Source organism: Luteimonas salinisoli (assembly GCF_013425525.1).
In the GTDB taxonomy this organism is placed as follows: domain Bacteria; phylum Pseudomonadota; class Gammaproteobacteria; order Xanthomonadales; family Xanthomonadaceae; genus Luteimonas; species Luteimonas salinisoli.
The window spans coordinates 1-93,925 of record NZ_JACCKA010000051.1; the positions used below are offsets into that span (position 1 = coordinate 1).

The following is a 93,925-nucleotide window of genomic DNA, read 5'->3' on the forward strand; positions in this document are numbered from 1 at the left end:
TTGCGGAGAGCTGCACATGGATGTGCAGCGGCCCTGAGTCCGGCCATGGATGGCCGGACCGAAGGGCGGAGCAACACCCCCGGCGCGGCTCCCGCTCCGCGTGGTCAACCGAAGGCGCTCTTCCAACGAACCAACTGCCAGACGCGGCTATTCATTGGCGCAGCACCGTGGCGACGGTGATGGATCCTCGCAACGGATGGGACTGCCTGGCGCGGCCGGACCGAAGGGCGGAGCAACACCCCCGGCGCGGCTCACGCCCCGCGCATTCAACCGAAGGTGCTTTTTCCAAGGAGCCATCTGCCAGAGGCGGCTATTTACTGGCGCAGCCCCGTGGCGACGGTGATGGATCCTCGCACTGGATGGGACTGCCTGGCGCGGGAGGAGTTCGCGACTCAGCGCGGGATCGTTGCCGGACCGCGGCGGTGAGGGGAAAGCGCGGTGAAGAGGGCGAGGTGGATCGGGAGCAGCAGTGCGATCCAGTGGGCATTGCGCTGCGGCAGCAGCGGAAGCCATTGCAGGAACAACGCCAGGATCGCGCCCAGCGTCACCGCCACGAGAGTCCATCCGAACAACTTCCCGGCCGGTCGCCCCCGCAGCATCCTCCAACCGCCCGGCAGCAGCAGGATCGACAGCGGGTTGAGCAGCAGCAGATTGTGGTTGCTCCAGCCGAAACGGTGCGCGGTGCAGCACCAGATGAACAGCATCGTCAGCCCGGCCAGCCCGGTCAGGCTCCAGAACGGCAGCGCCGCCAGCGCCAGCCGGCGCGGCGCGCGCGCGCCAGCCCAGGCCGTCGCGCCCGCCGCCAGCAGGCCCCCGAGCAGCCAGGGCCACCACGGCCGCGCCGCCTCCGCCGGCTCCGGCGCCAGCCGGTGCGGCACCAGCTCCGCCTCCGCGACGACCAGCGGACGCCCCCCGGCGTTGCGCACCTCGCGCAGCGCATCGGCCAGGCGCATCGGCACGAACGCGTCCTCCCACAACGAGTGCGGACGGTCGGCGGCCGGGCCCAGGCCGAGATCGAAGCCCAGCCACATCCACGACGCCGGCGAAGCCAGCCGCACCGCGTCGCTGCGGTACGTGTTGCCGCGCGAGCGCCCCTGCAACTGCCGCCGCAGCGCACCGTCGAGCGCGGCGTCGAGCGCGTCGCGCACCCGCGTCGAACAGTTGTCGGTGAAATAGTCGTAGCGGTAGCGCGCGTTCTCCGGCAGCGCGTTGACGGCCAACGCGTCGGCGAGAGAGATGGCGCGGGCGTCGTCCAGGTCCAGCCACTGGATCGACACGCCGCGCCCGACTTCCCGGTAGTAGGCCAGATCCTCGGCCAACGGCAGCACCGCCAGACGGTAGCGCATCTCCCCGCGCACGAAGTTGCCGAGGAAGTCCGGCTCGTCCAGATCGAAGAAGCCGAAGTTGTAGGACAGCGGCTCGCCGCGCGCCGGGTCGTCGATCACGATCGCGTTGTGGCCGAAACGCTCGAAGAAGATCTCTCCCGGCAGCATCGTGATCACGCCCACGCGCGGCGCCGCCGCGGCGGGCAGGCAGCACAGCAGCGCCACGATCAAGGCGAGCGACAGGAACGTCGCCGGCCGCGTGGACGCACCGCCGCGTCGCCCGCGGGCGCCCTGCAGCGAAGACGCGCCCATCGGGCTCAGGCGTCCTGCAGGTCGGTGTGCACGCTCACATGCAGCGCATGCAGGCGGCGCGAATCCGCGCGCGCCACGCGGAAGCCGAAGCGGCCGAGGGTGAGCTCCTCGCCGGCCTCCGGCAGGTGCCCGATCGCCGCGGTGACCAGGCCGCCGATGGTGTCGTACTCGTCGTCGTCGAAATCGGCGCCGAAGCGTTCGTTGAAATCCTCGATCGGGGTCAACGCGTTCACCAGGTACTGGCCGTCGGCCTGCGCCGCGATCAGCGCGCTGTTGTCCTCGGCCTCGTCGTACTCGTCGTCGATCTCGCCGACGATCTCCTCCAGCACGTCCTCGATGGTGATCAGCCCGGCCACGCCGCCATACTCGTCGATCACGATCGCCATGTGATTGCGCGACTGGCGGAACTCGCGCAGCAGCACGTCCAGGCGCTTGGACTCGGGAATCAGCACCGCCGGCCGCAGCAGCTCGCGCAGGCGCACCTGGCCGCTGCGCGGCACCACCCCGCGCAGCAGGTCCTTGGCGAGCAGGATGCCGAGGATCTCGTCCTTGTCCTCGCCGTGCACCGGGAAGCGCGAATGCCCCGACTCGACCACCTGCTGCATCACCTCGACGAACGGCGCGTCGATCGGCAGCGCCACCATCTGCGAACGCGGAATCATCGCGTCGCCGACGGTCATGCCGGACACCGCCAACGCACCTTCCATCGTGCGCAGGGTGTCGGCCTCGATCAGGCCGCCGGCCTGAGCGTCGCGGAGGATCTCGACCAGGTCGTCGCGGGTGGTCGGTTCGCCGGAGATCGCCGAACTGATGCGGTCGAGCCAGCTGCGGCGTTTTTCGGGAGGTTCCTGGGAGGAGGGACGACTGTCGTCTTCGGGCATTGCGGTTGCGGGGGCACCCTGGGGCGGGCGACGGCCGAAGTCTAGCGCGGAAACCCGCCCCGCTGTCCAGCAGCCGGATCTGGAGGCCCCGAGGGCGGGGCGCCGCGTGGCCCGAGGGTCGGGCAGCCGGCACCCCACAGCCATTCCAGCGGCCCTCGGCGGAAACCGCAGCCACAGGTGGGCGACCGCCATCAGCAGCAGGCAGATCGCCGGTATTGCGAGGAGTACGTGAGCGCAGGGCGGGCCAGGGTGCGCCGCGCGGCGCCGCGTCGGGGGATTCCGACCGTCGATGGCGGATCTTTCCGACGGCGTTTTCGGCGTTTCGCGATGGCCGCGGCGACTCCGTCGATGCATGCTGGATTCGCGCGCGACATTCGCGCACTACGCTGCATCGCCGCTCAAGGAGGAGCACCATGGCAACACCACGATCCATGCGTTTTTCGGGCCGGCTGGCTGCCGCCGCCTGCGGCGCGATCCTGCTGGCCTCGACGCTGCAGATCGCTGCCGCCGCCGCGAAACCGGCCTACGCCGGTCCCTACGTCGATGCCTCCGCCTACATCCATGGCGAAGACCAGATCAACGCCTGGTACGGCATGACCTGGCAGCTGAAGCGGGACTTCGACGACATCTGCGGCGACACGTTCTGCGAGGGCGAGTACACCAACACCGAGGCCCTGCGCTTCAGTTGCTCCGTGCACCGGACGAGCGGGCGGATCGGCATGTGCCTGTGGGTGTTCGCCGCCAGCGACGAGCGCATCGAGCCCTCCACCGGCAAGGTGGTGGCGCAGACGCAGGCCTGGCACTGCCGTACGCCACTGGCCCCCGGTACCACGCTGGAGGAACTGCTGGCCGCCGTGCAGGGGCGGTCGCCGCTGTACGCGCCGCTGCCGGGCGGGCGGGGCTCGATCTTCGACGGCCTGGTCGACTGCCTGTGAGCTTTCCGTGGGGCGGGTCCGGCCGCGGCGGACGGCGTCGCGGCCGGACCGGGCTCAGGCGTCCAGGTAGGGGTCGGCGATGCCGAGCCCGGCGAGGATCTCGCGCTCGAGCTGCTCCATGCATTCCGCCTCGCGCGGGTCCTCGTGATTCCACCCGAGCAGGTGCAGGGTGCCGTGCACGGTGAGGTGGGCATAGTGCGCCGCCGGCTGCTTGCCCTGCTGGCGCGCCTCGCGGGCCACCACCGGGGCGCAGATCACCAGGTCTCCCAGCAGCGGCAGGTGCACCCCTTCGGGCAGGCCCTCCGGCACGTCGGCCGGGAAGCTGAGGACGTTGGTGGCGTAGTCGCGTCCGCGGTAGTGGCGGTTGAGCGCGCGGCCTTCCCGGGTCCCGACCACGCGGATCGCCAGGTCCGCCTCGCGGATGCGTCCTGCGAGCGCGGCGGCCACCCACCTGCGAAAGCTCGGCGCCGCCGGGATGCCCTTGCGCGGGACCGCGTAGCCGACGGCGACATCGAGGCGGGAAGGACCCTTGGTCATGGGGGAGATTGTAGATCGGCGCGGGGGAGGGCGTCCGTGGCGCCCGGCGCAGCGCCCGACGTCGCCTCGTTTGCACCGCCGCCGCGCGACCGCCCGCGTTCAGGCGGGGCCGGTCTGCGCGTCCTGCGCGTCGCGCTCCTCGTAGGCGCTGACGATCCGCGCCACCAGCGCGTGCCGCACCACGTCGCGGGGTTCGAAGAAGGTGAAGCTCACCCCCTCGACCTCGCGCAGCACCTCGATCGCGTCGCGCAGCCCGGACTTGACGTTGCGCGGCAGGTCGATCTGGGTCATGTCGCCGGTGACCACCGCGGTGCTGCCGAAACCGAGCCGGGTCAGGAACATCTTCATCTGCTCGATGGTGGTGTTCTGCGCCTCGTCGAGGATCACGAAGGCGTCGTTGAGCGTGCGCCCGCGCATGTAGGCCAGCGGGGCGATCTCGATCACGCTCTTCTCCAGCAGCTTGATCACTTTCTCCACGCCGAGCATCTCGTACAGCGCGTCGTACAGCGGACGCAGGTAGGGATCCACCTTCTGGCTGAGGTCGCCGGGCAGGAAGCCGAGCTTCTCGCCGGCCTCCACCGCCGGGCGCACCAGCACCAGCCGCTGCACCTTGGATTCGTTCAGCGCTTCCACGGCCATCGCCACCGCCAGGAAGGTCTTGCCGGTACCGGCGGGGCCGACGCCGAAATTGATGTCGTGGGTGGCGATGGCGTGCAGGTACTTGGCCTGGTTGGCGCCGCGGCCACGCACGGTGCCGCGTTTCACCTTCACCGCCACTTCCTGGGGCTCGAACTCCTCCGCCACCCGCTCGATGCTGGCGCGGCTCAGCCGCACGTTGATCGCGTGGGTGTCGAGGGTCTCGGTGGCGGCCTCCTCGTACAGCGCGCGCAGCAGTTTCGCGGTCTGTTCCACGGCATCGTCGCTGCGGCCGCTGACGCGGAACACGTTGCCGCGGTTGGCGATCTCCACGCCCAGGCGCAGCTCGATCTGGCGCAGGTGGCTGTCGAACGGGCCCGAGAGGTTGGCCAGGCGCTCGGTATCGGCGGGTTCCAGGGCGAATTCGGACACGGCAGCGGCGGACATGGCGGGGGGACGGGCGAGGGGCGCCAGAGGTTAACACCCCGCCGGCTCGGCCCTTGCGAACGCCTGCCGGCCGGTGGAGTCGTGGCGCAACGGCCCTCCGCGGTTCGCGCCGCCGGGCCCCGGCACTGCGACGGTCGCTCCCGCGACGCGGCCCCTCACGCCGGAACCGGGGCCGCATCCTCCCGGGAAGGGCGGCCGTTGCCGCCGGTGCAATCCGGCCCGACCGCGGGGGCGGACGCGGGCGCGCTCAGCGGTGCGGCGCCGTACCAGTGCAGCCGTTCGGCGAATGCTGCGGTCGGCCCGAGGACCAGCAACGCCGGCGACCGCACTTCGTGGCCTGCGGCCTGTTCGACCAGTTCGGACAGAGTGCCGCAGATCACGCGCTGCTGGGGCAGGCCGCCGTTTTCCACCAGCGCGAACGGCGTCGCCGGCGACAGGCCATGGGCCACCAGGTTGCGGAGTAGTCCGGGGAGTTCGCGCGTGCCCATGTACACGGCGAGGGTCTGGCGGCCCACCGCCATCGCCTTCCAGTCCGCCGCGTCGAAGGCGGTGCGGCAATGGGCGGTGACCAGGCGCACCGATTGCGCGTGGTCGCGGTGGGTCAGGGGGATCCCGGCATGCGCGGCGCAGGCCAGCGCCGCGGTGATGCCGGGCACCACCCGGTAGGGCACGCCGTGCGCACGCAGGAACTCCAGTTCCTCGCCGCCGCGGCCGAACACGAACGGGTCGCCGCCCTTCAGACGCACGACGTGCGCGCCTGCGCGGGAGTGTTCGAGCATCAGCGCGTTGGTGCGGTCCTGCGGCACGTGCGCGCCGCCGCCCTGCTTGCCGACGTCGATGAAGCTGGCGTCGCGCCGCGCCACCTCGAGGATCGCGCGCGGACAGAGGCGGTCGAACAGGATCACGTCGGCGCTGCCCAGGGCGCGCAGCGCGTCGAGGGTCAGCAGGCCGGGGCGTCCCGGGCCGGCGCCGACCAGGGTCACGCGGCCCCGCGGCGCGGCCGCGCGCGCCGAACCCAGCGCGGCGTCGACCGCGGCCGCCGCCTCGGCGTCGCGCGCCTGTTCGAGCAGGCGCGGCACCTCGCCGTCCAGCAGCGTGTCGTAGAAGTCGCGCCGGGCCGGCATGTCCGGAAAGCGTGCGCGGATGCGCGGCCGGATCGCCTGCAGCAGCCGCGCCAGCGCGCCGAGCGACGGCTCCAGCAGCACCTCCAGCCGCGCGCGTACGCGCCGCGCCAGCATCGGTGCGGCGCCGCCCGAGGAGATCGCCACCACCAGCGGCGCGCGGTCGACGATCGCCGGCACCTGGAAGCTCGACAGCGCAGCGTCGTCGACCACGTTGACGAACAGGTTCGCGGCCTCGGCGGCCGCGGCGACGGTGCGGTTGACCGCGGCATCGTCGGTCGCCGCCACCACCAGCCGCTGGCCCAGCAGCCAGTCGGTGCGGAACGCGCCATGCAGGTGCCGGACCCGCCCCTCGTCGCGCCACCGGCACAGCGCCGGGGTGAGCGCCGGTGCGCCGACCGATAGGCAGGCGCCACTGGCCAGCAGCAGCCGGGCCTTGCGCTCGGCCACCGCGCCCCCGCCGACCAGCAGCACCGGCCGGCGGGCGAGATCGGCGAACATCGGGAACAGGCGCGGGCCCGTTTCGTCGGCCTGCGACAGCGGCGGCCGAGTAGCGCTCATGCGGATTCGGCCCCGGCCAGCGACGGGGATTCAGCCTCCGCGGCCGCGGGCGCCGCCCAGCGCAGCCACTGCCGGCGCAGCACGAACACCACCAGCCATGCGGCGGCCGAGATGCCGCCGAACAGGGCGAACCCCACCGAGTAGCCCCCGAACGCCTCCCGCGCCGTGCCCAGCGCCATCGGCAGGTAGAAGCCGCCGATCCCGCCGGCGGCGCCGATCACGCCCGACATCAGCCCGGTGGTTCCGGCCCAGCGCAGCGACACCAGCTGGAAGGTGGCGCCGTTGCCGATCCCGAACAGCAGGTACAGCGCCAGCAACAGGCCGATCCCCAGCTGCAAGCCCGGCTCCAGTGCGGCGAACAGCAGGTCGCAGCCGGCGATCAGCGCCAGCACCACCAGCAGCGCGCGCACGCCCGAGACCCGGTCGGCCAGCCAGCCGCCGACCGGGCGCACCAGCGCGCCGGTGAGCGCCAGCATGCCCATCCATACGCCGGCCTCGACCTGGGAAATGCCATACAGGTCGATCAGCAGCGGGCTCACGTACGACGACATGCCGACGAAGCCGCCGAAGGTGACCGCGTACACCAGCATCACCGCCCAGGTGTCCCGACGCGCGAACACGGCCCGACAACGCGCCGGGAGCACCGCGACCATCAGCAGCGAACCGACCACCGGCAGCAGCAGCATCCCGCTCCGGCCGCCCAGGCCCAGCAGATCCGCGTCGATCGCCAGCACCAGCAGCATCAGCGCGACCAGGCTGAACCCGAACGCCGCCGCGGCGCGCAGCGCGCTGCCCGATTTCGGCGCGTGGTCGCGCCCCCACAGCAGCAGTGCCGCCGCGGCGATGGCGAGCAGCGGCAGGGACGCCGCCATCGAGCGCTGCCAGCCGACGTATTCGGCCACGCGCGGCAGCAGGAACCCATCCATCACCGCGCCGATGTTGCCGGCCGCGGCCAGGCCCAGCACCAGCCCCTGGACGTTGGGCGGAAACCCGCTGCCGGCCATCGGCATGGCCACGGCGAAACTGGCGCCGCCCATCCCCAGCAGCACGCCGAGCACCAGCAGCAGGCTCAGCGAGGGCGTTCCCGGCATCAGCAGCAGCACCGCCGGCGGGATCGACGAGAGCAGGATGCCGACCAGCGCCAGGCTGCGGCCATCGACCGCCTGGTACAGGTTGCCGAAGGTGACCCGCAGCAGCGCCGCGGCGAGGATCGGCACCGCGGTGAGGAACGCGGTCTGCGACGGCATCAGGCCCAGGTCGAGGGTGATCGACTGCGCCAGCGGGCCGTACATCACCCACACCGTGAAGCCGGTATCGAAGTACAGGAAGCAGGCCAGCAGCGACTTCCAGTCGCCGCTGCGCAGCTGGCGGCGCAGGGTGTTCATGGGCGTGTCTCCGGGGTGGGTGCCTGTGGGCGCCGGGAGCGCGCGGCGGCGGGGGGCGGCGCGCACAGGGCGGCGACGAGATCGAGCTGGCGCCGCAGCGATGCGGGTGCCGCGGCGTTCCCGGCCAGCACCTCGCGCGTCCAGTGGGCGGTGGAAGGCGCATCGATGGCGGGTAGCGGGGCGCCGGGGTCCGCGGGGTCGCGGCCGGCTTCGGCCACCAGCGCAGCGTCCCCGTCGGCGAACCGCTCGATCGCCACCTGGCGGCGCGGGTCCGCCGCCGCCTCGCCCTCGCAGCCGCGCGCGAGCAGCACGCCCGGCGATGTCGGGACGGCGTGGCGAAGGAACAGTTCCGCCATGGCGTCCCGATACGGGGGGTGGGTGTAGTTGATCAGGCGCAGGGCCGGTGCCTGGAAGGGATCGAGCAGCTTGACCACGGTGTGCGCGCTGTTGCGCAGCCCCATGCGCCGGCGCAGTTCCAGCAGCCGCGCCAGCGGCGGGGAGAGCACCCCGATCGGCACGAACGCCAGCCGCTGGCCGGGCCAGGATCCACCGGCGTCGCGGCCTTCGGCGAGCACCCGCGCCGCCTGCGCGATCGACGTGCAGGGGTGGACGCCGAGCGCGGCCAGCACCGAGGCGGTCGCGACCCGGCCGTAGCCGTCTTCGGGCTCGCCGTGCACCAGCACCGGGATGTCGCGGGCGGCCAGCGACAGCGCCAGCAGCGGCACCAGGTTCGGCAGCCGGCGCGCGCCGTTGTAGCTGGCGATCACCACCGGCGTGGCCGCGGCGCCTGGCGGAGGCAGCGGATCCAGCCCGGCCTGTGCGGCCTCGAGCATGCCGGCCAGTTCCCCGGCATCCTCGCCCTTGATGCGGTAGGCGATCAGCAGGGCGCCGAAATGCAGATCCTCGATGCGCCCGTCCAGCATCGCTGCGAACAGCTCGCGCGCCTGCACCCGTGGCAGCGCACGCGCGCTGCGCGCACCGCGACCGAGCTCGCGCACCAGCGCGGCGACGTCGAATCCAGCGGCCGGCGCGTTCATGCCGCGCACTCGCGCTCGCGGACCAGGCGCCGCAGCTCCGGCACGCAGGAGCCGCAGGCGGTGCCGCAGCGCAGCTCCGCCTGCAGCCCGGCGAGCGCCTCGTCGGCGGCGAGCGGATGCGCCTGCAGCCAGTCCCCGATGGCCTGCTCGCCCACGCCGATGCAGGTGCACACGGTGCGCCCGCGCGGCCTGTGCGCCTTCGGCGGGGAGCGCGAGGGCAGCAACAGCAGGCGTCCCAGCGCACCGACCGGGACGCCGCCCTCGAGATATTCCAGCAGCCAACCGTACGCCGACACGTCGCCCGCCAGCGACAATGCGGCGAGGCGGCCGTCCTCGATCCGCAGCCGCCGGGTGGAGGCGCGGCGCGGATCGTTGTAGCTCAGCGCGCCACGGTCGATGCCGAACAGCGCCTCGATTTCGCGCACCCGGGTGCCGTCGACGGGCGCGTGCGCGGCCACGCGCCAGGCCAGCCCGCTGCGCTCTCGGCCGAACGGCACGCAGCTGGCGTAGGCGTAGTCGGCGAACGTCGCGCTCAGCCGCCGCTGCAGCGCCAGCCAGTCGGGGTCGCGCGGATAGCCGGCGACCACCCACTGCCACGGCAGTTCGGCGCGCAGCAGCTTGACCGCGGTGTGCTTGAGCTCGGGCTGCCGCGACGCCGGGTCGAGCGCGGGACTGGTCAGCGCGTTGATCCCGAGCGCGGCGGCGTGGCTGCCGCGGCCGCCGACCCATTCCTCGCCCCAATGCATCGCGGCGAACACGCTGCCCGGGCGCAGCCCTGGATCGCGGCGCACGCGCATCACCTGGCTGGCGCGGCGCGAGGTCGCGTAGACGAAATCGCCGTCGCCCACGCCGATGCGCGCAGCGTCGGCGGGGTGGAGATCGAGGGTCGGCTCCGGGGCGTGGCCGAACAACTGCGGGACCGTGCCGGTGCGGCTCATGCCGTGCCATTGGTCGCGCAGGCGGCCGCCGGTCAGGGCGAACGGATAATGGCGGTCCACCGGTTCGGCGGGTGCGCGCGGCGCCGACGCCACGAACCGCGCGCGCCCGTCCGCGGTGGCGAAGCGGCCATCCGCGTAGAGCCTGGCAAGACCTTCGCGCGCACCCTGGGGCAGCGGCCACTGCTGCGGGCCCTCGGCTTCCAGCATCGCGTAGGACAGGCCGGTGATGTCGAGATCGCGGCCGCGGGTGCTTTCCCGGTGCTCGTTCCAGACCTGTTCGGCAGACGCGTAGGGGAACAGGCTGGGCCGGCCCGGGCGCAGGCGCGCCTCGAGCCGCACCGCCACGTCGCGGGCGATGCGCCAGTCCTCGCGCGAGTCCGCATATCCGGGCACCGCGGCGCGGACCCGCGAGATGCGGCGCTCGGAATTGGTCACCGTGCCGTCCTTCTCGCCCCAGCCGCTGGCCGGGAGCAGCACGTCGGCGTAAGGCGCGGTGGCGGTGCCGATGTAGGCGTCCTGGACCACCACGAACTCGGCCCGCTCCAGGGCCCGGCGCACCATGCGCTGGTCGGGCAGGGACTGGGCGGGATTGGTGCAGGCGATCCACAGCGCGCGGATCTCGCCGGCGGCGGCGGCCTCGAACATCTCGACCGCGGTCCTGCCCGGTCGCGCGGGCACCGACGGCAGGCCCCACAGCGCAGCGACCTCGGCGCGGTCGCGTTCGCTGGCCAGGTCGCGGTGGGCGCTGAGCAGGTTGGCCATGCCGCCCACCTCGCGTCCGCCCATGGCGTTGGGCTGTCCGGTCAGCGAGAACGGCCCGGCGCCGGGCCTGCCGATCTGGGCGGTGGCCAGGTGCAGATGGATCAGCGCGGCGTTCTTGTCGGTCCCGGAGCTCGACTGGTTCAGGCCCTGGCAGTACAGCGACAGCGTCGGGCCCTGCGCGAACCAGCGTGCGGCGGCGGCGATGTCGTCGCCGGGCAGTCCGCATTCGGCGGCGGCGCGGTCGACCGGCCATTGCGTCGCCAGCGCCTCGAGCTCGGCGAAGCCGCTCGTGTGGGCGGCGACATAGTCGCGCGCGACCAGGTCCTCGGCGAGCATCACCGCGAGCATGCCGAGGAACAGCGCCACATCGCTGCCCGGCGCCAGCGGCAGGTGCAGGTCGGCCCCCTCGGCGGTGTCGGTGCGGCGCGGATCGGCGACCACCAGGCGCATGCGCGGATTGCGCCGGCGCGCCTCCTCCAGCCGCCGGTACAGCACCGGATGGGCGAACGCCGGGTTGGCGCCGGCCACGAACACGGTGCCGGCGTGGTCGAGGTCGTCGTAGCAGCACGGCGGCGCGTCGGCGCCCAGCGTCCGCTTGTAGCCGGCGACCGCCGAGCTCATGCACAGCCGCGAGTTGGTGTCGATGTTGTTGGTGCCGACCAGGCCCTTGGCGAGCTTGTTGAAGACGTAGTAGTCCTCGGTCAGCAGCTGTCCGGACACGTAGATGCCCAGCGCGTCCGGACCGTGCGCGCGGACGATCCCTTCCAGCCGCCCCGCCACCAGGTCGAGGGCCGCGTCCCAGCCGCAGGGCTGCCGCGGCCGGTCGCGCGCGGTACGCACTTCCGGGGTCGCGGCGCGCGCCTGGGCGTAGACCTCGGGTGCCGCGCTCAGGTGCAGGGTCGCGCCCTTCGAACACAGCCGTCCAAAGTTGGCCGGATGCGTTTCGTCCCCGCGCACGCCGAGGATGGCGTCGCGGCCGTCCGTACCGGGCCCGCTTTCGATCACCACGCCGCAGCCGATGCCGCAGTAGCAGCAGGTGGAGCGCGTTTCGCGCCGTTGCGTGCGGGGAGCGGGTACGGCCTCGGGCAGCATGCTCAGGCGCAGCCGGCGCGCGCAAGCGGCGCCGCGGCGGCCAGCAGCTCGTCGCGGCGCAGGTAGATGCGCCCGTCCAGCTCGCGTACCTGCAGGGTGCGGGTGCAGCCCACGTCCGGCGCCGCCGCCTGGCCGTCCTCCAGGCCGATGTCCCAGCCGTGCAGTGGGCAGGTCACGCTGCGCCCGTGCACGATTCCCTGCGACAGCGGGCCGCCGCGGTGCGGGCAGCGGTCCACCACCGCGAACACGTGGTCGTCGCCGGAGCGGAACAGGGCGATGTCCTCGCCGCCGTCGGGGCGCACGACGCGGGCGCCGAGCCGCGGGATCTCGTCGCGGCCGCAGACGGCCAGCCAGCCGTCATCCGGCATCGGTCACCTCCTCGAGCGCGATCGGGATCGGCTGGAACTGGCGCCGGTCCACGCGCGCCGCCTCCGGCTGGTGCCAGGGATCGGGGGCATCGCGCAGTGCGTCCTGGAGCCGCGCATGCAGGGCGCGGCGGCCGTCCGCATCCTCGACCACGCGGCGCTTGCAGTAGTCCAGGCCGACGCGGGCGACGAAGTGGACGGTGCGCTCGAGGTAGTGGCCCTCCTCGCGGTACAGCTGCAGGAACGCGCCGGCGTGCTCGAGCACCTCCTCGTGCGTGGCCACCTTGCAGAAGAACTGCGCGACCTCGGTGCGGATGCCGCCGTTGCCGGCGACGTGGATCTCCCAGCCAGATTCCACCCCGATCACGCCGACGTCCTTGATGCCCGACTCGGCGCAGTTGCGCGGGCAGCCCGAGACGGCCAGCTTGACCTTGTGCGGCGCGTACATCCGCCACAGCGCCCGTTCGAGCTCCACGCCCATGCGGGTCGAGTCCTGGGTGCCGAACCGGCACCACTCCGAGCCCACGCAGGTCTTCACCGTGCGCAGGGCCTTGGCGTAGGCGTGGCCCGAGGGCATGTCCAGGTCGCGCCAGACCGCCTCCAGGTCTTCCTTCTTCACTCCGAGCAGGTCGATGCGCTGGCCGCCGGTCACCTTCACCGCGGGGATCCGGTATCGGTCGACCACGTCGGCGATGCGGCGCAGTTCCGCCGCGCTGGTGGTCCCGCCCCACATCCGCGGCACCACCGAGTAGGTGCGGTCCTTCTGGATGTTGGCGTGCGCGCGCTCGTTGATGAAGCGCGACTGCGGCTCGTCCCGGGCCTCGTGCGGCCAGGTGCTGGTGAGGTAGTAGTTGAGCGCCGGGCGGCAGCCGGCGCAGCCGTCGGGCGTCTTCCAGCCGAGGAACGCCATGGCCTGGCTGATCTCGACCAGGTGCTCGTCGCGGATCGCCGCGCGCACCGCCTCGTGGCCGTGCTCGGTGCACGGGCACAGCGGCTTCGTCGCCGGCGGGGCGGCATGGTCGCCGCCGAGGGTGGCGGCGAGGATCTGCTCGACCAGGCCGGTGCACGAGCCGCACGAGCTCGACGCCTTGGTATGCCGGCGCACCTGCTCGAGGGTGGACAACCCCTCGCGCCGGACCGCAGAAACGATCGCGCCCTTGCACACGCCGTTGCAGCCGCAGACCTCGGCGTCGTCGGCCATCGCCGCCGCCCGGCCGGCGCCGCCCTGGCCGGCGTCGTCGAGGCTGGCCTCGCCGAACATCAGCAGGTCGCGGATGGCGGAGACGTCGCGGTTCTCGCGCAGCAGCTGGAAGTACCAGGCGCTGTCGGCGGTGTCGCCGTACAGGCAGGCGCCCACCAGCCTGTCGCCCCTGAGCACCAGCTTCTTGTAGACCCCGCCCTGGGGATCCGACAGGATGATCTCGTCGGTACCGTCGCCGCCGTTGAAGTCCCCGGCCGAGAACAGGTCGATGCCGGTGACCTTGAGCCTGGTCGAGACGGCCGAGCCGGCGTAGCGGCCGATGCCGTAGCGGGCGAGGTGGTTGGCGCAGACCCTGGCCTGCTCGAACAGCGGCGCAACCAGCCCGTAGGCGATGCCGCGGTGGCTGGCGCATTCGCCGATCGCGTACACCCGCGGGTCGTAGGTCATCATGGTGTCGTCGACCACGACGCCGCGGTCGCAGTGCAGCCCGGCGCTCTCGGCCAGCGCGGTGTTGGGGCGGATGCCGATGGCCATCACCACCAGCTCGGCGGGGATCTCGGTGCCGTCGTCGAAACGCACCGCCGCGACCCGGCCGGCGGCGTCGCCGAGCAGTGCGTCGGTCTTGCGCGACATCTCGAAGCCGATGCCGCGCCGTTCCAGCGAGGCCTTCAGCAGGCCGGCCGCGGTCGCGTCGAGCTGGCGCTCCATCAGCGTGTCGAGCAGGTGCACCACGGTCACGTCCATGCCGCGGCGCTTGAGCCCGTTGGCGGCTTCCAGGCCCAGCAGGCCGCCGCCGATGACCACGGCGTGGCGGTGTGCGGCGGTGGCCCGGATCATCGCCTCGGTGTCGGCGATGTCGCGATAGCCCAGTACGCCGTCGAGGTCGCGGCCGGGGATGGGCAGGAGGAAGGGATTGGAGCCGGTGGCCAGCAGCAGGCGGTCGTAGCCGACCCGGGTGCCGTCTGCGGCGATCACCTCGCGTCTGGCGCGGTCGATGCGGACGACCTCGCGGCCGGCGTGCAGGGTGATGCCGTTGTCTCGGTACCACGACCAGTCGTTGAGAACGATCTCCTCGAGCGTCTGTTCGCCGGCCAGGACCGGCGAGAGCAGGATGCGGTTGTAGTTGGGATGGGGCTCGGCGCCGAACACGGTGATGTCGTAGAGATCCGGCGCGAGCACCAGCAGTTCCTCCAGGGTGCGAACCCCGGCCATGCCGTTGCCGACCACCACCAGCGAGGGCTTCTTCATCGGCCGACCCATCCGCGGAGGGCTGGCGGCGGCGGGACGGATGGCCCTCGAGATTCCGCCGTCGCTGCCCCGCGGCGCCTGCATCGGGTGCGTGCGTTCGAGGGCATGGGGGCCTCCATTGATTGCGGACTCGTCAACTGCCCACGCAAGCGGCGTGCCAAGTGCGGCTTATGTAAGTTGTTGTTTTAACTGCGAAAGTATCAAATGAAACCGGTTCTGCGCATCGGTATGGTGCGGCGCAGCACCATCGTGGTGCGACGCAGCACCGCAAGGTTGGGGGGTGGCCCGGGCTGCCTCGACGGCAGCGCGGTTGCAAAGTAATTAAATGATGAATTAAATTTACGCCCCATGGACTCCACTCCGAAAAAGCCCGCACGCCGCGCGCGCCACGGGGCCGCGCGCCGCGCTCCCGGGCGCCCCGCCGGCGAGGCGCCGGACCTGCGCGAGCGGCTGCTCGATGCCGCGCTCGCCTGCTACGTCCGGCGCGGGATCGCGGGGACGTCGGCGCGCGACATCGCCGCCGAAGCCGACGTCACCCCGGCCTTGCTGCACTACTACTTCGGCGATGCCGCGCGCCTGCGCGAGGCGGTGATCGAGCAGCGCCTGCTGCCCGTCTTCGCGGGCGTGCGGGCGCGGGTGGCGGAGGCGGCCGGGGAGGACCTGGCCACCCTGGTCGCCGGCTTCGTCGACGCCGTCTGTCGCGGGGTCGAGGCGCATCCCTGGTTCCCGGCCCTGTGGGTCCGCGAGGTGGTCAGCGAGGGCGGCGCGTTGCGGGACCTGCTGGTCACCCGAGTCGCGCCGGAGATGGCGCACCTGCTGGCCGCGCGCTTCGCACAGGCGCAGGCCGCGGGCCGGCTCAATGCGGATCTGGACCCGCGCCTGCTGATGGTCTCGCTGGTGGGCCTGACCCTGTTTCCCGCCGCCGGGGCACCGATCTGGCGGCAGCTGTTCGATGCCGACGATCTCGGCATGGACGACGTGCGCAGGCATGCGCTGGCGCTGCTGGACCGCGGACTGGAGCTCGGAAATGGCGAATGAATCGATGCGCCGGGCGGCGGCGCTGGGGATGTGCGTGCTGGCGGCGCTCGCCGGCTGTCGCGACGACGCGCCGCGCGCTCTCGGCACGCTCGAATACGACCGCATCACCCTGCCGGCGCCGGCAGCCGAACGCATCGTCTCGATCGAGGTGCGCGAAGGCCAGCGGGTGGAGGCCGGAGAAGCCCTGCTCACCCTGGAACGCAGCCGCGGCGACGCCCGCCTGCAGGCCGGCCTGGCCGAGGCGGAACGCCAGCGAGACGCTCTGGCCGAACTGCGCGCCGGAGCGCGCCGCGAGGACGTCGACCAGGCGCGCGCCAATCTCGACGCCGCGCGGGCGCAGGCCCGCGATGCGCGCGCCTACCATGCCCGCCTGCAGCCGCTGGCCCGCCGGCAACTGGTCGCCGCGGCCGATCTCGATCGCGCCCGCGCCGCCGCCGGCCTGGCCGACGCCCAGGTCGCCGCCGCCGCCGCCGAGCTCGAGGAACTGCGCAACGGCGTCCGCCCGGAGCGGATCGCGCAGGCGGAAGCGGCGCTGCGCGCGGCCGAGGCGCAGGCGCGGGTGGAGCAATTGACCTCGGAGCGACTGGCCGTGGTGGCGCCGCGCGCCGGGCGCGTGGACAGCCTGCCGTACCGGCTGGGCGACGAGGCGCCGGCCGGTGCGCCGCTGGCGGTGCTGCTGGTCGGCGATGCGCCGTACGCGCGGATCCACGTTCCCGAGCCGATCCGCGCCGGGGTGGCGGTCGGCGATGCCGCGCGCGTGTTCGTCGCCGACGCCGAGCGCGCCTATCCGGGCCGCGTGCGCATGATCCGCAGCGAGCCGGCGTTCACGCCGTACTACGCTCTCACCGGCGAGGACGCGGCGCGGCTGAGCTACCTCGCCGAGGTGCAGCTGGACGACGCGGCGGCGGAGCTGCCGGCGGGGCTGCCGGTGCGGGTGGAGTTCGATGACCGCGACTGACGCCCCCGAAGCGGAGGCCGGCGCGCAGCGCGCCGGTGCGATCGCCGCGGCGGATGCCCGGCCGCAGGACGACGTCGCGATCCGCGCCCGCGGGCTGACCCGGCGCTTCGGGGACCTGGTCGCCGTCGACGACGTCGACCTCACGGTGCCCACCGCGCACGTCTACGGATTTCTCGGCCCGAACGGCTCCGGCAAGTCGACCACCATCCGCATGCTCTGCGGGCTGCTCACGCCGAGCGCCGGCGAGATCGAGGTGCTCGGCCTGCGCGTGCCCGAACAGGCCGAGCGGTTGCGCCGGCGCATCGGCTACATGACCCAGCGGTTCTCGCTGTTCGACGACCTTTCCGTGCGCGAGAATCTCGAGTTCCTGGCGGCGGTGCAGGACATTCCCGGCCCTGCGGCACGGCGGCGCATCGATGCGCTGATCGGGCAGTACCGCTTCGACGACCGCCAGAAGCAGCTCGCCGGCACCCTGAGCGGCGGCCAGAAACAGCGCCTGGCCCTGGCCGGTGCGGTGATCCACGAGCCCGAACTGCTGTTCCTGGACGAGCCCACCAGCGCGGTCGATCCGGAGTCGCGGCGCGATTTCTGGGAGACCCTGTTCGACCTGGCGGATGCCGGCACCACCATCCTGGTCTCGACGCACTACATGGACGAGGCCGAGCGCTGCCACCGCATCGCCATCCTCGACCGCGGCGCGCTGGTCGCCGACGGCACGCCGGTGGAGCTGACCGCGCAACTGGAGGGGCGCAGCGTGGTGGTGACGGCGGAGCAGCCGCGGCGCGCGCAGCAGGCCCTGGTCGCGGTGTCCGGCGTGCTCAGCGTGGCGCAGATCGGCAACGACCTGCGGGTGCTCGCCGACGCCGACGGCGACCTCGCGCAGCGGATCGAGGACGCGCTCGCGCAAGCCGGGTTGCATGCCGGGGTCTCGGCCTCGCAGCCGAACCTCGAGGACGTGTTCGTCGCCGCCACCCGCGGCCGTGCGCGCCGCGCCGGGGCGTCCGGATGAATGCCCGGGGCGCGCCATGAACCTGCGGCGCATGTTCGCGATCGTGCTCAAGGAGCTGCGGCAGATGCGCCGCGACCGCATCACCCTGGCGATGATCGTCGGTATCCCGGTGATGCAGCTGGTGCTGTTCGGCTATGCGATCAATCTCAATCTGCGCGGCCTCGACGCCGGCATCGCCGACCAGGCCGCGACCTCGGCATCGCGCGCGGCGGTCATGGACATGGTCGCCACCGGGGTGATCGCGCCGTCGCTGGTGGCGCAGACGCCGCAGCAGCTGATGGACGCGCTGCGCCGCGGCGAGATCAGCGTCGGGGTCGTGATCCCGCCGGACTTCGAGCGGCGCCTGGACGAGGGACGCGAGGCGGTGCAGGTGCTGGTCGATGGCACCGACACGGTGGTGCAGAGCGCGGCGATCCAGCTGGCGCAACTGCCGCTCGGCGCCGCCCCCCCCGGTGCCCGGCCGCCGCCGGCCGCCGGCAGCGGCCGGATCAGCGTGGTGGCCTTCTACAACCCGGAGCGCCGCTCGGCGGTGAACATCGTGCCCGGGCTGATCGGCGTGATCCTGACCATGACCATGGTGCTGTTCACCGCGGTGGCGATCGTGCGCGAGCGCGAGCGCGGCAACATGGAGCTGCTGATCGCCACCCCGCTCAGCCGCTCGGAGCTGATGGTCGGCAAGGTGCTGCCGTATGCGGCGATCGGCCTGGTGCAGACTTCGGTGGTGCTGCTGCTCGGCCTGTGGCTGTTCCAGGTGCCGATCCGCGGCAGCGCGCTCGACGTCTATCTGGCGGCGGTGCTGCTGATCCTGGCCAACCTCACCCTCGGCCTGCTGATCAGCACCCGCGCGCAGTCGCAGTTCCAGGCGATGCAGATGACGTTCTTCGTCTTCCTGCCGTCGATCCTGCTGTCCGGCTTCATGTTTCCCTTCGCCGGCATGCCGCGGGTGGTGCAGTGGGCCGCCGAGCTGCTGCCGCTGACGCATTTCCTGCGCCTGATCCGCGGCGTGATGCTGCGCGGCGCCGGCCTTTGGGAACTGTGGCCGGAAGTGCTGGCGCTGGTGGTCTTCACCGCGCTGATGATGACCGCGGCGATCCTTCGCTTCCGCAAGAGGCTGGATTGACCGCCCCCGGCGGCGCGCCCATCGGTGCGACCGCCGTCGCCGGGGCAGGGATCATGCGGGTGCCGCGCCGGCGCGGGAAGTGAGGCGGGCGGGCGCCAGGCCCGGCAGCGTGGCGCGGAACAGCCATTCGCCCGGGCACGGGTCGGGATCGTGCGGCGGGGCCGGGTCGGCGATGGCGTCGAGACGCAGGCCGTGGCCGCGCATCGACGCCGGCAGCGCCGCCGGCGCGCAGCCCCAGAGGAACGGTTCGCCGCGCCGCCGCAGCCAGTGCCGCAGCCACGGCCGCTGCCCGCGGAAGCCCGGCGCGCCGCCGGCGCCGGTCTCCATCGCCGTGGCGATGACGGTGGCGGGCGTGGAAAGCGCAGCCGCCAGTCCGCCGAACAGCGCCTGCAGCGAGGGCGGCGGCAAGTACATCAGCAGGCCTTCGGCGACGACCACGCTGGGCGCATGGCGATCGAACCCCGCGGCGCCGGCGAGCAGTCCGGGCAGGGCCTGCGTTCGCAGATCGGCCTCGACCAGGCCGAGGCGCGAATGCTCCAGCCCGAGCCGCCGCAGCGCGCGGCGCTTGGCCCGCTGATGGACGGCGAGATCGATCTCGATCGCCCGCAGCCGCGGAACCGTCCGCACCAGTCCCGCCGCCAGCGCGTCGAACCCGGCGCCGAGCACGATCAGCTGGGATGCGCCGGCATCGGTCCGCGCCTGCACCCATGCGCGGATGCGGCGCTTGCGCCAGCGGTAGTGGGCGGCGATGCCGGGCAGCACCAGCGCCTGCGCGCAGCGCAGCAGCGCGCGGCCGCCGCGGCGATCGAGCAGGCGCAGCAGGCGCCGGCCGGCAGCCCCGGACTCCTCCAGGCAGGCACGGGCCAGCCGGGCCGACAGCTGCTGCCCGAGGCCGGCCGCGTCGGCGTCCAGCAGCGTGCCGGCCGCGACCGCCATCGCGGTCGAGATGCGTCGCGCGCGCTGCTCCATCGCCTCATCCTTCCTCGAACATGGCGCGGTGGTGGCGATACCAGTCGCTGGACCAGCGGCCGTCGGGATCGAACGCGCGCTTGGCGCGCAGGAATTCCGCGAACCGCGGGTGCGCGGCCTCGACCTGCGTGCGCGTCGCCCAGCGGTGATAGGTGAGGTAGTAGCTGCCGCCGCGCTCGACGGCGTCGTCGATCAGGGCGCGGAACGCCGCGCGCGCGGCGGCGATGCCGGCCGGGTCGTGACGGACGTGCAGGTTGAGGACCACGCAGGCCCACGGTTCGCGCGCCCAGGCCAGCATGCTGGCGGTGTCGCGCTCGATCAGCCGCACGGTGCCGTAGATCGGCTGCGCGCGGTGCCGGCGCAGGCTGTCGGCGGCGGCGGCGAGGAACCCGGCCAGCGCTGCGCGCGGCACGTACAACTCGGTGATCATTTCCGATCCGCGGTGGCCTGCCGAGGCGTCGATGGCGTCGTGGTAGCCGCCCAGATCGAGGCCGATCTGCTGGGCGTCGGAGTCGTAGCGCTGGCCATCGGTCGCCAGGTAGAACGTGGCGTATTCGTCGAACGCCAGCGCCGGATCGGTATGCGCCAGATGCAGCAGCCGGGCGACGTCCTCGCGATGGAGCTGCCGCTGCGGCGAATCGGCGGCGGTGCCCGCCACCGGCCGGTAGCAGGAGAGGATGCCGAGATCGAGGAAATCGTCGCCGCCGGGATCGACCGAAAACTGGAAATCGCCGTAGGTGCAGCCCGCGGCGATCGCGGCCTCGAAATCTCCGGCCAGGCGCGCCGCCCGCGTCAGCCGGACCTCGCGTCGCAGCGTGCGTCGCCGGACCAGGCGCAGGGTCAGCCGCAGCACCAGCCCGAACAGGCCGTAGCCGCCGGCCACCAGCGCGAACAGTTCGGGGTTCTCGTGCCGGCTGGCGGTGGACAGCCGTCCCTGGCCGTCCAGCAGTTCGATCGATTCGACGTCGTCCACGAACGGCACGAAGGCCAGCCCGCGGCCGTGGATGTTGGACGCCAGCGCGCCGCCCAGACTGAAATCGTCGGCGCCGGTCTGCTTCTGGCGGATGGTCCAGCCGGCGCGGTTGCCGGGATAGCGCGCCAGCCACTGCAGCAGCGCCGGCCAGCGGATGCCGGCCTCGACCGTGATCAGCCCGCGCTGGGGATCGAAGCCGACCACCCGGTCGAGGCCGGAGGTATCGAGCATGCATCCGCTCGACAGGAACTGCTGGCCCCCCATGGCGTGGCGCGCGCCGATCGCCGCGAGAGGCCGGCCGCGCCTCGCGCAATCCTGCACGCAGCGGATCGCGGCCAGGAGCGAGGGCGGCCGCAGCACCGTGCCGGCCGGGGTCGGGTTCAGGCGCGAATGCACGTCGTTGAGCACTTGCCGGGCAGGGGCGGGGCGGGCTGGACAGATCGCGGGCATCTGGGCGGTGCCGGAAGGGGAGACGGCGCTACCGTGAGGACGGGTATCGAAATCCGCAATCGAAATTCATCGGGTATCGGAATATGATCCCAGGCAGACCCCTGGACGAGACCTCGAACCGCATGGGAGACACCGAGCGCCTGCTCGCCGCGCTCAAGCGCACGCTCAAGCAGCGGGGAATGCGCTACGCCGACCTGGCCGAGGCGCTGGGGGTGTCCGAGCCGACCGTCAAGCGGATGCTGTCGCAGGGCAGGATCGACCTGGCCCGGCTGGAGCGGATCTGCACGGCGCTGGACCTGGACTTCTTCGAGCTGGCCCGGATCGCCCGCGGCGCCCGCGACCTGCGCGGCCGGCTGAGCTTGCGCCAGGAGCAGGCGCTGGCGGAGCAGCCGCAGCTGATGATCGTGTTCCACCTGCTCTGCCAGGACTGGACGGTGGCGCGGATCCGCGGCGAGTTCGGCCTCGATGCGCCGCGGATGGTGCGGCTGCTGGCGCAGCTCGACCGCCTGCGCCTGGTCGAGCTGCTGCCGGGCGATCGCGTCCGGCTGCGGGCGCCGCGCGATTTCGCCTGGCGCGAGGACGGCCCGGTGCGCGCGCGCTTCCTGCACCAGGCCAGCCAGGAATTCCTGCGCGATGGCTTCGAGGGGCGGGACGCGCTGCTCAGCCTGGAGATCCGCGAGCTGGGCGACGCCTCGGTGGCGATGCTCCGGCGCCGGCTGGAGCGGCTCGTGGCCGAGTTCGGCGAGTGTGCGGACCTCGACGTCGGCCTGCCCCCACAGCGCCGGCGCAGCGTCGGCCTGCTGGTGGCGATGCGCCCGTGGGTGTTTTCGCTGCTCGACTCCCTGCGTGCCGGGCAGAAAAACCCGTAGAGGGTGGGCGGGCCAGCGCCGCGGGTACCACGGAGGGGCCCGCGGCCTTCGCGGCCATGGGCCGCTCCTATAGGAGCGGCCAGCGGCGTGGCCCTGCAGAGACGTGCCATGCCCGCGAAAGCCGGTGCGGTTGGAAACGGCCCGGGGATCGCCACAACCTCGTCGCCCCCCCGTAGAGCCGAGCTTGCTCGGCTGCGCGGTCTCCGAAGCCGAAAGCAGCGGAGCAAGCTCCGCTCTACGAGAAGGCGGACGGCTCCCGTCGGGGGCGGGCGGCCACCGTCGCGGTCTCCGGAGCCCCCTGTAGAGCCGAGCTTGCTCGGCTGCGCGGTCTCCGAAGCCGAAAGCAGCGGAGCAAGCTCCGCTCTACGAGAAGGCGGACGGCTCCCGTCGGGGGCGGGCGGCCACCGTCGCGGTCTCCGGAGCCCCCTGTAGAGCCGAGCTTGCTCGGCTGCGCGGTCTCCGAAGCCGAAAGCAGCGGAGCAAGCTCCGCTCTACGAGAAGGCGGACGGCCCCCGTCGGGGGCGGGCGGCCACCGTCGCGGTCTCCGGAGCCCCCTGTAGAGCCGAGCTTGCTCGGCTGCGCGGTCTCCGAAGCCCGGAGCAGCGGAGCAAGCTCCGCTCTACGGAGGGGTCGTCGCCAGCCGTCCGCGCAGCGAGTTGCTCATCGCCTCGGTGATCGTCACGTCGACGAACTGTCCGACCAGCCGCGGGTGGCCCGGGAAGTTCACCGAGCGCATGTTCTCGGTCTTGCCGGTCAGCTCGTTCGGATCCTTCCGCGACGGACCTTCCACCAGCACCGACTGCACGCTGCCGACCATCGCTTCGCTGAGGCGCCGTGCGTTGACGTTGATGGCGGCCTGCAGGCGTTCCAGGCGCGCGTGCTTCTCTGCCGAGGGGGTCGTATCTTCAAGATCGGCGGCCGGCGTGCCGGGGCGGCGCGAGTAGATGAAGGAGAAGCTCTGGTCGAAGCCGACGTCCTCGATCAGCTTCATGGTCTTCTCGAAATCGGCGGCGGTCTCGCCCGGGAAACCGACGATGAAGTCCGAGGAGATCGAGATGTCGGGACGCACCGCGCGCAGCCTGCGGATCTTCTGCTTGAACTCGAGCGCGGTGTAGCCGCGCTTCATCGCCGCCAGGATCCGGTCGCTGCCCGACTGCACCGGCAGGTGCAGGTAGTTCGCCAGCTGCGGCACGTCGCGATAGGCGTCCACCAGCGAGTCGGAGAACTCCAGCGGGTGCGAGGTGGTGAAGCGGATCCGGTCGATGCCGTCGATCTCGGCGATGGTGCGGATCAGCAGGCCGAGATCGGCGTGGTGCTGCTCGTCCGGGCCGAGGTCTTCGCCCGCCGCGCCGCTCATCGGGCCGCGGTAGGCGTTGACGTTCTGGCCCAGCAGGTTGACCTCGCGCACGCCCTGCGCCGCCAGCCGCACCACCTCCAGCAGCACGTCTTCGAACGGCCGGCTGACCTCCTCGCCGCGGGTATAGGGCACCACGCAGAAGCTGCAGTACTTGCTGCATCCCTCCATGATCGAGACGAAGGCGCTGGGGCCCTCGGCGCGCGGCTCGGGCAGGCGGTCGAACTTCTCGATCTCCGGGAAGCTGATGTCGATCTGCGGTGCGCCGGTCCCGCGCCTGGCGCGGATCAGCTCCGGCAGCCGGTGCAGGGTCTGCGGGCCGAACACCAGGTCGACGTAGGGCGCGCGCTTGACGATCGCCGCGCCCTCCTGCGACGCGACGCAGCCGCCGACGCCGATCAGCACCGGCCTGCCGCCCTGCTTGAGCGCCTTCCAGCGCCCCAACTGGCTGAACACCTTTTCCTGGGCCTTTTCGCGGATCGAGCAGGTATTGACCAGCACCACGTCGGCCTCGGCGACGTCGTCGGTCAGCTCCAGGCCATCGCTGGCCGCCAGCACGTCGGCCATCCTGGCCGAGTCGTACTCGTTCATCTGGCAGCCGTGGGTCTGGATGAAGAGCTTGCCGCGGGCCGGCAGGCCGCCGGCCGGTTCGGGGCGGGGATCGGCGGCGGGCACAGGCGGGGTGGTCGTGGTGGCGGTCATGGCGTGTCCGGGGCGCGGCGGTGATTCCGGGCCGGAAGGTGTCGGAGGGCGGAACAGTGTAATCGGTCACGGACCCTTGGCGATCAAGGACTTGGCAAGGCCGCGGAATCGGAGGACACTTCGCACGATGAAGGGGGCCTGGGGATCGATCGTCGTCGTGTTGTGCGTGCTTGCGTCCGTTCCGGCCGCGGCGGGCACCCTGTATCGCTGCGACAGCGGCGACGGCGTGCCGCAGTACGTGAGCAAGCGCGTCGCCGGAGCCAGCTGCACGGTGATCAGCAGCTACCGTCCCGAACCCAGCCGCCCGCGGCCCGCAGCCGCGCCGGCCGCCGCCGGCAGCGTCACCACCAGCAACCGCGTCGAGGGCTCGCCGGCGACGATCAACGCCAACGCTCCGGCGACTTTCATGGGGCAGGGCGCCACTGCGCCCGCGCCGGCAGCGACGCCTGCCTCCACGAGCCGGCCGCGGACCCGCCACGTCCAGGGCCAGGTCTACTCCTACATCAAGGACGGGGTGCGCCACTACACCAGCCGCGCGCCGAGCGGCGGGTCCGGCGCAAGCGCCGTGCGCACCATCCGCTACAGCTTCATGGAGACCTGCTACGCCTGCGGCGCCAGCCCGGGCGTCAGCTTCGGGACCGTGCGCCTGAACACGGACGCCTACCGCGACGAGATCCGCGCCGCGGCGCAGCGTTTCGGCGTCGAGGAGGCGGTGGTGCGGGCGATCATCCACGCCGAGTCCGCCTTCAACCCCACCGCGCTGTCCCGGGTCGGGGCGCAGGGCCTGATGCAGCTGATGCCCGCCACCGCGCAGCGCTTCGGGGTCGGCAATCCTTTCGATCCCGGACAGAACATCCTCGGCGGCGTCGAGTACCTGGCGTGGCTCCTCAAGCGCTTCAACGGCGACCTGACCCTGGCCGCCGCCGGGTACAACGCCGGCGAAGGCGCCGTGGATCGCCACGGCGGGGTGCCCCCGTACAGCGAGACCCGGCGCTACGTCGAGCGGGTGGGCGTCCTGGCCGAGCGCTACCGCGGCCACCTGGCCAGCAATACCGCGCCCTGAAGCCGCGCGCGGCTGTCAAGACGTTGTCGGCCGATTCAGCGTTCCGTTACACTTTACCGTCTTTGCGGGCCGCTTCCGGCGACGGGAGCCGGCGCGCGGCAGCCAGAATTCAGTAGCTACCGAACAGGTTTGCGGAGTGCAGGATGGGCAATGAAGCGGTGATCGATCCCGCCGGCGGCGAGGATTCGGTCAATACGGGGCGGCGCCGGTTCCTGACCGCGAGCACGGCCGTGGTCGGCGCGGTGGGCGCCGGCGTGGCGGCCATCCCGTTCATCAAGTCGTGGAACCCCAGCGCGCGGGCGCTGCTCGCCGGCGCGCCGGTGACGGTGGACATCAGCGCCCTGCAGGAGGGCCAGCGCCTGGTGGTGGAATGGCGCGGCCAGCCGATCTGGATCGTCAAGCGCTCGAAGGCGATCCTCGAGGCGCTGCCGACCCTGGACGACCAGCTGCGCGACCCGGACTCGGAGAACAGCGACCAGCAGCCCGACTACGTGCGCGAGGCCAACCCGGAACTGCGCTCGATCCGCCCGGAGATCTCGGTGCTGGTGGGGCTGTGCACCCACCTGGGCTGCTCGCCGGAGATGGTCGCGGAGATCCGCCCGGAGCCTTTCGACGCCAACTGGAAGGGCGGCTACTTCTGCCCGTGCCACAAGTCCAAGTTCGACATGGCCGGCCGGGTCTACGCGGGCGTTCCGGCGCCCACCAACCTGGTGGTCCCGCCGCATCACTACGCCGATGACAACACCATCGTCGTCGGCCTCGATCCCGAGGGGGCCGCATAAATGGCGAACGTCGACGACAAGATGGCCGCTCCGAACGATCCGGCCACCGGCGTCATCGCCGCCTTCCGGACCTGGTTCGACGACCGCACCCCGGGGCTGATGCCGGCGTACCGCAAGCACATGACGGAGTACTTCGCGCCGAAGAACTTCAACGTCTGGTACTACTTCGGCTCGCTGGCGCTGCTGGTGCTGGTCAACCAGATCGTCACCGGCATCTTCCTGACGATGCACTACAAGCCGTCGGCCGCCGAGGCGTTCTCGTCGATCGAGTACATCATGCGCGACGTGGAGTGGGGCTGGCTGATCCGCTACATGCACTCCACCGGCGCGTCGCTGTTCTTCATCGTCGTCTATCTGCACATGTTCCGCGGGCTGATGTACGGCAGCTACCAGAAGCCGCGCGAACTGGTGTGGATCCTCGGCATGCTGATCTACCTGGTGCTGATGGCCGAGGCCTTCCTGGGCTACGTGCTGCCCTGGGGGCAGATGTCGTTCTGGGGCGCGAAGGTGATCATCTCGCTGTTCGGCGCGATCCCGGTGATCGGCAACGGCCTGACCGAGTGGATCATGGGCGACTTCCTGCCCGGCGACGCCACCGTCAACCGGTTCTTCGCGCTGCACGTGATCGCGCTGCCGCTGGTGCTGCTGCTGCTGGTGGTGCTGCACCTGGGGGCGCTGCACGAGGTCGGTTCCAACAATCCCGACGGCGTGGACATCAAGAAGGGCCCGAAGGGCAACCGCTGGTCCGCCAAGGCCCCGCTCGATTCCATTCCGTTCCATCCGTACTACACGGTCAAGGACCTGGTGGGCGTGGGCTTCCTGCTGATCCTGGCCGCCTTCATCATCTTCTTCACCCCGGAGATGGGCGGCTGGTTCCTCGAGCACGACAACTTCATCGAGGCCAACCCGCTGGTCACCCCCGAGCACATCAAGCCGGTCTGGTACTACACCCCGTACTACGCGATGCTGCGGGTGGTGCCGGACAAGCTCGGCGGCGTGCTGGTGATGTTCGGCGCGATCGCGATCCTCTTCGCGGTGCCGTGGCTCGATCGCGCCAAGGTCAAGTCCTACCGCTACCGCGGGATGCTGTCGAAGGTGCTGCTGGGGCTGTTCGCGATCAGCTTCATCTGGCTGGGCAAGATCGGCGCCGGTCCGGGCACCGACCCGGTCGAGACCATCGTCGGCCGCTTCCTGACCTTCTACTACTTCGCCTTCTTCATCGCGATGCCGTTGTGGACCAAGATCGACAGCACCAAGCCTGTGCCGGAGCGGGTGACGACACATGACTAAGGGTCCGGGAATGGGGAATCGGGAATCGGGAATCGTGAAGCGCCGGTATCAGCGCCTGGTCCGCAATGCGGCCGCGCTCGCCGGGGGGCTGCTGCTGTCCTTCTCCGCGCTTGCCGCGGATCCGGGCACCGCGTTGCAGCAGTCGGGCACCGACCTGGCCGACCGCGCCTCGCTGCAGCGCGGCGCCCGGCTGTTCATGAATTACTGCGCCGGCTGCCACTCGCTCAAGTACCTGCGCTATTCGCGCATGGCCGACGACCTCGGGCTCAGCGAAGAGGAGGTCATGGAGAACCTCAACTTCACCGGCGCCGACTTCGGCGAGCACATCGTCTCGGCGATGCCGGCTGCGAACGCCGAGGACTGGTTCGGCGTCGCGCCGCCCGACCTGTCGCTGGTGGTGCGCACCAAGGCCGGCGGTCCGGACTGGGTCTACACGTTCCTCAAGTCCTTCTACCAGGACGAGGCGAGCACGATGGGCTGGAACAACACCCTGTTCCCCGACGTTTCGATGCCGAACCCGCTGTGGGAGATGCAGGGGCTGCAGCATCCGGTCCTCGGTGCGGCCGACGAGATCGGCCAGCCCACGATCGAGCGCCTGGAACTGGCTCGCCCCGGCACCCAGGACGCCGCGGAGTTCGACCGCACCGTCCGCGATATCACCGCATTTCTCGAGTACGCCGCCGAACCGGCCGCGCTCAAGCGCCAGGGCATCGGCGTCTGGGTGATCCTGTTCCTGGCGTTCTTCACGTTCCTCGCCTGGCTGTTGAAGAAGGAGTACTGGCGCGACGTGCACTAGGCGGACCCTCCGCACGAGCCCGGCCGCACAAGCCGGGCTTTTTGCAGATCAGGCCGGCGCAGACCGGCCGGTGGCAGCCGTGAGGGGACGGCTCGGGAACCGGGGCGACCGTCCGCAGTGGGCGGGCGGCGTCGATGCAGCCGGCGGTATCCGGCTGTGGGAGAGTGCCGATGATGGCCGCGAGTCCGCGTATGCGTAATGCCCTGACCCTGTTCTCATCCGTCGATGACGTGCTGTGCCACCGCGTCCGCCTGGTCCTGGCGGCCAAGGGCGTCACCTACGACCTGATCGCGGTGGATCCGCAGAATCCGCCCGAGGACCTGCTCGACCTCAACCCCTACCACTCGGTGCCCACCCTGGTCGAGCGCGACCTGGTGCTCTACGCCGCGTCGGTGGTCTGCGAATACCTCGACGAGCGCTACCCGCATCCGCCGCTGATGCCGGTCGACCCGCTCTCCCGCGCGCGCCTGCGCCTGGCCATGCTCCGGCTGGAGCACGACTGGGTGCCGCAGATCCAGGCGATCCAACTGGGCAACAAGCAGCAGGCCGAGGCCGGGCGCAAACGGCTCCGCGAGCTGCTCACCGCCTCGGTTCCGCTGTTCAAGGCGAGCAAGTTCTTCCTCAGCGCCGAGATGAGCCTGGCCGACTGCGCCATGGCGCCGATCATCTGGCGGCTGCAGGCGCTGGACGTGCCGCTGCCGAAGGACGGCAAGGCGATCGAGGACTACGGCAACCGGATCTTCCGCGGGCCCGGATTCGTGCGCAGCCTGACGCCGCAGGAGAAGAACCTGCGCGAGCTTCCGGAATGAGCGCGCCGCGCTGGCCCGGCGCCGCGATGGCGGTACACTGAGGGCATGCCCGAGACCGCCGCGCCCGGCATGACCAGTCACCGCCCGTACCTGCTGCGGGCGCTGTACGAGTGGATCGCCGACAACGGCATGACCCCGCACATCCTGGTCGACGCCGAGCAGCCGGGGGTGCGGGTGCCGACCCACGCGGTGAAGGAAGGGCGGGTGGTGCTCAACATCGCCGAGCGCGCGGTGACCCGCCTGGAGATGGACAACGGCGGGGTGCGCTTCACCGCGCGCTTCGGCGGGGTCAGCCATCCGGTCGAGGTGCCGGTCGGGGCCGTACTGGCGATCTACGCGCGCGAGACCGGCCACGGCATGGTCCTGCCGGAAGACGTCGGCGGCGGGCCCGGCCCCGGCCCGGACGACGATCCGTCCGCCGCGGCCGACCCTCCGGCCGAGGACGAGGCGCCGGCACCGAAGCGCGGCGCGCACCTGCGGGTGGTGAAGTAGGCCCGGTGACCGCAGCGCCGGTCCAGCCTGCCGCCGTAGAGCGGAGCTTGCTCCGCTGCTCCCGGCTCCGGAGCCCGCGCAGCCGAGCAAGCTCGGCTCTACGAGCCGCGGCGCGGTGCTCCGGCCTGTCGACGCGCGGTAGGCGGGGCGGGGACGGCAGCCGCCGACCTCTCAGCGCAGGTCGCGCTCCGATGCCCGCACCGGTCCGCTGAACGACACCAGCGTATCGCCGTGCAGCACCAGTCGGCCGACGTGGCGTTCGGTGCCATCCTCGGAGTATTCGAAGCGGAAGCTGCGCTCGAATCCCAGGCGACCATCGTCGCCGCGGCGCAGCCGCAGTCCGGCGGCGTGCACGGTCTGGTCGAGCCACTGCACCCCGGCGGCGCGACAGGCCTGGCGGCCGATCCGTTCGGCGCGCTCGGCGGCGCCGCGCGCCGCGCTCCAGAAGGCGAATGCCGCGGCGCCGGCGATCATCACGAGCACTAGATCGAACATGTGTGTAATGTGGCGCCCGCGTCGGCCCCGGGCAAGGCCCGCAGCGCCGCCCGCCAGGCCAGTCCGGAGCCGCCGATGAGCGCCCAGTCCCTCAAACTCGTGTTCCCCGGTGGCGAGCACCCCCAGGTGCTGCTCGGCCCCGGGGTCAGCCGGATCGGTTCCGATCCGCATGCCAACATCGTGCTCGATCGTCCAGGCGTGCTGCCCAGCCACTTCGAACTGCAGGTCGGCGCCCATGGCGTGACCCTGAAGGTGCCCGAGGGGATCGCCGTGCGGGTCAACGGACGCATGGTCTACGGCGTGCTCGCGCTGCGCCCCGGCGACGTGGTCGGCTTCGAGCAGGTGCAGGCGCGGCTGGTCTCGATGGAGGCCGCCGGCGCGGTGCCGGCCGCGCCGGATGGCGCACCGGCCAACGACAGCGCACCGGCCAACGACGATGCCGACGCCACCGCCGTGCGCCCGGCGCTGCCGCGCTACGTACTGCGCGGCGTTTCCGGCCGCGCCTTCGGCCGCAGCTATCCGCTGGTCGGCATCACCGTGGTCGGGCGTGCCGCCGAGTGCACCCTGCGATTCGAGGAGTCCGGGCTGTCGCGCTCGCACGCGCGGCTCTCGCCGGCCGCCGACGGCATCGAGATCCAGGATCTCGGCTCGAGCAACGGCAGCTTCCTCAACGGCCGGCGCGTGCAGATGGCGCTGGCGCGCGCCGGCGACGAGATCGGCTTCGATCAGCTGCGTTTCCGGCTGATCGCCCCGGGCCAGGTGCAGCCGGTGCAGGTGCATGCGCGCTCGGTGGCGGACGTCCACCCGCGGAGCGGGCCCTGGCTGCGCATCGGCCTGGCGGCCGTCGCGCTGCTGGCGGTCGCGGCGGTGCTGGCGCTGCTGCTGCGCTAGCCGGTCCGGCCCGGCGGCCCCAGCTTCAGCGACAGGTCGATCGCGCGCACGTGCTTGGTCAGCGCGCCGATCGAGATGCAGTCCACGCCGTCGGCGGCGATCGCGCGCACGCCTTCCAGGTCCACGCCGCCGGAAACTTCCAGCGGCACCCGCGCCGCGCCTGCGGCGGCCGCGATCCGCACCGCCTCGCGCCGCGTCTGCGCATCGAAGTCGTCGATCAGGATGCGGTCGCAACCGGCCGCCAGCGCTTCGCGCAGCTGCTCTAGCGTCTCCACCTCGACGATCAGCGGCAGCGACGGCTGTTGCGCGCGCGCCGCGGCGATCGCCGTGGTCACCGAACCGGCCACGCGCACGTGGTTCTCCTTGAGCATCACCGCATCGAACAGGCCGATGCGGTGGTTGACGCCGCCGCCCACGCGCACTGCGTACTTCTGCGCCAGGCGCAGCCCCGGCAGGGTCTTGCGGGTGTCGAGGATCCGCGCCCCGGTGCCGCGCACCGCGTCGACGTAGTCGCGGGTGGCGGTTGCGGTGCCGCTGAGGGTCTGGATGAAGTTGAGCGAGGCGCGCTCGGCGCTCACCAGGGCGCGGGCGCGGCCGGACAGTTCGGCCAGCACCGTGCCCGCGGCGACCCGGTCGCCTTCGGCCACGTGCCAGTCGATGCGCACGTCGGGATCGAGTGCGCGGTGGCAGGCGTCGAACCAGGGCCGCCCGCACACCACCGCCTCTTCCTTGCACAGCAGCCGGGCGCAGTCGCCGGTGTCCGGCAGCAGTGCGGCGGTAACGTCGCCGCTGCCGAGGTCCTCGGCGAGCGCACGGGCGACGTCGGCCTCGACGCTCGCTGCCGGCGGCGGCGCGATGACGGGATCCACCGGCGGACTCAGGAAGGGAAGCCGTCGACCTGCGCGGTGGCGATGCCTTCCTCCACCAGCAGCACGGGGATGCCGCCGTCGACGCGATAGACGCGCTTGCGGTCGCGGGTGACCAGCGCCTCCTGCAGCGCCTCGGCCTGGGGGCCGCCGTCGGTGCGCTGCACGGTGCCCGCGGCGATGGCGCGGTTGACCGCCTCCAGCCCGGCCTTGTCGAGCAGCGCCAGGGGTTGCCGGGATTCGGGGCAGACGAGGATGTCGAGGAGCTTGCGGTCCATCGAGGGGCGGATCCGGGATGCGGGAGTTCGCCGAAAGCGTAGCACCTCGGTGTCGCCGCAGCGCGGCAGTGGTCGGCGAGGTCGGCCGGCGCCGGCCCTCGATCCGGAATCCCGGCTAAAATACGCCTTTAGCGCCCGGGGACGACCATGCCAGCCACGCCAGCCAATCCCGCAGCGCCGCTCGTCGGCATCGTGATGGGCTCGCGTTCGGACTGGGACACGATGCAGCACGCCGCCGAGCGCCTCGACGCGCTGGGCGTGCCGCACGAGGTGCGGGTGGTGTCGGCGCACCGCACTCCCGATGTCATGTTCGAGTACGCGGCATCGGCCGGGCAGCGCGGGCTGCGCGCGATCATCGCCGGCGCCGGCGGCGCGGCGCACCTGCCGGGCATGCTGGCTGCCAAGACCGCGGTGCCGGTGCTGGGCGTGCCGGTGCAGTCGAAGGCGCTCAACGGCCTCGACTCGCTGCTCTCCATCGTGCAGATGCCGGCCGGGATCCCGGTGGCGACCTTCGCGATCGGCCGCGCCGGCGCGGCCAATGCCGCGCTGTTCGCCGCAGCGCTGCTGGCGGCCGATCATGGCGACATCGCCGCGGCGCTGGCGGCGTTCCGCCAGCGCCAGACCGAGGCGGTGGCCGGCGACGACGACCCGCGCCAGCCGCCGGCCGCGAGCGGACTGCACGCGTGACGACAGTCGGGATTCTGGGCGGTGGCCAGCTGGCGCGCATGCTGGCGCTCGCTGGCGCACCGCTGGGCCTGCGCTTCCTGGTGATGGACACCTCGGCCGAGGCCTGCGCCGGGCAGTTCGCGCCGCTGCTGGTCGGCGACTACCGCGACGAGGCGGCGCTGGCCGACTTCGCCGCGCGCGTGGACGTGGTCACGTTCGATTTCGAGAACGTGCCGGCCGAATCCGCGCGCTGGCTGAGCGACCGCGTACCGGTCTTCCCGAATCCGGGGGCGCTGGGCGTGGCCCAGGACCGGCTTGCGGAGAAGTCGCTGTTCCGCGAACTGGGCATCCCGGTGCCGCCTTTCGCCGACGTCGCCTCGCGGCAGGAGCTGGATGCCGCGCTGGCGCAGATCGGCGCACCCTGCATTCTCAAGACCCGCCGCCTGGGCTATGACGGCAAGGGACAGTTCCGCCTGAGGCCGCTATCGGGGGACGAGGCAGCAGCGGGCGGGGCGGCCGCAGGCCGGATGCCGGGGGCCGACGCGGACACCCGCGGTGTCGCGACTTCCGTCGCTCCCGCGGAAGGTCCCGAATCTCGCAGCGGGCACGTGGGAGCGACGCAAGGTCTCGAACCCGCCGGCAGGACCGTGGGAGCGACCGAAGGCACGACGTATGCCGAGGCGTCCGCCGGAGCCGGAACAGCGGCGACGGCCATGCCCGCGCCGGTACAGCAGGTCGCGGATGCGGCATGGGCCGCGCTGGGGTCGCAGGCCGGGCGGGTCGGCCTGATCCTCGAGTCGTTCGTGCCGTTCGACCGCGAGCTGAGCGTGGTGGCGATGCGCGGCCGCGACGGCGGGTTCCATGCCTGGCCGCTCACCGAGAACTGGCACGTCGACGGCGTGCTGTCGGCCAGTCTGGCGCCGGCGCGGGTCGACCGGGCGCTGGTCGAGACCGCGCACGGTCACGCGCGACGCCTGGCCGACGCACTGGACTACGTCGGCGTGTTCGCGCTGGAGCTGTTCTGCCGCGACGGCGAACTGCTGGCCAACGAACTGGCGCCGCGCGTGCACAACTCCGGGCACTGGACCATCGAGGGGGCCGAGACCTCGCAGTTCGAGAACCACCTGCGCGCGGTGCTCGGACTGGCCCCCGGCGCGACCGCCATGCGCGGCCACGCCTGCATGCTGAACTGGATCGGCGAACTGCCGGATCCCGGCCCGGTGCTGGCCGAGCCGGGCGGTCACTGGCACGACTACGGCAAGTCGCCGCGCCCGGGCCGCAAGGTCGGCCACGCCACGCTGCGGGCGGAGACGCCCGAGACCCTGGCGGCCGCGCTGCAGCGCGTCGGCGACGCGCTCGGGCGGCAGGCACAGGTCGCACCGGTCGTCGCCGCCCTGCGCGGCTGATCCAGGCGCCAGCGCCTCCCTTGTAGGAGCGTGCCACGCACGCGAACGCCGGCGCGGTCGGACACGCCCGGAATTGCCGCCCACTCGGCCGGGGCCGCCCGCGGCCTTCGCGGCCATGGGCCGCTCCTACAGGCGCGAGGCGACGAATTCCCAGTCGACCAGCTTCCAGAACGCCTCCAGGTACTTGCCGCGGTTCTCGCCGTAGTCGGGCAGGTAGGCGTGTTCCCACAGGCAGCAGGCCAGCAGCGGCGTGTCGGGGCCGGTCAGCGGCGTGACCGCGTGCGGGGTCACCGCGATCGCCAGGCGGCCGTCGTCGCGGCGCAGCAGCCACGCCCAGCCGGAGCCGAATCCGCGCAGCGCCGCCTCGTCGAACTGCGTACGGAACGCGTCCACGCTCCCGAACGCCGTCGCCAGCGCCTCCGCCAGCCGGCCCTCGGGCTCGCCGCCGCCGCCGGCCGCGGCGGGTTTCAGGCAGCGCCAGTAGAGCCCGGTGCTCCAGGCCTGGGCCGCGTGTTCGGCCATCGCCCCCTGGGCCTTGCGTACGATCTCCTCCAGCGCGAGTTCGGCGAAGGCGGTACCGGCGATCATGGCGTTGAGAGCATCGACGTGGGCGCGGTGGTGGCCGGCGTGATGTCGCTCCACGGCATCCCCGGAAAGATGCGGCTCCAGCGCGGTACGGTCGTAGGGCAGGGCGGGCAGGTCGATGGGCATTGGCACCGGGTCGGAGTGGCGGCCGCGGCCCGGGAGAGGGCGCCCAGGACGCGCGAAGCCTTACAATCGGCGATTCTAACCCCCACGTCCGCCGCCGGCCTTCGCGCGATCTTCGCGCGCGGCGCGGGCATCGAAGGAGCACGCGAGATGGTCATGCAGCGGATCCAGGCCGAGGTCGAGAACCACCCGATCGTCCTGTTCATGAAGGGCACGCCGCAGTTTCCGATGTGCGGCTTTTCGAGCCGCACGGTCAAGGTACTCAAGGATGCGGGGGTCGCCGACCTGCGCACGGTCAACGTGCTGGAGGAGCCGGAGGTCCGCGCCAACCTGCCGCGCTATTCCAACTGGCCGACCTTCCCGCAGCTGTTCATCAACGGCGAACTGATCGGCGGCTGCGACATCGCCGTCGAACTGCACGAATCGGGCGAGCTGGCGAGGATGGTCGCGGAAGCGCAGAAGGCGTGAATGCGGCGACCTTCCCTCCGAGCAGTCCCGGCCAGGGGCCGGCCGCGGCGCGGCTCGACGGCCGGGTGGTGCTGGTGGCGGGCGCGCACGGCGGCCTCGGCCAGGCCGCGTCGCTGGCCTGCGCGCGCGCAGGCGCCCGCCTCGTGTTGCTGGGACGGAGAATCCCCAAACTCAACCGCCTGCTCGATGCGATCGAGCGCGAAGCGGGCGAGGCGCTGCTGTATCCGCTCGATCTGGAAGGCGCCGGCCCCGACGATTACGCCGAGCTCGCCCGACGCGTCGAGTCCGGCTTCGGCCGGCTCGACGGCCTGCTGCACTGCGCCGCCGACTTCGGCGGCCTGACTCCGCTCGAGCACACCGACCCGGCGGCGTTCGCGCGCGCCATCCACGTCGACCTGACCGCGCGCTGGTGGCTCACCCAGGCCTGCCTGCCGCTGCTGCGGCGCGCGGCGGACGGCGCGGTGGTATTCGTGGTCGACGATGCCGACGCCACCGGCCAGGCCTACTGGGGCGGCTACGGCATCGCCCAGTCGGGACTGCATGCGATGGTGCGGATGCTGCATGCCGAACTGGCCTCTTCCCCGGTGCGGGTCTGTGGCCTGCAGCCAGGGCCGATGCGCACGCCGCTGCTCGCGCGCGCGTACGTCGAGCGCGAACGCGCCGCGGCCTGCGAGCCGGAGCGCTACGCGGGCGCTTGTGTGACATTGCTGTCGGCGGCCGGCTCTGCGCGCCGCGGCGAGGTCTGGCGACCCGGGCCCGACGCCTGCGGGATCGACCTGCCGATCGTGGCCGAGCGATGACCATCGCCTCCGCGGCACTGCTGCTGTTCCTGATCCTCGATCCGCTCGGCAACGTCCCGGTGTTCCTGGGCATGCTGCGGCGCCTGCCGCCGCGGCGGCAGCGCATCGTGCTGGCGCGCGAACTGCTGATCGCCCTGGCGGTGCTGATGCTGTTCCTGTGGGTCGGCAAGTACGTGCTGGAGCTGATGCACCTGCGCCAGGAATCGGTGTCGATCGCCGGCGGCATCGTGCTGTTCCTGATCGGATTGCGGATGATCTTTCCGCCGCCGCAGGGGCTGATGGGCGAACTGCCGGAGGGCGAGCCGTTCATCGTGCCGATGGCCATTCCCCTGGTCGCCGGCCCGTCGGGCATGGCGGCGGTGATGCTGATGGGCAGCAGCGAGCCGGAGCGGCTGGGCGAGTGGAGCCTGGCGCTGCTGCTCGCCTGGGCGGCCACCGCCGCGATCCTGTTCTCCTCCACCTGGCTGTACCGCCTGCTCGGCATGCGCGCCCTGACCGCGATGGAGCGGCTGATGGGGATGCTGCTGGTGGCGATCTCGGTGCAGATGCTGCTGGACGGCGTGGCCGGCTACCTGGGGTTGACCCCAGGCTGAGGCGGCCGCGCGGCCCCAGATGACAAGCACTTAGCCAACCTTGCTGAGGCGGCGGATAAAAGCCTGGCGGGACAGGGGCTTGCGTGGTTCCGCGACTGTCATTTTGCTGTCATCCGTGACGGCTATCGTGTTAATCTGTTGTTAACCGCAGCGCACCTGTTCGCGCCCGGCCGGGGCTCCGACACCTTCGCAGCAAATCTTCGCATTCCGAAAAACGACCATGCGCACGTCACGCGTGGTCATCACCCACGTATCGAGGCTATCGACAATGACTCACAAGCACCGCGTCCGACTCTCCAGGCTCTCGCTCGGTCTGATCGTCGCGCTCGCCGCAGCGCCGGCGTTCTCGCAGAGCACCTCCGCCGGTGTCGGCGGTCAGGTCGTCGGCTCCGACGGCCAGCCGGTCGCGGGCGCGGAGGTCACGATCGTGCATACGGAATCGGGCACGGTGAACCGCACCACCACGGACGCGAACGGCCGCTACAACGCCCGCGGCCTGCGCGTCGGCGGTCCGTACACCATCACCATCAACAAGGCCGGCACCGGCACGGATACCGAGGACAACGTCTATCTCGCCCTGAACCAGACCGCCCAGGTCAACTCGCAGCTGAGCGGCGACATCGCCACGCTCGAGTCGGTGCAGGCGATCGGCTACGCCGGCGGCTCCGAGATCTTCAGCGCCACCAAGATGGGCACCGGCACCAGCCTGAGCCTGCAGCAGATCGAGGCGCTGCCGTCGATCCAGCGCAACATCCAGGACTACATGCGCATGGATCCGCGCATCGCCCAGACCGACAAGGGCCGCGGCGAGATCTCCGCCGCCGGCCAGAACACCCGCTACAACGTGATCCAGATCGACGGCGTCCGCACCAACGACCCGTTCGGCCTCGAGGCCAATAACCTGCCGACACTGCGCCAGCCGGTCTCCATGGACGCGATCGAGGCGATCGACATCGACCTGTCCAATTACGACGCTTCCATCACCGGCGGCACCGGCGCGGTGGTGAACGCGGTGACCAAGTCGGGCACCAACGAGTTCTCCGGTTCGGCCTACTACGTCTATCGCGACCAGGACTGGGTGCGCGACAACGACGACGGTTCGCCGTTCGGCGGCTTCATCGACGAGGAGACCTACGGCGCCACGTTCGGCGGTCCGATCATCAAGGACAAGCTGTTCTTCTTCGTCAACTACGAGAAGTTCACCCGTTCGGCGCCGGGCCCGTCGTTCGGCCCCGAAGGCTCGTCCGCATCCAACATCGTCGACGGGGTGACCAACGAGGACATCGCCGAGGCGCAGCAGATCGCGCGCGACGTCTACGGCGTGGACATCGGCGGGTATTCGGTGCCCGAAGGCCTGACCACCGACGTCGAGGAGTACGCCGCCAAGATCGACTGGAACATCAGCGACAACCACCGCGCCTCGCTGCGTTACAGCAAGCTGGAGCAGAGCGACGCCAATCTGCCGGGCCTCGGCGCCAACCAGGTCTCGCTCAACAGCTACTGGTACTCGCACGAGAAGACGTTCGAGAGCCTGGTGGCCCAGGTGTTCAGCGACTGGACCGACAGCTTCGCCACCGAGTTCAAGCTCTCGACCCGCGACTATCTCGCCGTGCGCAACCCCCTCGGCGACCGCATGCCGCAGATCCGCATCGGTCTGGGGGACCCCAATCCGGCCGATTCCGACCTGCCCGGCACCGGCCCGTTCCTCAACTTCGGCACCGAGCAGTTCACCCATATCAACCGGGTCGAGACCGAGCAGCTGTCCGCCTACGGCGCCGGCATCTTCTACTTCGGCGACCATACGCTCAAGGCCGGCTTCGACTGGGAGCGCAACGACATCTTCAACCTGTTCGGGCGCGACCTGTTCGGCAGCTACACCTTCGCCAGCCTGGACCATTTCCGCAACGGCGAGTACGCCACCTACAGCTCGCGCAGGCCGCAGCCCGGCGAGTCGTTCGAGAGCATCGCCGCCAACTACGAACAGGAGAACCTCGGCCTGTTCGTGCAGGACACCTGGGCGCCGACCTACAACCTGACCCTGAACTTCGGCCTTCGCGTCGACATCCCGAAGATCGACGACGTGCCGCTGTACAACCCGATCGTCCAGCAGGCCTACGGACTCGACAACACCGCCACCATCGACGGCAACGAGCTTTGGCAGCCGCGCTTCGGCTTCAACTACACCTTCGACAGCGATCGCCCGACCCAGCTGCGCGGCGGCATCGGCCTGTTCCAGGGCGCCGCGGCCAACGTCTGGATCAGCAACTCGTTCCAGAACTCCGGCTACACGCCGCAGATCTACGGCATCGACGTCGGCCGGCTCGGCCCGGACGACCCGTCGCGTGAGTTCTTCTGGTCGGAGTACCCGATCACCATGGATCCCGACAGCCAGCCGACGCCGGACAGCGACCAGCAGATGGTCGTCGCGCTGATGGATCCGGACATGGAGCAGCCGTCGTCGTGGAAGGCCAACCTGGCCTTCGACCACGAACTGCCCTGGTACGGCATCGTCGCCTCGGCCGAGCTGCTGCTGACGAAGGTCGAGACCGCGCTGCACTACGAGATCCTGGGTCTGGGCGATCCGACCGCGATCGGTCCCGACGGCCGGCTGATGTACTACTGCGATCCGTCCGTCGCCAACGGTTCGCGCTGCAACAGCGACGTCGCCATCGAGCGCGCGGTCGCCGAGCTCGAGGCTGCCGGCGCGCTTCCGGCCGGGCTGTCCAACATCTCCGGCCTCGGCAACGACAACGTCATCTACCTGCGTCCGACCAACAAGGGCGGCAGCCAGCAGCTGACGCTGAGCCTGACCAAACCGATGACCGAGAACTGGTCGTGGATGGCGGCGTACACCAAGACCAGCGCGGAGGACGTCAATCCTCTGACCTCGTCGCAGGCCCATTCGAACTGGGACGGCCGCGCGATCTTCAATCCCAACGAGCCGACCGCCGACACCTCCAATTACGAGATCAGCGACCGCTTCACCGCGGCCCTGACCTGGCAGCGCGCGTTCTTCGGCGACTATCGCACCACCGCCACGGTGGTGTACGAAGGCCGCACCGGACGCCCGTACAGCTGGACGTACCTCAACGACGCCAACGGCGACGGCGAGATCAACGACCTGTTCTACGTGCCCGCCGGCTTCGGCGACGTTGAGTTCACCGGCGGTGCGGCGATGGAGCAGGCCTTCTTCGAGTGGCTCAGCGAGCACCCGGAACTGATGGCGCAGCAGGGCGGCGTGGTGGAGCGCAACAGCGAGCGTTCGTCCTGGGTCAACAACTTCGATATCCGCATCAGCCAGGAACTGCCCGGGTTCTTCGACGGGCACAAGTCGGAGCTGTGGCTGGACATCCTCAACGTCGGCAACATGATCGACAAGGACTGGGGCCAGATCAACGAGATCGGCTTCCCGTTCGGTCGCCGCGTCGCGCGGATGAACGGCATCAACGAGCAGGGCCAGTACATCTACGACTTCAACCCGAACGGCGTCTTCAGCGAGAGGCTGTACGACAACACCGGGCAGTCGCGCTGGGCCCTGCAGCTGGGCTTCCGCTACAAGTTCTGATCCTCCGGGATCTGGCTGCACCACAAACGGCCGGGGGCGACCCCGGCCGTTTCCTTTTCCGGCCGGCGCTGCGCTACAGTGCCGCCCCCGACTGAAAACGACCACGGACATGACGGAAACGAGCAGGGCATCGAGGGCGATGCCGGTGGTGAACGCGCGGATCTACCCGCGTGGCGGCCTGGACGTACTCTCGCGCGAGGAAGTCGCGCGACTCAAGGACGCCACCCACGGCGGCATGCACGACCTGCTGCGCCGCTGCGCGCTGGCGGTACTGACCAGCGGCAGCGCCTCGGACGACCCGCGCGCGGCGCAGGAGCTGTACTCCGACTTCGACATCCAGGTGCTGCAGCGCGACCGCGGCATCCGCATCGAGCTGGTCAACGCGCCGGCGATGGCCTTCGTCGACGGCAGGATCATCACCGGCATCGCCGAGCTGCTGTTCGCCGTGGTCCGCGACCTGGCCTATACCGCGATCGAGCTCGGTCCCGAGTATGCGGTCGACCTGGAGTCGTCGGCCGGCATCACCGACGCGGTGTTCGGGCTGCTGCGCAACGCCCGCATCCTGCGCCCTGCCGACCCCAACCTTGTGGTGTGCTGGGGCGGGCACTCGATCAACCGCGACGAGTACGACTACACCAAGCTGGTCGGCTACGAGCTCGGCCTGCGCGGGCTGGACATCTGCACCGGCTGCGGCCCGGGGGCGATGAAGGGTCCGATGAAGGGCGCGGCCGTGGCCCATGCCAAACAGCGCCTGGACCGCTCGCGCTACATCGGCGTCACCGAGCCGGGCATCATCGCCGCCGAGTCGCCCAACCCGATCGTCAATCACCTGGTGATCATGCCGGACATCGAGAAGCGGCTCGAGGCATTCGTACGGATCGGCCACGGCATCATCGTGTTCCCGGGCGGCGTGGGCACCGCCGAGGAGATCCTGTACCTGCTCGGGCTGCTGCTGCGCGAGGAGAACGCGGCGCTGCCGTTCCCGCTGATCCTGACCGGCCCCACCGCCTCGGCACCGTACTTCGAGCAGATCGACCGGTTCCTGCGCCTGACCCTGGGCGAGGCCGCGACCTCGCGCTACGAGATCATCATCGCCGAGCCGGACAAGGTCGCCCGGCGCATGGCCGAGGGGGTCGAGCGGGTGCGCGAGCACCGCCTGGCCCAGCAGGACGCGTTCTTCTTCAACTGGTCGCTGCACGTGCCGCTGGAGTTCCAGCAGCCGTTCGTGCCCACCCACGAGGCGATGGCGGCGCTGGACCTCCACCACGGCCGCAAACCGCACCAGCTGGCCGCGGACCTGCGCCGGGCGTTCTCCGGCATCGTCGCCGGCAACGTCAAGGAAGACGGCATGCGCCGGGTCGAGGAGTTCGGGCCGTTCCAGATCCACGGCGACACCGACATGATGGAGGCGCTGGACGCGCTGCTGCGCGCCTTCGTGCAGCAGCGGCGGATGAAGATCTCCGGCCAGTACCGGCCCTGCTACGAAGTGCGGGCCTGAAGACCGGTCCGGCCGCGCGCGGAGCCGGGCAGGCGCCCGCTCCGCCCGCGACCACGGTCACGCCCGCGGCGCCGCGATTGCGCTCGTCGGGCCAGACGACCGCCTGTCCCCGGCGAGGTTGCAACCACGCTCGCGCCGATTAGGCTACCTGCGCGCCCGTCCACGCGGGCAGGGGAGAGGATCGGATGCGCCAACGGGGGTTCACGCTGGTCGAGTTGATGGTGACGGTCGCCATCGTCGCCATCCTGCTGGCGGTGGGGCTGCCGAGCTTCCAGGGCTCGATGCGCTCCAACCGGGTCGCGACCGCCACCAACGAGCTGGTCGCGGCGCTGTCGCTGGCGCGCTCCGAGGCGCTGCGCAGCCCCGGCGGGGCGTTCGTCTGCACCACCGAGGACGGGGTCGACTGCGGCGGCGGCTGGGCCGACGGCTGGATGGTCGTGCTGGACTACGATGGCAACGAGCTCCCCGGCGGCGCCAACGACCGGGTGATGCGCTACGTCGCCGGCAACGACAAGCTCGAGATCGTGGCCGACTCGGCGGGCGGCGCCACCTACGAGAACATGATCCGTTTCGACTCCCGCGGCCGCACCGTCGACCATGCGGTCGAGCTCGAACTCCAGCCCGCCGACTGCCCCTCGGGGCACGAACTGGTCCGCACCATCGACATCACCCCAACCGGGCAGGTCAAGACGAGGAAGAGCGCATGCACCTGAACGTCATCCGCCGCGGCGGTTCCGGCGCGCGCAACGGCCAAGCCGGCTTCAGCATGATCGAGGTGATGGTGGCGCTGCTGATCCTGGCGCTGGGGCTGCTCGGTTTCGCCCTGCTGCAGACGCTCAACCTGCGCTATACCCAGAGCGCCGACTACCGCACCCGCGCCACCAACCTGGCCTACGAGCTGCTCGACCAGATGCGAGTCAACAGCCTGTCGGCGGCGGAATTTCCGTCGGCCAGTTTCGACCCCGGCGAGGTCGACGACCCCCCCCCCGGCGGCTGCCCACGCGTGACCGCCGACCGGATGCCGGTGGTCAGCGACGATGGAGTGATCGCGCGCTGGCAGTGCCAGGTGGTGCATGCGCTCGGCGAGCACGCCAGTGCGGTGGTCGCCTACGACGCGGCCAGCGGCCTGGCCAGCGTGCAGATCACCTGGGGCGAACGCTTCACCGCCGACCCGCAGACCACGTTCGAGGTGGAGACCTTCCTGTGACGACGCATCGGCACCACATGCAGGGCCTGTCGCTGATCGAGATCATGATCGCGCTGCTGATCGGCAGCATCCTGATCCTCGGGCTGGTGCAGGTCTTCGCCGCCTCGCGCACCGCCTACCAGATGTCCGAGGGCATGGCGCGGGTGCAGGAGAACGCGCGCTTCGCGCTCGACTTCATCCAGCGCGACCTGCGCATGGCCGGGCATTTCGGCTGCATCAACGACCAGTCGCACCTGCAGGTGGCGGGGGCGATGCGCACCCATTTCGGCGCCCCGGGGGTGTTCGACCCGCTCAACTTCACCGTCTCGGTCGCCGGTTACGAGGCGCCCGGCACCGCGCCGGGCAGCACCGTGCAGGTGGAGGCCGAACCTGCACTCGGCACACTGCCGGGGGCGCTCGGCACGCTGGACCCCGCCCCGCTGCCGGGCAGCGACGTGCTGGTGCTGCGCTACCTGAGCAGCATGGGCGTGCCGGTCACCAATATCGTCGACATCGGCTCGACCGAGGAAGTGACGGTGCCGGCCGGCATCGACGGCGTGCGCTGGAGGCCGATGACCCAGGGCGGGCGTACCGAGCCCGGCATCTACGGCGTGGCCGACTGCAGCTACGTCGACGTGTTCGAAGGCACCGTCGCGGCGGTGGGCGCCGACATGGTGATCACGGTGGAGCAGCCCGGCGCCTCGCAGGACACCGACCTGGCCGGGCGCTACACCCCGCACCCATCGGGCCAGACCGTGCTCTATCGCGGCGAGTCGCTGGTCTACTACGTCGGCGTGGGGACCGGCGGCGGGCCGGCGCTGCATCGGGCCTACTACGACACCACTTTGGCGGAGTACGTCGAGGAGGAACTGGTGGAAGGCATCGCCAGCCTGCAGGTGATCTACGGGCTGGACCGGGAGGCCGATCTGGCGAACAACCCGCCGACCGGATACATCGACGAAATCGACGTGGCGCAGGCGGCATGGGGCGAGACGACCTGGCGCCGGGTCGGCATGGTGCAGGTGGGCCTGATGGCCGTCAGCCCGAGCCGCGCCGCCGCCGAACAGGCCGACAGCCGGCAGGTACTGGGCGTGGACTTCACCCCTCCCGCGGCGAACGACGGCATGTACCGCAGCGGCTACGAATCCAGCGTCGCGCTGCGCAACCGCCTGTACGGCAACTGAGGAAGGACGCGATGAATCGCCCGGTTTTCGCCCCCCGTCACGGCAGCGCGCGCGCGCAGTCCGGCGCAGTGCTCTACATCGCCCTGATCATGCTGGTGCTGCTGGCGCTGATCGGCATCGTCGGCATGCAGGTCGCAGGCATGCAGGAGCGCATGTCCGCCAACTACCGCGCGGTCAACATCGCGTTCCAGAATGCCGAGGGCGTCGCCCGCCAGACGGAGTGCGCGATCGAGGACCTGGTCAACCGCACGGTCACCGCCGGCTGCGCTCCGGTCAACCCGAGCCAGGTCTGCGACGACGGCTTCGACCCGCTGGAGTGGGCCAGCGAGCGCGACATGAACGAGGTGACCACCATCAACACCCGCCTGATCGGCCCCTGCATCAGCGGCAACACCTCGCTCGACATGGGCCGGCCGGTCAACGAGGACCCGAACCCGATCTACCAGATCACCGCCTTCGCCACCGACGAGGCCGACCTCGACCCGCTCGTCGGCAATCCGCGTCCCGAGGCCTCCTCGGCGGCCGCGATCGACACCATCTTCAGGCCCTGAGGACCGCGACCATGGCTTCCCGTCGCACCAAGCTCGTTACTCTCGCCGCCATCGCCTCGCTGGGCGCGGCGGGCTATTTCATCTATTCGGTCTTCGCGATCCAGGGTCAGGGCGTGCTGGCGCAGGCGCCGCTCAACAACCAGGTGCAGATCCCCCCGGCCTTCGTCATGGCGGTGGACGACTCCGGTTCGATGACCTTCCACAACCAGTTTCCCGGCGCGGACGGCTATGCCTGCTGGCATCAGACCGGTCGCAGCTTCTTCAGCTCGGCGGGGGTGCTGCGGACCAGCGGCACCTCGTGCCGCTATGCCTATTCCTATGCGGGCCCGCGCATCGGCGATACGTACTACGGCATTCCCCCGGTGGACAACTACGGTTTCGCGCGCTCGTCCGATTTCAATCCCGCGTACTTCAACCCGACCCTCCGGTACCAGCCGTGGCTGGATGCCGAGGGCAATCCATTCCCGGCGCCCGGGATCCCCAATACCCGGGTCGACCCGCGGCAGACGGCGACGATCCCGCTGGCCAGCTGGGTGGCCGAAACCGACGGACGTTCCCGGTTCCAGGCCTATACCAACATGCACCTGCCCCAGGGCACGCAGTACCGGCTGGTCGGCAACAACTGCGGCGGGCTCGCCGGCGGCGGCAACCAGTGGCGGGAAGTGACCGATTCCGACGGGCATACGATGAGCGGCAACTGCGCCATGTACGTGCGCTACTGGCCGGCCACCTTCTACCTGCGCTGGACCTCCGGCACCGACCCCTGGCCGCAGATGGCGGGCACGCCGAACGTCTACAACGCGACTACGGCGCCGCGCACCCGCATCGACGATGCCTGCGGTACCGGATGCCACTTGTGGCGCTACCAGATTCAGCCCAACACCGATGCGCACCGGAATTTCGCCAACTGGTTCACCTTCTACGGCAACCGCAACCGCTCGATGATCGCCGGCATGACGCGCTCCATGGCGACCGTCAACAACATGCGCGTGGGCTATTTCACCATCAACAGCCACGGCAGCTACGACCAGCCGCTGACCAACAACGGCGAGCGGGTGTTCATGCGCGACATGGGCGACGGCACCGACCGTACGGCCCTGTATGCCGACATGATCGCCCTCGACGCGAACGGCAGTACGCCCAACCGGCAGGCGGTGAACGCCGCCGGTCAGCAGTTCATGCGCACCGACGACCAGCGCGGCGGCGCGCCGGTGCAGCTCTCCTGCCAGCGCAACGCGCTGATGCTGTTCACCGACGGCTACAGCAACCAGAACGGGCCCACCGTCGGCAACGTCGACGGCACGATGGGCGTGCCGTTCCAGGACGGCCACGACGACACCATGGCGGACATCGCCACCCAGTTCTACCTGGACGATGGCGGCGCCTCGCCGATCCGCCCGGACCTGCCGGCCGGCAGGGTGCCGGTTTCCTCGACCTGCCCGAGCACCAATCCCAAGGTCAACTGCCAGGACAACCTCCACGTCAATTTCTACGGGGTGACGCTGGGCGGGCGCGGCAACCTGTTCGATCCCGACGACGACACCCAGGACCCGTACACCGACACCGCCATCTACAACAACTGGCCGACCCGCCAGAACGACAACCGCAGCACGATCGACGACATCTGGCACGCCACGGTCAACACCCGCGGCGAGTACGTCAATGCCCGTACCCCGGCCGATATCGCCGACGCCATGCGGCGCATCCTGGCGTCGGTCAGCACCGGGCAGTCGCCTTCCGGCAGCATCGCGCTGACCGGTGCGCGAATCGGCACCGGGTCGCTCTCGGTGCAGCCGGAATATGCGATCGAGAACGACGGAACCGACTGGTTCAGCAAGCTCACCGCGCGCACGCTGGAATTCAATCCGGTCACCCGCGAGGTCGAAGACGAGCTGGCATGGGAGGCCTCGTCGAGCCTGCTGGTGCAGGGACATGCGGGCCGGCGGATCTGGGTCGGCCGCAACACCGGGGCCGTCGCCTTCAACGAGACCAATGTCGGAGTGGAGGAGCTGTGCAACAGCCCCAGTGCCGGCATGTCGCGCTGCAATCCCTACTCGTCCCATTTCGGTACCGGTACCGGCCAGATCGATGTCACCGAAGCGCAGGTCTTCCAGTACTTGCGCGGCGATCCGATGATGGAGATGGGGAACGGCGGCAAGCTGCGCGACCGCGGCTCGCTGCTCGGCGACATCATCAATTCCACGCCGGTGGTCAGCGCGCCGACCGACGACTACGGCTATCGCTCGCTCTCGGTCAGCTCGCTGGCCACGAGCTACGCCAGCTACCTCAACACCAAGCGCACCGACCACCAGGTGATGGTCTACGTGGGCGCCAACGACGGCATGCTGCACGCTTTCGAGGGCGGTCTCTCCGATGGCGACACCGACGCCACCGATGGCGGCACCGAGCGCTTCGCCTACATCCCGCAGGCGGTGCTCGGGCACATGGGCAACCTGCTGCTGCCCTACGACCCCGAGGACGGGGTCGACCAGCGGTTCCAGCACCGCTACTTCGTCGACGGCCCGATCACCGTCGGCGACGCGCACTACTCCGGCGGATGGAAGTCGGTGCTGGTGGGCACCACCGGCGCCGGCGGCCGCAGCGTGTTCGCGCTCAACGTGACCGCGCCGGCCAACGGCAGCGCGTTCACCTCGGGAGCGCGGCTCTGGGAGATCAACGACGTCAATACCGCGCTGCACGCCAACGTGCGCAACAACATCGGCCACGTGCTCGGCAAGCCGGTGATCGTGCCGTTCAGGACCGCCGCCGGGACGACCAGCTTCAAGGCGATCTTCGGCAACGGCTACAACAGCGCCAACGGCAAGGCCGTGCTGTTCGTGGTCGATATCGGCACCGGGACGCCCGCCATCCGCATGATCGAGGCGGAGGAGTCGAGCCCGACGGCCGGCAGGAATGGCCTGGGGAACCTGGTGGTCGTCGACCTCTGGGGCGGCACGGGCCTGACCAGCAGGAGGCGCGACGGCTTCGCCGACACCGTCTATGCAGCGGACCAGCGCGGAGCGGTGTGGAAGTTCGACCTGCGCAACGATCTGCCGTCGTCGACGAACACCCTCGGCTCGATCGATACCCCGCTGTTCACCACGCGTGAGCATACGGAGGATGGCGAGACCTGGCGCCAGCCCATCCTCGGCGGACTGACCGCCGCGGCAGGCCCCGGCGGCGGCGTGATGCTGTTCTTCGGGACCGGCAGCTTCTCCTTCGTCAACGATCCAGTCGACACCAGGGTGCAGTCGATCTACGGCGTGCTGGACAGGGGTGTCGGTACCACGCTCACCCGCGCCAACCTGCTGGAGCAGACCGTGGGTACGGCAGCGGGCGACGGGTCGCGCGAAGTGTCGCGCAATACCCTCGGCTCCACCGACCGGGGTTGGTACGCGGACCTGCCCGCCGGCGAGCGCGCGGTCGGCTATCCGCGCGTCGAGAGCGGCATCGTGTTCATTCCGACGTATACGCCTTCGCCCGGGACGGAAGGCGGCTGTTCGACCGAAGGCTTCAACTCCCTGTTCGGCCTCAACGCGCTCAGCGGCGCCGCGGCGCTGTCCAATGTGCGCAGCGGCGCGCCGGACGGCGATTCGTTCGAGGAGGGCACCGGCGCGATCGCCCTGGATACGGGCGGTTCGGCGCCGGTCAAGGATGTCGAGGTCATGACGACGCCGCGGATTCCGCCGCTCGCCGCAGGCTCGGATCCGGACGATCTCGACGCCGCGCTCGAAGCGCAGTGCGACATGATCGTGCAGGTGGCCGGTGCCGCCCCGCTATACCTGCCGCGCGCCTGCGGCCGCCAGTCCTGGCGCCAGATCCAATGACTAGGGGAATCGCGATGGACGTCGCCTGCAAGGGCATGGGGAACGGACGCGGCCGCACGCTGCGGCGGCCGCGCGGCTTCACGCTGATCGAGCTGATGGTGGTGGTGGCGATCGTCGCGATCCTGGCGGCCATCGCCTACCCCTCCTACCAGGAGCAGGTGCGCAAGTCGCGGCGTGGGCAGGCCAAGGTCGACATGGTCGAGCTGGCGCAGCGGGCCGAGCGCTTCCATTCGGTCAACAACACCTACGCCGGGTTCAAGGGCAGCTTGGCGACCGGGGACTTCACGTCGCCGAGAGGCGGCGGCACCGTGTTCTACGATCTCGACGTGCCGATTGAGAGCTCGACGGCTTTTACCATCACGGCGACTCCCAAGTCGGGAACGCCGCAGGCGGTCGACCGGTGCGGCATCCTCACCATCAACGCCGCCGGCACCCGCACCCATTCCCAGGGCACGGACGACGAATGCCAGTTCGGCAGTCTTCCCTGAGCCGCTGCCCGGAACGAAAAAGCCGCGGAGCAATCCGCGGCTTTTCTATGTCTGGCGCCCGAAGTTGGACTCGAACCAACGACCCCCTGATTAACAGTCAAGTGCTCTAACCAGCTGAGCTATTCGGGCGGGGACGGACATTTTAGTGGCTTGGCGGCCCCGGTCAAGGAGACGCCGGCGCGCGCCACCGGGGGGCTTCACGTCCCACCGGGCGCTGGGTCGCTTCGCAGCCCCGGCCGGGCCCCCGGGCGGCGATTCACATTTCGACGGCCCGGCGGGCCCGAGGCACTGGCGGCCGCTCCAAGGCGTGGCTGCGGCAGGGAGGCCAACTGCCGCACGCCGCCTCGTCCCCGGCAGGCAATCCCGTCGGTCTCGACAAGGCGCCGATCGGCCGCCATTCGGCGCGAAGAGGTCCGCCCGCAGAACGTGCGGTCGCCTGCCATGAGAGGCCGGCTGGGCCCGCCAACCGTTGTGCGCGGCGGACTTCAGGCCCCGGGACACCGCGTGGGGCGCGCCGGCCGCTCGCTGCGCACGCGGCCCAGGTTGCTGACGATCACCTTGCCGGCCAGTCCGCCCTCGCTGCACACCGCCACGCTGAAGTTGGTGCCGAGGCTGCGGCCGTCGGGCCGGTAGCGGACGAAATGGCGGCTCGACCGCAGTCCCAGGTGGCGGGCCGCACCCCGCGGCGCGTCGCTGGCGCGAAGGATCTGCTCGGGATGGTCCGGCTGGCGGTCGCCGTCGGGGTCGCGGAAGACCATCCAACCCTCGCGCCAGTCGCGGTCGTTGCGGCAGCGCAGCTGCGCCGTGCGCGGGCACACCACCACGTCGGCGCGGCCGGCGATCGCGCTGCTCCGCGCCATCGCCAGGTCGGCGCCGATCAGGTGCAGCGCGGTGGCGACGCGGTGCCGCTGCAGCGCATCGCCGAAGGCCGGCAGTCCGAAGGCCAGGGCGAGGGCGACGATGGCCAGCCCGGTCATCGCCTCGATCAGGGTGAATCCAGCATGCTTGCGGGTCATTGGCGGCGTCCTTGCCGAAGAGCGGAGGGTAGTGTCGATCGGCGCGGCCCTGGCGTCCGTCGGCGCATCCGGGCAGGGGGGTAGGAATTCGCCGGCTTTTCGCGTCGGCGCATGGCGGCCGCGCCGCGCCGCGGGCAACCGGATCCGCGGACGGCGCTTGCCGGCCCGTTCTCCTCTCCGGGGACCTGCCGCGCCACCTCGCGAAGGCGCGATCCAGGAACCTGCGGACGTCGGCCGGGGGCCCACCTTCCCGGCTGGCCGTTGCGCCACGCTCACCTTGGCGGTCCCGCCAGCGACTAGACTGGGCGATTCATTCGCGCCCCCACGACCGATGACCGATCAGGCTGCCGAACCCCGCTTCCGCCTCGTGGCCCCGTACACCCCTGCCGGCGACCAGCCGCCCGCGATCTCGCGCCTGATCGAAGGTTTCGAGTCCGGACTGGCCAGGCAGACCCTGCTCGGCGTCACCGGCTCCGGCAAGACCTACACCATCGCCAACGTGATCCAGGCGGTGCAGAAGCCGACCCTGGTGATGGCGCCGAACAAGACCCTGGCCGCGCAGCTGTACGGCGAGTTCAAGGCCTTCTTCCCGGACAACGCCGTCGAGTACTTCGTCAGCTACTACGACTACTATCAGCCCGAGGCCTACGTGCCGTCCTCGGACACCTACATCGAGAAGGACAGCTCGATCAACGACCACATCGAGCAGATGCGGCTGGCGGCGACCAAGGCGCTGCTGTCGCGGCCGGATGCCATCATCGTGGCGACGGTGTCGGCGATCTACGGCCTGGGCGACCCGGAGGACTACCTGAAGTTGCGGCTGATCCTGGCCCGCGGCGAGCGCATTGAGCAGCGCGCGCTGATCCGCCACCTCACCGAGCTGCAGTACACCCGCAACGACGCCGAGCTGCGCCGCGGCACCTACCGGGTGCGCGGCGAGGTGATCGACGTGCATCCGGCCGAGTCGGACGCCGAGGCGCTGCGCATCGAGCTGTTCGACGGCGAGATCGAGAACCTCAGCCTGTTCGACCCGCTCACCGGTGAGGTGCAGCGCAAGGTGCCGCGCCATACCGTCTACCCCAAGACCCACTACGCCAGCACCCGCGAGAGCGTGCTCAAGGCGGTGGAGACGATCAAGGTCGAGCTGAAGGAGCGCCTGGAGCAGCTGTACGCGCAGAACAAGCTGGTCGAAGCCCAGCGCCTGGCGCAGCGCACCCAGTTCGACCTGGAGATGATGGCCGAAGTGGGGTTCTGCAACGGCATCGAGAACTACTCGCGGCACATGACCCGCCGCCTGCCCGGCGAGCCGCCGCCGACCCTGTTCGACTACCTGCCGCCGGACGCCCTGCTGGTGGTCGACGAGTCGCACGTCACCGTCCCGCAGATCGGCGCGATGTACAAGGGCGACCGCTCGCGCAAGGAGACGCTGGTGGAGTTCGGTTTCCGGCTGCCGTCGGCGCTGGACAACCGGCCGCTGCGCTTCGAGGAATGGGAGGAGCGCTCGCCGCGCACCATCTTCGTCTCGGCCACCCCGGGACAATACGAGCTGCGCGAATCCGAGGGCGAGGTGGTGGAGCTGGTGGTGCGGCCGACCGGGCTGATCGACCCGGAGGTGGAGATCCGGCCGGTCGCCACCCAGGTCGACGACGTGCTCGGCGAGATCAATGCGCGAGTGGCGATGGGCGATCGGGTACTGATCACGACGCTGACCAAGCGCATGGCCGAGAACCTCACCGAGTACCTGGGCGAACACGGCGTGCGGGTACGCTATCTGCACTCGGACATCGATACCGTCGAGCGCGTGGAGATCATCCGCGACCTGCGCCTGGGCAACTTCGACGTGCTGGTCGGGATCAACCTGCTGCGCGAGGGGCTGGACATGCCCGAGGTGTCGCTGGTGGCGATCCTCGACGCCGACAAGGAGGGCTTCCTGCGCTCCAGCGGTTCTCTGATCCAGACCATCGGCCGCGCCGCGCGCAACCTGCGCGGCAAGGCGATCCTGTACGCCGACCGGGTGACGCGCTCGATGCAGGCCGCGCTGGACGAGACCGACCGCCGCCGCCAGAAGCAGGTGGAGTACAACGCGGAGCACGGCATCACCCCGAAGTCGGTGGCGCGGGCGATCGTCGACATCATGGAGGGCGCGCGCCCCGAGCCGGCGCTGGAGAAGCGCGGCCGCGGCAGGTCGCGCAAGGTCGCCGAGGAGGCCGAAGACTATGCCGCGCTGGATCCGGCGCAGCTGGCCTCCCGGCTCAAGGCCCTGGAGCAGCGGATGTACCAGCACGCCCGCGACCTGGAGTTCGAGGAGGCGGCGCAGGTCCGCGACCGCATCCGCAAGCTGAAGGAAGCGGCGCTGGTCGGGTGACCGGCAATCGCCCGCCGGCAACGGACGGACTGCGAAGACCACCCCACGGGGCACCCTGGCCCGCAGCCCGTAAGGAGCCGCCGCCCCTGTAGGAGCGCGCCATGCGCGCGAAGGCCGGCGGGGTGGGCAATGCCCGGAATCACCGCCAACCCGGCCGGAGCCTCCCGCGGCTTTCGCGGCCATGGGCCGCTCCTACGGGTCCGCCGCCGCCGGGGTTGTCGGGGGGCGGTCGAGCCGTTCCTCGCAGGGGCGGGGGAGGACCCCTCCAGGTTGTCGCGGGTCGGGTAGCGGGGTAGAATTCGCGGCCCTGCGCGGAGCTTCGCGCAGGGCATCGGGCGGTTAGCTCAGCGGTAGAGCACTACCTTGACATGGTAGGGGTCACAGGTTCGAACCCTGTACCGCCCACCACCGCGATGCGGTGGACTCCTGCACGGCGCGGCCTCACGGCGGCGCCGTTTGCATTTCGGCCCGGGCCGGCACAGGACGGGCAGAGCCGGGATCAGCGCCCCGCGCCGCGTCGGGCCAGCCGCTCGGCGAACTCCTCCAGGGCCTGCTCCAGCTCCAGCTCGCGCTGGCTCATGCGCGCGCCGGCGGTCTTCTTGCGCTCGCGCAGGGTGGCGGCGATGTTGCCGAGCACCGCCTGCAGCTGGGCGTGATCGTCCAGCGCCTCCAGCAGGGGCTGCACCGCGTCCCTCAGGCCGGCGCGCACGCCCTCGACGATCTCGACCGCCCCGGAGGCTGCGGGTTCGGCCTGCATGCGCTGCGGCGGCTCCTGTTGCTGCGGGGCGGCGATGCGTTCCAGCGCGGCGATCGCCGCCGTCCAGCGCGGATCGTCGCCGTCCGCGGCGCCGTCCTCCGACCGTACCCCGAGGTCCCTCACGCCCTCCACCAGGTCGGCCAGCTGCGCCACCACCCGTCCACCGACATCGGCCTCTGCGCCGCCCATGGCGCGGTTGCGCTGGAAGTCGCGCTTGATCCGCGCCCAGCGTTCGGCCTGTTCGGCGGTCATCGCGCCGCGCAGTTCGGCGAGCTTGAGCAGGTTCTCCTCGGCGCCCGAGGTCAGCATCTGCGCCTCGCCGATGTAGTGGTCGTGCAGCAGCTGCTGCAGCTCGTCCTCGTTCATCGCCGCCGAGACCTTCTCGGCCAGCTTGTTCATGTTGCGGTAGCTGCCCTGCAGCCGGAACGCCGGCTCGGCGCGGTAGGCGTCGGCCTGGGCGGCGCTGGCGATGTACTGCTGGTTGACCCGGTAGACCACGTCGCGCACCCGCACCAGGCGCTGCAGGGTGCCGACGATCTCGTTGGCTTCCGCGGCGCCGTAGGCGTGGCTGAAGTCGTTGTCCGAGACCTCGCGGCCCAGCGCTCTGTCGACGAAGCGGTAGAGGTCGCCGAGGTCGCGGGTGGCCAGGGGCGCCAGCACCGGACTCGAGGTCAGGCTGTTCTCGATGTAGCTGAGGACGAAGGCCTCCTCCATGCCGCCGAGCACGTCGCCGAGGTTGTAGATGTCGGCGCGGTTGGCGAGCATGTCCGGGATCCGGAACATTTCACCCGACTCGGTGTACGGGTTGCCGGCCATCACCACGCAGAACTTCTTGCCGCGCATGTCGTAGGTGCGGGTGCGCCCGCGCCACACGCCCTCGATGCGGCGGGTGCCGTCGCACAGCGAGATGAACTTCTGCAGGAACTCCGGATGGGTGTGCTGGATGTCGTCGACGTACAGCATCACGTTGTTGCCCATCTCCAGCGCCAGGTTGAGCTTCTCCAGCTCCTGGCGCGAGGTCGCGTCCGGCGCCTGGGCCGGGTCCAGCGAGCGCACTTCGTGGCCGAGCGCCGGCCCGTTGATCTTCATGAAGACCAGCCCCAGCCGGTGCGCCACGTATTCCATCAGCGTGGTCTTTCCGTAGCCGGGCGGCGAGATCATCATCAGCAGGCCGGACAGGTCGCTGCGGCGGTCGTCGCCGGCCGCGCCCATTTGCTTGGCGAGGTTGTCGCCGATCACCGGCAGGTAGGCGTCGTTGATCAGCCGATTGCGTACGAACGAGGTCAGCGGCCGAGGCTTGAACTCCTCCAGCCGCATCCGCGCGCGCTCGCGGGCGACGACCTCCTGGCGCAGCGCCTGGAAGCGGCGCACGCCTTCTACGAAACCGGCATGCGCGGCGAGTCGGGCGCCGAACTCGTCGATGCCCAGGACCATCGCGCCATCGTCGATGCGCGGATGGTCGCCGAGCAGGCCGTCGACGCGCACCCGCAGATCGGTCGCGTCGATCCGGTGGGGCAGGTCGTCGCCGGCCAGCAGCAGTGCGACGGCCTCGTCGGCGTAGTCCGCCAGCGGCGCGAACTCCGGGTCGGCGGCCAGCGCGCGCAGCCAGTCGGCGGCCAGGGCCCAGCGCGGCGCCAGGCGTTCGCCCAGACCCGCCAGGGTGGAGACGAAACCGTCCCAGGCATGGGCCGCCGCGAGCTTCCGCTGCAAGCCGTCGAGCAGGCTGCGGCCGTACTGGCTGATCGCGAAGCGGGGCTCGGGTTCGGCGAGCTCGGCGACCAGGTAGGCGGCGGCGCGCGCGCACAGCGCCGGATCGACCGGCAGCGGATGCGTCTCCAGGAAGGCGCCCGCAGCCTCCGCGATCTCGCGCTGCAATGCGAGCAGGCCGGCGTCGCTGTCCAGCAGCCGGCGGATGTCGCTGGCGGTCCGCGCCCGCGCCGGCCACTGCGCCGGATCGGGTTCGCGCCGCACCTGCGACCAGAACACCAGCGCCAGCGCGCGCACGTCGGCGGCATGGGCCAGGGTGCCCGCGCTGTCCTGCAGCGGCACCAGCGCCGCGAGGATGCGGCCGGCGTCGTGGTCGTGGATGCCGCGCTCGTAGCCGTCCCGGTAGCGCGGCGCGGCGAACTCGCGTACCGCGCGGTCGAGTTCTGCGGGTTGCTTGACCAGCGCGCGCAGGCGTTGCGGCTCCAGGCCGTCGCGGCGCTCGCGTGCCGCCTCCAGCATCCGCGCGGCCAGGTACTCGCCGCGGTACACCTGCGGCGATTCCGATTCCAGCGCCACCTGCCAGTACTCGCGCAGCGCCTCCAGTCCTTCGTCCTTCAGCGGCTCGAAGTAGTCGGTGCCGGTGAGGTGGACGCTGAGGCCGTCGCCCCTCGGCAGGAGGGTGAGGTCCAGCTCCTGGGTGTTGACGCTGAAGCGGTGGCGCGGGCCGAGGCGGACGATGCTGCCGCCGTCCTCGAACAGGTCGCTGCGGTCGCGCTGGCCGCGCACCGCGGTGTCGCGCGCGGCCTTCAGCCTGGCCTCGACGTCGTCGGCGCGGACGTTGTCGTGCAGTTCGCGCAACCGTGCGGCCAGCTCGCGCAGCTTCAGGATCAGCGGATCGCCGGCGAAGAAGGCGTTGAGCGCGTCGGCGCCTTCCAGGCGGGCGGTGCGGCGGTCGAGGCCGTCGAGGATGCGCATCGCCGCATCGGCCACCGCCTGCGCCTTGCGCTGGCGTTCGTCGACGAGCGCCTGGCGGTGGGCATCGAACGCCTCCAGCATTTCCTCGCGCTTGGCGAGGATGTCGCCCAGGAACTGCTCGTGTTCGCCGAAGCGGCTTTCCAGCTCCTCCAGCTGGACCAGCAGGCGGGAGAGCTGCTCGTCGCAGCGCTCCGGGTCGGTGGCCGCGGCCAGGGCGCTGGCGATGCTCTGCCCGAACAGGGTGAACTGGGCGCCGAACTGCGCGACCATCTCGGCCGACCCCATGCCGCGGCGGCGCTGCTCCAGCCGCGCCTTGGCCTGGTTGAGTTTCGCGTAGACCGCTGAGATCGCCTCCACGATCGCGGTGCGCTGCAGCGCATCCTCCACCGGCAGCGACGCCATCAGCCCGGACAGGGTATCGAGCTCGCCGGCCATGTCCTGCATGCCCTGCAGCGGCGCGCGCAGCCCGGCGGTGCTGGTCGCCTCCGCGCCCTCGGCGTCGAACGCCGCCAGCCGCTCCAGGAACGGCGCCAGCGCGTTCTCGCCCGCCAGGAAGCGGCCGGTCGCCAGGCCGACGCGCTCGTGCGCCTGCTCCAGCTCGGCCGCCATCGCGTCGATGCGCTCGACGTCGACGTAGCGGTACTCGCGAATCGTCAGCAGGCGGCCGCGCTGCGCCGACAGCGCGCCCAGCGCGGCGACGAACTCGTCGATCCCGGTCCAGTCGTCCGGGCGCATGCCCGCCAGCAGCTCGCGGTGGCGGGTCTCGGCCGCGGCCATGGCGCGCGCCGACTCGGCGCGGATGTTCTCGACCTTCTCGAACTCGTCCAGGACCGACTCGCCGGTCGCGGCGATCCCGTGCAGCAGCGGCCCGACCTCGCCGCATTCGCGATCCTCGATCCAGTGGTGCAGGTCGAACAGGCGGCGGGTGTTGCGGGTCAGCAGCTCGTAGCGCTGCATCGAGACCGACTCGGCCTCGATCTCGCGCGTCAGGCTCATCAGGTCGGAGATGCCGCGGACCAGTTCGGCATTGCCGATGCGGCCGATGAAGCCTTCCCCCACCGGCTGCGCGGCGGCGTGCTCCTCGCTCTGGAACGGCGTCTGCCACACCTGCATCGGGTGGATGCGCGTGGGCTCGTCGCTCTCGGTGCTGAAGATCACCATGCGCCCGTCGTCGAAGCGCGCATAGCCGTGGCCGAAGATCGGCGTGGTCAGGCGCCGCTCGATCATGTTGTAGGTGAACAGCGCGGTGCGGCCGCCCTCGGGCTCGTAGAAGACGTACAGCACGTCCTCGCCGTTGGGCGAGCGGATCGCGCGCTTGAAGCGCATGCCGGCCATCGATTGCTCGAAGGCACGGGTGTCGCCGCTGGGCAGGTAGTAGCCGCCGGGGAAGATGATGCCGTGGTCTTCTGGCAGCTGGATGCAGGCCTGGCCGATCGCGTCGATGCGCAGCACCGACTGGTCGAGGGTATTGAACACCAGGTAGCGCCAGTGTTCCTCGCGGTAGGGGCGCACCTTGAGCAGGATCAGGCTGCCCAGGCGCGCGAACTCGATCTGCGCATCGTCGAGCGACTGGGTCCGATCCTGCACCGGCTCGCTGTAGACGCCGAGCCCGACCTCGCTGTTGTTCTCCACCTTGACGGTCAGGTCGCCGCCGAGGGTCTCCACGAACACGGTGTCGAGGATGTTGACGTGCGGGTGGCGGCCGTTGACCGTCATCTCGCGGGTGGTCGGGGTCCACTCGAAATCGTAGGGCGCGGGCAGGGCGACGTCGCGCTCGCCGCGGTTGTCGATGTAGCGCACCTCGTTGCCGCCGCCCGATACCGCCCAGCGGAACACGCGTACGTCCTCGATCCGCTCGCCGATCTGGAACACCGCGAACACGCGATCCTCGCGCGACGACAGCTGCAGCAGGCGGGTGCCCTTGTAGTAGGCGTACAGCTCGCGAAAGTCGCGCTGGAACTCCGGCGCGGCGAGGAAGCTGCCGGCGTGATCGACCGGTGCGACCTCGTAGCCTTCGCCGGTGCGCTCGAGTCGATACAGCGAGAATACGTCCTCGACCGCGGTCTCGCTGCGCAAGCCGATGAAGACGTTGTATCCGAACAGCAGCAGCGGACCGACCTGGACGATGTCGCGGGCCACGCAGTTGTTCTCGGTGCGTACGCGCACCCGCCCGACCACCTCCATCCGGCTGCTGCCGAACTGCTCCAGTCGTCGCTGATTCAGCGCCTCGGCGAGGCCGCGCAGGCGCTGGCCCTGGTCGAGCAGGCGGCGGTGCAGCACCTCGTAGGCGCCGCCTTCGGCGACGGCGCGGTCCACCGCCCGACCGTCGTCGTGAGCGGGGGAGTCGTCGTGGGTCTCGGGAGCGTTCTCAGCCATGCTTCATCCTGCCCGCCACCCGGGGCGGTCGAGCGGCGAGCCAGGGCCCGCCGTGCATCCATGTGATCCGGCAGCCGCCGGATCACGCGAAGCCCCGGCCGCCGTGGCGCCGGGGCCGGCGGCGGTCAGCCGTCGGCGCGCGGCGCGGGCGCAGCCTTGTCGCCGGCGGCGGCCTCGGCCGCCAGCGGCATCAGCCGCTTCAGCATGTCCTGCACCAGCGGGCTCTTGCCGGCCACGCCCTCGATCGCCTTGCCCACCGACAGCGCCTTGGCGAAAGAGTTGAAGAACTCGCCCTCGCCGCCGACGATGTCGATCTTCGCCTTGCTGAGCGCCGAGGCCAGCACCTCGGCCTGCTCCCGGGCGATGTCCTTGCCGGCCTCGATCGAGGCGATCGCCTGCTCGAAGCTCTTCTCGAGCTGCATGCGGAACTCCTCGTGCTCGCGCGCCTTGTCGCCGAGCTGCTCCAGCGCGCCGAACTTGTCGGTCAGGCCCTCGGCCTCGGAGCGGAACTTCTCGCGCAGCACCTCGGCCTCGGCCAGGCCGACGTCGCGAGCCGCCTTGGCCTTGGCCACGGCCAGCGACTCCTCGCCGCGCGCCTGGGCGGTGAGCTTCTCCTCCAGGACCTTGGCATCCGCCAGGCCCTGGTCCTGCCGGCCGCGGGCCTCGGCGGTCATCTTCTCGGCCACGACCTTGGCCTCGGCCAGGCCTTCCTTCTCCATCGCCGCCGCGGTGATCTCGCGCACCCGCGCATCGGCCAGGCCCGGCGCGGCGCGCTCGGCCTCGGTGCCCTCGGCCAGCTTCTTCTGCGCCTCGGCCTTCTTCGCGGCAGCCTCCAGCTCGGCCTGGGCGATGGTGGTCAGCTCCACCGCCTTGTGCCTGGACGCGGTCTCCTCGGCCTCGGCCTGCTTGACCTGCCGCACCAGTTCCTCCTCCGCCTGCGCCTGGGCGTTGAGGATCGCCACCTGCTTGAGGCGGTCGGCTTCGGAGACCTCGCGAACCTCCTTGATGCGCTCCTCTTCCTGGGCGACGGATTTCTCCACCACGATGCGCTCGCGGATGACGTTGGCGATCTCCTTGCGCTGCTCCTCCAGCGCCTTTTCCTTCTCGATCCGCTGCAGCTCGACCTCGCGCTCGCGCGAGACGATCTCCAGATCGCGCGCGCGCGAGACCTTCTCCACCTCGATCACCACCGCGCGCTGGCGGTTCTGCTGCGCCACCTCGACCTCGCGCTGGCGGTTCTCCTCGCGGATGTCGATCTGCTCCTGGGTCTGGATGCGGGCGTGCTCAGCCTTGAGCCGCTCCTCCTCGCGCACCTTCTCGGTCTCGGCCTCCTCGCGCGCCCGGATGGTCTCGATCTCGCGCTTCTGCCGCGCCTCGGCGTCGGCCTGCTGGCGCTCCAGCGCCAGCATCGCCTCGCGGGTCTCGACGTTCTTCTTGGTGATCGCCAGCTCCTCGTTGCGCGAGAGCTCGTTGGTGATCACGTTCTGCGCCGCGGTCAGTTCGGTGATCTTGCGGATGCCCTCGGCGTCGAGGATGTTGGACGGGTCGAGCGAGTGCTTGGGCGTCTGCTCCAGGTAGTCGATCGCCACGTCCTCGAGCACATAGCCGTTGAGGTCGTTGCCGATCACCTCGACGATGCGGTCGCGGAAGTCCTGGCGGTTCTCGAACAGCTTGACGAAGTCGATCTGCTTGCCGACCGTCTTCAGCGCCTCGGAGAACTTGGCGTTGAACAGCTCGTTGACCGCGCCCTTCTCCGAGGCGCGGTCGACGCCGATCGCCTTGGCGACCTTGAGCACGTCCTGCGGCGTTTCGTTGACGCGCAGGTAGAAGGCGACGGTGATGTCGGCGCGCATGTTGTCGCGGCAGATCAACCCGTCCTTGCCCCGCCGATCCACCTCGAGGGTGATCAGCGAGATCTTCATGAACTCCTTCTTGTAGATGATCGGGTAGACCAGCGCACCGGTGAAATGCACTTTCGGCGTGGCCGACAGGTCGTTGACGATCAGCGCGGTGCCCTGAGGCACCTTGATGTAGAAGGCCTTGAACATCACGAACAGGCCCAGGATCACCACCACGAGGACGCCGATCCCCAGCAGGAACGGCATCAGCAGTGCGAGGTCGAGAGTCATCGGTCCATCTCCATATGAAGAACAGTGAGCGGGTACGGCGCGCCATCGGCGGCCGGTGAACGGCCGCTAGCGGCCGTGGAATTCGTCCTCGCCGACCACCCGGTAGGCGTTGTCCGGTTCGAGGTACTCGAGCAGCACTACGCGGTCGCCGCGGTGGAAGCCGCCTTCGCGGTCGCTGCGCACCTGCAGGATCAGGCCTGCGCCGCCGTCCTCGACGGTGGCCTGGCCGCCGGTGGCGGTGACGGCAGGGCTGCGCACGGTGGCCGCCATACCGATGACCGAGCGTTGCGCCTGTGGCGCCAGCCGGGCGAGGAAGTGGCGGATCGGACGCAGCGCCTGCCCGGCCCCCAGCACCCCGGCCACGAACGCGACCAGCAGCACCACCGCGCCGAGCGGAAAGCGGAGCAAGGTAGAGCCGAGATGCCGCAGCAGCAGGTAGTCGGCGAAATAGCTGACAAGCCAGGCAATGAAGGCGAGCAGGGTGAGGACCAGCATCAGCGGCAGGCCGCCGAGCCCGAACTTCATCATCACCGCGGTCAGGCCCTGCGGCTCCATGCCGTCGATGTCGGGCAGCGCCCAGCCGTCCAGGGCTTCGCTCTGGAAGATCCCCAGGGCTGCCAGCAGCCACAGCGCCACCATGACCCCAAGCGCGAGGCTGAAGACCACGGTCGGGAACGAAAGCGCGATGCGTAGAAACTCTTCCATTGCCTCCCCCTGGCCCGTCCGGGCCACCCCCGCCGGGCGCCTTGGCGCCCGGCTCGACATTCGGCGCCTTGGCGCCCGGCCCGACGTTCGGCGCCCTGGCGCCCGGCCCATCATGGACGCCGGCGGGCGTCCGGCTCAATCACGCGGCACGTGAACGCCGGTCAGTCCGCCTGCTGGCGGCTCTTCAGCCGATCGAGCACCGACTCCGCGCTTGCCGCATCGGCGAGGATGCCGGCGTCGCGCAACTTGGCGTCGACGACGTCCGTGCCTTCGTCGCGCGCCAGCTCCGACGCCGCCTCCATGCGCGCGCCGCGCTCGGCCTGGCGCTTCTTGACTCGCTCCAGCGAGTCCACCGCAGTCTGCAGGCGCGACTGCGAGCCGCTGTAGCGGTGCGCCACCGTGGCCTGGGCGCGCTGCACGCTCTCCGTGGCCTTGACCGTGTCGACCTGCTGCTTGAGCCGCCGGATGTTGCTCTCGGCCTGGCTGATCGCCTTGCGCAGGTCCGCCACGCTGGCCTGGAACTGCCCGACCTGCTGGCGCTCGCCGTCGCGCACCTGCTCCATCGCGGCGATCTTGCCGGCCACCTCCCGGGCGAGATTCTCGTCGCCACCATCGAGTGCCTTGATGGCATAGGCCTCGTACTCGCCGACCTTCTTCTCGGACTCGGCCAGCCTGGCCTCGGACAACTTCAGCTTGGCCATGATCTCGGCCAGCGCTTCCTTGGACCGGCGCAGCTCGTTGTCGGAGTCGCGGATCTCCTGGTCGAGAATGCGCAGGGCCTGGCCGTCGACCACCGCCTCGCCCATCTCGTTGGCGCCGCCGCGCAGGGCGGTCAGCAACTTGCTCCAGATGTTCATGTCCTGTCTCCTCGCCGGGCCGCTCAGGCGGCCGCCTTCAGGTGGGATTCGTACGCCTCGGTGGCCTTGATCACGTTGTCGGCCAGGCTCTCGATCTCGAAGGCCACGTTCGACAGGGAGGAGCGGGCATCCAGCGCGCCGAACATGATGTAGGCCGCTTCCCCGCCCATCTGTTCGATGCCGATGGTCGAGAGCGGGAACATCTTGTGGGTGCGCAGCACTTCCTCGTTGAACGCCGCCGCGTCGCCGACCTGCGAGACCGGCCACAGCAGCGCCTCGACCACGATCTGCTCGCCGACCACCGCCAGGAACAGCGGAAGATCGCCGTAGTCGCGCATCACCAGGTGCAGGCTCTGGTCGGCGCCGTCGAGCAACTCGGCGCTCACCGCGCCTGCGCTGAACTGTTCGGTGGCCGACAGCGCCTCGTACAGCGCCCGGGTGGTCCATACCTTCTGTTCGCTCATCTGCCTCTCCCTCGGGTTGGGCGCCGGGCCCCGCGGCTGGCGCATGCGTCGCTCGACTGCCGCGAGTTCGTCGGCGAACTCGGGCAGGATCCACAGCTCCTTCTTCACCAGGCCCTGCTCGCGCAGGCGCTCGCGGTGGCGGCGCTGGTAATAGGCGGAGGTTCTGCGTTCCATGAGTCGCAGCTTAATCATCACATGTGATCGGTGTCAATAGATCACATGTGATTTTTTCAAGAGTCACATGTAACGGGTCGAATGGCTATTCGATGCCGTGCTGGCGGCGGGCCTGGGCGATGCGCTCCGCCACGTCCGGCGTCACCCCGGCCTGCTCGGCGCGCCGGAAGACGTTGTCGAGCACGCGCTTCTCGTCCTCGTCGACGCGGGCGTCGCGCAGCGCCAGATCGAGCAGCCGCTGGAGTTCGGTCGCGTCCATGCGGCCGTCGTCGGTGAACACCGGGATGGCGCCGAGGGCGATGTCGAGGTGGCTGTGTCCGGTGTTCATGATGATTCCCTTCGTGTCTGGCCGTGCCGGCCGGTAGGCCATGTTAAACCCATGTGATGGCCACGGTCGTCGTCGGCGGCCTGCGATGGTGCCGCCGGGTTCGCGGCGGCGGTCTGCCGTGCCCCCGGCGTTTCACCGCACCTTGTGGCGAGCTGCGCTATCACCACCATAACGAACCGGCGCGGAGAGGCCATGCATGAGCCGACGGATCTGAAGTTCGAGCCCTATCGGGGGCCGGCCGGGGGCTGGGGCTCGGTGCATTCGCTGCTGCGCTTCGGCACCGGCAGCCAGGTGCCGACGGTGGAGGCGATGCGGCAGCTGGCCCGCCAGAACAAGGCCGACGGCTTCATGTGCGTCAGTTGCGCCTGGGCGAAGCCTAAGGATCCGCATGCCTTCGAGTTCTGCGAAAACGGCGCCAAGGCCACGTTCTGGGAGCTGGACCAGGGACGGGTCGGCGCCGATTTCTTCGCCCGCCATCCGGTGTCCGAACTGCTGCAGTGGCCGGACTTCGACCTCGAGCGCAAGGGGCGGCTGACCGAACCGCTGCGCTACGACCGCGACAGCGACCGCTACGTGCCGATCGCCTGGGAGGAGGCCTTCGCCACCATCGGCCGCGAACTGCGCGCGCTGGACCCGGCCGGCGTGGTGTTCTATGCCTCCGGGCGCGCGTCCCTGGAGACGTCGTACATGTACGCGCTGCTGGCGCGCCTGTACGGCAACAACAATCTGCCCGACAGCTCCAACATGTGCCACGAAAGCACGTCGGTGGGGCTGCCGCGCAGCATCGGGGTGCCGGTGGGTACGGTGCTGCTGGAGGACTTCGAGGCGACCGACTGCATCCTCTCTTTCGGCCAGAACGTCGGCACCAACGCGCCGCGGATGCTGCACCAGCTACAGGAGGCGAGCCGGCGCGGCGTGCCGATCCTGACCTTCAACCCGCTGCGCGAGCGCGGCTGGGAGCGCTTCATCAATCCGCAGGAGCCGGTGCCGATGGCGACCGGCACCTCGACCCGGATCAGTTCCGGCTACCACCAGGTGCGGGCAGGGGGCGACCTGGCGCTGGTCCAGGGGCTGTGCAAGGCGCTGCTGGAGGCAGACGACGCGGCCCAGCGCGATGGCGCGGCACGCGTGCTCGACGTCGACTTCATCGCCGTCCATACCCGCGGGTTCGAGGATTTCGCAGCGTCGCTTCGCGCCACCGGCTGGGACGAGATCGAGCGCGAGTCCGGCCTGTCGCGTGCCGACGTCGAGGGCGCTGCCGCGATCTACGCCGCCGCGCGCTCGAGCATTCTGGTGTACGGCATGGGCCTGACCCAGCACCGTCGCGGCGTCGACAACGTGCGCATGCTCTGCAACCTGATGCTGATGCGCGGCAACGTCGGCCGTCCGGGTGCGGGGATCTGCCCGGTCCGCGGCCATTCCAACGTGCAGGGCCAACGCACCGTCGGCATCAGCGAGAAGCCGGAACTGGTGCCGATGGACCGGCTGGCCGAGCTGTACCGGTTCGAGCCGCCGCCCAGCAAGGGGCTCGACACCATCGGCACGGTCGAGGGCGTGCTCGACGGCTCGGTGCGCGCCTTCATCGGGCTGGGCGGCAATTTCGTGCGCGCGGCGCCCGACACCCGGCAGCTGGAGCCCGCATGGAAGCGGCTGCGGCTGACGGTGCAGGTGGCCACCAAGCTCAACCGCAGCCACCTGGTCTGCGGCGAGGTGGCGTTGCTGCTGCCCTGCCTGGGGCGGCTGGAGCGCGATATCCAGGCCGGTGGCGACCAGACCGTCACCACCGAGGACAGCACCGCCTGCATCCATGCGTCGTTCGGCACCCACGAGCCGGCCAGCCGCGCGCTGCTGTCGGAACCGGCCATCGTCGCCGGCATCGCCGAGGCCGCGCTGGAGCCGCGCCCCGAGGTGCCGTGGCGCGAGTGGGTGGCCGACTACGGCAGGGTGCGCGACGCGATCGAAGCGACGTATCCCGAGCAGTTCCGCGACTTCAACCGCCGGATGCGCGAGCCGGGCGGCTTCCCACGGCCGATCGCGGCGCGCGAAAGACGCTGGAAGACGGACAGCGGCAAGGCCGAGTTCATGGTGCCCGAAGTGTTGTGCGCGACCGGCTTCGAGGACGCCGCGAATCTGCTGCGGCTGATCACGCTGCGCAGCAACGACCAGTTCAACACCACCATCTACGGCTATCGCGACCGCTTCCGCGGCATCGAGGGCACGCGCCGGGTGGTACTGGTCGGCGAGCGCGACATCGCCCGCCTCGGGCTCCGCGCCGGCCAGCTGGTCGACCTGGTCGGCGACGACGGCGACGGCGTCGAGCGCGAGGTCGGCGGCCTGCGCGTGGTGCCCTACGACGTGCCGGAGGGATGCATCGTCGGCTACTACCCGGAATGCAATCCGCTGATCTCCGTCGCGCATCATGCGATCGACAGCCACGTGCCGGCCGGCAAGTCGGTGCCGGTGCGGATCCGCGCCGAGACGCGCGCTCCCGTCCCTGCCGGCCCGGCACCGGTCTGAACGGCCGGGCGGCGTCTCGCGGGTGGGTCGCCTGAGCGTCCGCCGCCGGCGGCCGCAGCCGACGACTGGTCTGTCGCACAGAGGCCCTGCGCGTACGGAACAAAAAGTAACGTTTGAAGATGCGCGAAGCGAGTTTTTCTCGCGTCCGCTTCCCGCACACTGCGCGCCATGAAGGTGTCGCGCCATGCGTAGCAAGCTGTTCGTACCCGGCTCGCGACCGGAGCTGTTCGCCAAGGCGTTCGCAGGCGAGGCCGATGCGGTTTCCCTCGATGTCGAGGATTCGGTGCCGGAGCATGCCAAGGCCGCCGCCCGGATCGACATCATGGCGTTTCTCGGCTCGGCAACGGCGGCGGAAACCGGCAAGCTGGTGATCGTGCGCGTCAACGCCCTGGCGTCGGCGCATTTCGAGGCCGACCTCGGCGCCTTCGCGCGGCCCGGCGTGGACCTGCTGAACCTGCCGAAGGTGGCGGATGCGGCCGACGTGGTGCAGGCGGCCGATGCGCTCGAGGCCGCCGAGCGCCGCAACGGCGTCGACGTGCCGATCGGGCTGCTGGTCAACATCGAGAGCGCGCGGGCGCTGCGTGCGGCGCACGAGATCGCGTGCGCGCATCCGCGCGTGGCCGGGCTGCAGCTGGGTCTGGGCGACCTGTTCGAGCCGCTGGGCATCGAGCGCGGCAGCATCGCCAACGTGCACGCGTCGCTGTTCGCGCTGCGGATCGCGGCGGGCGAGGGCGGATGCTTCGTCTGCGACAGCGCCTATCCGCTGCTCGACGACGAGGCCGGATTCCGCGCCGAGGCGGAGCTGGCGCGGCGGCTGGGCTTCTGCGGCAAGAGTTGCGTGCATCCGCGACAGGTCGCCTGGGCCAACGAAGTATTCGGCGCCGCCGCGCCCGACCTGGCGCAGGCCCGCCGGATCGTGGCGGCTGCGGCGGAGGCGGGGCGCAAGGGCCGCGGGGCATTCGTCCTCGACGGCAAGATGATCGACCCGCCGTACCTGCGGCGCGCGAGGGAACTGGTCGAGCGGCTCGACGGACAGCGCGGGCAGGATGCGGCCCGCTGAGTCCGTCGCCTGGCCGGAGGGCGGCACGATCGCCGTCAGGCGCCGGCCGTGGCTGCGGGGTCCGGTCCGGGATCGCACCGATCGCGCAGGCAAACCCCCGGTGGCCGGCGCGCTGGTCGCATTGGCGCTGCTGCTCGCATGCGGTCCGGCGGTGGCGGAAAGCCTGTCCACGCTCCGGACCGCCGCGCTGCCGGCATGGCCTGCGGATGCGCCGGCGCCGGAGGCGCTGGTCGCCGTGGCCGGCTCGCCGGTGGTCGTGGCCGGCGACGGCGCGAGGATCCTCGACGGTGCCGGACGATGGCGGCGGCTGTCGTGGCGCAGGCCGGCCGGCAGCGTGGTGGTCGCCGGCTTCGGCGATACGGGCGGCGCCGGCTATCTGTTGCTCGCCGCAGCCGGATCGCCGCGGTCCGCCGGGCGCATCGTGCGCCTGGATCCGCCGTCCGCAACGCTGGCCGGCAGCGCGCTGCCGGCACTGCCGGAACACCTGATGCGGGCCCAGGGCGCGGCGCGGTCCGGCGCGCTCTACGTCGCCGGGCTGGACGCCGACGGCGGCCCACGGCTGCTGACGCTCGACGGCGGCGCCCGCGCGCCGGCATGGACCGCGCGCGAAGGCTGGCCGGGCGGAGGCGCGCCGCGGGCACTGGCGGCGACCGCGCAGGGCATCCACGTCGCCGTGGACGGCGGAGGGACGGGCCGACCCGATCGCCTGCTGCGCTGGACCGCGGGCGACGGTTGGCGCGAACTCGGCGCGGTCCCGGGCGAGGTGGTGGCGGGCGCGGTCCGCGCGTTGGGGCAGGCGCATCTGCTGTTCGCGGTACGCGATGGCGGTGGATCGGCATTCCTCAGCTACAACACCATCACCGGCGCCTGGACCGAGCCGCCAGGCGCACGCGCCGGGACGATCCGCGCGGCGGCGCCATGGGGCGACGGCCTCGCCTGGATCGACGGGACGGCCGGCGCGCCGCGACTGGTCGCGACCGAGATCGAGTCCGGCCGGCTGCTGTTGCGCTGGCTCGACTGGATCCTCATGGCGGTCTACCTGGCGGCGATGGTCGGCATCGGCGTGTTCTTCTACGCCCGCGACCGCAATGCCTCGACCGCCGATTTCTTCGTCGGCGGCCGCTCGATCCCGTTCTGGGTGGCGGGGGTGAGCCTGTACGCCACCAACGTCAGTTCGATCAGCTTCATCGCCATCCCGGCCAAGGCGTTCGAGAGCAACTGGCAGTACCTGACCAACAACCTGATCGCCGTGGTCGGGCTGATGTTCGTGGCGGTTTGGATCGTGCCGCTGCTGCGGAGGCTCGACCTGATGTCGGTGTTCTCCTACCTGGAGACGCGCTTCCACCCGGCGATCCGGATGATCGCCAGCGCGCTGTGCATCGTGGTGCAGATCGGCAGCCGGATGAGCGTGATCCTGTTCCTGCCGTCGCTGGCGATCGCCACGATCACCGGCATCGACGTGGTCTGGAGCGTGCTGATCATGGGCGGCTTCACCATCCTCTACACCACGCTGGGCGGCATGAAGGCGGTGGTCTGGACCGATTTCGTGCAGGTGTTCGTGATGTTCGGCGGCGCGCTGTTCGCGATCGGCTTCATCCTGCTGCAGATCGACGGCGGCCTGCCCGAGTTCGTCGCCACGGTCCAGGCCGAGGACAAGATGAAGCTGCTCGACTTCAGCTTCGACCTCACCCAGGCCACGGTCTGGGGCTTCCTGTTCCTGGTGCTGTTCGACGTGGTGCTCACCTTCCCCAAGGACCAGGTGCTGATGCAGCGGGTGCTGTCGACGCGCTCGGACCGCGAGGCCGGGCGTTCGGTATGGACGTTCGCGGCGATCATGATCCCGGGCGGCTGCATGTTCTACGGCATCGGCACCGCGCTCTACGTCTACTACAAGGCGCATCCGGAGCGCATGGACCCGCTGCTGCCGATCGACGCCACCTTTCCGCTGTTCATCGCCGCCGAGCTGCCGATGGGGGTGACCGGGCTGATCGTCGCCGGCATCTTCGCCGCCGCCATGTCCACCCTGTCGAGCATCATCAACAGCGTCTCCACCCTGGTTTCGGTGGATTTCTACGAGCGCCTGGCCCGCAACCCGAGCCAGAAGGCCAGCGTGCGCCTGGCGGGGGCGACCGGGGTGCTGGTGGGCCTGATCGGCATCGGCCTGGCGCTGCTGCTGTCGCGGTTCGACATCCACTCGCTGCTGGACATCTCGATCGAGCTGTTCGGCCTGCTCGGCGGCGGCTTCGCCGGCGCCTACACCCTGGGCATGTTCACCCGCCGCGCCAACGCGCCGGGGGTGGCGATCGGCATCGCCAGCGCCATCGTCCTGACGCTGGTGGCCAGGTCCATGGAACTGGTGCATTCGTACTTCTATCTCGCCATCTCGATCCTGATCTGCATCGTGGTGGGCTACCTCGCCAGCCTGCTGTTCCCCGCGCCGACGCGCTCGCTGGCGGGACTGACCATCCACGACCCGGCGCCCGGCGCCGCGGCCTGAGCCGTGGCGCGGTGGCGGGTCGGGCAGGACTTCCGGCGCTCACGCGCCGGACCGGCTTCGGTTAGCGTGGCGGCCCCGGATGCGGAGCGGTGACGTGGACACGCAATTCCTGAGAACCTTCGTCGCCGTCGCCGACCACGGCTCGATGGCGGCCGCGGCGCGCCTGCTCAACATCACCCCGGCGGCGGTGGCGCAGCAGATCCGCACCCTGGAGCGCGAGATCGGCGCGCCGCTGATCGCCCGTGCCGGCCGTACCGTGTGCGTGACCGAACCGGGCGCGCGCATCCTGGGCCGCGCCCGCGACCTGCTGCGCGACGTCTCCGACCTGCGCAGCGTCGCCAACGACGGCACCCTGTCCGGCGAGCTGCGGATCGGCGCCTGCCCGACCGGGCTGGCCGGGATCCTGCCGGACATCCTGGCGCGGATGGTCGGCGAGTTCCCGCAGATCAACGTGTTCATCCGCCCGGGCTATTCGGCCGATCTGTACAGCGAGGTGGAAGGCGGCGACCTGGACGCCGCGGTGGTGCTGCAGGCGCCGTATGCGCTGCCGAAGACCTGCGACTGGCAGCTGCTGCGCGAGGAGCCGCTGGTGGTGCTGGCGCCGCGGCGGATGGCGGGACGCGATCCGCACGAGCTGCTGGCCGCCGAGCCGCTGATCCGCTACGACCGCAACCATTGGGGCGGCCGCCAGGCCGACGAATACCTGCGCCGGGTCGGGATCGTGCCGCGCGAGCGCTTCGAGGTGAACGCGCTCAACGCGATCGCGGTGATGGTCGACCGCGGCCTGGGCGTGTCTCTGGTCCCCGACTGGGCGCGGCCTTGGCCCGAAGGACTCGACCTGGTGCGGCTGCCGCTGCCCGAGGCGCACCTGGTCGAGCCGCGGCGCATCGGTGCGGTCTGGTCGCGCTCCAGCGTGCGCATCCGCCTGGTGCGCGCGCTGCTCGAGGAAGCGCGCAAAGCGCTGGCCTGAAAAGCAGCGGCCGACAGCGATGCTGCAGCGCACCAAACGTTTTCCTGCTTGATAGGCAAGAAAACCTCATCTCTGAACATAGCCCGTGCAGGTGTGACGCCCGCCACGCCGCGCCTAGGCTGCCCGGGACCCGAGAAGGGTCGGCGCCGGGAGGGCGTCGCGACGCACGGCGCATCCCGCGTCGTGCATCGCACGGGAACGGGGCGCGCCGCGGCGCGTTCCGGGGCAGCCGAACCAGCAGAGACCACACCATGAAGACACCGCTTTCCGTCGCCATCGCCTGCGCGCTGCTCTCGGCTGCGCCGCTGGTCCATTCGCAGGACTCGCAGGACCCGGCCGCGACGCCGGCCGAGGAGGAGACCGCCACCGCCACCACCGACCTCGACCGGATGGTGGTCACCGGTTCGCGCAGCCCGCGCGCCGTCGATCGCATCCCCGGTGCGGTGACCATCGTTTCGCCCGAGGAGGTGCAGCGCTCGCTCACCCTGACCGAGGACGCCACCGCGGTGCTGGCGCGTTCGGTGCCGGGCTACTCGGAATCCTCGCAGGCGATGAGCAATCTCGGCGAGACCCTGCGCGGGCGCACCGCGCTGCGGCTGTTCGACGGCATCCCGCAGGGCTCGCCGCTGCGCGAGGGCAACCGCTCGGGCACCTTCACCGACATGGGCGTGATCGGCCGCATCGAAGTGATCAGCGGTCCGTCGGCCTCGGAAGGCATCGGCGCCGCCGGCGGCATCATCAACTACCTGTCCAAGACGCCGACCGAGGAGGGCACCCGCGCCACGCTCACCTCGCGCTATTCCACCCAGTTCCGCGAGGACAGCGACGCCTGGAAGGTCGGCCTGACCGTGGAGCACAAGCAGGACAGCCACGACGTGCTGGCGGCGGCCTCGTTCATCGACCGCGGCATGGCCTGGGACGCCGACGGCCGCCGGGTCGGCATGAACGCCAGCGGCTCGACCAACGACAGCGAGGCCGACAACCTGTTCCTGAAGTGGGGCATGAACTTCGGCGAGGCCGGCATGCAGCGCCTGCAGGCCAGCGCCAGCCGCTTCAGCATCACTGGCAAGGGCAACTACTCGTGGGTGGAGGGCGATCGCGAGCAGGGGATCCCCGATTCCGCGGTGCGGACCCCGCCGCTCGGTTCGATGACCGAGTTCAACGACTTCCGCCAGTACGCGCTGGCCTACACCCATGCCGACCTGGCCGGCGGCACCCTGCAGGCCGACGTCTACCGCGCCAGCCAGGCGATGCGCTACCCGGCCGAGGACGGCATCGACCGCCAGGATCCCGACATCGCACCGATCGGCGAGCTGATCGACCAGTCCGAGATCGCCACCGAGAAGAAGGGCCTGCGCGCCTCCTGGACGCGCCCGGAGATCTTCAGCGTCCCCGGCCTGGAGCTGCGCGCCGGCGTCGACCTGGTCGAGGACGAGGCGCAACAGCGCCTGGCGATCACCAATCGCGTGTGGGTGCCGCCGATGGTCTACAAGAGCACCGCCCCCTATGCGCAGCTGACCTGGGACATCGGGCCGGTGACGCTCAGCGGCGGCCTGCGTCGCGAGGATGGCGAGCTGAGCGTCGACGACTACGTCACCACCTGGTACCGCAACCGGGTCGCGGTGCAGGGCGGCACCCTCGACTACCAGGAGAACCTGCCCAACTTCGGCGCGATCTGGCGGATTGCCGACGACTGGTCGGTGTACGCCTCGTACGGCAAGGGTTTCAGCCTGCCCAACGTCGGCATCCCGCTGCGCAACATCAATCAGCCGGGCCAGACCGTGGAGGGGTTCGTCGACCTGCAGGCGATCGTGGTAGACAACCGCGAGGTCGGCTTCAACTGGCGCGGGCGGCGCGGCAGTTTCGGCGCCTCGTACTACGAGACGAGTTCGGACTTCGGCTCGTCGCTGGTGGTCGATCCGGAAACCGAGGACTTCATCCTCAGCCGCGTGCCGGTCGAGATCGAGGGCTTCGAGGCGAGCGGGGAATGGCGTCCGTCCGACGACTGGCGCCTGACCGCGCTGTATTCGCGGATTCGCGGTAAGACCACGTTCGGCAACACCGGCCCGCTGGATCGCGAAATGGGCATCAACGACATCAGCCCGGACAAGCTGTCAGCCGCCGCGACCTGGGCCTTCAACGCCCGCGGCGACGTGACCCTCGGTGCGACCATGCTGCTCGACCGCGACATCAACGAGGGCACCTCGGCCGAGGAGCACACCAGCGGCTACACCCTGTTCGACCTGAGCGCCAACTACGACTTCGAGCGCTACGGGAGGCTCTCGGTGGGCATCGAGAACCTCACCAACAAGCAGTACATCCTCAGCTGGTCGCAGATCGACTTCTGGAAGAACTACTTCGCCGGCCGCGGGCGGATGGTCTCGCTCACCCATACCATCACGTTCTGACCGGCGCCCGATGCGCAGTGCCGCCACGCCCGCGTGCGTACCATCGCGGCAATGCCGCGGCGGTCGCCGATGGCGTCGCCTCGCGGCGGCCGGCCTGGCCTGGGCCGCCGCCGCGGTGCAGGCCGCGGCGCCGCTGCCGACGATGGAGCCCGCGGAGGCGGCGCTGTCGCCGCAGGCGCTGGCGCGGCTGCACGGATTCATGGAGGAGGCGACCGGGCCCGAGGGTTACACCGGCGGGGTGACGCTGCTGGCGCGCGACGGCAGGATCGTCGATTGGCGCGCATACGGCCACCGCGACCTCGAACGCACCGCGCCGATGCCGCGCGATGCGATCTTCCGCATCTACTCGATGACCAAGACCATCGCCTCGGTCGCGGTGCTGATGCTGGTGGAGGAGGGGCGGGTGGGGCTGGACGATCCGGTGTCGCGCCATCTGCCGGAGCTGCGCGAGCCGCAGGTGCTGGTCGGCGGCGATGCCGACGCGCCACGGCTGCGCCCGGCCCGCGGCGCGATCACCCTCCGCATGCTGCTCACCCACACCGCCGGCTTCCCCGCCGGGCTGGAGGGCGACGCGGCGGCCGTGGCGCTGCTGGAGCGCGCCGACCCGCACGCGGCCGTGGACCTCGCGGGTTTCGTCGAACGCCTGGGGCGGGCGCCGCTGGCGGCCGATCCCGGTACCCGCTTCGGCTACGACGGCGCGGCCACCGAAGTGCTGGCGCGGGTGGTCGAAGTGGTGGGCGGCCAACCGTTCGACGACTTCCTGCAGGCGCGGATCCTCGTGCCGCTGAGGATGGAGGACACCGCTTTCCGCGTCCCCGGGGACAAGCTCCATCGTCTCGCCGACATCACCGCGATGGGCGAGGGCGGCCGCCTGGTGCGCCACGATGGTCGGGGCTCGCTCGATCCTGGCGAGCCGCTCAACGCCTACCCCAGCGCTGCGGGCGGCCTGTACTCGACTGCCGGCGACTACGCGCGTTTCTGCCAGATGCTGCTCGGCGGCGGCGAACTCGATGGGGTGCGCATCCTCGCCCGCGCCACCGTCGAAGCGATGATGCGCAACCAGCTGACCATGCTGGATCCGCCGGTGACTCAGTTCAGCGACGCCGAAGGCTTCGGCTTCGGCGGCTACGTGGTGCTCGATCCCGGGCGCCGCACCCGCCCCGGCTCCGCAGGCCAGTTCGGCTGGGCGGGCGCGGCCTCCACCAGCTACGTCGTCGACCCGGAGCAGCGCTTGATCGCGATCCTGCTGCTGCAGCACCTGCCGCGCGACAGCGGCGACGACCTGCCGCGACTCGGCGACTGCTTCTACCGTCTCGTCTACGGGAGCCTGCAGCGGTGACCCCGAGCCGACGTGCACCGTTCGCGGCTCCGCCGGGCGCGACGTACGATGCAGCGGCGCGCCGATCCCCGCGCGCGCCTCTTCCGCTCCGCCGACCCGAGATTCCATGACCTCCCCCCCGGACTCCACCGTTCCCCGCCACATGACCCCCGAGGACGACGCCGGTCGCGCGCCGCCGCGGGTGGAATACAAGTTCTCGCACGTCACCACCGGCCGCTACCTGCCCACGCCGGGCAAGGCGCCGGGATGGCCCTTCGCCGACATCGGCCTGTGGATGATCGACGCCGGCGCCAGCGCCGACGACTGGATCGCCGAGCTGGTGGACTGGCGCCGCGAGCACCTGGTGCGGATCGGCTACGACGACGCCAACTACCGGCGCCCCGAGCTGCAGTGGGCGCAGCGCAACTTCGTGCACGCGCAGATGATGGTGGAGGACCGCTACTTCTACGATGCGGACGCCGGCCGATACACCGTCGACCGCTATCTCGACGATCTCGAGGCGCGCTTCGGCGGCGTCGACAGCGTGCTGGTCTGGTTCGTGTACCCGAATATCGGCATCGACGACCGCAACAAGACCGACCTAGCGCACGACCTGCCGGGCGGCCTGGAAGGGTTGCGCGGCGCGGTCGCGGACTTCCACCGCCGCGGCGTGCGCGTGTTCCTGCCCACCATGCCCTGGGACCACGGCACCCGGCCGCCGGAGCGGAGCGACTGGGACGCGGTCGCCGCGCTGGCGAAGGCGGTGGGCGCCGACGGGGTCAACGGCGACACCTACAACGGCGTGCCGCGCGCGTTCTTCGACGCCGGCGAGGCCTTGGGCCATCCTCTGGTGCTGCAGCCGGAGTCGACCATCAGCGCCGAGGAGGCGCTGATCTGGAACGTGCAGAGCTGGGGCAAGAAGGCCCCGGACGGACCGGTGCCGCCGGTGGCGAAGTTCAAGTGGCTCGAACCGCGCCACATGATCAACTACGAGAACCGCTGGGGCCGCGACCGGACCCACGACCTGCAGTACGTGTTCTTCAACGGCATCGGCTACAACGCCTGGGAGAATGTCTGGGGGATCTGGAACCAGTTCACCGCGCGCGACGCAGAGATCCTGCGCCGGATCGCGGCGATCTATCGGCAATTCGCACCGCTGCTGGTGAGCATGGACTGGCGGCCCTATGCGCCGACGCTGCAGTCCGGCGTGTTCGCCAGCCGCTTCCCGGGCGCGGGTTCGGTGCTGTGGACGATCGTCAACCGTCACGAATCCGCGCTCGACGGCGAGCAGATCACAGTGACGCACGCCGAGGGGCGGCGCTACTACGACCTGTGGAACGGCGTCGAGTTGTCGCCGCGGATCGATGGCGCGCGCGCGGTGCTGGCGTTCGCGCTGGAGCCGCGCGGTTTCGGCGCACTCCTGGCGCTGGATGCGGATCCCGCATCGACCGGTCTGGACGCCTTCCTCGCTGCCGCCCGCGAGCGCGCCGCCACTTCGCTGCAGTCGCTGTCGGACCGCTGGCGCTCGCTGCCGCAGCGGCTGGTGGAAATCGCCCCGACCGCGGCCGCTCCCGCGGCGCCCGAGGGCATGGTGACCATTCCGGCCGGCGACTTCGACTTCGCGGTCGGCGGCATCGAGATCGAGGGCAACCATTGGGACGGCGTCGACGTGCAGTACCCATGGGAGGACAGCGCGCGCCGCAACCACCGCCGGCGCATGCGCATGCGGGCGTTCCATATCGATCGCCATCCGGTCACCAACGCGCAGTTCCAGGCGTTTTTGGCCGACAGCGGCTGGCGTCCAAGCGATCCGCACAATTTCCTGCGCCACTGGCAGAACGGCGCGCCGCCGGCGGGCTGGGACGGCAAGCCGGTGACCTGGGTGGCGCTGGAAGACGCGCGCGCCTACGCACAATGGGCCGGCAAGCGCCTGCCGCGGGAGTGGGAGTGGCAGTACGCGGCGCAAGGCGGCGATGGCCGACGCTATCCCTGGGGTGACGAGTGGCGCGAAGATGCGGTACCGCACCCGAACCGCGGCCGGACCCTAGGTGCGCCAGACGATGTCGACGCCCATCCCGCCGGGGCGAGTCCGTTCGGAGTGCTGGATCTGGTCGGCAACGTCTGGCAATGGACCGACGAGTACCGCGACGAGCACACCCGGGCCGCGATCCTCCGCGGCGGCAGCGGCTACCGCCCGCGCGCTTCGCACTGGTACTTCCCGCAGGCGTATCGGCTCGACCAGCACGGCAAGTACCTGCTGATGGCGCCATCCAAGGACCGTTCCGGCTGCGTCGGCTTCCGCTGCGTGGTGGACGCGTCATGAGCAGACTTCAGGGCGCCGTTTCGCCGCGCGCCGTCGCGCCGGCGCCTGCCGATGTAGTGCTCGAAGGTCCGCTGGGCGCGGCCCTGGAGGCCAACCTGCGCGGCCGGCTGTCGCGCTTCATCGTCGACGAGCGCAGCCCCGCCATCGCGATTTTCGGTCCCGCGCAGGTGGCCTGCAATCACGAGGGCGACTGGTACGGCGAGCATGCCGGCAAGTGGCTGTACGCCGCCGCGAAGGCCGCCGCGCGCAGCGGCGACGATGCGCTGCGCGCGAACCTGGAGCGGGTCGCCGATCACCTGGTCGCGTTGCAGGGCGCGGACGGCTACCTCGGCAACTACGCGCCGGAGCGGCGCTTCCCGGTGCCGCAGCGGCCGAAGCCGGAAAGCTGGGACGGGGCGCCGGCGCTGCGCACCTGGGACGTCTGGACGCACAGCTACCTGGTGCTGGGCCTGCTCGAAGTGCACCGGCATTTCCCCGCCGCCCGCTACCTGGATGCCGCGGCCCGGATCGGCGACCTGTGTGCTCGGGCGCTGACCGACGGCGACATCGACATCACCGGGCTCGGCAACCACCACGGGATGTCGGCGACCGTGCTGCTCGATGCGGCGGTGGAGCTGCACTTCGCCACCGGCGAGCGCCGCCATCTCGACCTCGCCCTGCGGGTGCTGGAACAGGCCGAAGCCAATCCGCGGCTGGCATTGCTGACCCGCGCGCTGGCCGGCGCCGACGCCTCCGAGATCGGCACCGGCAAGGCCTACCAGCTGCTGTGGAACCTGGTCGGCCTGGCCAAGCTGCACCGCGCCACCGGCGAGCCGCGCTTCCTGCGCGCCGTCGAGACGATGTGGCGGAACGTGCGCGACCATCACCTGAGCCTCGGCGGCGGACCCTGGGGCGGGGTGGCGCACCGCTCGCGCGAAGTGTTCAACCCGGCGGGCGTGTTCGATCCCACCGGCTACGTCGAGACCTGCTCGACCCTCTCGTGGATCCAGCTCAACCGCGAGCTGTACGCGATCACCGGGCGGGCATGCTTCGTCGAGGAAGTGGAACGCAGCGCCTGCAACGACCTGCTCGGCGCTCAGGCGCCGGACGGCGAGGACTGGTGCTATTACGTCTTCGCCAACGGCCGCCGCGTCCATACCACCTACTGGCGCTGCTGCAAGTCGAGCGGGGCGATGGCGCTGGAGGAGCTGCCGGCGCTGGCCTATGGCCTGTTCCAGGCGGACCTGCCGGCGGGCGCCGGCGGCGCGGCGGCCGCGGGGGTGTCGGTCAACCTGTACGGACCGTCCTCGGCCACGCTCGCGCTGCCGCAGGCGGGCAGGGTGGCGCTGCGCCAGGACACCGGCTATCCGTTCGACGGGAGCGTGCGGATCCGGGTATCGCCGCAGCGTTCCGCGCGCTTCCCGATCCGGGTGCGGATCCCGTCGTGGGTGCAGGACGCGCGCGCCGCGGTCAACGGCGCGGCGCCCGAAGCCGCACCCGTGCCGGGGGAATTCCTGGTCCTGGAGAAGACCTGGCAGGACGGCGACGAGATCGCGCTGGAGTTCCCGATGCCGCCGCGCCTGCACCGGCGAACCCACCGCAACGTCCAGGAATCGCGCGCTCCCGATGGCAGCCCGGTGCGCCAGCAGGTGCTGCGTTTCGACTGGTGCGCCATCACCCGCGGCCCGCTGGTCTACGCCACCGGGCTGATCGACGGATTCCGCGTGCAGGAGACGGTGCGCCTGCCCGACGCACCGGAGCGGACCTGGCTGGAAACGCTGGCGCCCGAAGCGCCGGGCGCGGCGCCCGCGATCCGGCTGTCGCCGCAGGGCAGGGCCCCGCTGCTGTTCTCGCCCTGGTACGCGACCGGCGCGCGGCGCGACGGCAGCTGGCGGCTGACCTGGCTTTCGCTGCCGCCGGACGACGCACCCTGAGCGCCGTCCGGTCCCGACGCAAGAATTCCTGGCGCCAGAACGTAGGCGGACGCGCTGGTTCCGTGCGTCCGGATGCGCCAGGCTGACCCGCACGCAGTACAGGACCCGGATTTCCCCATGGCCGATTCCTCAGTCTTCGCCGCTCCGCAGCGCTCCGGCCCGCCTGGTCCACTCAGCGGGGTGCGCGTGCTCGATCTGAGCGCCTACATCGCCGGCCCCTACGGCTGCACCCTGCTCGCCGACCAGGGCGCAGAGGTGATCAAGGTCGAGCCGCCGGCAGGCGACAACCTGCGCAACTACCCCTCCACCCTGGCCGAGGAAAGCCGGGCCTTCCTCGGCGTCAACCGCAGCAAGCGCGGTGTGGTGCTGGACCTGAAGCGGACCGATCAGCTCGCGGTGCTGCTGCGGCTGGTGCGGATGGCCGACGTGCTGGTGCACAACTTTCGTCCCGGCGTGCCCGAGCGTCTCGGCATCGACCATGCCCGCCTGGCGCTGATCAACCCGCGGCTGATCTACTGCGCGGTCACCGGCTACGGCGAGACCGGACCGATGAAGGACAAGGCAGGCTACGACCAGGTGCTGCAGACCATGACCGGCATCTGCACCCTGCAGGGCCCGCCTTCCGGCCCGCCCGAGATCGTCTACGGGTCGGTGGTCGACTACTATGCCGCCGCACTGCTGGCCGCGGGCGTGGCCTCGGCGCTGTACGAACGCGAGCGCAGCGGAGAAGGACAGTTCGTCGGGGTGTCGCTGCTGCGTAGCGCGCTGACCATGCAGTCGGCGAGGATGATCTGGGCCGAGGGCGAGGCGCTCGACATCTGGCGCGACATGCGCTCGGGCGGGGTCACCGGCATCCACCCGGCGCGCGAGGGGCATCTGTACATTTCCGCCAATACGCCGCGCTTCTGGCAGGCGCTGTGCGAGCGCACCGGCCTGGACGCGCTGGCCGCCGATCCGCGCTACGACACGGTGCGCAAGCGCGCGCGTCTCGCGGCGGAGATCGTGCCGCGGCTGCGCGCGGCCCTTGCCGCGCGCACCGCGCAGGAGTGGGAAGAGGCATTCGGCGATGCCGTGCCCTGCGCCGCGGCGCGCCGCGTCGAGGACATGTTCGACCATCCCCAGGTGCTCGCCGAGGAGATCGTCGCGCCGATCGCCCATCCCGGGCTCGGCAGCTACCGCGGCGTGACCCGGCCGATCAAGTTCGGACGCACGCCCGGGCCGGCGCCGTTCGCAGCGCCCGGCCTGGGCCAGGACTCGGCGGCGGTGATCGGTGACGCGAACGGTGCAGTCCGGAGCGCCGACCCTGAGGCACGGGACTGAAGAGAAGCCGGCTCGCCCGGCCGGGTTTTCTCGCGTTTTTTCTCCCTGCCCAGGCAAACCGCCCCCATCTGGGGGTGACGGAAGTCGCCACTCGACGACACAGGCTGGTGCAGAAGGCCTTCGCGGGCAGCCGGTGCGGCGCCCCGGTGCGGGACACGCCGTGAATCCATCCATGGAGGCTCGTCGACGCCATCCATGGCGTCGACGGTCCCGCACCGGGGCACCGCACCGGCTGGATGCTGCGCGGGTGCTTTCGGTGAGGTGACGGTCGCTTCCGGGCCCCGGCGGTTCGGCGGTCCAGCACGTGACGGCGCTTTTTCTTGACGCCCCAGTGGGTGGTGGCGCCGGGAGCCCCCGGGGCGCGCGATGTGTCAGCAGGTCAGAAGCGGTAGTTCAACCCGAGCAGGTAGGTGCGGCCCCACTCGATGTGCTCGAGCGGCCGGTCTTTGGTGCCCGCATAGGTGCGGTAGGACTCGTCGGTGATGTTGCTGGCCTGGAACAGCAGGCTCAGGCCGGCGAGGGCGGTGTGGTCGCCGAACGCATAACTGATTTGTGCGTCGGTGATGTCCTCGCCCACCACGTAGCGCAGGGTGCGGTCGCCGTCGAAGTTGCCGATCTCGCCGACGAAGTCCGAACGCTTGCGCTGGCTGATACGCGCCTCGAAGCCGCTGCGCTCGTAGTAGGCGGTGAAGTTGTATACACGCTTGGAAAGGCCCGGCAGGGTGATTTCCTCGTTGCCGACGCTGCTCTGGGCGTTCGGCGGCGGCGGGATGGTGATGTCGCTGTCGTTGAAGCTGGCGCTGGCGACGATGCCGAAGCCGGTCAGCGCGTCCGAGAAGAGGTCCAGGGGCAGCGATGCGGTCAGCTCGATGCCGCGCAGCGAGCCGCCGTCGCCGTTGTAGGGGGCGGTGTACCTGCCAGTGCTCTGCAGGGGCGGAAGATCGTCGTCCCACGGATAGTCGACCAGGAGATCGCTGAAGTCGTAGCCGTCCCGGGCCTCGGTGTAGATGTAGGTCCGCAGATCCTTGTAGTAGAACGCCGCGGCCAGGTAGGCGCGTTCGCCAAAATACTTCTCGTACGAGAGGTCGAAGGCATAGGCGCGCCAGGGATCGAGTTCCGGGTTGCCGCCGGAGCCGCCCGGCTCTCCGTTGGATTCGTTGACGCCGAAGTCCAGCGATGCGCGCAGTTCGTCGACGCGCGGACGGGCCACCTGTTCGGCTAGCCCCACGCGCAGGGTCTGGTCGTCGGTCAGCGAGAAGGCGAGGTTCAGGCTCGGCAGGACGTCGGTGTACTGCTTGCCGCGGGTGATCGGCTGCACGTTGTCGCCGTCCGGCCGGTTCGAATCCCAGTAGCGGGAGGTCGAGGACTGGTCGACGCGCTGCACCTGCACGCCGAAGTTGCCGCGCACGGGCACGCTGCCCCACTGGGTATCGATATTCGCCCGCGCGTAGGCGGTGGTGATCTGCTCGTCGACCCGCCAGGCCTTGGGGATCAGATACGACAGGTCGTCGACCGGGATGAAGCTCATGTAGCGATCGACGGCGGCGGGCACGTTCCAGGACGGGATCAGGCCGGCGCCGGCGAAGCCGAGGTCGACCAGGCCGTACTGCAGGTCGTCGCCGATCGCGGTGTCGCCCTGGGCACCGAGGTTGATGTTGCCCTCGGGCTGCCACTTGCTCTTTTGGCGGTCGGCGTAGTTGACGCCGAGGTCGATGTCGACCAGCCATGCTATCGACTGCGGAGTCGGCACGGACGCGTCGAGGCGGAACGCGAGCAGTTCGTCCTCCACCCGCGGGGTCTTGCCGTACCCGGAACCATAGATGGTGTTGGTCAGGTAGAGCGAGCCCGGGTCGGAGTAGTCGCGGCCGGGGACCAGCTGCGAGAAGTCGCCGCTGCGGAAGTCCAGCGCCACCGAATCCAGCTGCGGAGCGGGCAGCAGCTGGGTGTTGTTCTCCAGGACGACCTCGTCGCGCTCGGTCTCCGAATAGCTCACGTCCGCCATCAGCTCCACGCCGCCGAGCGTGAACTCGTTGTTCCAGCCGAACGCCCTGATCTTGTCCTCGCGGTGGTTGTACATGCCGCGCACCAGCGGATAGACGTTGTTGGCGACGCCGCCGGTGAAGGTGCCATCGTCGTTGATCACCGGGTCGGTGACCTCGAGCCGCCCGTAGCCGCCGTTGTAGTCGCCGATGTGGACCTCGAACTGGTTGGCGGTGCTGACCTGGGTGGCCTCGGAGTAGAACAGGTCGAGAGTGCTCGTCCACGCGTTCGAGGGACGGAACTGCAGCGTCGCCATGATGCCGTCGCGCTCGGTGTTGCCGGTGCGGCGTAGCGCCTTGATGCCGTCGGAATAGAACGTGCCGGCGGGCACGCCCGGCCGCCAGCCGTCGCCGATGGCCTGCCAGGGCTCGTACAGGCCGACCTGGTTCTCCTGGATCGGCGTGTCCGAATGCGAATAGCCGATCGAGAAGCCGAAGCGACGGTCCTCGGAGCGGGTGATGTAGCTGGCGTTGATGCGCTCGCCGTGGGCGGAAGCATCCGCGGCGGAGCCGAGCGAGTTGCGTTGGCCGCGCACGCTGACGACGCCGGCCGGTTCGCCGAAGCTCAGCGGGCGCACCGTGCGCATGTCCAGGGTGCCGGTGAGCCCCTGGCCGACCAGGGCGGCGTCGGGCGTCTTGTAGACGGTGACGCCGTTGATCAGCTCGGACGGGTACTGGTCGAACTCGACGCTGCGGTTGTCGCCGGTGCTGACCATTTCGCGGCCATTGAGGAGCGTGGTCGAGAAGTCCGGCGACAGGCCGCGCACGCTGATCACCTGCGCACGGCCCGCCACCCGCTGCGCCGACACGCCCGGCAGTCGCGCCAGCGACTCGGCGATGCTGACGTCGGGGAGCTTGCCGATGTCCTCGGCGGAGATCGCCTCGACGATGGAGGTGGATTCGCGCTTGACCGAGATCGCGCTCTCGATGCCCCGGCGGATGCCGGTCACGGTGACGGTGTCCAGGTCCATCGCATCGGCTTGGCTTTCGGCCTGCGTCGCGGGCTGGGCCGCGGCGTCTTCCTCGCCGGTGTCCTGCGCATGGACGTTGGCGGCCAGCATCAGCATCGCCGATGCCAGGGCAGCGCTCAGCAGGTTGCGTTCGAGCTTCAACATCTCCCCTCCCAAAAGGTGTCGTGCGGATCGCGGAACCGGCTCCCGGCGGCGTCCATGCGGATCTGTCCGGCGGGAAAACGGGATGTGACGGATGTCGCGGGCCATGGTAGTCCCCGCGTTCGCCGCGCAAGCCGCCCTGCATACGTATTCATGGCGTGCCGCCCGGTTCATGCTTCCGCGGGGCGTGCGGCGCCGGCCGTCAGTCCGCGTTGCCGCCGCGGCGGCTAGCATGGACGCATGCCGCCGCACCGCAATCCCCTGGCAGCGATCGCCACCTCCCGCATCCGCCGCTGGGTCTTGAGCGCGTTCCCGCGCGGGCGGAGCGGGATCGACTACGACCATCCCCCGGGCGATCCCGGCCTGTTCGGCCCCGACAGCGTCACCTGGCGCATCCACGCCGACTTCCCCGGCATGCTCTCCGGCGGGCTGTGCGCGCTGATGCTGCAGACCCTGCATCCGCGTGCGCTGGCCGGGGTCTGGGACCACTCCAACTTCCGCGACGACCTGGTCGGGCGACTGCGCCGGACCACCGCCTTCGTCGCCGGCACCACCTATGCCGGCCACGAACAGGCCTCACGGCTGATCGCCCGCGTCGCCGCCATCCACGCCCGCGTGCAGGGCACGCTGCCGGACGGGCGCGCCTATGCCGCCGATGCGCCGGACCTGCTGACCTGGGTGCACGTCACCGAGAGCTACGGCTTTCTCCAGGGCTACCGCCGCTACTGTCGCCGCGACCTGCCCGCCGCCGCCGCGGACCGCTACTACGACGAGGCGCGGCGGGTCGCCGAAACGCTCGGCGCGCGCGACGTGCCTGCCTCGGAGGCCGGGGTCGCCGACTACTTCGCGCGTGCCCGCGACGAGCTGGCCTGCGACGCGCGCTCGCGCGAGGTGCTGGCCGTGCTCGAGCGGATCCGCCTGCCGGTGCCCGCCGCCGGGCTCTCGCGCGAACTGTTCCTCGGTGCCGGCGCGGCGCTGCTGCCCGACTGGGCGCGGGACATGCTGGAGCGCTCCACCGGCAGGCGGATCCGCGACGCGTTCGCGGCGCGCACCCTGGCCGGGCTGGCGCCACTGTTCCGCACCGCCCTGGACGATGGGGTGGCGCCGCGCGCCTGCGCGCGGCTCGGCGTGGATCCGGCGATCCTGCAGCGCCTGCCGGACCTCGATGCAGTCCACGCGTCGCACCGCGGATGAGCGCCTGTCCGCTCTGCGGCGGCGGAAGCTGCCGCCCGGAATCGCCGGTGCTGGGCCGCCGCTACGCCGCCTGCGACGCCTGCGGACTGACCTTCATGCTGCCGGCAGATCGCCCTTCCGCCGCGCAGGAACGCGCGGTCTACGACCTGCATCGCAACGACCCGGCCGATCCCGGCTATCGCGCCTTCCTCGAGCGCCTGTCCGCCCCGCTGATCGCGCGCCTGCGGCCGGGCATGCGCGGGCTGGACTACGGGGCGGGCCCGGGCGCGGCGTTGCCGGCGATGCTGGCCGCACATGGGTTTCCCACCGCTGCCTGGGATCCGCTGTATGCCGCCGACGCGCGCCTGCTGCGGCAACGCTACGATTTCATCGCCTGCAGCGAGACCGCCGAGCACTTCCACGATCCGGCCGCGGAGTTCGCGCGCCTGGACGGCCTGCTGCGGGATGGCGGCTGGCTGGGCCTGATGACCCAGTGGCGGCTGCCCGAGCGGCCGTTCGCGAGCTGGGGCTACGCCCGCGATCCCACCCACGTCTGCTTCTACCAGCGCCGGACCCTGCAGTGGATCGCGCAGCGGCAGGGCTGGTCGCTGGAATGCCCGGCGCCGCACGTGGCGCTGTTCCGCAAGCCGGGCGCCGCGCTCAGTCCTTGCGGGTGAACCAGGCGTACTGGCCGGGCGCGCCCAGCTCGAGGTGCGGCTGGCCGATGCCGCCGAAGCGCACCGCGTAGCCGTTGCGGCGCGCCACGCCGCCGGCCCAGGCGCGGAACCGGGTCCGGTCCCATTCGAAGCGGTGGTCGGGATCGCGCACGTCGTCCTGGCCCAGGCCGTACAGCACGTTGTATTCGCGGTTGGGAGTGGTGACGATCGCCAGGCGCGGGCGGTGGTGGCCGAACAGCGCACGCTCGGCGCCGGACAGCAGCCCCGGATCGAGGTGCTCGATGGTTTCCACCAGTGCGGCCGCATCGTGGGTTTCCAGGCCCTCCAGCGGGCGCGTGCAGTCGCCGTGCACCAGCCGCAGCCGCGGGTCGGCCTCGCCGCCCCTGCCGAGGCCGGCGCGCGCCACCGCCAGCGCGCTGGTGCACATGTCGACCCCGGTGATGCGGTGGAACTGGGGATGGGGCAGCAGCCTGGCCAGCAGCCGCCCGGCGCCGCAGCCGAGGTCCAGCACGCTGGTGGCACCGGACTGCAACAGCAGCCCGGTCACCAGGTCGAGGCGTTCTTCGTGCAGGGTGGCTTCCATCGGCTCTCGTCCGCGACGCGGCGATGATAGCCGCGCAGAAGGGCGCGCGGCTGCCGGCCCGTCGCTGGCGGCGACGCCTGCATCGAGCAGATCCGCCATTGCGGCTCCTCCGTGCACGGGATTCCGCGCCGATGGGTGCGCCGGCGCCGGCGACGGCAGGGTGCGCCGGGCGGTTACCGGGTGGCGTTCATTCCAGGCGGCCGAAGAACACGCCGCGGCCGGGGATCCGGAGCACCCCGGCCTCGGTCCGCCCGGAAAGCAGGCCATGGTCGTCCAGCGTCCGCGCCGACAGGTCAGCGGGCAGCGGCCACTCGATCGCGGCCGACGAGAGGTTGAAGGCGACCAGCACGGTGTCGGCCCCGTGGTCGCGCACGAAGGCCAGCAGCGGTTCCGGTGCGTCGAGGAAGCGGATCCCGCCCTCCACCAGGGCCGGATGCGCGCCGCGCCAGCGCAGGAAGCGGCGCACCGCGTTGAGTACCGAGGCCGGGTCTTCCTCCTGCTTGGCTACACTGCGCGCGCGGTGCGCGGCGGGGATCGGCAGCCATGGCCGCCCGGCGGTGAAGCCGGCGCCGGCGTCGCCGTTCCACGGCATCGGCGTACGGCTGCCGTCGCGGCCCTTGAAACTCGGCCAGAAGGCGATGCCGTAGGGGTCCTGCAGCGCCTCGAACGGCACGTCGGCCTCGGGCAGTCCCAGCTCCTCGCCCTGGTACAGGCAGACCGAGCCGCGCAGCGAGCACACCAGCGCCACCATCTGCCGGGCGAAGTCGTCGCCGGCCTCCGCACCTCCCCAGCGCGTCACCGCGCGCTGCACGTCGTGGTTGGAGATCGCCCAGCACGGCCAGCCCTCGCGCATCGCCGCCTCCAGGCGCTCCACCGTGCCGCGAATGTGGGCGGCGCTGAAATCGTCGGTCAGCAGCTCGAAGCTGTAGCCCATGTGCAGCCGTCCGGCGCGGGTGTACTCGGCGGTGGTGGCGAGCGAATCCTCGGAGGAGATCTCGCCAAGCGCGGCGGCGTCCGCGTAGCGGTCCATCAGCGTGCGCAGCTCCTCGAGAAAGCCGATGTTCTCGGGCTGGGTGTTGTTGTGGTGGTGGTACTGGAAGGCGTAGGGGTTGTCCGGGCTGAAGCCACGGCCGACGCGCAGCTCGGCCGGCTTGGGCGGGTTGTCGCGCAGCCGGCGGTCGTGGAAGCAGAAATTGATCGCGTCCAGGCGCAGCCCGTCCACACCGCGCTCGAGCCAGAAGCGCACGTTGTCGAGCGCGGCCGCGCGCACCTCGGGATTGTGGAAGTTCAGGTCCGGCTGCGAGGACAGGAAATTGTGCAGGTAGTACTGGCCGCGGCGCGGTTCCCATTTCCAGGCGACGCCGCCGAACAGCGACATCCAGTTGTTGGGCGGGGTGCCGTCGGGGCGCGCATCGGCCCAGACGTACCAGTCCGCCTTCGGGTTGTCGCGGCTCCCGCGGCTCTCGCGGAACCAGGGGTGCTCGGACGAGGTATGGCTGAGCACCTGGTCGATCATCACCCGGATGCCCAGGGCGTGCGCCTTCTCCAGCAGGGCGTCGAAGTCGACCAGGGTGCCGAACAGCGGATCGACGTCGCGATAGTCGGCGATGTCGTAGCCGAAGTCGTGCATCGGCGAGCGGAAGAACGGCGCCACCCAGATCGCATCGACCCCGAGCGAGGCGACGTGGTCCAGGCGCGCGACGATGCCCGGCAGATCGCCCACGCCGTCGCCGTCGGTATCCATGAAGCTGCGCGGATAGATCTGGTAGATCACCGCGCCGCGCCACCACGGGCTGCTCGTCATCCACTGCCTCGGCATCGCTGCGCGCACGGCCGGCGCGCGGGCGGCCACTATTCCACGAACCCCGTGGCACGGGCGACGCCAGCGCTGCCGCCCGTGCGATGAATACGTATGCAGGGGCCGTGCTGCGGCCGCACCCGAACCTACCATGGCGCCTGCCGCACGTTCTGCGATGCGGCCGCCCGGTGCGGCAGGGCAGCCGTCAGCGGCCGCCGAAGCCCATCGCGGCCATGGCAACATCCCCGCATCCGGACTGGAGCACCGATGAGCGCGAAACCGCAACTGACGTTCTGGCAGATCTGGAACATGTGCTTCGGGTTCCTCGGCATCCAGTTCGGCTTCGCGCTGCAGAACGCCAACGTCAGCCGGATCTTCCAGACCCTCGGCGCGGAGATGGAGCAGATCCCGATGCTGTGGATCGCCGCGCCGCTGACCGGGCTGATCGTGCAGCCGATCGTCGGGTACTTCTCGGACCGGACCTGGACCCGGCTCGGCAGACGGCGGCCGTACTTTCTCTACGGCGCGGTGTTCGCCTCGCTCGCGCTGCTGGTGATGCCGAACTCGCCGGCGCTGTGGATCGCGGCGGGCACGCTGTGGATCCTCGATGCCTCGATCAACGTGTCGATGGAGCCGTTCCGCGCCTTCGTCGGCGACCAGATGCCTCCGCCGCAGCGTCCGGCGGGGTTTGCGATGCAGAGCTTCTTCATCGGCGTGGGCTCTATCGTCGCCAGCATGCTGCCGTGGCTGCTGGCCAAGGCGGGGGTGGCCAACACAGCCGCCCCGGGGGCGATCCCCGACACCGTGAAATACGCCTTCTACCTCGGCGGCGCGGTGCTGTTCCTGGCGGTGGGCTGGACCGTGCTGCGCACCCGCGAGTATCCGCCCGAGGTGCTCAAGGCGCAGGACACCGCGCCGCCGCTGCCGCACGCGCCGCTCGATCGTGCCCGGACGAGTCGCACCGGCCTGGCCTGGCTGCTGGCCGGTGCCATGGGCATCGCGTCGATCCTCTGGTTCGGGCTCGACCAGCAGCTGTACGTCCTGTCCGGCGTGCTGGTCGCGTACGGCGTGGCGCTGCTGCTGACCGCGAACGTGCGCAGCCGCAACATGTTCACCACCATCATGGCCGATCTGCAGGCCATGCCGGACGCGATGCGGCGGTTGGCGGTGGTGCAGTTCTTCTCCTGGTTCGCGCTGTTCGCGATGTGGATCTACACCACCGCCGCGGTGACCGGGGTCCACTACGGCGCGGTCGATGCGCAGTCGGAGGCGTACAACGACGGCGCCAACTGGGTCGGCGTGCTGTTCGCCGCCTACAACGGCTTCGCCGCGCTGGCCGCGATCGTGATTCCGTGGATGGTGCGCCGCTGGGGCCTGCGCGCCAGCCATCTGATCAACGTCTGGCTCGGTGCGGCGGGCCTGCTGTCGTTCCTGGTGATCCGCGATCCGCAGTGGCTGCTGCTGTCGATGGTCGGGGTCGGGTTCGCCTGGGCCTCGATCCTGTCGCTGCCCTACGCGCTGCTGTCCGACAGCCTTCCCGCGGAAAAGATGGGCATCTACATGGGCATCTTCAACTTCTTCATCGTCATCCCGCAGCTGGTCGCCGCCAGCATCCTCGGTTTCCTGCTCAAGACCTTCCTCGGCGGCCAGCCGATCATGGCGCTGGCGGTCGGGGCGGCCAGCCTGGTGGTGGCGGGCCTGTGCGTGCTGAGGGTGCGCGAGCCGGCGGCGACGGAGCAGCCGGCATGAGGCGGGCATGGCTGCTTGCGGCGGCGCTGCTCGCGGTTGCCGGGTGTTCCCGGTCCGACCCGGCGGGGGCGGACGCGGGTGCGTCGCCCGTCGCGGCGGAGTCCGCGATCGCGCAGGAGGCGGACGCGGGGCAGGGCTTCTACGGCACGCTCGAGCCGTTCGCCGAGCACGCGGTGTACTTCGTGGTCACCGACCGCTTCGTCAACGGCGATCCGTCCAACGACCAGCGCGAGCAGGGCGGCGACCATCCGAGCTTCGACATCCCGCTGCCCGCGTGCGACGGCGTGATCGCCAACGTCGGCTACCAGGGCGGCGATTTCCGCGGCCTGCTGGACAACGCCGGCTACATCCGCGAGATGGGTTTCGGCGCGGTGTGGATCACGCCGATCGTCGAGAACCCGGACCAGGCCTTCACCGGCGGCGACCCGATCACCTGCAGCAGCTTCCTCAGCGACCGCGGCAAGGCCGCCTACCACGGCTACTGGGGCATGAACTTCTACCGGGTGGACGAGCACCTGCCGAGCGCGGGTCTCGACTTCGCCGCCTTCACCGCCGGCATGCGCGCGCATGGGCTGAAGACCGTGCTCGACATCGTCGCCAACCATTCCTCGCCGGCCTGGAGCATGCCGGAGCCGCAGCCCGGCTTCGGCCAGGTGTTCGACGCGCGCGAGCGGCTGGTGGCCGATCACCAGAACCTGCCGCCCGACCAGCTCGATCCGGCGGGCGACCCGCTGCACCGCTTCTACGCCACCGCCCCCGATCTGGCGCAACTCGGCGATTTCGATCCCGACAACCCGGAGGTCATGGACTACCTGGTCGGCGCCTACCTGCAATGGATTGCGCAGGGCGCGGACGCGTTCCGCATCGACACCATCCGCCACATGCCGCACGCGTTCTGGAAGCGCTTCAGCGACCGCATCCGCGCGGTGCACCCCGGCTTCTTCATGTTCGCCGAGGCCTTCGACTACGACGCCGCCAAGATCGCGCCGCACACCTGGACGGAGAACGGCGGCGTCAGCGTGCTCGACTTCCCGATGAAGCAGGCCATGGACGAGGTGTTCGCGGGCGGCGCCGGGTACGAACGCCTGGCCGAGGCCCTGCACCTGCAGGACAGCCCCTACGCCAATCCCTACGAGCTGGCCACCTTCTACGACAACCACGACATGGCGCGGATGGACGCCACCGACGAGGGCTTCATCGACGCCCACAACTGGCTGTTCACCGCGCGCGGGATCCCGGTCATCTACTACGGCTCCGAGACCGGCTTCATGCGCGGCCGCGCCGAGCATGCCGGCAATCGCAACTACTTCGGCCAGGCGCGCATCGACGCCGCGCCGCGGAGCCCGATCCACGCCGGGCTGCGCCGCATCGCCAACCTGCGCAGGGTGTCGCCGGCGCTGCAGCGCGGGCTGCAGCTCGACCTACGGATGGATGGGGACGAGGCGGTCTTCTACCGCGTGTACGAGCATGGCGACGGCGCCCAGATCGCGCTGGTGCTGCTCAACAAGGGCGATGCGGCGCGCGAGATCGAGGTGACCGAACTTCTGCAGCCCGGCGAGTGGCGCGATGGCTTCGGCGGCGGCGCGCTGACGGTGAAAGAGCGGCTGCTCGCCGAGGTGCCGGCGCACGGCGTGCGGGTGTTCCTGCACGACGGCCCGCCCAGGCGCGCCGACCTGCGCGCGCGGCTGGCGGAACTGATGGCACGCCGCCTGGGCGGGCCGGAGACGCTGAACGCGAACTAGGCCCCGGTCGAGCCTCGCAACACCAGCCGCGCGGGGATGGTGCGGCTGCCGGCCGCCTCGCCGGCGATCAGCGCAAGCAGGCTTTCGACCAGGATGGTGCCGGCCTGGCGGGTGTCCTGCTGCACGGTGGTGAGACCGGGAGTGACGAAGCTCGCCAGCGGAATGTCGTCGAAGCCGGCGACCGCCACGTCTTCCGGCACGCGCAGCCCGTGCTCGTGCAGTGCCTTCATCGCGCCGATCGCGATCAGATCGCTGGCCGCGAATACCGCATCGAACTCGGCGCCACCCTGGAGCAGGGCGGTGGCGGCCTCGAATCCGGCCTGCTCGGTGGTGACGGCGTCCACCTGCAGGTCCGGGTCCGCGGCCAGGCCGGCCGCAGTCAGCGCGGCGGCCAGGCCGCGGTAGCGCTCCTGGAACTCCGGGTAGTGCTCGGAGGCGTCGCCGAGGAAGGCGATCCGGCGGCAACCGCGCGCCAGCAGGTGGTGGCCGACGTCCAGCCCGCCCTGGTAGTTGTCGCAGCCGATCGAGACCCCCGGCTGCCCCGGCAGGGCCGCGCCCCAGCGCACGAAGCGGGTGCCCTGTTCGACCAGTTGCTGCAGGCGCGTGCGCGCCTCCAGGTAGTCGCCGTAGCCGAGCAGGATGATGCCGTCGGCCTTGTGGCTGTCCTCGTAGTCGGCGTGCCAGTCGCTGGACAGCTGCTGGAACGAGATCAGCAGGTCGAAGCCGCGCTGCGCGCAGGCCCGGGTGATCGAGCCGAGCATCGACAGGAAGAACGGGTTGATCGAGGCGTCGTCCGGCGCCGGCTCCTCGAAGAACAACAGCGCCAGGGTGCCGGACTGCTGGCAGCGCAGGTTGGAGGCGTTCTTGTCGACCTTGTAGTTGAGCTCCCGGGCGATCGCCAGGATCCGGCGCCGGGTCTCGGGGCTGACCATCGGGCTGCCGCGCAGGGCGCGCGAGACGGTCGGCTGCGACACCCCGGCCAGATGGGCGATGTCGAGCGAGGTGGGCTTGCCTTTGATCGTCATGGGGCGTGCGGCCGGTCGGCCGCGGCGGGCGGGCCGGCCGCATCATGCCATGCCGGCGGCGGCCAGGGCCCGCCGCGCTGCAGCGGCCCGCGCAGCTGCTAGAATCGGCCGGACCGGAAACTCGCAGGAACAGGTGGCCCGCGGCAACGCCGGCCGAGCGTGCGACATGAGCACTACCACCCGCCACCGCTGACACGTTCCGAGGCCCACACGAAGGCGCCCTCGGGCGCTTTTTTTGTGGATGCGTGATCGGTGATGGGTGATTGGTGATTCGAAACAGCCAAGACACCCATCGCTGCCACGAATCACCAATCACGAATCACCAATCACGGCCTTCCAATGATCACCATCACCCTCCCCGACGGCAGCCGTCGCGAGTTCGAATCCCCCGTCAGCGTCATGGACGTGGCGCAGTCGATCGGCCCGGGCCTGGCCAAGGCCACCGTGGCCGGCAGGATCGACGGCCGCCTGGTCGATGCCAGCGACTCCATCGACCGCGACGCCAGCCTGCAGATCATCACCCCGAAGGATCCCGAGGGCGTGGAGATCATCCGCCACTCCTGCGCGCACCTGGTCGGTCACGCCGTCAAGCAGCTCTACCCGGACGCCAAGATGGTGATCGGCCCGGTGATCGAGGACGGCTTCTACTACGACATCTGGCACGAGCGCCCGTTCACCCCCGACGACTTGGCGGCGATCGAGCAGCGCATGGCGGAGCTGATCGACACCGGCTACGACGTCATTAAGCAGATGACCCCGCGCGAGGAGGTGATCGCCACCTTCCGCGCGCGCGGCGAGGACTACAAGCTGCGACTGATCGAGGACATGCCCGACGAGACGCAGATGGGTCTGTACCACCACCAGGAATACGTGGACATGTGCCGCGGCCCGCACGTGCCCAACACGCGGTTTCTGAAGGCGTTCAAGCTGCTGCGCATCTCCGGCGCCTACTGGCGCGGCGATGCCAAGAACGAGCAGCTGCAGCGGATCTACGGTACCGCCTGGGCCGACGCCAAGCAGCTCAAGGCCTACGTACAGCGCATCGAGGAAGCCGAGAAGCGCGACCATCGCCGCATCGGCAAGCAGCAGGAGCTGTTCCACCTGCAGGAGGAGGCGCCCGGGCTGATCTTCTGGCATCCGAAGGGCTGGGCGCTGTGGCAGGTGGTCGAGCAGACCATGCGTGGGGTCTACCGCGACAGCGGCTACGGCGAGGTGCGCTGCCCGCAGATCCTCGACGTCTCGCTGTGGAAGAAGTCCGGCCACTGGGACAACTACAAGGAGAACATGTTCTTCACCGAGTCCGAGAAGCGCACCTACGCCCTCAAGCCGATGAACTGCCCCGGCCACGTGCAGGTGTTCAACCAGGGCCTGCACAGCTACCGCGACCTGCCGATCCGCTACGGCGAATTCGGCTCCTGCCACCGCAACGAGCCCTCGGGCGCGCTGCACGGGATCCTGCGGGTACGCGGCTTCACCCAGGACGACGGCCACGTGTTCTGCACCGAGGACCAGGTGGAGGCCGAGGTCGCCGCCTTCCATGAACAGGCGATGCGCGTCTACGCCGAGTTCGGTTTCGAGGACGTGCAGCTGAAGCTGGCCCTGCGCCCGGAGCCGCGGCTGGGCGACGACGCCACCTGGGACAAGGCTGAAGCCGCGCTGCGTGGCGCGCTGTCGGCCTGCGGGGTGGAATGGCAGGAGCTGCCGGGCGAGGGCGCCTTCTACGGGCCGAAGATCGAGTACCACCTGAAGGACGCGATCGGCCGCACCTGGCAGCTGGGCACGATGCAGGTCGACTTCATGATGCCGGGGCGCCTCGGGGCCGAATACGTCGACGAGCACAGCCAGAAGCGGACCCCCGTCATGTTGCACCGGGCCATCGTCGGCTCGATGGAGCGCTTCATCGGGATCCTGATCGAGCACCACGCCGGGGCCTTCCCGGCCTGGCTGGCGCCGGTGCAGGCGGTGGCGATGAACATCACCGACGCCCAGGCGGATTATGTCGCCGACCTGCGGAAAACCCTTGCGAATCAAGGGGTACGGGTGGAGGCGGATTTGCGGAACGAGAAAATCGGCTATAAGATCCGCGAGCACACGCTGCAGCGGGTGCCGTACCTGCTCGTGGCGGGGGACCGCGAAAGGGACAACGGGACGGTCGCCGTGCGCACGCGGGCGGGGGAGGACCTGGGGAGCATGCCGGTTTCCGACTTCGTTTCACGCCTGCGCGGCGGGCACGCGGTAGCATGATGCGTGATCCGGTGGGGCCCGCGGGGCCGCGCCGGGAGCCCCGGACGCTGACGAGCGGCCGGCACAATCGAAAACGGAGATCGCAATATCAGCACCCCTGAAAAGCAGAACCGCAGGAACAGCGACATCCGCGTACCCCGGGTACGCGTGATCGGTTCGGACGGCGAGATGATCGGCGTCCTGTCGCGCGACGAGGCCCTGCAGCAGGCCGAGAGCGAAGGCCTCGACCTGGTCGAGATCCAGCCCAATGCCGATCCACCGGTCTGCCGGATCATGGATTACGGCAAGTACAAGTTCGACCTGCAGAAGAAGGCCAACGCGGCCAAGAAGAAACAGAAGCAGGTCGAGATCAAGGAAGTGAAGTTCCGGCCGGTCACCGACGAGGGCGACTACCAGATCAAGCTGCGCAAGATGCGGGGCTTCCTCGACGAAGGCGACAAGATCAAGGTCAACATCCGCTTCCGCGGCCGCGAGATGAGTCACCAGGAGCTGGGCCGCGAGATGGCCGCACGCATCGAGGCGGACCTGGGCGAGGACATCGTGATCGAGTCGCGCCCGCGCCTGGAAGGCCGCCAGATGGTGATGATGATCGCGCCGAAGAAGAAGTGACGCCGGCGGCCGGGCCGCAGAGCCGGCTGCCTGGCGGGAGGGTCGAGAAGAGCGCGCCGACGGCGCGC

70 protein-coding genes, 2 tRNA genes and 1 pseudogene are annotated in these 93,925 nt (G+C 70.7%); 44 read left to right on the forward strand and 29 right to left on the reverse strand.

Annotated features, from left to right (window positions below):
- Positions 1 to 392: 392 nt before the first annotated feature.
- Together H0E84_RS07670 and H0E84_RS07675 are read right to left on the reverse strand one after the other, a co-directional pair.
- Positions 393 to 1,637 carry a lipoprotein N-acyltransferase Lnb domain-containing protein gene (locus H0E84_RS07670; protein ID WP_180678057.1) on the reverse strand — a complete coding sequence of 415 codons (1,245 nt, stop codon included), beginning with the start codon at positions 1,635 to 1,637 and terminating at the stop codon, positions 393 to 395.
- 5 nt (positions 1,638 to 1,642) lie between these two features.
- The gene (locus H0E84_RS07675) at positions 1,643 to 2,518 is read right to left on the reverse strand and encodes a CorC family transporter (protein ID WP_180678058.1); all 876 of its coding nucleotides are present in this window, start codon (positions 2,516 to 2,518) and stop codon (positions 1,643 to 1,645) included.
- 413 nt (positions 2,519 to 2,931) lie between these two features.
- Here H0E84_RS07675 and H0E84_RS07680 point away from each other — a divergent pair, with 413 nt between their 5' ends.
- Positions 2,932 to 3,453: a hypothetical protein gene (locus tag H0E84_RS07680; RefSeq protein WP_180678059.1), complete on the forward strand. Its 522-nt coding sequence runs from the start codon at positions 2,932 to 2,934 to the stop codon at positions 3,451 to 3,453.
- 54 nt (positions 3,454 to 3,507) lie between these two features.
- Here the strand turns inward: H0E84_RS07680 and ybeY are convergent, their stop codons facing one another.
- The 8 genes from ybeY to nirB all read right to left on the reverse strand — a co-directional run bounded on the left by ybeY (position 3,508) and on the right by nirB (position 14,783).
- Complete coding sequence (gene ybeY, locus H0E84_RS07685) at positions 3,508 to 3,990, reverse strand: rRNA maturation RNase YbeY (protein WP_180678060.1); 483 nt, start codon at positions 3,988 to 3,990, stop codon at positions 3,508 to 3,510.
- A 99-nt stretch (positions 3,991 to 4,089) separates the two neighbouring features.
- Entirely contained in the window at positions 4,090 to 5,058 is a 969-nt protein-coding gene (locus tag H0E84_RS07690) for a PhoH family protein (protein WP_425600471.1), read from the reverse strand.
- Positions 5,059 to 5,228: 170 nt separating this feature from the next.
- Entirely contained in the window at positions 5,229 to 6,755 is a 1,527-nt protein-coding gene (cysG, locus tag H0E84_RS07695; RefSeq protein WP_180678062.1) for a siroheme synthase CysG, read from the reverse strand.
- Positions 6,752 to 8,140, reverse strand: coding sequence for an MFS transporter (locus H0E84_RS07700; RefSeq protein ID WP_180678063.1), 1,389 nt, complete (start codon positions 8,138 to 8,140; stop codon positions 6,752 to 6,754). Before H0E84_RS07700 ends, cysG begins: the two co-directional genes overlap by 4 nt.
- Positions 8,137 to 9,177, reverse strand: a complete 1,041-nt coding sequence (gene ybiB / locus H0E84_RS07705; protein ID WP_180678064.1) for a DNA-binding protein YbiB — start codon at positions 9,175 to 9,177, stop codon at positions 8,137 to 8,139. Before ybiB ends, H0E84_RS07700 begins: the two co-directional genes overlap by 4 nt.
- Positions 9,174 to 11,969, reverse strand: coding sequence for a nitrate reductase (locus H0E84_RS07710; protein ID WP_180678065.1), 2,796 nt, complete (start codon positions 11,967 to 11,969; stop codon positions 9,174 to 9,176). The genes ybiB and H0E84_RS07710 overlap by 4 nt, the downstream gene beginning before the upstream one ends.
- A 2-nt stretch (positions 11,970 to 11,971) precedes the next feature.
- Positions 11,972 to 12,337: a nitrite reductase small subunit NirD gene (nirD, locus tag H0E84_RS07715; RefSeq protein WP_180678066.1), complete on the reverse strand. Its 366-nt coding sequence runs from the start codon at positions 12,335 to 12,337 to the stop codon at positions 11,972 to 11,974.
- Positions 12,327 to 14,783, reverse strand: a complete 2,457-nt coding sequence (gene nirB, locus H0E84_RS07720; protein ID WP_180678067.1) for a nitrite reductase large subunit NirB — start codon at positions 14,781 to 14,783, stop codon at positions 12,327 to 12,329. Before nirB ends, nirD begins: the two co-directional genes overlap by 11 nt.
- A 348-nt stretch (positions 14,784 to 15,131) precedes the next feature.
- Here nirB and H0E84_RS07725 point away from each other — a divergent pair, with 348 nt between their 5' ends.
- The 4 genes from H0E84_RS07725 to H0E84_RS07740 all read left to right on the forward strand — a co-directional run bounded on the left by H0E84_RS07725 (position 15,132) and on the right by H0E84_RS07740 (position 18,908).
- Positions 15,132 to 15,821 carry a TetR/AcrR family transcriptional regulator gene (locus tag H0E84_RS07725; RefSeq protein WP_180678068.1) on the forward strand — a complete coding sequence of 230 codons (690 nt, stop codon included), beginning with the start codon at positions 15,132 to 15,134 and terminating at the stop codon, positions 15,819 to 15,821.
- Positions 15,811 to 16,779 (forward strand): HlyD family secretion protein, encoded by a 969-nt coding sequence (locus H0E84_RS07730; RefSeq protein WP_257644122.1) that lies wholly within the window; start codon positions 15,811 to 15,813, stop codon positions 16,777 to 16,779. The genes H0E84_RS07725 and H0E84_RS07730 overlap by 11 nt, the downstream gene beginning before the upstream one ends.
- Before the next feature lie 79 nt (positions 16,780 to 16,858).
- Positions 16,859 to 17,788: an ATP-binding cassette domain-containing protein gene (locus H0E84_RS07735; RefSeq protein WP_180678133.1), complete on the forward strand. Its 930-nt coding sequence runs from the start codon at positions 16,859 to 16,861 to the stop codon at positions 17,786 to 17,788.
- Between the two features lie 16 nt (positions 17,789 to 17,804).
- Positions 17,805 to 18,908: an ABC transporter permease gene (locus H0E84_RS07740; protein ID WP_180678069.1), complete on the forward strand. Its 1,104-nt coding sequence runs from the start codon at positions 17,805 to 17,807 to the stop codon at positions 18,906 to 18,908.
- A gap of 51 nt (positions 18,909 to 18,959) precedes the next feature.
- Here the strand turns inward: H0E84_RS07740 and H0E84_RS07745 are convergent, their stop codons facing one another.
- Together H0E84_RS07745 and H0E84_RS07750 are read right to left on the reverse strand one after the other, a co-directional pair.
- Complete coding sequence (locus H0E84_RS07745) at positions 18,960 to 19,877, reverse strand: class I SAM-dependent methyltransferase (protein ID WP_180678070.1); 918 nt, start codon at positions 19,875 to 19,877, stop codon at positions 18,960 to 18,962.
- A gap of 4 nt (positions 19,878 to 19,881) precedes the next feature.
- Positions 19,882 to 21,258 (reverse strand): FAD-binding protein, encoded by a 1,377-nt coding sequence (locus tag H0E84_RS07750; RefSeq protein WP_180678071.1) that lies wholly within the window; start codon positions 21,256 to 21,258, stop codon positions 19,882 to 19,884.
- Between the two features lie 125 nt (positions 21,259 to 21,383).
- On the opposite strand from H0E84_RS07750, the gene H0E84_RS07755 reads away from it, so the two are divergent.
- Positions 21,384 to 22,169 (forward strand): helix-turn-helix domain-containing protein, encoded by a 786-nt coding sequence (locus H0E84_RS07755; protein ID WP_180678072.1) that lies wholly within the window; start codon positions 21,384 to 21,386, stop codon positions 22,167 to 22,169.
- Between the two features lie 619 nt (positions 22,170 to 22,788).
- On the opposite strand, the gene miaB is transcribed toward H0E84_RS07755, so the two are convergent.
- Positions 22,789 to 24,225, reverse strand: coding sequence for a tRNA (N6-isopentenyl adenosine(37)-C2)-methylthiotransferase MiaB (gene miaB, locus H0E84_RS07760; protein WP_180678073.1), 1,437 nt, complete (start codon positions 24,223 to 24,225; stop codon positions 22,789 to 22,791).
- Between the two features lie 127 nt (positions 24,226 to 24,352).
- Between miaB and H0E84_RS07765 the strand changes: the two genes are divergently transcribed.
- The 6 genes from H0E84_RS07765 to H0E84_RS07790 all read left to right on the forward strand — a co-directional run bounded on the left by H0E84_RS07765 (position 24,353) and on the right by H0E84_RS07790 (position 29,457).
- Positions 24,353 to 25,288, forward strand: a complete 936-nt coding sequence (locus H0E84_RS07765; RefSeq protein ID WP_180678074.1) for a lytic transglycosylase domain-containing protein — start codon at positions 24,353 to 24,355, stop codon at positions 25,286 to 25,288.
- Positions 25,289 to 25,431: 143 nt separating this feature from the next.
- Entirely contained in the window at positions 25,432 to 26,070 is a 639-nt protein-coding gene (petA, locus tag H0E84_RS07770; protein ID WP_180678075.1) for a ubiquinol-cytochrome c reductase iron-sulfur subunit, read from the forward strand.
- A gap of 99 nt (positions 26,071 to 26,169) precedes the next feature.
- Positions 26,170 to 27,360, forward strand: a complete 1,191-nt coding sequence (locus tag H0E84_RS07775; RefSeq protein WP_257644126.1) for a cytochrome b — start codon at positions 26,170 to 26,172, stop codon at positions 27,358 to 27,360.
- Between the two features lie 34 nt (positions 27,361 to 27,394).
- On the forward strand, positions 27,395 to 28,156 hold the full coding sequence (locus H0E84_RS07780; RefSeq protein ID WP_425600472.1) for a cytochrome c1: 762 nt from the start codon (positions 27,395 to 27,397) through the stop codon (positions 28,154 to 28,156).
- Between the two features lie 173 nt (positions 28,157 to 28,329).
- The gene (locus H0E84_RS07785) at positions 28,330 to 28,965 is read left to right on the forward strand and encodes a glutathione S-transferase N-terminal domain-containing protein (RefSeq protein ID WP_180678136.1); all 636 of its coding nucleotides are present in this window, start codon (positions 28,330 to 28,332) and stop codon (positions 28,963 to 28,965) included.
- Between the two features lie 45 nt (positions 28,966 to 29,010).
- The gene (locus H0E84_RS07790; RefSeq protein ID WP_257644124.1) at positions 29,011 to 29,457 is read left to right on the forward strand and encodes a ClpXP protease specificity-enhancing factor; all 447 of its coding nucleotides are present in this window, start codon (positions 29,011 to 29,013) and stop codon (positions 29,455 to 29,457) included.
- 171 nt (positions 29,458 to 29,628) lie between these two features.
- On the opposite strand, the gene H0E84_RS07795 is transcribed toward H0E84_RS07790, so the two are convergent.
- Positions 29,629 to 29,952: a DUF3301 domain-containing protein gene (locus H0E84_RS07795; RefSeq protein WP_180678076.1), complete on the reverse strand. Its 324-nt coding sequence runs from the start codon at positions 29,950 to 29,952 to the stop codon at positions 29,629 to 29,631.
- A 75-nt stretch (positions 29,953 to 30,027) separates the two neighbouring features.
- Here H0E84_RS07795 and H0E84_RS07800 point away from each other — a divergent pair, with 75 nt between their 5' ends.
- The gene (locus H0E84_RS07800; protein ID WP_180678077.1) at positions 30,028 to 30,843 is read left to right on the forward strand and encodes an FHA domain-containing protein; all 816 of its coding nucleotides are present in this window, start codon (positions 30,028 to 30,030) and stop codon (positions 30,841 to 30,843) included.
- Here the strand turns inward: H0E84_RS07800 and nadC are convergent.
- Both nadC and H0E84_RS07810 read right to left on the reverse strand, forming a co-directional pair.
- Positions 30,840 to 31,712: a carboxylating nicotinate-nucleotide diphosphorylase gene (gene nadC / locus H0E84_RS07805; protein WP_180678078.1), complete on the reverse strand. Its 873-nt coding sequence runs from the start codon at positions 31,710 to 31,712 to the stop codon at positions 30,840 to 30,842. The genes H0E84_RS07800 and nadC overlap by 4 nt on opposite strands.
- Before the next feature lie 8 nt (positions 31,713 to 31,720).
- Positions 31,721 to 31,987, reverse strand: a complete 267-nt coding sequence (locus H0E84_RS07810) for a Trm112 family protein (RefSeq protein ID WP_180678079.1) — start codon at positions 31,985 to 31,987, stop codon at positions 31,721 to 31,723.
- Between the two features lie 147 nt (positions 31,988 to 32,134).
- On the opposite strand from H0E84_RS07810, the gene purE reads away from it, so the two are divergent.
- From purE to H0E84_RS07820, 3 genes and pseudogenes are all read left to right on the forward strand, one after another.
- On the forward strand, positions 32,135 to 32,674 hold the full coding sequence (purE, locus tag H0E84_RS07815; protein WP_180678080.1) for a 5-(carboxyamino)imidazole ribonucleotide mutase: 540 nt from the start codon (positions 32,135 to 32,137) through the stop codon (positions 32,672 to 32,674).
- Positions 32,671 to 32,949: pseudogene (locus tag H0E84_RS20810) on the forward strand (5-(carboxyamino)imidazole ribonucleotide synthase); the annotation flags it as partial. The gene purE and the pseudogene H0E84_RS20810, both read left to right, overlap by 4 nt.
- Positions 32,947 to 34,059 carry a 5-(carboxyamino)imidazole ribonucleotide synthase gene (locus tag H0E84_RS07820; RefSeq protein WP_425600473.1) on the forward strand — a complete coding sequence of 371 codons (1,113 nt, stop codon included), beginning with the start codon at positions 32,947 to 32,949 and terminating at the stop codon, positions 34,057 to 34,059. The pseudogene H0E84_RS20810 and the gene H0E84_RS07820, both read left to right, overlap by 3 nt.
- A 126-nt stretch (positions 34,060 to 34,185) precedes the next feature.
- Here H0E84_RS07820 and H0E84_RS07825 read toward each other — a convergent pair whose 3' ends face one another.
- Entirely contained in the window at positions 34,186 to 34,770 is a 585-nt protein-coding gene (locus H0E84_RS07825) for a Fe-Mn family superoxide dismutase (protein WP_180678082.1), read from the reverse strand.
- A gap of 147 nt (positions 34,771 to 34,917) precedes the next feature.
- On the opposite strand from H0E84_RS07825, the gene grxD reads away from it, so the two are divergent.
- The 11 genes from grxD (at position 34,918) to H0E84_RS07880 (ending at position 48,927) form a co-directional block, all read left to right on the forward strand.
- Positions 34,918 to 35,235 carry a Grx4 family monothiol glutaredoxin gene (grxD, locus tag H0E84_RS07830; protein ID WP_180678083.1) on the forward strand — a complete coding sequence of 106 codons (318 nt, stop codon included), beginning with the start codon at positions 34,918 to 34,920 and terminating at the stop codon, positions 35,233 to 35,235.
- Positions 35,232 to 36,035 carry an SDR family NAD(P)-dependent oxidoreductase gene (locus H0E84_RS07835; RefSeq protein ID WP_345776286.1) on the forward strand — a complete coding sequence of 268 codons (804 nt, stop codon included), beginning with the start codon at positions 35,232 to 35,234 and terminating at the stop codon, positions 36,033 to 36,035. The genes grxD and H0E84_RS07835 overlap by 4 nt, the downstream gene beginning before the upstream one ends.
- Positions 36,032 to 36,628 (forward strand): YhgN family NAAT transporter, encoded by a 597-nt coding sequence (locus tag H0E84_RS07840; protein WP_180678084.1) that lies wholly within the window; start codon positions 36,032 to 36,034, stop codon positions 36,626 to 36,628. Before H0E84_RS07835 ends, H0E84_RS07840 begins: the two co-directional genes overlap by 4 nt.
- Before the next feature lie 268 nt (positions 36,629 to 36,896).
- On the forward strand, positions 36,897 to 40,193 hold the full coding sequence (locus tag H0E84_RS07845) for an outer membrane beta-barrel protein (RefSeq protein ID WP_180678139.1): 3,297 nt from the start codon (positions 36,897 to 36,899) through the stop codon (positions 40,191 to 40,193).
- Between the two features lie 109 nt (positions 40,194 to 40,302).
- The gene (gene ppnN, locus H0E84_RS07850) at positions 40,303 to 41,691 is read left to right on the forward strand and encodes a nucleotide 5'-monophosphate nucleosidase PpnN (protein WP_180678085.1); all 1,389 of its coding nucleotides are present in this window, start codon (positions 40,303 to 40,305) and stop codon (positions 41,689 to 41,691) included.
- A 185-nt stretch (positions 41,692 to 41,876) separates the two neighbouring features.
- Positions 41,877 to 42,404 (forward strand): GspH/FimT family pseudopilin, encoded by a 528-nt coding sequence (locus tag H0E84_RS07855; protein ID WP_180678140.1) that lies wholly within the window; start codon positions 41,877 to 41,879, stop codon positions 42,402 to 42,404.
- The gene (gene pilV, locus H0E84_RS07860) at positions 42,395 to 42,898 is read left to right on the forward strand and encodes a type IV pilus modification protein PilV (RefSeq protein ID WP_180678086.1); all 504 of its coding nucleotides are present in this window, start codon (positions 42,395 to 42,397) and stop codon (positions 42,896 to 42,898) included. Before H0E84_RS07855 ends, pilV begins: the two co-directional genes overlap by 10 nt.
- On the forward strand, positions 42,895 to 44,061 hold the full coding sequence (locus tag H0E84_RS07865) for a PilW family protein (protein ID WP_345776287.1): 1,167 nt from the start codon (positions 42,895 to 42,897) through the stop codon (positions 44,059 to 44,061). The genes pilV and H0E84_RS07865 overlap by 4 nt, the downstream gene beginning before the upstream one ends.
- 11 nt (positions 44,062 to 44,072) lie before the next feature.
- On the forward strand, positions 44,073 to 44,612 hold the full coding sequence (locus H0E84_RS07870; protein ID WP_180678087.1) for a pilus assembly PilX family protein: 540 nt from the start codon (positions 44,073 to 44,075) through the stop codon (positions 44,610 to 44,612).
- Between the two features lie 11 nt (positions 44,613 to 44,623).
- Positions 44,624 to 48,439 (forward strand): pilus assembly protein, encoded by a 3,816-nt coding sequence (locus H0E84_RS07875; RefSeq protein WP_180678088.1) that lies wholly within the window; start codon positions 44,624 to 44,626, stop codon positions 48,437 to 48,439.
- A 14-nt stretch (positions 48,440 to 48,453) separates the two neighbouring features.
- The gene (locus tag H0E84_RS07880; RefSeq protein WP_307774143.1) at positions 48,454 to 48,927 is read left to right on the forward strand and encodes a type IV pilin protein; all 474 of its coding nucleotides are present in this window, start codon (positions 48,454 to 48,456) and stop codon (positions 48,925 to 48,927) included.
- A 52-nt stretch (positions 48,928 to 48,979) separates the two neighbouring features.
- On the opposite strand, the gene H0E84_RS07885 is transcribed toward H0E84_RS07880, so the two are convergent.
- Together H0E84_RS07885 and H0E84_RS07890 are read right to left on the reverse strand one after the other, a co-directional pair.
- Positions 48,980 to 49,056 (reverse strand) — tRNA-Asn (locus tag H0E84_RS07885).
- A gap of 356 nt (positions 49,057 to 49,412) precedes the next feature.
- The gene (locus H0E84_RS07890; protein WP_180678143.1) at positions 49,413 to 49,943 is read right to left on the reverse strand and encodes a GspH/FimT family pseudopilin; all 531 of its coding nucleotides are present in this window, start codon (positions 49,941 to 49,943) and stop codon (positions 49,413 to 49,415) included.
- A 331-nt stretch (positions 49,944 to 50,274) separates the two neighbouring features.
- Between H0E84_RS07890 and uvrB the strand changes: the two genes are divergently transcribed.
- Both uvrB and H0E84_RS07900 read left to right on the forward strand, forming a co-directional pair.
- The gene (gene uvrB, locus H0E84_RS07895; RefSeq protein ID WP_180678089.1) at positions 50,275 to 52,308 is read left to right on the forward strand and encodes an excinuclease ABC subunit UvrB; all 2,034 of its coding nucleotides are present in this window, start codon (positions 50,275 to 50,277) and stop codon (positions 52,306 to 52,308) included.
- Positions 52,309 to 52,641: 333 nt separating this feature from the next.
- Positions 52,642 to 52,716 (forward strand) — tRNA-Val (locus H0E84_RS07900).
- Positions 52,717 to 52,807: 91 nt separating this feature from the next.
- On the opposite strand, the gene H0E84_RS07905 is transcribed toward H0E84_RS07900, so the two are convergent.
- From H0E84_RS07905 to H0E84_RS07930, 6 genes are all read right to left on the reverse strand, one after another.
- On the reverse strand, positions 52,808 to 58,123 hold the full coding sequence (locus tag H0E84_RS07905) for a DNA repair ATPase (protein WP_180678090.1): 5,316 nt from the start codon (positions 58,121 to 58,123) through the stop codon (positions 52,808 to 52,810).
- A gap of 125 nt (positions 58,124 to 58,248) precedes the next feature.
- Positions 58,249 to 60,252, reverse strand: a complete 2,004-nt coding sequence (locus tag H0E84_RS07910) for a flotillin family protein (RefSeq protein WP_180678091.1) — start codon at positions 60,250 to 60,252, stop codon at positions 58,249 to 58,251.
- 66 nt (positions 60,253 to 60,318) lie between these two features.
- Positions 60,319 to 60,957 carry a hypothetical protein gene (locus H0E84_RS07915; RefSeq protein WP_180678092.1) on the reverse strand — a complete coding sequence of 213 codons (639 nt, stop codon included), beginning with the start codon at positions 60,955 to 60,957 and terminating at the stop codon, positions 60,319 to 60,321.
- A 161-nt stretch (positions 60,958 to 61,118) separates the two neighbouring features.
- Entirely contained in the window at positions 61,119 to 61,814 is a 696-nt protein-coding gene (locus H0E84_RS07920) for a PspA/IM30 family protein (RefSeq protein ID WP_180678093.1), read from the reverse strand.
- Between the two features lie 23 nt (positions 61,815 to 61,837).
- Complete coding sequence (bacA, locus tag H0E84_RS07925; RefSeq protein ID WP_180678094.1) at positions 61,838 to 62,452, reverse strand: biofilm formation regulator BacA; 615 nt, start codon at positions 62,450 to 62,452, stop codon at positions 61,838 to 61,840.
- Between the two features lie 85 nt (positions 62,453 to 62,537).
- Positions 62,538 to 62,780 (reverse strand): hypothetical protein, encoded by a 243-nt coding sequence (locus tag H0E84_RS07930; protein WP_180678095.1) that lies wholly within the window; start codon positions 62,778 to 62,780, stop codon positions 62,538 to 62,540.
- Positions 62,781 to 62,972: 192 nt separating this feature from the next.
- On the opposite strand from H0E84_RS07930, the gene H0E84_RS07935 reads away from it, so the two are divergent.
- The 9 genes from H0E84_RS07935 to H0E84_RS07975 all read left to right on the forward strand — a co-directional run bounded on the left by H0E84_RS07935 (position 62,973) and on the right by H0E84_RS07975 (position 79,106).
- Positions 62,973 to 65,297 (forward strand): FdhF/YdeP family oxidoreductase, encoded by a 2,325-nt coding sequence (locus H0E84_RS07935; protein ID WP_180678096.1) that lies wholly within the window; start codon positions 62,973 to 62,975, stop codon positions 65,295 to 65,297.
- A gap of 184 nt (positions 65,298 to 65,481) precedes the next feature.
- Positions 65,482 to 66,357 (forward strand): HpcH/HpaI aldolase/citrate lyase family protein, encoded by an 876-nt coding sequence (locus H0E84_RS07940; protein WP_180678097.1) that lies wholly within the window; start codon positions 65,482 to 65,484, stop codon positions 66,355 to 66,357.
- Positions 66,358 to 66,457: 100 nt separating this feature from the next.
- Complete coding sequence (locus H0E84_RS07945; protein ID WP_345776288.1) at positions 66,458 to 68,854, forward strand: sodium:solute symporter; 2,397 nt, start codon at positions 66,458 to 66,460, stop codon at positions 68,852 to 68,854.
- Positions 68,855 to 68,948: 94 nt separating this feature from the next.
- Entirely contained in the window at positions 68,949 to 69,824 is an 876-nt protein-coding gene (locus H0E84_RS07950; RefSeq protein WP_180678099.1) for a LysR substrate-binding domain-containing protein, read from the forward strand.
- 251 nt (positions 69,825 to 70,075) lie between these two features.
- The gene (locus H0E84_RS07955; RefSeq protein ID WP_180678100.1) at positions 70,076 to 72,232 is read left to right on the forward strand and encodes a TonB-dependent receptor; all 2,157 of its coding nucleotides are present in this window, start codon (positions 70,076 to 70,078) and stop codon (positions 72,230 to 72,232) included.
- A gap of 142 nt (positions 72,233 to 72,374) precedes the next feature.
- Positions 72,375 to 73,571, forward strand: a complete 1,197-nt coding sequence (locus H0E84_RS07960; RefSeq protein WP_180678101.1) for a serine hydrolase domain-containing protein — start codon at positions 72,375 to 72,377, stop codon at positions 73,569 to 73,571.
- 106 nt (positions 73,572 to 73,677) lie between these two features.
- Positions 73,678 to 75,873: an SUMF1/EgtB/PvdO family nonheme iron enzyme gene (locus H0E84_RS07965; protein ID WP_257644125.1), complete on the forward strand. Its 2,196-nt coding sequence runs from the start codon at positions 73,678 to 73,680 to the stop codon at positions 75,871 to 75,873.
- Positions 75,870 to 77,786: a glycoside hydrolase family 127 protein gene (locus H0E84_RS07970; protein WP_180678102.1), complete on the forward strand. Its 1,917-nt coding sequence runs from the start codon at positions 75,870 to 75,872 to the stop codon at positions 77,784 to 77,786. Before H0E84_RS07965 ends, H0E84_RS07970 begins: the two co-directional genes overlap by 4 nt.
- Before the next feature lie 117 nt (positions 77,787 to 77,903).
- Entirely contained in the window at positions 77,904 to 79,106 is a 1,203-nt protein-coding gene (locus H0E84_RS07975; RefSeq protein ID WP_180678103.1) for a CaiB/BaiF CoA transferase family protein, read from the forward strand.
- A 379-nt stretch (positions 79,107 to 79,485) separates the two neighbouring features.
- Here H0E84_RS07975 and H0E84_RS07980 read toward each other — a convergent pair whose 3' ends face one another.
- Positions 79,486 to 82,260, reverse strand: a complete 2,775-nt coding sequence (locus H0E84_RS07980) for a TonB-dependent receptor (RefSeq protein WP_180678104.1) — start codon at positions 82,258 to 82,260, stop codon at positions 79,486 to 79,488.
- 237 nt (positions 82,261 to 82,497) lie between these two features.
- Between H0E84_RS07980 and H0E84_RS07985 the strand changes: the two genes are divergently transcribed.
- Both H0E84_RS07985 and H0E84_RS07990 read left to right on the forward strand, forming a co-directional pair.
- Positions 82,498 to 83,451: an oxygenase MpaB family protein gene (locus tag H0E84_RS07985; protein WP_180678105.1), complete on the forward strand. Its 954-nt coding sequence runs from the start codon at positions 82,498 to 82,500 to the stop codon at positions 83,449 to 83,451.
- Positions 83,448 to 84,107: a class I SAM-dependent methyltransferase gene (locus H0E84_RS07990; protein WP_180678106.1), complete on the forward strand. Its 660-nt coding sequence runs from the start codon at positions 83,448 to 83,450 to the stop codon at positions 84,105 to 84,107. The genes H0E84_RS07985 and H0E84_RS07990 overlap by 4 nt, the downstream gene beginning before the upstream one ends.
- On the opposite strand, the gene H0E84_RS07995 is transcribed toward H0E84_RS07990, so the two are convergent.
- Together H0E84_RS07995 and H0E84_RS08000 are read right to left on the reverse strand one after the other, a co-directional pair.
- On the reverse strand, positions 84,091 to 84,690 hold the full coding sequence (locus tag H0E84_RS07995) for a methyltransferase domain-containing protein (RefSeq protein WP_180678107.1): 600 nt from the start codon (positions 84,688 to 84,690) through the stop codon (positions 84,091 to 84,093). The genes H0E84_RS07990 and H0E84_RS07995 overlap by 17 nt on opposite strands.
- A gap of 187 nt (positions 84,691 to 84,877) precedes the next feature.
- Positions 84,878 to 86,494, reverse strand: coding sequence for an alpha-glucosidase family protein (locus H0E84_RS08000; protein WP_180678108.1), 1,617 nt, complete (start codon positions 86,492 to 86,494; stop codon positions 84,878 to 84,880).
- A gap of 261 nt (positions 86,495 to 86,755) precedes the next feature.
- On the opposite strand from H0E84_RS08000, the gene H0E84_RS08005 reads away from it, so the two are divergent.
- On the forward strand, positions 86,756 to 88,237 hold the full coding sequence (locus tag H0E84_RS08005; RefSeq protein ID WP_180678109.1) for an MFS transporter: 1,482 nt from the start codon (positions 86,756 to 86,758) through the stop codon (positions 88,235 to 88,237).
- Entirely contained in the window at positions 88,234 to 89,979 is a 1,746-nt protein-coding gene (locus H0E84_RS08010) for an alpha-amylase family glycosyl hydrolase (RefSeq protein ID WP_180678110.1), read from the forward strand. The genes H0E84_RS08005 and H0E84_RS08010 overlap by 4 nt, the downstream gene beginning before the upstream one ends.
- Here the strand turns inward: H0E84_RS08010 and H0E84_RS08015 are convergent.
- Positions 89,976 to 91,004 (reverse strand): LacI family DNA-binding transcriptional regulator, encoded by a 1,029-nt coding sequence (locus H0E84_RS08015; protein ID WP_180678111.1) that lies wholly within the window; start codon positions 91,002 to 91,004, stop codon positions 89,976 to 89,978. The two genes, H0E84_RS08010 and H0E84_RS08015, sit on opposite strands and share 4 nt — an antisense overlap.
- Before the next feature lie 339 nt (positions 91,005 to 91,343).
- Between H0E84_RS08015 and thrS the strand changes: the two genes are divergently transcribed.
- Both thrS and infC read left to right on the forward strand, forming a co-directional pair.
- Positions 91,344 to 93,248 carry a threonine--tRNA ligase gene (gene thrS, locus H0E84_RS08020; protein WP_180678112.1) on the forward strand — a complete coding sequence of 635 codons (1,905 nt, stop codon included), beginning with the start codon at positions 91,344 to 91,346 and terminating at the stop codon, positions 93,246 to 93,248.
- Between the two features lie 87 nt (positions 93,249 to 93,335).
- On the forward strand, positions 93,336 to 93,857 hold the full coding sequence (gene infC / locus H0E84_RS08025; RefSeq protein WP_305067716.1) for a translation initiation factor IF-3: 522 nt from the start codon (positions 93,336 to 93,338) through the stop codon (positions 93,855 to 93,857).
- The last annotated feature ends 68 nt before the right edge of the window (positions 93,858 to 93,925 follow it).

Bases quoted from the DNA above. Each gene is read 5' to 3' on its own strand.
- H0E84_RS07670 (WP_180678057.1), bottom strand. From the start codon at position 1,637: ATGGGCGCGTCTTCGCTGCAGGGCGCCCGCGGGCGACGCGGCGGTGCG.
- H0E84_RS07675 (WP_180678058.1), bottom strand. From the start codon at position 2,518: ATGCCCGAAGACGACAGTCGTCCCTCCTCCCAGGAACCTCCCGAAAAA.
- H0E84_RS07680 (WP_180678059.1), top strand. From the start codon at position 2,932: ATGGCAACACCACGATCCATGCGTTTTTCGGGCCGGCTGGCTGCCGCC.
- ybeY (WP_180678060.1), bottom strand. From the start codon at position 3,990: ATGACCAAGGGTCCTTCCCGCCTCGATGTCGCCGTCGGCTACGCGGTC.
- cysG (WP_180678062.1), bottom strand. From the start codon at position 6,755: ATGAGCGCTACTCGGCCGCCGCTGTCGCAGGCCGACGAAACGGGCCCG.
- H0E84_RS07700 (WP_180678063.1), bottom strand. From the start codon at position 8,140: ATGAACACCCTGCGCCGCCAGCTGCGCAGCGGCGACTGGAAGTCGCTG.
- ybiB (WP_180678064.1), bottom strand. From the start codon at position 9,177: ATGAACGCGCCGGCCGCTGGATTCGACGTCGCCGCGCTGGTGCGCGAG.
- H0E84_RS07710 (WP_180678065.1), bottom strand. From the start codon at position 11,969: ATGCTGCCCGAGGCCGTACCCGCTCCCCGCACGCAACGGCGCGAAACG.
- nirD (WP_180678066.1), bottom strand. From the start codon at position 12,337: ATGCCGGATGACGGCTGGCTGGCCGTCTGCGGCCGCGACGAGATCCCG.
- nirB (WP_180678067.1), bottom strand. From the start codon at position 14,783: ATGAAGAAGCCCTCGCTGGTGGTGGTCGGCAACGGCATGGCCGGGGTT.
- H0E84_RS07725 (WP_180678068.1), top strand. From the start codon at position 15,132: ATGGACTCCACTCCGAAAAAGCCCGCACGCCGCGCGCGCCACGGGGCC.
- H0E84_RS07730 (WP_257644122.1), top strand. From the start codon at position 15,811: ATGGCGAATGAATCGATGCGCCGGGCGGCGGCGCTGGGGATGTGCGTG.
- H0E84_RS07740 (WP_180678069.1), top strand. From the start codon at position 17,805: ATGAACCTGCGGCGCATGTTCGCGATCGTGCTCAAGGAGCTGCGGCAG.
- H0E84_RS07745 (WP_180678070.1), bottom strand. From the start codon at position 19,877: ATGGAGCAGCGCGCGCGACGCATCTCGACCGCGATGGCGGTCGCGGCC.
- H0E84_RS07755 (WP_180678072.1), top strand. From the start codon at position 21,384: ATGATCCCAGGCAGACCCCTGGACGAGACCTCGAACCGCATGGGAGAC.
- miaB (WP_180678073.1), bottom strand. From the start codon at position 24,225: ATGACCGCCACCACGACCACCCCGCCTGTGCCCGCCGCCGATCCCCGC.
- H0E84_RS07765 (WP_180678074.1), top strand. From the start codon at position 24,353: ATGAAGGGGGCCTGGGGATCGATCGTCGTCGTGTTGTGCGTGCTTGCG.
- petA (WP_180678075.1), top strand. From the start codon at position 25,432: ATGGGCAATGAAGCGGTGATCGATCCCGCCGGCGGCGAGGATTCGGTC.
- H0E84_RS07775 (WP_257644126.1), top strand. From the start codon at position 26,170: ATGCCGGCGTACCGCAAGCACATGACGGAGTACTTCGCGCCGAAGAAC.
- H0E84_RS07785 (WP_180678136.1), top strand. From the start codon at position 28,330: ATGGCCGCGAGTCCGCGTATGCGTAATGCCCTGACCCTGTTCTCATCC.
- H0E84_RS07790 (WP_257644124.1), top strand. From the start codon at position 29,011: ATGCCCGAGACCGCCGCGCCCGGCATGACCAGTCACCGCCCGTACCTG.
- H0E84_RS07795 (WP_180678076.1), bottom strand. From the start codon at position 29,952: ATGTTCGATCTAGTGCTCGTGATGATCGCCGGCGCCGCGGCATTCGCC.
- H0E84_RS07800 (WP_180678077.1), top strand. From the start codon at position 30,028: ATGAGCGCCCAGTCCCTCAAACTCGTGTTCCCCGGTGGCGAGCACCCC.
- H0E84_RS07810 (WP_180678079.1), bottom strand. From the start codon at position 31,987: ATGGACCGCAAGCTCCTCGACATCCTCGTCTGCCCCGAATCCCGGCAA.
- purE (WP_180678080.1), top strand. From the start codon at position 32,135: ATGCCAGCCACGCCAGCCAATCCCGCAGCGCCGCTCGTCGGCATCGTG.
- H0E84_RS07825 (WP_180678082.1), bottom strand. From the start codon at position 34,770: ATGCCCATCGACCTGCCCGCCCTGCCCTACGACCGTACCGCGCTGGAG.
- grxD (WP_180678083.1), top strand. From the start codon at position 34,918: ATGGTCATGCAGCGGATCCAGGCCGAGGTCGAGAACCACCCGATCGTC.
- H0E84_RS07840 (WP_180678084.1), top strand. From the start codon at position 36,032: ATGACCATCGCCTCCGCGGCACTGCTGCTGTTCCTGATCCTCGATCCG.
- H0E84_RS07845 (WP_180678139.1), top strand. From the start codon at position 36,897: ATGACTCACAAGCACCGCGTCCGACTCTCCAGGCTCTCGCTCGGTCTG.
- ppnN (WP_180678085.1), top strand. From the start codon at position 40,303: ATGACGGAAACGAGCAGGGCATCGAGGGCGATGCCGGTGGTGAACGCG.
- H0E84_RS07855 (WP_180678140.1), top strand. From the start codon at position 41,877: ATGCGCCAACGGGGGTTCACGCTGGTCGAGTTGATGGTGACGGTCGCC.
- pilV (WP_180678086.1), top strand. From the start codon at position 42,395: ATGCACCTGAACGTCATCCGCCGCGGCGGTTCCGGCGCGCGCAACGGC.
- H0E84_RS07870 (WP_180678087.1), top strand. From the start codon at position 44,073: ATGAATCGCCCGGTTTTCGCCCCCCGTCACGGCAGCGCGCGCGCGCAG.
- H0E84_RS07875 (WP_180678088.1), top strand. From the start codon at position 44,624: ATGGCTTCCCGTCGCACCAAGCTCGTTACTCTCGCCGCCATCGCCTCG.
- H0E84_RS07880 (WP_307774143.1), top strand. From the start codon at position 48,454: ATGGACGTCGCCTGCAAGGGCATGGGGAACGGACGCGGCCGCACGCTG.
- H0E84_RS07890 (WP_180678143.1), bottom strand. From the start codon at position 49,943: ATGACCCGCAAGCATGCTGGATTCACCCTGATCGAGGCGATGACCGGG.
- uvrB (WP_180678089.1), top strand. From the start codon at position 50,275: ATGACCGATCAGGCTGCCGAACCCCGCTTCCGCCTCGTGGCCCCGTAC.
- H0E84_RS07905 (WP_180678090.1), bottom strand. From the start codon at position 58,123: ATGGCTGAGAACGCTCCCGAGACCCACGACGACTCCCCCGCTCACGAC.
- H0E84_RS07910 (WP_180678091.1), bottom strand. From the start codon at position 60,252: ATGACTCTCGACCTCGCACTGCTGATGCCGTTCCTGCTGGGGATCGGC.
- H0E84_RS07915 (WP_180678092.1), bottom strand. From the start codon at position 60,957: ATGGAAGAGTTTCTACGCATCGCGCTTTCGTTCCCGACCGTGGTCTTC.
- H0E84_RS07920 (WP_180678093.1), bottom strand. From the start codon at position 61,814: ATGAACATCTGGAGCAAGTTGCTGACCGCCCTGCGCGGCGGCGCCAAC.
- bacA (WP_180678094.1), bottom strand. From the start codon at position 62,452: ATGGAACGCAGAACCTCCGCCTATTACCAGCGCCGCCACCGCGAGCGC.
- H0E84_RS07930 (WP_180678095.1), bottom strand. From the start codon at position 62,780: ATGAACACCGGACACAGCCACCTCGACATCGCCCTCGGCGCCATCCCG.
- H0E84_RS07935 (WP_180678096.1), top strand. From the start codon at position 62,973: ATGCATGAGCCGACGGATCTGAAGTTCGAGCCCTATCGGGGGCCGGCC.
- H0E84_RS07940 (WP_180678097.1), top strand. From the start codon at position 65,482: ATGCGTAGCAAGCTGTTCGTACCCGGCTCGCGACCGGAGCTGTTCGCC.
- H0E84_RS07955 (WP_180678100.1), top strand. From the start codon at position 70,076: ATGAAGACACCGCTTTCCGTCGCCATCGCCTGCGCGCTGCTCTCGGCT.
- H0E84_RS07960 (WP_180678101.1), top strand. From the start codon at position 72,375: ATGGAGCCCGCGGAGGCGGCGCTGTCGCCGCAGGCGCTGGCGCGGCTG.
- H0E84_RS07965 (WP_257644125.1), top strand. From the start codon at position 73,678: ATGACCTCCCCCCCGGACTCCACCGTTCCCCGCCACATGACCCCCGAG.
- H0E84_RS07970 (WP_180678102.1), top strand. From the start codon at position 75,870: ATGAGCAGACTTCAGGGCGCCGTTTCGCCGCGCGCCGTCGCGCCGGCG.
- H0E84_RS07975 (WP_180678103.1), top strand. From the start codon at position 77,904: ATGGCCGATTCCTCAGTCTTCGCCGCTCCGCAGCGCTCCGGCCCGCCT.
- H0E84_RS07980 (WP_180678104.1), bottom strand. From the start codon at position 82,260: ATGTTGAAGCTCGAACGCAACCTGCTGAGCGCTGCCCTGGCATCGGCG.
- H0E84_RS07985 (WP_180678105.1), top strand. From the start codon at position 82,498: ATGCCGCCGCACCGCAATCCCCTGGCAGCGATCGCCACCTCCCGCATC.
- H0E84_RS07990 (WP_180678106.1), top strand. From the start codon at position 83,448: ATGAGCGCCTGTCCGCTCTGCGGCGGCGGAAGCTGCCGCCCGGAATCG.
- H0E84_RS07995 (WP_180678107.1), bottom strand. From the start codon at position 84,690: ATGGAAGCCACCCTGCACGAAGAACGCCTCGACCTGGTGACCGGGCTG.
- H0E84_RS08000 (WP_180678108.1), bottom strand. From the start codon at position 86,494: ATGACGAGCAGCCCGTGGTGGCGCGGCGCGGTGATCTACCAGATCTAT.
- H0E84_RS08005 (WP_180678109.1), top strand. From the start codon at position 86,756: ATGAGCGCGAAACCGCAACTGACGTTCTGGCAGATCTGGAACATGTGC.
- H0E84_RS08010 (WP_180678110.1), top strand. From the start codon at position 88,234: ATGAGGCGGGCATGGCTGCTTGCGGCGGCGCTGCTCGCGGTTGCCGGG.
- H0E84_RS08015 (WP_180678111.1), bottom strand. From the start codon at position 91,004: ATGACGATCAAAGGCAAGCCCACCTCGCTCGACATCGCCCATCTGGCC.
- thrS (WP_180678112.1), top strand. From the start codon at position 91,344: ATGATCACCATCACCCTCCCCGACGGCAGCCGTCGCGAGTTCGAATCC.